This window comes from Companilactobacillus sp. y65-5, assembly GCF_057541095.1.
Genome location: NZ_BAAJOA010000005.1, coordinates 1 through 115343, shown reverse-complemented (window position 1 = coordinate 115343; position 115343 = coordinate 1). Strand labels below are relative to the sequence as shown.

Genomic DNA, 115343 nt, shown 5'->3' with positions numbered 1-115343 from the left:
TTCTCATTCATGAGTTCTAGTGAACAGGATCTAAGGCTTCAAATTTTTTGTAAGGAATGTTTAGACTTTCAGCCACAGCATTTTCTGTTAGTTCACCTTTGTATGTATTGATTCCAGTAAAGATAGTATTATTTTGAGCTGCTTTAGCCAATCCAAGATTTGCAATCTTAACTGCATATGAGATAGTAGCACTTGATAGAGCTTCAGTTGCTGTCTTAGGAACAGCACCAGGGATGTTAGCAACTGTATAATGAACAACTCCATGTGAAAGATAGATTGGGTCGTCATGAGTTGTAGCACGTTCACTAGTTTCGAAGATTCCACCTTGGTCGATAGGAATATCAACGACTACTGAACCTGGTTCCATGCTCTTGATCATTTCTTCTGTAACTAGTTTAGGCGCAGCTGCTCCAGGGATCAATACAGCACCAACAACTAAGTCTGATTTTTCAACACATTTGGCAATGTTGTGAGGTGTTGACATCAATGTTTGAATCTTACCATCAAAGATGTTTTCTAATTCTGCTAATCTAGCAGTATTGATGTCGAGGATAGTAACATTTGCGCCCATTCCAACGGCGATCTTGGCAGCGTTGAATCCAACTGTACCTGCACCGATAATTGTTACTTCACCACGTCTAACTCCTGGTACACCACCGAGTAAGAGACCTTTACCTTGAGCAGGTTCTTCTAAGAAGTGTGAGCCAACTTGAACTGACATACGTCCAGCAATTTCACTCATAGGTACCAATAGTGGCAATCCACCGTTTGGTCCTACCATTGTTTCATAAGCAACACCTGTTACTTTCTTTTCGAGCAATGCTTCAGTTAATTCTTTGTTTGCTGCTAAATGTAGATATGTATAGACAATTAGATCTTCACGGAAATACTTGTATTCTGACTTCAATGGTTCCTTAACTTTGATAACCATGTCGCAAGCCCAAGCATCTTCGGCAGTTTTGATTTCTGCACCCATGTCTAGATATTGTTGGTCAGGATAACCTGATCCAACACCTGCACCGGTTTCCACAATAACTTGGTGGCCGGATCTAATCAAATCTGATACTGCAGCGGGTGTTGCTCCCACACGTTCTTCTTGGTTCTTTATTTCTTTAGGTATACCAATTTTCATGATGAGTCCTCCTTGAATTTGTGTAAACAATTTCTAAATACAAGTGCAGTATAGCAGGAGTAAAGCGCTTTCACAACCGAAATGGTAAGTGATTATTTCACAAATGAAGCTAGAACCATATATACCAATAGTTAATCTATTAAAAAAAAATTATAACTCATTAAATATATTAATAACTAGCAATTATTTACTTATAAACTAGAATATTCAGCAATATGTTACGTGTGAACTAAATCTTTGATAAAAAGTGCACAAGTGCCATATTAGAAAATGATTAGAAAAAAATAACAACACATTTCATGGAAGCGTTGACATCATGATGTCATGGTGCTTTAATAAGGTCGTGGTTGTTATAATAATATAACAAGTTGAGGAATTCCTATGGGTCATACAATGCCACTGTATCAAAGTATGTTGAACAAGTTGATTCGGCAAATTGAATCGGGACAGCTACCCGAGAATAGCAAATTGCCGTCGGAACAACGACTGGGAGAGTTGTATAACGTATCGAGAATCACTGTCAGACGTGCTTTGACAGAGTTAGAAAATAAGAAATACATTTACAAGAAACAAGGTCAAGGGTCTTTCGTAATGTCGAAAGACGAATCTGATTTGGAAATAAGCTATCTGAACGTTCCTAAGATGATCGAGAAGATGGGCGCTATACCAACGATAGAGTTGGAAAACTTCGCCGTAAACGTTGATGGTACTGAGAAACGTTCCAGGACAGAGTTAGGCTTGAGTGAAGATGATTATCTCTATTCACTCCAATACTTATACTTAGCGGATGACGTGCCGGTTTTTAATCAAAAGGTCTTTTTGCCGTTTGATAGCTTCCCAATGATTCACAAAAATGAAATATTGAGCAAGGATCTGATTCCCTTTTTGGCGAAGCGATATGACATGCGAGCTGAGTTTTCTTCGAAGACTGAAGCCAGCTTGGCTACTAGTAAAAATCGTAAGATCTTTGATTTAAACGTTGGAGATCCAATGGTTAACGTCACTACCAAGGGTATCGAGGATGGGAAATTCATTTATTACAGTCAATCGATTGTTGTTAGGGATTTGATCATGTTTTTAATTAAGTGAAAGAAGGAATTGTTATGGGTGAGCCTAATATTGTATTAACTAGAATTGATAACAGATTAGTCCATGGACAAGTGGGTGTCGTATGGACTTCATCTGTTGGTGCTAATTTACTGTTAGTTGCGAACGACGATACAGCTAACGATCCACTACAACAAGAACTTATGGCAGCTACGGCTGACAGTTCAGGTGTTGGAATCCGTTTCTGGACAATCGAAAAGACTATTAATAATATTCATCGTGCCAGTGCCAGACAAAAGATTTTTATCGTTGTTCGTACACCAGAGGATGCACGTAAATTAGTTGAGGGTGGAGTTCCGATCAAGAATATTGATATTGGTAATATGCACTTCTCAGATGGTAAAAAACAAGTTACTAAGTATACGTACATGGATGACAAAGACAAAGAGGACTTAAAGGCATGTGCTGACAAAGGTGCCAACGTATACGTTCAAGAAGTACCAGAGGACAAAAAACAACCATTGGAAGAAGTGATCTAGATGCAAGTTACAATGATGCAAGGACTGTTGATCGGTCTGTTCGCTATTATTTCTGGTATTGACTTTTGGTGGGAAGGTTTTTATATCTTCAGACCAATGATAGTTTGTACCATTACAGGACTTATTTTAGGAAACATTACTTTGGGTATCGTTGCAGCCGGACTAACTGAACTAGCCTTTGCTGGTTTAACTCCGGTTGGTGGAACCCAGCCGCCTAACCCAATCATGGCTGGTATCATGACCGTTGTGTTAGCTTATACAACTGGTAAGAGCCCGGCTACGGCTATTGGATTAGCCTTACCATTTAGTATCTTGATGCAATATATTATCTTATTCTACTATTCAGCGTTCTCAGTTTTGACAAAGAAGCTTGATACATATGCTGAAAAGGGCGAAACAAAGAAATTCACTAATCTAGCGTTATTGCCAACATGGATCGTTGGTTTGACATACGGTATCATTGCTTTCTTGTGTGTCTATGGTGCACAAGGTCCAATGAAATCATTAGTTAATGCCATGCCAGTATGGTTGAGTCATGGATTTGAGATCGCTGGTAGTATCTTACCTGCCGTTGGTTTTGGTTTGTTACTAAAGAGTATGTTAAAAGCACGTTACGTTCCATATTTATTGATCGGATTCACAGCCGCTTGCTTCATTAAGTTTGGAAACTTGATGCCTGTTGCCGTTATCGGTGTTGCGCTAGCTTTGATCGAATACAATAGAAGCAAACGTGATGCAGAAAACGATAAGAAGTTGAAAGTAGCTATGGAAAATTCAAATGGAGGAGACGACGAAGATGGAATCTAAAAAATCAGAAACTCCAACAAGAGGAAAACTAACTAAGCATGACGTCAGCATGCTAGGTATTAGATCGATTTACAACCAGTCAGCTATGAACTACGAAAGAATGCAGGCTGATGGTTGGACTTTAGCCATGATACCTTCATTGAAGAAGATTTATGGAGAAGACAAGAAGGGCTTGGCAGAAGCCATGAAGTCTAACTTGCAATTCATCAATACTAACAACTATGCAGCCCCATTATTGATGGGATTGGAAGCATCGTTGGAAGAAAACGGTGAGAAACGTTCAACTATTGATGGTTTGAGAATCGCTTTGTTCGGTCCTTTAGCTGGGATTGGTGATGCCATCACTTGGTTCACAATTCTACCTATTGTTGCTGGTATCACAGCATCATTTGCTAAACAAGGAAGTATCTTAGGACCACTGATCTTCTTCATCGTTTATGTAGCAATGTTCTTTGCTCGTATTCCGATCGCTCGTTTAGGATATACCACCGGTACTAAGGCCATTTCGAAGATCCGTGAGAATTCAGCAATCGTTTCACATGCAGCTAGTGTCCTAGGTTGTACAGTTATCGGTGGTTTGATCGCAACATATGTTCAGATCACGGTTAAGACTAAGATACCAGTTACAGCTGGTCATACGATCGCGCTCCAAACAGAATTCTTTGACCGTATTTTCCCTAATATTCTTCCATTAGGTTATACATTCTTATTGTATTGGTTACTCAAGAAGAAGAACGTTAGTCCAGTAGTCTTGATTCTAGTTACTTTTATTTTGGCTATTGCTCTATCATGGTTAGGAGTCTTGTAAAATGAAAATTGTTGTTACGGGACACGGAAATTTTGCTTCAGGAATTTATTCAACGGTCAAACTTCTAGCGGGCCAATTACCTGGAGTTAGTTTTATTGATTTCACTGGAGATATGAATGAAACAAACCTTTCCGCAAAATTTACTGAAGAGATCCAAGATGACGATGCAGTAGTCTTCTTCTGTGATCTGCTCGGTGGCACCCCCTTTAAAGAAGCCGTCAAGTTAAGTATGAGTAGCGATAAGGATATTCAAGTTACATGCGGTTGTAATGTAGGGTCATTGATGGAGATAGGTCTACAATTATCTTCCTTTGATGGCAATGCATCAGAGCTAGCAGAGAAACTCGTCGAGACTAGTAAGTCTCAAACTCAATTATTCGTGCATAAAGAAAATAAATTTGAAGCGGACGCCGAAGACGACGGAATCTAATTCAATTAAAACTAAAAAAGCGTTATATCAGTTTTCGAACTGGTATAACGCTTTTTTAGTTCTTAAAGGATTCGCCATAAATTATTTTGGTTGGTAATAATATTCTCATAGGAGAGAAATCTGATGAGAACATGGATGATAGCAATGAATCTATCTGCTGACTGAAGAAGTCTAAGGAAATTCCGGTTCTAGTTAAACTAGGTATTATATTGTGATTATCCGTAAAGTTTTCCAAGGCAATGACTGAAATATCATTTGGTACAGATAACTTCATTTGTCTAGCTGTACGGATAACATTTATTGCTTGAATATCAGTATCACACAAAAAACAGGAGGGTAAACTATTGTTAGAAATCAGTTGGCTGAATTCCTTTGTGTAATCTTCGGTAGTTGTTGGTGATTTATATAATGTATTAAATTTTATACTATCTTTATTTTTAGAAATATAATCATTTACACCCTGATTAAGTTGATTTGTTGCTAATGCAAAGTTATTGGAGGCGATTAGACCGATTTTTTTATGGTTTCTTGTAGCAAATTCTGCTGATGAAAACCCACTGTAATAAAAATCAATGGATATGGAAGTTATTCCAGTGCTTCGATCTGGATAATTTACTAGTAGAACAGGCAATTCATAATTATCTAAATAATTTAATGAATCAGATGGAATATTACTAGAAATAATAATTATTCCATCATTTTTTTTCGATATTTTTTCGGATTCTAAACTATTTATGATGTCATCTTGTTCAATGAATTGCATTGTAAATATCAATTTTGATTTTTTGCCCAATACACTAAGTGAATTAAATAAGCTGTAATAAACATTTTGATTGGTGAGTTCGTCTTGAGTGATGATAACGTTTATTTTCCTCAAATTTATTTTGGAGTTACGTGGTGGGTTATATCCATTATCTTTAACTATATTTAAAATATTTTTCCGTGTTTTGTCACTTATTCCGGGACGATCATTAAGAGCCAAAGAAACTGCCGATATGGAAACGTTGGCAAGCTTGGCTATATCTTCTAATTTCATTATTTATATTCCTCGCTTAAATATAATAACAATTCTATTCAATAAAGTGTAACTAAAAAATAAATTCAATTTTAGTTAGTTAAATAGATTGGATGATTACACATATGTTTCAATTGTTATTATTATAACGTAAATCACTGAAAAATAAATAACTTTGAATTTATTAACTAAAAAAGAACTAAAAGTCTATTGATTTTTTTAGTTATGATGTTAAACTTATCACAAAGAAAGGAGAATTTAAAAATGAGTATTGAAGAGTTGCAGAAGAAAGCCGCAGAGATTAGGGAGAACGTATTGACGCTTATTTATAATTCAGGGACAGGACACACTGGATCTGATTTATCGTGTACGGATATTTTAGTTGCGTTATATTATCAAATCATGAATGAAGATTCATCTAAACCAGATTGGATTGATCGTGATCGTTATATTCAAAGTAAGGGTCATGCCGTTGAAAATTTATGGTGTATTTTGTCAGATAAAGGGTATTTTCCCAAAAATGAACTAGATACTTATTCCACACTAAATTCTCCATTAATTGGACATCCGAATAATAAGGTACCCGGAATTGAAATGAATACAGGTTCTTTGGGTCACGGGTTAGCGTTGGGAGTCGGAATGGCACTGTCGGCAAAAAAAAGTGCTCAAAATCATCATATATACGTTTTGATGGGTGACGGTGAACAAGCAGAGGGTTCAGTATGGGAAGCTGCTATGGCGGCCAGTAACTTCAAACTGGATAATTTGACAGCAATTATTGATAATAATGGTCTACAAATTACAGGATCTACAGATGATGTAATGAAATCATCTCCCTTAAAAGATAAATATGAAGCATTTGGATGGAATGTTATGGAAATAGACGGAAACAATATGAGTGATATTGTGAATTCACTCGAAATCGAACCTCAAAAAAATCGTCCAACTATGATAATTGCTCACACGGTTAAGGGAAGAGGTCTAAAACCTGCTGAAAATAGAGCCGAATGGCATCATAAGGTTCCAACTAAAGAACAGTTTGAACAGGCGGTTGAAGAGCTTGAAAAAATAAAAAAGTAGGGAGGAAAATATTTTGGAAACAAAGATTACAGGTCGTAAAGCAGGAGAAGTAATGTGCAATGAGCTTATTAAAGCAGGTAAAAATAATTCAGATTTGTATGTACTGACAAGCGATTCACGTGGTTCAGGTTCTTTGAATCCCTTTGCTGAAGAGTTACCGAATCAAATAATTGAAATTGGGATAGCAGAACAAGACTTGGTAACAATAAGTGCGGGAATGGCACATGAAGGAAAACGTACATTTGCGGTATCCCCAGCTGCTTTCTTGACCATGCGTAGTATTGAACAAGTGAAAGTGGACGTAGCGTATTCAAATTCAAACGTTAAATTAGTTGGTATTAGTGGAGGAAACAGTTATAGCGATTTGGGAGCAACTCATCACTCTTTACAAGATTTAGCAATAACAAGAGCTTTGCCCAATCTAGAAGTATATATGCCATCAGATCAATATCAAACTGAAGCATTGTTTGATTATTTATCACATTCAGAGAAACCAGCATATATTCGAATTGGTAAAAAGGTTTTATCAGATATATATAATTCTGTTGATGAAGCATTTACTTATGGTAAGGGCAATGTTTTAAGGGAGGGTAGTCAAGTAGCCATTATTGGTTCTGGCGAGACTGCTCAAGTAGCATTGGATGCAGCGGATAACTTAAAAAATTATGGAATTGATGCAACAGTAGTAGATATGCCATCTATTAAGCCGTTAGATAAAGAACTTATCACTCAACTTTCAAGTACACATGATTTACTTGTGAGTATCGAAGAACATAGCGTATATGGTGGTCTAGGATCGGCGATAGCCGAAGAGATGTCATCTAATAAGAAGACGAAATTGAAGATAGTTGGTTTTCCAGATGAATTTGTAATTGGTGGAAAGCAAAGTGATGTATTTGATTATTATGGAATCGATGGTCTGGATGTAGCTAAAACAATTAATTCTATATTGAACTAGAAGGGATAAGAAAATGGGAAAATATATTATTGGCATTGATCAAAGTACTCAAGGAACAAAAGCTTTGTTATTTGATGAACTGGGTAATATTGTTTTGAAAAAAACTAAATCTCATGCACAGTTAATAAATGATGAGGGATGGGTTAGCCATGATCTTGAAGAGATTTATAGTAATATTATTATTCTGATAAAAGAATTGGTATCTAAATCTCATGTTGAACAATCTGATATTGTTGGTGTAGGAATCTCTGATCAACGTGAAACGGCTGCTGCCTGGAACAAAGATACTTGTGAGTCACTCACTAAGGCAATTGTCTGGCAAGATTCACGTGCTACAGATGTAGTAGATAAAATTAGTTCTGAGGGTTACGAAAAAGTAGTTAAGTCTAAGACAGGAATGCAATTATCCCCTTACTTTTCAGCGGCCAAGTTTTCGTGGATGATCCATAATATTCCAGAAGTAGATGAAGCCGCCAAAGAGGATGTATTGTGCTTAGGAACTATAGATTCTTGGTTGTTGTATAGATTAACCAAAGGAAAGAGTTTTAAAACAGAGCCTTCTAATGCCTCGCGTACTCAATTATTAAATATTAATGATGTCTCTTGGGATAAGGAACTTTGTGATATTTTTAACATACCAATGAAAGCGCTTCCTGAGATTCAATCATCAAATTCCTTATTTGGATATACTGATTTTGATGGTGTTTTAGATAATCCGGTACCTATCCACTGTATGTTAGGGGATTCTCAAGCCGCATTATATGGACAAGGGTGTTGGAATAAGGGTGATGTAAAGGCAACTATTGGTACTGGCTCATCAGTAATGATGAATATTGGAGATAAACCGGTAGCTTCTAATAATATTGTTACTTCTATCGGTTGGAAACTAGGAGATAAACTAAATTATGTTGCTGAGGGTAATATTAACTACGCAGGTGCGGTAATTAAGTGGCTTGTCGAAGACGTCAAATTACTTGATAACGCCAAGGAAGCAGAGAAGTATGCATTGCAAGCTATACCTAATGACAGAACCTATCTTGTACCAGCATTTTCAGGATTAGGTGCACCATATTGGGATTCTAAAGCTACCGCAACATTGACAGGTATGACACGTACCACTGGTAAATCTGAAATTATTAAGGCGTCTTTAAACTCCATTGCATATCAAATACAAGATATTCTTTCACTTATTAATAAAGAAATGAATAAAAAAACTTCAGTACTAAAAGTTGATGGTGGTGTTACGGCTAATAATTATTTAATGCAATTTCAAAGTAATATAACTAATGTTGATGTTTGTGTTCCAGATATGGAGGAATTTAGTGCTTTTGGTGTGGCCTACTGTGCAGGTAAAGCTTTAGGAGTGTATAACGAAATTCATTTAGAAGAGATTATTAATTATCGTAACTATAATAATGAAATCAATGAAAAAGAACGTAATAACTTACTAGATGGTTGGAATAAAGCGGTAAGAAAAGTATGTCAAACGGAGGATAAGTGAGATGGAATTTTTTAATACGATTATTTCACTGGGTGCCGCCGTATTAATGCCGATAATCTTTTTCATTGTTGGATTGATTTTTAGGGTAAAAATAGGCAAAGCTTTTAAAGCCGCTCTTTTAGTCGGAGTTGGTTTCACAGGCTTAAATATCGTTATCAATCTGTTACTAGATAGCTTGGGTCCCGCAACACATGCAATGGTTAAAAGATTTGGGGTACATTTAACTATACTTGATACCGGATGGGCTAACTCATCTACAATCGGATGGGGTTCTGTACTTATGCCGGTTGCAGTATTCTCCTTCTTAATAATTAATCTATTGTTATTTGCAGTTAAATTTACTAAGACTATCGATATTGATATTTTTAATTATTGGATTTTCTTAGTGTGCGGCGCTGTAGTACTTGCAATCACTCATAATTTCATCCTTTCAGTTATCATCATGATTGCATTATTCGTATTACTGCTAAAAGTTGCTGATTGGACGGCTCCTCGAATACAAAAGGAATTTAACCTAAAAGGTGTTTCGTTCCCACATATGAATACTGCACCATGGACACCTTTTGGAATTTTCACTAATTGGCTAATTGATAAAATTCCAGGATTAAATAAAATTGAGTTAAGTCCAGAGAAAATCAATAAGAGATTCGGTGTTTTGGGAGATCCGTTAGTAATTGGATTTATTTTAGGTATTTTAATTGGTGTTCTAGCAGGATTTTCAGTACCAAATATTTTATCCCTATCGATCAAAGTTTCTGCAGCCATGTTATTACTTCCTAGAATGGTAGATATCTTAATGGAGGGATTAACTATAATTCGTGAAGCTGTAGAAAATAAACTTAAAAAGAGATATCCAGATAGAGAGATATATATTGGTATGGATGTCGCTCTGATGGCTGGAGATCCGGCAGTAATGGCAACAGGATTATTATTAATTCCGATTACTTTATTACTGGCTATTGTTTTACCAGGTAATAAAGTATTACCACTAGTAGACTTACCATCGTTGATTTTTATTTTGCCAATGATGGGTGCTTACTGTAAAAAGGATATGTTTAGAATGCTTATTTCAGGAACCTTAATGGTAATTTGCATTTTATATATTGGCACGGATATTGCTATTCCATATACTGAAGCAGCACATATGTCGAACGCCACTATCCCTAATGGTGTTAAGACAATGATCAGTCTAAATAGTGGTGCAACCACTCCTCTGGGATGGATTGCAATCAAGATTGGCCAAATATTTGGAAGTATCATGTAAATAATAATATTGTTTTAATAAAAAAGCGTTATATCAGTTTTCGAACTGGTATAACGCTTTTTTGGGCCAAATATGTTATATTCTTAACAAAGTGTAGAAAATTATTCAGGAAGGGAGCCGTCATGATTCAACAAGCTGGTACAGGTAAAGGTAGTTATGCCGATATGTTTCTGAAATGCCTAAAGGAGGGAGTAGTTCCTGCAACTGGTTGTACTGAACCGGTGGCTGTGGCTTTGGCGGCGGCCAATTGTGTGTCACATCTGGACGATAGTGATATTAAAAAAATCGATGTCAGTGTATCGCACAATATTATGAAAAATGCTATGGCAGTCATAGTCCCTGGTACTGGTAAACCGGGCTTGTTGGTCGCGGCAGCGGCAGGAGTGATCGTCGGTGACCCTAAGGCTGGACTGAGTGTCATCTCAAAGTTACCACAGTCAGCGGTTCCTGACATCATCTCACTGGCAGAGTCGGGTAAGATCACTGCTAGTGTAGCTGACGTCGAAGACGATTTGTATGTCGAAGTCACTGTAGCGACCGAGACAGATACAGTTCAGGTTTGTATCGCCGGCAGTCATACGAACATCTTCCTGATCAAAAAGAACGAGCAAGTCATTTACTCTAAAGAACGTCCAGCTCCACATGCGGTCTCTGAGACTAAAAAATTTTTGCAAGGTGTCAAACTCAAAGATATTTGGGACTTTGCGATGACAGAACCACTCTCCAATATCGTCTTCATTCGTAAAGCAGCCAATTTTAATATGGCCCTAGCTGATGATGGACTAAAAAATGACTATGGTGCCAAAGTCGGCAAGTCACTCAGCTCATCTAAACTCCAAAGCGATAGTGTAGCTGATCAGATGGTGCGGTATACAGCTGCCGCCGCTGATGCCAGAATGGGTGGTTCGCAATTACCGGCGATGTCTAATTCTGGTTCAGGTAATCAAGGTATCACGGCTACAGTTCCTGTCTGTGTTGTAGCAAAACATGAGAAGGCTAGTGAAGAACAATTGATCAGAGCTTTGACCTTATCGCATCTCACAGCACTGTACGTTCATGCGTTCCTTCCAGTCTTGTCAGCGTTTTGTGCGACAGATTCAGCCGCAATGGGTTCTGCAGCAGGGTCGATCTACTTACTGACTAACGACTATCACAAGGCAGGCGCCGCGATCAAGAATATGATCGGTGATGCAGCAAGGATGGTCTGCGACGGGGCTGGTTGTTCCTGTCCGATGAAAGTCGCTACCGCCGTCTCGTCTCTAAGTCGTGCAGTGGACTTGGCGATCCAGGGCGTGGAAGTTCCAGCTACTAACGGAATTGTTCAAGCCAGTGTCGATGACACGATCCGTGGATTGGGTAAGTTGGTCACGGATGGTTTTGGACAGACTGATGATTCGATTCTGGATGTCATGATGCATAAACAATAAAAAAATAGCCGAGACCAAGTATTGTCCCAGCTAAGTGTACTTATAACTCAAGATGATGATCTTGAGTTTTTTTATATGCTCTCAACAACTGACCACTTCAACTGGGTGTTATAAATTCCAGCCGTAAGGTTGTTGTTGTTCATCTTCAATAAGATACCCTCTTCTTTGGCCCACTTGATCGAGGGAACCGAGTTGCCAGCATCGGTAGCTTGGATAGTTTGGTCGTTGCCTAAAATATCGAATACATCACCGTTACTGTAGAATTTCAAATTACCGAGTAACTTAACGTCTTCAGCGTTGACGAAATCACTAGCTTGTTGGACACGTATTTCAGCATGGTTCTTATTGCGTCTTTGGTCATCGATCTCAACTACATTTTCAGGGTCATTCAGATGGTCAGGTCGATAGATCGTCTGTTTAGCGGAGAAGGGACTGATCGTACCGAAGTCGATATCTTTCACGCTCATTTGTATCTGGTTGGTCGAGTAGGTTATCGCTTCTTCAGCACCGTTGACAGTATAATCATCAGCTTCTGTCACTTGTCCCGTCAGATACGGTGTGGTCCGCTGTGTCGTTCTTTGATCGACATTTCCCACGACGGTCGTCACTTGTACTTTATGGCTCTGTTTAGTGCTGAAGCCTAGGTTCTTGATGATCAATTCTTTGGTGCCGTCATTTGAAGCAGTCGTCACATCATAGTCGTCGGACGACAGTTCGTTGTCATCTAATATTACTGATTTTATGGTAGAGTTTTCCCTGATTGGCAAGTGGTAGGAGGCGTTAGTCAGGACACCTGTACCACTGTCATTGCTGATGGTCGCTGTCTCAGTTATCTTGTCACCTTCATTGACGTCGAACAGATGCAGATCGCTATCTAGATCATTGTGATAGTTAGTATTTTTGAGGGTGTTATTGATCGTTATATTGGGGGAGCCATTCGGGATGACTGTTAGAGTTGCCCTGTTGGTAGTGTAGCTACGATTGAGACTACCTAATTTAACATTGATAACAGCTTGGTACTTAGTTTGATTGTCATCTTCCATAGTAGTTGGATCAGTCGTCACCGATAGCGAACCATTCAATTCGTCGTCCTTATTGATCTGTTCACGAGAGCCGTCAGGATTATCCTTATACCACTTGACGGTGTATTCGTTACTACCGTCACTACCATCTCCGCCGTCTTCATCATCGCCATCGTCGATATCATCCAGTTCACCTAAGTTACCTTCAATAGAGAAGGTAGCTCGCTCACCAGCTTTGACGGTTTGATCCTCCAGACCTTGACCGACCTTTACTTCTGTTGAGGCTTGGATATCGTCTCCGACTGGATTATGTAGGGTACCGATAACGGTGACTGTACCGTGGACCTCAGGCTTGCTGATAGCGGTCAGTAAACCTGTATCGGAATCGATCGTTGCGAGTGAAGTGTCATCGATGCTCCAAGTCACGTCACCAGTATAATTTTCGGGGAAGATGTCAGCGTGAGCATAGGTGTACGTCGAAGCCATCTCAAAGGAAGTACTATAAATATAATCGTCGTCAGTTCTAACGGTCATTTGTTGACCATCAACTGGTACTGCCACAGAATGTATCGCGGCCACGTGAGAGTAGATTTTTTTGGCAAAGATACTAGGAATGAGCCCTTGCCACTGTACTTGTTGCTGGTAGTAGGTGGTCACGTCAGCCGTCTTGGGGGTGACGGTCAAGTTTTGCTTAGTTCCACCGTCACTCTTACTGACTTTAGTCCACTCTTTATCGCCGGGCGTATACTTGTACCATTGATATCTGGCCCAACGGTCGAATGTTGTTATGGCATAAACCATCGAACGAGCGGCATCAGTCCGCAATGTGGTCGAGTTGCCGACAGTAACGTAAGTGTTGTCTTTTGGTTGTAGAGCATAACCAGTCGTCAACCAAATACCGAAGAATTTTTTAACATCACCGGTAGGTTCACGATAGTATAGGTCTTCTTCAGTTGTGGGATCATTATTGACTTCTTCAGCTGAAACGATATTTCCAAACTGAAAACAAGACAAAATTAATAAAAGTGAAATCACAGATACGGCAAATTTTTTTAGTCGCATGAGAGTTCTCCTTAATAATAATCTCCAATAATTTTAACACATGCGCTCTACCTATAAATTCATTTTATATAAAAATTATTTTAATAATATGGTTCAAAAATACACTTAAAAAATGTCCATAGACATTTTGTGGAAGGGCTATCAATGTTATGAGGTAGGTGTTTCTAATGATATTGTAAATAGTCTAAGAAACGATTTACGGCCAAAGAAGCAGTTTTTTTATTGCGTAAGGCGAGACCGATCTGACGGTACGCTGGAACGTCCAATTTTTTGGCAACGATCCGATAAGGAATCCGTTTTAAAATCAACTCAGGTAAGATACTGATCCCAAGGCCACTTTCGACCATTGACATGATGGCGTAATCGTCCCAAGTCGTAAAATGAACCTTGGGGGTGAGACCTTGACGTTTGAATAATGCGGATATCTCAGCTTGAGCACCTTTTTCTAAGAGCATGAAAGGCTCATTGCAGAGATCACTTATGTGGACTTGCTCGAGCTTCGCCAAAGGATGATCTTCAGGTAGGATCGCCAACAATCGGTCCTGTTCCAAAGGGATAGTTTCAAATTCTGGATCGGTTGGTAGGCGTAGGAAGCCACAGTCGACACGACCATCGGCTATCCACTGCTCGATCTCAGTGTAATCACCCAGCAGTAACTCATAGTCGATGTTAGGGTAGTCTTTTTGAAACTCCTTGATGATGTTAGGCAGCCAGTGTGTTGCGACACTAGAGAAGGTTCCAATGCGAATCAGTCCCGATTGTAGTCCGTTCAGTTCATCCACTTCCATTTGAAGTTTCTCGTATTCAAGACAAATATTTTTAGCTAAAGGCAATAACTTCATGCCATCACTAGTCAATTTCACACCAGATTTTCCTCGCTCTAATAAGACCACTTGCCATTCTTTTTCTAGGTCATTGATCATACGGCTGATTCCCGATTGCGAATACTTGAGAATCTCGGCCGCCTTAGTAAAACTACCGTATTCGACAGTTTTTACGAAGGCTAAGTATTTTTGGATATTCATATTTTTATCACCATCCTAGTAAATGATATCTGATTTAGTCATAGATAATATGACATAAATTCGCTTTTGTAATCTAAAAGTACATGCTAAGCTGAAAATAATAAAAGTCAAGCAGGAGAGTGGAAAGACCATGTTTTATGTAAGTGAAATACAAAAAGAAGCTCCACGTCAATTTAAGACTGAGCTTCAAGGACAAGTTTATAAGACCTTAGCCGAATTGAAGATACCTTTTGAACGAGTTGATACTGACGAAGCTATCACGATGGATGACTGTGTTGTGATCGATAATAAATTGAACATGAAGATGGTGAAGACGTTATTTCTTTGTAATCGTCAAAAGACTAATTTTTATTTGTTCATCACGGTAGGCGATAAACCATTTCGTTCCAAAGATTTTAGTAACGCCTTGGATATCTCCAGAGTTTCGTTCGCTCCAAAGGAATTGATGGAGACGATGCTCGATACTAAGATCGGAGCGGCAACGGTTTTTAGTAGTCTTTGGGATACGGATAATAAGGTCAAGATCGTATTTGACCAAGATGTCCTGGCTGAGGAATGGTACGGTTGTAGTGACGGTACTACGACTGGATATATGAAGATACGGACAGAGGACATATATAAGAAGTTCTTGCCAGTGACAAAACATACACCAAACCTTATTAAGGTAGGTTAGATAACAAAAAAGACGATCGGGAATTGATTCCTGATCGTCTTTTTGTAGTATTAACTTACTTTAAATATCGGATTAGTCTTTTGAAACTTTGTCTTTCCATGAAGTTGCTGTTTCTGATAAGACTTCGTTTAGTTCTTCAATGTTCTTCTTACCTTCAGTGTTCATCCACTTCTTACCAGCTTCTTCACCATCTTTGGCAAATGGTTCGATACCATTTCTCCATGTAGCACGTCCACAAAGAACACCGTTGAAGCTTGCGCCAGCTTCTTTAGCCATCTTGAGTTCTGTTCTGAAGGCTTCAGCACTAACACCAGCACTCAAGAAGATGTAAGGCAAGTTAGTAGCATCTGATTGTTCCTTGAAGTACTTAACTGCTTCTTCCTTAGTATAAACGGCTTCGTTATCACCATTGTAGCCTTCAACATAGTCAAGGTTAATAGGAACTTCAACCTTCAAAACATCGATCTTGTATTCTGGTTTTGAGAATTCTTTCATTGTTTCGATAACTTTGTGAGGCTTTACCTTAGCATATTCAGCACTCTTAACGTCACCAATTGAGTCGTCGTATGTAACAAGTTCAACGAATAGAGGAATGTCTTCAGCAGCACATTCTGAACCGATTCTTTCAACGAATGCTTCCTTGTGGTCGATGATTTCTTTGTCTTCATCTGGATCAAAGTATAGCAAGAACTTGATTGAGTCTGCTCCAGCTTCCTTCAAACGACGAACTGACCATTCTGGGATCAAATCTGGCATTCTACCAGGTTCTGTTGCATCGTAACCTGTCTTTTCGTATGAAACTAGAAGACCTGAACCTTCAGCACGTACTTTAGATGCTGGAAGACCATATTCTGGGTCAAGTAAGATTGATGAAGCATATGGTGTCAATTCACTTGAGATAACTTTCTTGAATTCAACGATATCTTTTTCGTTAGCTGGCTTGCCTGAAGCAGCTGCTAGCATTTTCTTTAGTGAGCCACGTTGGTCAATTGCAAGTGCGGCGATAACTCCGTTATTGTCAGACATTTTTTCGAGTGCTGCATATTTCTTTGGTGTCATGTATGTAATTCCTCCGATTTTTTTAAACAAATTAGTAGTTAACTACGTTTACCTTTTCAAAGTAATCTTTATATTGGTTAATGTCAATAAATCCAGTCTTTTCTTGAAGGGTATTCAAGATTCCAACAGTCATTGCGCGTTTCATAACGTCTTCTGGACTTTCTTGATTTACGATACCAGCGGCAAGACCAGCAACAGTAGAATCACCTGAGCCAACAGGGTTAACGGCAGTTATTTTAGGTATGTTTACTTTAAAGAATTTATCGATGTGTTTTACGAAACAACCCTTTGAGCCGAGTGATACTACGATCCAAGGAATATCTTTGAATATTTCCTCAGTTGCTAATTTTTCCTTCAAGTCGTTCAAGTCTTCAACTTCTTTGCCTATAAGTTGAGCTATCTCGTCTTGATTTGGTTTGATCATAAATGGTTTGACGTCAGCTTCAAGTGCTAATCTTAAAGCTTCGTTAGAACTGTCCAGAATCACGGGTACGTTATGCTTTGCCGCAACTTTTACCATCTTGGAGTAGAGGGCTGCTGACAAACCTTGAGGTAGACTTCCTGAAATCGTCACTAATGAGAATCCACTTACTTGTTCTTCGAAATGCTCCAAGAAGCTCTCCTCATCTGATTCAGAAAGGCTAGGACCTGATTCAAGAATTTCTGTTTGATCACCATCGTCATGCAAAATGGCGATGCAGTTACGTGATTCTTGATTGATTTTCATAAAAGCGTGATCGACTTTGTTTTCGTCGAGTTGGTTCAAGATATATTGACCGATAGTACCGCCAATAATACCTGAAGCCGTTACGGGAACATCTAATTGTTTGAGAACTCTAGTAACGTTTAAGCCTTTGCCACCAGCAGTTTTCGAAACTTCTTTGACACGGTTGACCGTATCGATCTTTAAATGTTCTAGTGGGTAAGAGATATCAACTGAAGGGTTCATTGTAATTGTAAGAACTGAATTACTCATTTAATTGAGCTCCTTTTTAGTCGTGGTAGTAGCCTTCATTCCAAAGTTTCATTTCGTGGTCGAAGAAGTGAGGATTGTCATGTTGTTCTGGGTTGTCATCATTTTCAACAGCGTCGATCTTCTTAACAAGATCATCATCTTGGCCTAAGTAATCAGCGGCTAAGAATGCCTTAACGATTTCTTCAGCAAGATGTTCACCGACAACGGCACCACCAAAGCTGATAACGTTAGCGTTAAGGTGTTCCTTAGCATACTTAGCAGTTGTTGTGTCAGCAACTAATGCAGCACGGATACCTTGGTTCTTGTCAGCAGCAGTTGAGATACCAACACCAGTACCACAAAGTACAACACCGTAGTCAGCTTTGCCATCACGAACAAGGTCAGCTACACGTAGGCCGTAGATTGGGTAATGTGTTCTTGTGTTGTCGTATGTACCAACATCGATGACTTCGTGGCCCATAGCTTTCAACATATCTGAAATTTGAATTTTAACATCTGTAACAATATGGTCGTTTCCTAATGCAATAATCATAAATTTATTTTCCTCCTACTTAAATTAACTTTCTTCGATTAAACTAATTTTTCAAGCATATCAAGACGGATTTGGTGACGTCCACCGGCGTAGTCAACACCTAAGTATTCGTCCACGATTGATTCAGCTCTCTTATTACCAACGATACCAGCACCCATTGCGATAGCCTTAGCACCATTGTGTTGTGTTGTCATATGAGCAGTGTTTTCTTCAGTAACATTAGCTGTGACCATGCCATGGATCTTGTTACTTGCCATGGCTGAGCCTGTACCGTATTCGTCGAACATAACACCACGGTCGGCCTTTTTGTCAAGAATGTAATGAGCTAATTCAGTAGATGAATCAACGAAATCAGCAGCTGGTTCTTCTGAAAGGTCAACGATTTCGTAATCCTTACCTTCGCCTTTTAAATAATTCTTGATGTATTCCTTCAATTCAAATCCTGCTTTGTCTGAAGCTAATGCAATCTTCATAAATTAATTCCTCCTATTATCATTGATAACTCTTACATATTGTTGATAGTAATCTAAAGTTTCATAAGAAGTGTTCTTGTTTGTGATCAGGTAATCGACATCATCTAAGCTGTAAAATGTATAAAAATCATTCCGATTCAACTTATATTTGTCAGCCACAATGTATTTTGTCTGTGAATTGTTTAAAGCAATGCTTTGGATACGACCTTCTTCAGTATTAGCGGTCATGATCTGAGAATTTTGAATACCGTTAACACCTACAAAAGCCTTATCGAATGTCAGTCCACTAACAGCATTACTTGCTAGTGCACCAATCAGTGTTCCCGATCTGCTTCTGTAAATTCCACCGGCTAAGATCAATTCGCATTGAGTATCGGCGTTATTAAAACTTTCAAAGACAGGAATACTTATGGTTACAACTCTCAAAGAATTAACATCCTTAATATAGGGAGCAATTAATTCTAATGTTGTACCAGGACCAACAAAGATAGTATCGAAGTTACGAATTTCATTGGCTGCTAACCTAGCTATTTCTTGTTTCTCCTTGATGTGAACTTCACGTTTTTCGATGTGTGAAGCTTCTTCTAATGGAGAAACATTAACCTTCTGAGCACCACCGTGAATTCTGATCAACTTACCAGATTCGGATAGCTCCTCAAGATCTCTGCGGATCGTCATATCAGAGACGTTGAGTAGAGAAGTTAAGTCGTTAACAGTAACGATATCGTTCTTATCTAATTCAGATATTATCTTTAGAAAGCGTTCCTTTTTTAACAAAAGACCACCTCTTTTTGTTTACTATTGTTCGTTACAAACACAATTTAGCATCTATATTGTTCGTTGTCAATGTTTTTTGACGCAGTTTTTAAAACCTTTTCATTGTGATAAAATTGCCATTATAGGAAGAAAGTAAGCATAAACATAAGTTTGACAATAATTGTTGACAATTTTTATGTTAGCGTTTACTATTGTCTTGTAAACAAAAACAAACAACCAATAGGCAGGTGGTGGCATTAATGAGCAATTTGGCTACTGATCCACTATTTAACGAAAACGAAGTATTTATTTCAAATGCTTCGAACCAAGAAGAGGTTTTTCGCGAAGTAGCTGAGTCTTTATATAAGAGGGATCTAGTAACAGAGGATTTCATTAATAATTTGCTGGAACGTGAGCAAAACTATCCAACCGGGATCGATATGTCAGTTGTATCACCAAAGATACCTAATATCGCAATTCCGCATACGGAGAGTGAATTCGTCAAAGCACGTATGATCGTTCCTATCAAATTAAACAACTCAATTTCTTTCCATAATATGATCGATCCATCGAAGGAATTTGAAGTTAAATTTTTATTCATGATCTTGAACAACGACCCAGAAGGACAATCAAATATCCTTGCTCAAATCATGGATTTCATGGCTCGTACGTCTGAAAACGAGTTGGTTTCATTCTTTAAGGCCAGCGATCCTAAGGATATTTATTCATTCTTAACTCGCAAATTTACGCAGTATGCAAAAGATAACAACTAATTAAAGGAGAGTGTTTATTATGTTCAAAATTTTAGCTGCTTGTGGTGCCGGAGTTAACTCAAGTCACCAAATCAAAGATGCTTTGGAAACAGAAATGGGCAACCGTGGATACGACGTTCAATGTGATGCCGTTATGGTTAAAGATATTACAGAAGATATGTTGGATGGTTACGACCTATTCACACCGATCGCCGCAACTGACTTGGGATTCGAACCTGCAGTTCCTATAGTTGATGCTGGTCCTATCTTATACAGAATGCCTGCCATGGCTGCACCTGTATACGACGCTGTTGAAAAGGTTATTAAAGAAAGCGGTAAGGGCTAAGATTTAGCCTTTTGCTTTAGGAATTCGGTTTTTTGTATTTGGCATTAAGATCTACCGACATAAAATTCTAGGGGGAAACAGATATGTCAGGAATAATTGATTTTGCCAATGCGATATTCAAACCTTTAATTGATTTAGGTGCTGCACCTATGATGTTAATCGTTTTGACTATCATTGCATTGGTCTTTAGAGTTAAATTCTCTAAGGCTTTGGAGGGTGGTATTAAATTAGCCATCGCTCTTACAGCTATCAGTGCCGTTATTGGATTGTTGACAACAGCCTTCCAAGACGCATTGAACGCCTTCGTTAAGTCAACTGGTATTCAACTATCAGTTACTGACTTGGGTTGGGCTCCATTAGCTACTATTACATGGGGTTCACCATATACTTTGTACTTCTTGTTGATCATGGTTATCGTCAACGTTGTTATGATCGTTATTAACAAGACAAACACATTGGATGTTGATATTTTCGATATTTGGCATCTAGCTTTCGTTGGATTGCTATCAATGTTCTTTGGAGCAAACCTACTTATCGCTACAGTTCTAGTCGTTTTCATTGGTACTTTGAAGATTATCAACTCAGACTTGATGAAACCTACTTTTAACGATCTACTTCATGCTCCAGCTTCAAACCCAATGACTACAACACATATGAACTACATGATGAATCCTATCATCATGGTCTTTGACAAGATTTTTGATGTTGTCTTCCCATGGTTAGACAAATTCGACTTCGATGCTGCCGCATTGAACAAGAAGATCGGTTTCTGGGGAAGCAAATTCGCCATTGGTGTTTACTTAGGTATCTTTATCGGATTACTTTCACACCAAGGTGTTAAAGAAATCTTTACACTATCATTTACAGCTGCTTTCTGTTTGGAACTATTCTCACTTATCGGTTCATGGTTTATCGCTGCCGTTGAACCATTGTCACAAGGTATCACAGACTTCGCTAACAAGAAACTTAAAGGTAGAACTATGAACGTTGGACTTGACTGGCCATTTATCGCTGGTCGTGCCGAAATGTGGGCTGCTGCTAACGTTCTTGCACCTATCATGTTACTTGAATCTCTAGTATTACCTGGAAACAAGATTTTACCTCTTGGTGGTATCATCGCCATGGGTGTTACACCAGCCTTGCTAGTTGTTACACGTGGTAAGATCGTTCGTATGATCGTTATCGGTGCTTTGGAACTACCAATCTTCCTATGGGCCGGTACATTATCAGCACCATTCGTTACAGAAACTGCTAAGAAACTTGGCGCATTCCCTAAGGGTCTTGCATCAGGAACAATGATTTCTCATTCAACAATGGAAGGTCCAGTTGAAAAATTCTTGGCTTACCTTGTTGGTAACGCATCTAAGGGACAAATCACATTTGTACTTTACGCTGCACTTGCAATCGCCGCATACCTATTAGTATTTATCTGGTACGCACACGAAATGAAGAAGAGAAACAAAATCTATGCTGACGAAGCTGCTGCTGCAAAATAGTCAGATATAACTAAAATAAGACGAAAAGCCAATTTGGTTTTCGTCTTATTTTTTTACTTCTGATCATCACAGTATTGGTTGTAACAAATATCGCTGACAGGAATCCAGACCTCCATGAAACGCTGACGGATGTCGTGGTCGTGACAACGCAGTAAGACTCTACCAAATGGATCACCGACTATCTCTAATCTGTACTGATTTTGATATTGTTCTAATAGATCATTGAAGCGTGGTTGGAGTTCGTTCTCAGGTCCGGCATCAAAAATACAGTGTAAGGAATAAGTTGGAATCAAGTAGGACACGAAGGTATCTTTTTCAGCAGCGAGTGTGACGATGCCCCATTTGCAGTCGGTTGCTCGTTTTTTATCTAAGTGTAGAATGAAACCAGCCATGAAATCTGATGAAGGGTGAAGTAACTGTAATGTTTCGTTGGTATCTTCGAGTGATTTAGTGGTTCCGTAGTTTTTTAATTCATCAAAGACCATCGCAGGACTGATTACAAATTCTGGTTGGTTGAGATTTTGCTTGAGTTTAACGATATTGGCTTGTAATTGTGATATTTTTAACAATGATCGCTGATATTCGTTGATTTTTTGTTGGATCACAATTTTTTGCGATGCTAATGAAGACAATATCTCGTCAGGGTTATTTTTAGTCACTAATTGTGATAATTTTTCTAACGAGAAACCATACTGTCGGTACTGTATAACGTCAGCGACTTGATTTATTTCAGGATAACCGTAGTATCTGTATCCGTTGCTAGGATCTTTGATCGAAGTAATTATATGTTTCTGTTCGTAGAATCGAACGGTTTCTTTCGAAATATTAAAGTAATTCGCTATGTCACCAATTTTAAAATAATCGATAAGATATCACTCCTTTGAGTAAAAAATCACAAATAATGATTGACCTTGTAGTTACTACATACTATATAACGGACTTATACATAAATCTAGAAGTCTGTGGAGGTATATCTGATGTATCTGAAGAAATTGTTTACACCATATAAAATCAATCAATGTGAAATCAAAAATCGTTTTGTTGTTCCAGCTATGGTCACGAATATGTGTGATGAAGATGGTAATGTAACGGATGAATTTATTAAGTATCACGAAGCCAAGGCTCGTGGTGGCTTTGGTCTGATCATTACTGAAGATTACGGAATCAATCCTCACGGGGTCGGATACAAGAATTGTGTTCGTCTCTATAAAGAATCACAAGTTGCTGACAATAAGAAGTTAACAGACACGATTCATCAATACGGGACTAAGATATTTGCACAAGTTTTCCATCCCGGTCGCCAGACTAACTCCAGCGTCAATGGCGGAGTTCAACCAGTCGCTTCTTCTCGGATTCCAGACCCATTCAACCGTGAGATACCACACGAACTGACCGTAGACGAGATTCATCAAATAGTTAAGGAATTTGGTAATACCGCTCGTTTACTGAAGAAATCAGGCTTTGACGGTATCGAATTGCACTTGGCTCATGGATATTTACTAGCCGGATTCTTGAGTACGAGACAAAACAGACGTAGTGATGAATACGGTGGCTGTTTTGAGAATAGAATCAGGATCATTAAGGAGATCTACAATGAGATTCGTTCACAAGTCGGAGTGGATTTCCCAGTAACCGCACGTCTCTCGCTGACTGAAGATACTGTCGATGGTCGTCAGATGGCTGAAACCATGATGATAGTTAAGTATTTAGAGCAGCTGGGCTTTGATGCTTTGAACTTATCCAACGGTGAATATACGTCGTTTGCTCCTGAAGTTATTTCTTCATCGTTCACTCCAAGAGGTTATAACGAAGTCAACGCCAAGCGTGTGAGATCGTTGGTCGATATACCATTGATCATTGCCAACGGTATCAATGACCCAGCAATGGCTGAAAATGTCTTGGATCAAAATATTTGTGATTTTGTAGGCATGGCTAGAGAGTCTCTAGCAGATCCGGAGATGCCAAACAAAGCTGCTACAGGTAGACTCGGTGACATCAACTTGTGCATTCGTTGTTTGCAAGGTTGCGAAGGTAGCTTACTCTACGGTCAATCTATCAAGTGTCTAGTTAATCCAGAAATTGTCCATGAGACGGAATATACTTTTGACGAGAACAAGCCGGCCAAAAATATCTTAGTCATCGGCGGTGGCCCAGCAGGTATGGAAGCAGCCATCAGTGCTAGACGACAAGGTAACGATGTAACCCTATGGGAAGCTACAGATGAATTAGGTGGCGAGTTTGTTTCAGCCACTTATCCACCAGCTAAAGGTGAATATGCCAGTTTCTTAGTTTTCCTACGCAAACAATTAAATATCTTAGGTGTTAATGTTGTGATGAATCACGCAGCCACGGTCGATTCAGTTCTCAAATTCAATGCTGACAAGGTTATCGTCGCTACTGGTGGTGACCCTAACAAGCCTGATCTTCCGGGTATCAATGGCGACAATATTCATTTTTCAAAAGATGTCTTGTTAGGTGAAGCACCAATAGCTGGTAATATCGTCGTTGTCGGTGGTGGTGAAGTCGGGACTGAGACGGCAATGTACTTGGCAGATACTGAACGCGGCAATATCACTATCATAGAAATGACTGGTGATATCAATGCCGGTATCGCTAGAACTGTTCCAACGAAGAAATTCTTCCGTGATCATGAGGTCAAGGTTATCACCAACGCTTCAGTCGAAAAATTCGACGCGGGAGATGTCGTCATCGATCATCGAGGAACTGATGAGGTGATTCCGGCAGATGAGATCGTCTTGGCGATGGGTTATCACTCTGACGATGAACTTTTGAAGTCGTTGCAAGATAAAGTAGACAACGTAGTCGCAGTTGGTGATGTAGTTCAAGCTAGAAATGCTTTAGATGCTGCTGCGGAAGGATTCAAAGCCGGGTATTATGCTTAATAAATAATTTAATTTTAAATATGAGTGAAAAGCCACGGATGATTATCTGTGGTTTTTTGTTTATGATAAATTTATTTATCTAAACTGACCTTAAAAATTCATATTTATGCGTTATTATAATCATGTTGTATACTATCCAATTTGTATAGTTAGCTTTCGATCGGGGGTTATCTTAATGAGGAAAATAAATAAATTCATGCTATCGTTTTTAATTATTATTATTTATTTGATACCGCTTGTTTTGGTGCGCAATAATGTCAGAGCTGAAACTGCCAGCACTTCCGCAAGTATTGGTACGACTATGACTGATAACGATAATTATAAAGTAACGCTCCATTATCAACTGACCGATGCCGGTAATCAACTAGTACTGTATTCACCAGACTATGACAATTTGGATATTGACTATCTCAAGTCAGAATTAGGTGACGACAATGTCATCACCAATAAGGCTTCACGCTATGTCATCGTTAACCTCCAAAAAAACATGAATAGCGACTACGCTGGCTCGTTTAATGTGGAAATGAACCAGGCCTCGGTTGATAATTTAGTTGTTCGGGATATGAGCAACAATAACTTAGCCATCAAGGATTTAGCTAAGATCGATGCGACTAATTTGATGCAGGCAACTAATATCGAGGTTTCCAATAAACCGGTTTTGAACTTGACTAAGCCAGGTACGGCCACTGATCCAGTCAGTACCAGTACCAGCTATGAAGTCAGTGGTAGCTGGTATGATTACGACAGTCAGCAGGTAGGGTTGTATTATAGTGTCGATGATAATGATTCCTCCAAGGCTTCCAAAATAACTGACTATACGCAATCCGCAACTGAAGGCCACGATTTAGTAGTGCATTCACTGGATGAAAAAATCGATCTGACCGGCCAAACTGGTAATCATACGATTTATTTTTGGATGAAAGATACCGACGGTAATTGGTCACAGGCAGGCAGTAGCGTGGTTGATGTGGCATCTAAGAGGGTCGCTTATTCAGGATTTATGGCAGCCAGTGCCTTATTGGCTAAAGAGGCCACGATTACCGCACCGGCTATTACACTGAATAATCCAGGTACAAAAGACAATCCTACTCAGATTACTTATGATAACGATTATACGATCAGTGGAACTTGGAATAGTGCTACTAGCAACACTTGTACGATTTATTATCAAATTAATAATACTAACAAGGAAAAATGGTTAGAGTTAGCAACTTTTACTGGAACTATTGGTGCTAATAATACCTTCACGGTTAAAATTCCGTCATCAGTAATTAATGGTCTGTCAGCTGGAAAGACACCGATTTACTTCAACAGTTCTAATGAAACTTCGACAATGGCCGAAGTGAGTTACGTACACTTAGATTTGTTCCATTCTTTGAGCATTGCGTCACCAGCGACTAATACCTCGGCAGAGAAACCTTACTATGCTAGAGGTAGTACTTTACCATTAACAATAAATTATTCTGCTAATGGCAGCACTGATTTTGCTTTCAAAGTCGATGGTAGTGGAGCGTATGCAAAATTGCCTACAGTAAGCGGTAGTTTAGTTACTATAGACGGCACAAGAAAATATAATATCGATCTAGCCGCAATGAAGGATCCTAACGACCCTAACGGTGGGACGATCAATATGGGTGATAGTCGAGTTCACAAGGCGGTTCTGACGATGACGGTCAAAGACTCACAGTCAATCGAATCGGTTACGGAAAGTGTCGACTTCTATTTCGTCGTCGGTTCGGACTTCACCGTCACCGCACCGACGATCGACTTTGGAACGCACGCTTACGGCAGCGGTGACAACAATGGGGATGTCACTGCCAAACCGACGATCAGTGGGGACTCGTTGACGGTCTATGACGGTAATTTGCCATCTACGACGGGCACTGACAGCGACATTCAATTGACATTATCTTCCTCAAAATTCGTCAACAGTAGTAATGGTAATACGCTGAATGCTGATTTGTACTGGGGTAACACCCTAGTCAGTGGCTCCTCCACGCCAGTTGTAGTTGGATATATGGATCCACCGACAGTTGATTCACCAGCATTCAAAAATTTTGACAGCGAACTGGAGGATAACATGCGACTCAAGTTCAGCGTCTTGGACAACAGTTCCGGTCAGTACAACTCAACCTTCACTTGGACGGCGGTCGACAGTATCAAATAGACTATTTATAAGCTTCTCAGATTAGACTTTTAGCTAATTTTGAGGGCTTTTTTTGTTGGCAAATAGTCAATAAAGACATTTTTATTTGTGAAATAGTGATAATGTTCACTATTAATATAAATTGATTTTCTGAAATAAAATAGCCTTAGTATATCCTTTTACAAATATAGTTTCAGGACATATAATTACTTCATCAACGCTTGATATGGCGGGGATATAAAAGATAATTAATTAATGTAAAATCATTATAATTATTTTCATAAAAAGCAATACAAAATAAGTCAAGTCACCTATAATGAAAGTACGAATGGATAAAGCTCAAAGATTCACATTATTTTCGAGGGAAGTGATTAATTTGGTATTAGATGAAAAAATAACCGAAGACAGTTACTTGTTCAATACTGGCAATTCTTTTAAGAGTTATGAATTCCTAGGCTGTCATGTTTTAGAAAATATTACCGTGTTCAATATTTGGGCACCACATGCCAAATCAGTTGCAGTGGTCGGAGATTTTAACGGATGGAAAGACGCTGAATTAGCAAAAGTCGGTAATACCGGAATTTGGCATGGGGAATTCAGCGGCGTATCACCGGGGAGCTTGTACAAATATGCAGTCGTTGGGCCAGATGGAACGAGACAACTAAAGATCGATCCATACGCCCGTCAATTTGAAAGAAAACCCGGTGATGCGGCCGTTGTCACAGCACCAGTAGATAAAAAGTGGCACGACAGCTTGTGGTTAGCGCGCCGCAAACGCAGTGACATCAAAAAACGTCCGTTGAATATTTATGAAGTGCATTTGGGTTCTTGGCGGCGTCATGATGACGACAGTTACTATACTTACGCAGAAATTGCGCAAGAATTGATCCCGTACGTCAAACAAATGGGTTACACGCACATCGAATTGATGCCCGTCATGGAACACTTGTTGGATGCATCTTGGGGTTATCAACAGCTAGGTTATTTCGCTACGACTAGTCGCTTCGGGAAGTTTGAGCAATTCTTGGACTTCGTTGATGAATGTCACAAGAATAATATCGGTGTGATCGTGGATTGGGTCCCAGGACATTTCATTAGAAACTACGATGCTCTGTATCAATACGACGGTACGCCAACTTATGAATATCAGGACAGTAATCGAGCTAATAACAGCCGCTGGGGGGCGTGGAATTTTGACCTTGGTAAGTCACAAGTTCAAAGTTTCTTGATCTCGAGTGCATTTTATTGGTTGGAAGATTGTCACTTAGATGGTCTGCGTGTTGATGCCGTCTCAAGTATGCTCTATCTGGATTATGATGATGGAAAAGAAGGTATCACTAATGATAAAGGTGATAATCGTAATTTAGAGGGTATTGGTTTCTTACAGAGATTGAATCAAACGATCCATCAGGCACATCCAGATGCGCTGATGATAGCAGAAGAATCCTCTGCATATGCAGGGGTGACTGATTCTGTTGACAATGGTGGCTTAGGATTTGATTATAAGTGGAATCTAGGCTGGATGCATGACACGTTGAAGTTCTTTGAAATGGATCCGCTCTATCGTCACGACCATTTCAACCTGTTGACCTTCGCCTTCGTCTATATGTATAACGAAAAATTTATTCTGCCATTTTCACACGACGAAGTTGTTCACGGAAAGAAGTCACTGATGCACAAAATGCCGGGTGATCGTTATAACCAATTTGCCAACTTGCGTACTTTACTGACTTATTTGGCTGCCTTTCCCGGTAAAAAATTGACCTTCATGGGTTCTGAATGGGGACAATTTTTGGAGTGGCGCGATTGGAGTCAACTCGAGTGGGTCGACTTGAAAGATCCGCTCAATCATAAGATGCAAATATTCACCGAAGCTTTGAACCAAATTTATCATGATAACCGCCCACTGTGGGAGGAAGATCATCAACCATCTGGTCTGATCTACTCCAATACCGACGATGCGCAAAACTCGACGATGGGCTTCATTCGGCAAGGTAAACGCAAGCGTCAATTCGTTGTCGCTACATTTAACTTCGTACCAGTTGAGAAGAAGCAATATCGCATTGGTGTGCCATTTGTTGGCGAGTATGAATTAGTGCTCAATACTGAAGATGAACGTTTCGGCGGGACTTGGACACAGTTAGAGACCCACTTTACGGCAGAAGCAACACCGTTCAATGGGCAGCCAGCAAGTTTCACCACGACTTTGCCAGCAATGGGAGCGTTATTGATTAAACCAATCAAATTGAAATAGGGGTGAGTTACTATGACCGAAAAAAATGAAATGTTAGCAATGATTTTGGCAGGTGGACAAGGTACACGTCTAGGTAAGTTGACTAAGTCGACTGCCAAACCAGCGATTCCATTCGGGGGACGCTATCGTATTATTGATTTTACTTTGAGTAATTGTGCCAACTCAGGTGTCAATACAGTCGGTGTAGTTACTCAATATCAACCACTCGAACTGAATGCTCATATCGGCAACGGTTCTAGTTGGGGATTAGATGACCAAAATGGTGGGGTAACCGTATTACAACCATTTTCTTCTAGTGAAGGTGAGAAGTTCTTCGAAGGAACGGCTCACGCCATCTATCAAAATATTGAATATATCGACCAACAGAATCCGGAATACTTATTGATTCTCTCAGGGGATCATATTTACAAGATGGATTATGGTGCCATGCTCGACTATCACAAATCAAAAAAAGCCTCACTAACAGTGGGGGTCATTCCGGTATCGATGGAGGAAGCTAAGCGTTTTGGAATAATGAATACTGATGAGACTGAACGTATCATCGAGTTTGAAGAAAAACCAGAACATCCTAAGAGTAATAAAGCTTCGATGGGGATTTATATTTTTAACTGGGCGACATTGAGAAATTATTTAACGACTAGTTTCAACACGAACAAGTCACTGGAAGATTTCGGTAAGAACGTTATCCCAATGTACTTGGCAAACAATGAATCAGCCTACGCTTATGCCTTTGAAGGCTACTGGCGCGATGTGGGTACGATCCACAGTCTCTGGCAAGCTAATATGGAATTCCTTTCACCACACAATAGCCTGAACATTGGTGATCGTAACTGGCGGATCAATTCCAAGGTTCAAGTACTGCCACCAATGTTCTTGACTAGCACCAGCAATGTCAATAATTCGATGATCGTTGACAGTTGCTACGTTGCAGGTGAGGTCGATCATTCGATCTTGTCACAGGGAGTCTCTGTCGGGACTGGTAGTCGGATCGTTGACAGTATGATCATGCCAGGCGCTACGATCGGTAAAGATGTAGTGATCGACCACGCTTTAGTGGGTGAAGAAGCTGTCGTAGGTGATGGAGCTGAGGTTCTAGGAACAGAAGAAAATATCGCCGTCGTAGGTTACGGCGAAGTTCTGGGGGTTAAGAAACCATGAAACATAATAGTGTATGTGCCATCATTAATTTAGTTGAGCCATGGGAGAAATTACAACCGTTGACCGACGCACGTCCAGTGGGGACTTTACCTTTTGGCGGCCGTTATCGTCTCCTGGACTTTCCACTTTCAAGTATCGCAAATGCGGGTATCCAAAACGTTATGATCGCATCGCCACGTTCGGGACGTTCGGTCTCAGATCACATCCGGAGTGGTAATGACTGGAATCTCGACACCATCCGTGGAGGATTATTCAATTTCCCGTACAATGACTTGTCACTAGTAGTGCCAGAGGAGAAGAAAAATCTGATGCGTCATTATTATGATAATGCCATTTTGTTCTTAAAACGCAGTAACAGTGAGTATACTGTCGTTATGGGTACTAGAAACATCTGTAACATTGACCTCAAGGCTTTGTTGCGCTATCACAAAGAACGTGATAATCAAGTTACGACTGTTTATAAGAGCGTTGACGCTGCCGAAGTCAAGCCATCCAATACCGTCTTGGAGTTGACGGAGAATGGCATGGCAACTTCAGTTGTACCAGCTTCTAAGACGGTTCCTTCAAGTGAAGGTAAGTTAGCCAAGGACTTGAATATTTACTTGATGAGTACGATCGATCTAGTGGATATCTTGAAAGAAGCTAATCAGCGCGGTGACTTGATCAGCTTGGATCGCTTGATGAAGCGCGCCGTTATTCAGCACAACGCCAATGCGTTTGAGTACACTGGCTTTTATGCCAATATTCACGATGTCGGCAGTTTCTACAAGGGCAATATGTCAATTTTACAAGAAGATAATTTCCGAGCCTTGTTTTATAGTCAACGTCAAATCTATACTAAGGTCAAAAATGAAATTCCAACCTTTTTTGCGAAGAGCTCACAAGTCAAAGGTAGCTTGTGTGGAACTGGTGGTTACATCGAAGGCAAAGTCGACCATTCAGTTATTTTTCGTAATGTCTTCATCAATCGTAATAGTGAGATCAGAGATTCGGTCATCATGCAAGGTACTCGGATCGGCGTAGGTACGACGATCGAAAATGCCGTCATCGACAAGAACGTTGTCATCGGTCCTAATCTCGAATTGAAGGGCACGCCGGAGAAGCCACTAGTGATCGGCAAAGGTAAGAGAATTTTCAGACAGGCGGAGGTAACTAATGAGTAAAGTTTTGTTTGCGGCTGCAGAAGCTGCACCTTTTTACAAGACTGGCGGTCTAGGTGATGTCAGCTTGGCATTGCCCAAAGCACTGATTCAAGCGGGAGTGGATCTGAGAGTCGTGATACCTTACCACAAGCATCTTTTTCCTCAGAAATATTTAGCTGACGTCAAAGAACTGACTTATTTCCAAATTCAAGTCGGATCACAGTCGAAATATTGCGGTATCAAGACACTAAAATTGAATGGGATCGAATATTACTTGATCGACAATGAAGAATATTTTGGTCGTGATGGACTCTACGGTTACTGGGATGACGGCGAGCGTTTTGCTTTCTTCCAGCTGGCCATCTGTGAAATGTTGGAGAAGATCAATTATATTCCAAACGTTATCCATTGCAACGATTGGCATACGGCCTTTATTCCGGTATTGATGAGGGATAAGTACAATTGGATCGAAGCGTACAAACACATCAAGACTGTTTTGACGATTCACAATATTCAATTCCAAGGGATCTATAATCCAGCCATTTTGGGAAACTTATTCGGCATCGGCATGCGGACTTTTGATGAAGGTACGACGGAATTTTATGGAAATGTTAATTTTATGAAGGGTGGTATTTACTGCGCGGATGCTGTTACGACAGTTTCACCTAGCTACGCGGAAGAGATACAGACACCTGAATTTGGCGAGAGCTTAGACGGTATTTTGAGAGATAATTCCTACAAGTTACAAGGTATCATCAATGGGATCGACACGCAGCTCTATGATCCGGCAACTGATCCTAATATTTATTCACATTACCAAGTGGATGATATGACTAATAAGCGGAAGAACAAGTTAGAATTACAAAAATCTCTAGGGCTTCCACAAGTCGATGTGCCCGTTTTTGCGGTAGTATCTAGGTTGACTAGACAGAAGGGCATGGACTTGTTATTGGATGTACTGGATGAGTTCTTACATGACCATGACGCACAAGTTGTCGTCTTAGGGACAGGGGACCCAGATTTGGAAGCTGGTTTTAGAGGTTACCAAGCGGCTTTTAAAAAGCAGTTTGTAGCTGACATCGACTTTGATGTGAAGTTAGCACAACAGATCTATGCTGGAAGTGACATGTTCATCATGCCTTCAGCGTTTGAACCTTGTGGATTGTCACAGATGATGGCAATGAGATACGGCAGTGTGCCGATCGTCCACGCTGTTGGTGGGTTACGTGACACAGTCAAACCTTACAATCACTTTACCGGTGCAGGGACTGGTTTTGACTTTGATGACTATCGCTCTGAAGTTTTAGGCAAGATGATGAATAAAGCATTTGACTTGTATCTCAATGATCCAAAAGCTTGGCAGAAGATCAGATTCCAAGGGATGAAACAGGATTTTGGTTGGGAAAGATCCGCAAATAAATACCGCCAGTTATATAAAGAAGTATCACAATAATAATGTCCTAGCGGTTGATGGGAGTTGTAAACATGAAATTGGATGAAACAAAATTTACTACAGATTTTATCAACGAAGTTAAAGCTACTTATGCCATCGACATCAAGGACTCTTCATCATTAGAACAGCTCATGGTATTAGGTAACCTAATTAAGCGTTATGACAGCAATAATTGGAAAAATACTAGTAAGAAATATCGTCAGATGGACAGTAAGGAAGTTTATTATTTCTCGATCGAATTTTTACCCGGTCGTCTGATGAAGTCCAATCTGCTTAACTTGGGCATCCTCGATACGGTGCGAAATGGATTGAAAAAACTCGGATTAGACTTTGAAACAATCTGTCGTTCTGAACCTGATCCCGGTCTAGGTAACGGTGGCTTAGGGAGATTAGCGGCCGCATACTTAGATTCGATGGCTAGTATCGGATTGGCAGGTAACGGTAATGGTATCAGATATCGTTACGGCTTGTTCAAGCAAGTCTTCATGAATGGTTATCAAGTTGAATTGCCTGACGATTGGCTGCGAAACGGTAATGTTTGGGAGATCAGACGTGAGAATCGAGCTTGCTTAGTCAGATTCGGTGGACACGTCTGGCTCCAAAAACAATCTGATGGTAAGTTACGCCCAGTCTATGATCAGACTGATGACGTCCTCGCGGTACCGTATGATGTAGGAATCGTAGGCTATCACAACGACGTTACTAATACGATGAGATTGTGGTCAGCTGAATTACCTCCAAGTGCTGATCAAAATTTCTATTCACAAGCACGACGTGATCGAATCGATCAAATAACCGAAGTCTTATATCCAGATGATTCGAATATTGCTGGTCGTTCACTGCGCTTGCGTCAAGAATATTTCTTCTCCTCTGCTGGAGTACAGAGCATCGTTCGACATTACAATCTGGATAATTTAACGATCAATGACTTTGCCCGCAAAGTCGCCATTCACATCAATGATACTCATCCGACCTTGGTTATTCCGGAATTAATGCGGATATTGTTGGATGAATACGATTGTTCATGGGAAAAGGCTTGGCAGATCACTGTTGCAACGATGAGTTATACCAATCACACGATTATGCAAGAAGCACTGGAAACCTGGCCGATCGATATGTTTAAAGGCCTCTTGCCACGGATCTACCAGATCGTCGAAGAAATTGACCGACGTTATCGTAAAGAAAAAATTCCGATTTTCGGTGAAAATACTGTCGATAAGACTGCTCCACTAGGCAATGGTCAAGTGAGAATGGCATACTTGGCAGTCATCGGAAGTCACAGTGTCAATGGTGTAGCGCCGTTACACACAGAATTATTGAAGAAAGATGTACTGTCCGACTTGTATCGGATCTATCCTGAACGTTTCAACAATAAGACGAATGGCATCACTGGTCGGCGCTGGTTACAGTTGGCCAACGAACCACTATCCAACTTGATCGATTCGAAGATCGGTGAGACTTGGCGTTCTAATCCTAAGCAACTGCAAACTTTGACAGCTTTCAAAGATGACGATGACTTCTTGAAAAAACTGACTGAAGTTAAGATTGAGAACAAGCAGAGATTAGCACAATATGTCAACGATGATCTGGGCATCCAGATCAGGACCGATGCGATCTATGACGTTCAGATCAAACGGCTGCACGCATATAAACGTCAACTGCTACACGTTTTAGAGATAATCCGTGAGTATCTGGATATCAAGGACCATCCACAAAAGGCAGTGATACCAAGAGTCCACTTCTTCGGCGCCAAAGCGGCACCTAGCTATCACTATGCGAAGTCGGTTATCAAGCTGATCAATGCTCTCGCTGATCTAGTAAACAACGATACCGTTGTCAGAGATAAGCTAAAGGTCGTCTTCATTCCCAATTACGGAGTTTCACTAGGCGAGCTGATAATCCCTGCCGCTGATATCAGTGAACAGATATCTACTGCCTCTAAGGAAGCCTCCGGTACTAGCAATATGAAGTTGATGACTAATGGTGCTCTGTCACTAGCTACAATGGATGGTGCCAATATCGATATCATCGAAGCCGCTGGTATCGAAAATGAATATACCTTCGGTCTGACAGCTGATGATGTCTATGGCTATTACAATCGTGGTGACTATCACGCAGCTCAGTTCTATGATAATAACCCTGAGTTACAGCGTGTATTAGAGACGCTAGTCGATGGGACTATCCCTGGTATCTCAACTGAAGGACACGAGATATACGATTCATTACTGCGTTATAACGATGAATATTTCGTTTTAGCAGATTACGCTGATTATGTACAAAAACAAAAACAGATCAATCAAGATTTTACAGACAAAAGAACTTGGGAACAAAAATCATTAGCTAATATCGCGGCCTCTGGCACATTCTCATCTGACTATGCAGTCGCAAGATATGGTGAGGATATTTGGCAAGTACCGTATGATCGGATATTGAAGTAGTGAGGAGGAATCGCACAATTGAGTATTGTAGTTAAATATGATTCTTTTCAAACGACTGATAAATCCCCTTTTGGAGCGATCGAGAAATTAACGAAAGTAAAATTCAAGGTCAAAGTCCATGCCAGCGACGAGATCGAAAAGGTCATCTTGCATGTAGCTCAAGATGGACATTGGGATACGGAAGATCAAGTCTTGATGCAGATGCACGCACCGTATTATTGTGCAGAATTCGTTCCTAACAATGCTAGTTTGTATTTTTATTATTTTGAAGTCATAGCAGAAACAGAACGGTGTTTTTATGGCTGTTCCAATGGTGGTTTTGGTGGCGAGGGAGTTATTTACAATTCGCGGACCGATGTTCAAATGTATCAACTGACCGTGATCGATCACGTTGAGCCGATTCCAGAATGGTATCATCACGGGCTTGCTTATCAGATATTTGTTGATCGCTTTAACAATGGTAATCTGGATGGACATGTTAATAGTCCCAAACCGAATAGTTTTATTTATGGACAAAAGACGGACTTACCTATGTATATCCGCAACAAAAAGCAAGAAGTAGTCCGTTGGGACTTCTTCGGTGGTAATCTACGTGGTATCGAAGCTAAACTGCCGTATTTGAAACAATTAGGTGTAACGGTGATTTACTTGAGTCCGATTTTTGAGGCCATGAGTAATCACCGTTATGATACGGGAGACTATTTGAAGATCGACCCAGTTCTAGGAACGTTGGCTGACTTCGATCATCTAGTACAGTCGATCCATGCCGCGGGGATGTATTTGATTTTGGATGGCGTCTTCAATCATGTTGGCGTCAACTCTCGTTACTTCAATCAGAGCGGTTATTATCATACTGTGGGTGCTGAACAGTCGATCGACAGCCCGTACTATCCTTGGTTCACTTTTACTAAGTATCCACATGAGTATGACAGTTGGTGGGGCGTCACCGATCTGCCGACGGTTAATAAAAATAATTTAGATTTTCAAAAATTTATTTATGCTGGTAAAAATTCTGTTATCGACTATTGGACAGCTCGTGGAGTCGATGGCTGGAGGTTAGATGTCGCGGATGAATTGCCGGATGAGTTCATTCGAGGGATTCGTCAAGCCTTGGATCGTTATCCAGATAAGGTTTTGATCGGTGAAGTTTGGGAAGACGCCTCACATAAAGTAGCTTATGGGAAACGGCGCCATTATCTTGAAGGTGGCATGTTGCAGGCGGTTATGAATTATCCTTTGCGTAAACTGATCATTCGCGTTTTGACGGGGGATTTGAAACCATCAGAGTGGTGGTTAGAATTTATGACTCTGAAAGAAAACTATCCGCAGACAGTCTTTAATTATAATTTTAATAACATTGGTAGCCACGATACTGAGCGTATCTTGACGATGTTACATGGTAACCGTGAGTGGTTACGTCAAGCGTTTGGGATGCTGTTCACCATGCCGGGTGTACCTTGTGTTTATTATGGAGATGAGGCAGGATTGACTGGTGGGAAGGATCCTGAGAACCGTGCCTACTTCCCGTGGGATCATACCGATTTATCTATCCAAACCATGGTACTCAAATGGTATCAGTGGCGCAGTGCGCATTCGTGGCTCAATGAAGCCGAACTGGCACCTTTTTACTTAGGCAATTACGGGATCGGTTTCGTTTATTGGTGCGATGATAAGCAAGTATTATTAGTTTTGAACACTTCTCCCAATTCGCGTGAAGTGCAAGCAAACGACCTAATGCTTGATGTCGTACCGGGAGATACGGCCGCCGACATCAAGAAATGCTTAGTTGGCAAAGTTTTAACTAAGTCTGATATTCTTGTGTTGGAAGATTTTTAGAAAAAAATAAAGCATCGCTATTCTCATTTCTAGTTTATAGAAGTATGAGAGTAGTGATGCTTTTTTGTATTAATCGTTAAAATTATCGTTTTCAACATCTTTAATAAATGTCTTCAAATGATCAAAGTAAACGGGCGCATTATCGATCATATGATGGTGACCACCATTTGGTGTCGTAACTAAGCGAGCATGAGGGATTTCCTTTTGCATGATCGCAGCTGTATCAAGTGGCATTGTTTCATGTTCACCAAATGTCAAAAGTGTTGGGACTGTGATTTCTTTGAGGTGCTTTCTGAAATGCCAGTCCTTGAGTTTACCAGTGATAACGAATTCGTTGTCACCTTGGAAGACGCCGTAGATAGCAGTAGCAGTCGTGTCGATCAAATGTCTGATTGCTGTGGGTTGTTTGCGATCGATATATTCAGCGTTCAAAACGTCAACGTAGCTCTGGTAAGTAGGATCGGAGAGGTTGTTTTCAGCTTCGATATTTTTCATATACTCAACTTTTTCGGGACCGAGTGCGTCCATACGACACTGGTTGATACTTCTTACATAGTCATCGATTTCGTCGACCATACTTGAGATGATAGCACCTTTGAGATGTTGACCATATTTAGCAGCGTACATTTGAACTAGAGCGCCACCCCATGATTGTCCGATTAGATAGAAGTTATCCAATCCTAATTTTTGCCTTACTTCTTCAACTTCATCAACGAAGTATTCGTAAGTCAAATACTTGTCAGCAATTGCAGGATCACTATAGTCAGGTTGATCTGAATACCATGAACCTAATTGGTCATACATCGATACTTGGACACCTAAGTCAGACAGCTTGTCGCCGAAGTTCTCCCAATATTCGTGGTTTCCACCGGGTCCGCCGTGTAGGCAAAGTAATTGGATGTCGCCGTGACCTTGTGTGTTGGTCCATAAATGGTAGCCATTATCAAGAGTGATAATTGTTGTACCTTGTTTCATAAGATTTCACCTTCCTGAATGTAATGCTACTAGTATATAACCTAAATACTAATCAATTCAAACATTTTGTAATGTTTTTTTAATCAACTTAATTTAAAACTATTTTATTACTAAGATTTATTAGATTAGGTTACTGATATATAGCTAATTACGCTAGCGCTTACAACGAAAAGACGAATCGTCAAATTATAAAAGTAAGCTTAGATATTAGAATTTCTACATAATTGATACATTATTGATTAAAATCAATAAAAAGTGCTCACTATTTCTGTTACCGTGTATTATGATGAGTAGATGAGTTAAAATATGATAAAATTTATATGCTTGGGGGCGATACGATGAAGAAAAGTTTAATCAGATTCTTAGTCGTTGTCGTGTTACTCGGAGGAGTGACCACGATGGCTGAAGGTAATTCTTCAGTATCAACTACACAAGTTGCACAAGCTTCCTCAGATACTACTAGTTCACAAAGTATCTCGTACGCTGTAAATAAAAGTGGAACTAATGCTGTTGATGCTGATAGCGTCTATTTTATCAATGATGCTAAAATAGCACAGAATGATGATGGAACTTACAAAATAACTCTGACGATGAAACTTCCTAAATTAAAATCATTGTCAGTAACTACGATCGATGGACAAACACCAGTAACTTCGACCTACTCTGATGACAGTGGCACGTCTTATCAAGAGGTCAGCTTCAATGTTAATAGTTTGGATGATCTGAATAATACTATTTCAGGGACATTGGAGTCTAAGACGAAGCTCTTTAATGTTGAATTAACTAAGTCAAATCTTGACTTTAAGTTTAATACAGCCACAGCCACTGGCTCCAACAATAGTAGAAGTACCTTGCTAGATAATCTTAAATCTATCACTGAAGCAGATAAGTCCACAGCTCAGACGACGGATAAACAACCACTAGTATCTAATTATTCTTCTTCTGGAAATGTAATTATTGAAAAGCCTACATCAACAACTACTATCTCGAAGAATAATGATGGTCAAAGTATTACTTACAAGGTAGTCAAAAATGACAATAGTGGTTCTGCCGCTGCTAATTACTTAACGAACACAGCTACGATCACGCCAAATGCCGACGGTACTTACAACATCGCCATGACGATCGCCTATAACAAGAAGTTAGGTGATTCTGCCGTCAAGATCAATATGATCAACAATCAGACGGTCGATCCGGATAGTATTTTTCAATATACCAAAGGTGACAATAACTACTTGAAGTTTAACTTCAATATCGACAGTTTGGATGATTTGAGCAATCTGATCCCAGGACAATTGAGCTTACTCAGTCCTGATTACGGATTGGATTCACTGTTAGATTTCAATTTGGACTTTGATGGTTTGTCGTCACTAGACTTATCTAATCTAGTCAATACTTCAGATTTGTCGAGCATGATGAACGACTTGAAGAATCTATCCAGTGACTTGAAGTCGCTCCAAAATGGTACGGCACAGACAGAGACGGATGCTAGTTCAGCTAATGATACGCAGCAAGTCCTACCTAAGACCGGTAACGTTCCAGACTATGGTTTGAGCTTGATCGGTTTGACACTGATAGTATCTTGGGGTGCGATCATCCGCACTACTTACGTAAAAAACTACATATAACAACTAAAAGCTATGACGAATTTGTTTTCGTCATAGCTTTTTTGTAAAACTTGATTAGAATCAAGTTGTTGTGTCGAAATTCCTAATACAATGTATTTGTGCTTAGGAGGAAAGATAATATGAAATTTAATATATGGGTTCAAAAAAATCAAAATAGAATGACGGCAGCTATCGCAGTCTTGATCGTAATTAGCTTTGCCGCAAAGTTGTTACATTTTCCAGTCGTTGCAACACCAGCAATGATAATTGCTAGTATCATCGGTGCCATCCCGGTTTTCTTACACGCATGGACGGCTTTGATGAACAAGGTCATCAGTATTGAATTATTAGTTTCCATCGCCGTGATCGGTGCCTTCGTGATCGGAGAATACGAAGAGTCAGCTGTTGTTACTTTCTTATTTTTGTTCGGGAGTTACTTGGAACAAAGAACGCTCCAAAAGACCCGTTCCTCTGTTAAGAATTTGACACAAATGGCTCCAACAACGGCTGAAGTCGTTGATGAAGATGGTAATATCTCAACTGTCGATGTCGATGATGTTGACGAAGGTGACCACGTTATCGTTAAACCCGGTGGTCAGATCCCAGTTGACGGCAAGATCGTTGAAGGTAAAGGATACATGAACGAAGCTTCGATCACTGGTGAATCGACGCCAGTTGAGAAGTCGATCGGTGACAAGGTTTTTGCTGGCTCCCTGACTGATAATGGAACTATCACCATCGAAACTACTTCAGTAGGTGAAGACACGACTTTTGGTAAGATTATCGAATTGGTCGAAGAAGCCCAAGATAGTCAATCACCAGCTGCTCGTTTCATCGATAAGTTCGCTACATATTACACACCAGCAGTTTTGATCATCGGTATTTTAGTCTGGATCTTCACGAAGAACTTCCCACTAGCTATCACTGTGCTAGTTCTAGGATGCCCTGGTGCTTTGGTTATCGGTGCTCCAGTATCTAATGTAGCTGGAATCGGTAACGGTGCTAAAAATGGTATTTTGATGAAGGGTGGCAATGCTGTTAATACCTTCTCTAAAGTAGATACCCTGGTTCTAGATAAGACTGGTACTTTGACGACTGGTCAAATGAGCGTGACGGATCTAGTACATTTTGGTGATAATAAAGAAGCTGATATCGGCTTGCTCAGTGCTGTCGAAGGTACATCTGACCATCCACTAGGACGTGCAATCGTCAGATACATTGAGAAGCAAGAAATAGCCGCTACAACAGACTTACCAGAATTAGATACAGTTAAAGGTCAAGGTCTCCAAAGTGCTGATGGCAACATCTTAGTAGGTAATGAACGCTTGATGAAGGCAAATGATATCACGATCAGTGCCGAAGCTAGAAAAGTTATCGACACTCGTATCAATCAAGGTGACTCGATCGTCTTGATGGCAGTAGACAAAGAACTAAAACTAGTCGTTGGTGTCAATGATCAATTGAGACCAGATGCTTTTGAAGGTTTGACAGCCCTCAAAAAAGCTGGTATCAAACGAGTAGTTATGCTTACTGGTGACAATAAAGTTGCTGCTCAACACGTAGCTGATCGTTTACCGATCGATGAAGTACACGCTGAATTATTACCAGAACAAAAAGTTGATTTCGTGAAGAAATTTACTGATGAAGGACATCACGTAGCCTTCGTTGGTGATGGGATCAATGATTCACCTTCACTAGCTACGGCTGACATCGGTATCGGTATGGGTACTGGTACTGATGTAGCAATCGAAACTGCAGATGTAGTTTTGGTCCAATCGAGTTTCAAAGCCTTAGCTCACGCATATGTCCTCGCTAAGAAGACGGTCGCTAATACTAAGGAAAATATCTTCATTGCCGTTGCGACCGTAGCCGCCTTGTTGATCGGCTTGTTAGTAGGTGTTATTCATATGGCCAGTGGGATGTTCGTTCATGAAGCCAGCATCTTAGTCGTTATTTTCAACGCAATGAGATTATTGAGATAATTTTTAAAAAAAGTTTCAAATACTTGATTTAGATCAAGTTCAAATCAATCAAATGGCTCTATTATATGAGTTGTAAGTTAGTTAAAGAAAAGTAGGAGGAAGTTAAATATGGCAAAAGTAATATTACAATTAGGCGAATTAACCTGCCCATCATGTATGACAAAAATCCAAAAAGCAGTTCAAAATCAAGACGGAGTTTCCGACGTCAAAGTTATGTTCAATGCTGGCAAAGTAAAAGCTAACATTGATGAATCAAAGATCTCCGGTGAAGACCTAGGTAAGGTAGTAACTGAATTAGGTTATGAAGTTAAGAAGATCAAAACAAAGGAGCTTGCATAATGACAGAATTAACAATCGATGAAAAATTTGCGGCAGAACAAAAACAAGCTGATGCCGATCACCACAAACCAACGGCTGGAGCAATGACAGGACATATAGTCGCTAACCACGCTTATATCAATGTCAAACTACATCAGCTCAAGTGGTTCGTGAAGGGCCCTGAGGCTGAGAACTATAAGGCAGTCTTGAGTGACACGATCGATGAGAACAACGCTTGGTTCGACAAGATTGCAGACCAATTATTGGATGAAGGCGAATTACCACCATCAACTTTCAAAGAATACAATGATTACACGATGATCGATGAGAATGGCGCAAATAAGTACTTGGATGCATCTGCAATGATCCAAACGGTCGTTAATGACTTCGCAACTGACAACATGTTTGTCACACGTGCGATCAAGTTAGCTCAAAACGAAGATCGTCCATTCATGGCACAAGTATTGATCGAATTGCTAGGCTGGAATAATCATCAGATCCGGATTTATCAAGCTCTACTTGGCAATGATGCCAAAGCAGGCTTTGAAGAAGACGATGATGATGACGAAGACTAATTAGAAAGAATCTTAACCGAAGAATGATATGATTTATTCGGTTAAGATTTCTTTTTAGACTTAACAAAAAATAAAAAGGGGCGTAAATAAATGGCACATCTAAATCATAATCACACACCTGCAGACTGTATCGAATTGGTGACGATTTTTCAGTCACTTTCTGAAGAGGACACTGAAACTGTGGCATCGTTAGTGTCGGACCGACATTTTGAGAGTGGCGAATATATTTATTCGGCTGGTGATCCAGCGGATACATTGACGATCGTAGCGCACGGTCAAGCCAAGGTCTTCCAGATTGCTGCCAATGGTAAGGAACAGATGTTGCGAATCTTGCAGACGGGTGATTTTGATGGTGAGGCAGCCCTTTTTAGTAATGAAGATCGGACGAGTTTTGCGCAAGCTCTGATGGATACTAACGTGTGCCAGATCAAGCGTAATGACTTTCAGAAGTTGATGAAGACTTCACCCGAACTAGCTGTCAATATGGTCAATGCCTTTGGGCAACGGATCGTGCAGTTGGAACAGCAGACTACTGAAGCTGCCACATCGAGTGTTGAAGGTCGTTTGGCTAGTTACTTGTTAGAGACTAGCGCTGGCTTGAAGCAATCCCAATTTGAACTACCACTGAAAAAGAAAGATATTGCAACCTACTTAGGAACGACACCAGAGACGATCAGTCGCAAACTGAAGTCACTAGCTGAAGATGGCCTGATCGAAAAGAGATCCAATACGCTGATCAAAATTTTGGATGCAGACGGTTTAGCAATGGTCTAATATGTCTTTAGCAAATTCCTTGTATTTAATTATTAAGTATTGTATTCTGTGGTCGTATTAATAGGCGATGACGTTCGCCAAAAATAATTGCAAAAACAATTTGATGACGTCTACTAAATGAGGGTATTAGACTCTTGTTTAGTAGGCGTTTTTTTATTGCCGAAAGGGGAAGTTGAGTATGACAGTATTTATAGACACAGTTAAAGCAAGAGAAGTTTTTGATTCACGTGGTAATCCGACCGTGGAAGCAGACGTGATCCTCTCCGATGGCACTATGGGACGTGCAGAGGTCCCTTCAGGTGCATCGACTGGTGAAAAAGAAGCTGTTGAACTTCGTGATGGTGGAGATCGACTACAAGGCAAAGGCGTTTTAAAAGCTGTTAACAATGTTAACACTGAGATCAATGACGAACTCCATGGTGTTGATCCGCTGAATCAAGCTCACGTTGACCAACTGATGATCGACCTAGACGGAACACCTAACAAATCCAGATTGGGAGCCAATGCAATTTTGGGCGTATCAATGGCTACTGCCAGAGCCGCAGCACAATTGACACACCAACCACTCTATCGTTATCTGGGAGGTACAAATCTGGAGCTACCTCAAACTTTCCACAATGTCATCAATGGTGGAGAGCACGCTGACAATGGTATCGATATCCAAGAGTTCTTGATCACTCCAGTTGATCGTACGAGTTTCAGAGATGGCTTCGAGAAGATCGTCAATACTTATCACACACTTAAAAAAGTTATCGAAGAGGCCGGATATACTACTGGTCTAGGTGATGAAGGTGGATTCGCCCCAGATCTAAAATCATCAGAAGAAGCTTTGAAGATGTTACATGAAGCTATCATCAAGGCCGGCTACACTCCTGGTAAGGAGATCGCGATTGCCTTTGACGCTGCAGCATCATACTTCTACAACAGTGATACTAAGGATTATGACTTTGAAGGTAAGACGTACACTCCTGATGAACTCGGCGATTATTATATCGGTCTGTTGGATGAATTCCCTGAGATCATCTCGATCGAGGATCCATATGGTGAAGATGATTGGGATAACTTCGTAACATTTACTAAGAAATACGGTGATCGAGTTCAAATCATCGCTGACGATCCAGTCTGTACCAATCCAGAATTGATCCGTGATGCTATCAACAAAGGCATGGGCAATTCCATCTTGATCAAGTTGAATCAAATCGGTACTGTAACTGAAACAATCGAAGCAGTCCGCTTGTCACGTAAGAATGGTTACACGACTATGGTTTCACATCGTTCTGGTGAAACTGGTGATACATTTGTAGCCGACTTCACCGTCGCAACCAATGCTTCAGAATTGAAATCTGGTGCACCAGCACGTTCAGAAAGAGTTGAAAAGTATAATCAACTTCTACGTATCGAAGAAGAACTTGGGAGTGATGGCACACGTTTGGCTCACTTCCCCGACAGCGTAGACTTTGACTAACTAGTTTCAACTTAGGGTGACAATTGTGAAAAAAAACGACGATTTGTTAGATGATTTAACCCAAGCAGAAGCAGAGAAACGATTAAATCAAAATGGCGCGAATGAAGTTTCGATCGCACAATTCGATTTTAAAAAAGCTATCATCAGTCGTTTGTGGGAACCATCGGCTTGGATTTTGGAAGCGGCCTTGATACTAGAATTGGTATTAGGCAAAACGATCCAAGCAATATTCATCTTGATGATGTTGCTGTTCTCAGCAATCGATGGTGCTATCCAATCTCGTCGGGCCAACAAAGTTTTGCAGTCGCTGACACATCAGCTGATCCCAATGGTAGCGACGAAACGATCGGGAACTTGGACGAAAATACCGGCTAAGTCACTAGTCGTCGGTGATTTGATCGACCTTAGACGTGGTGACATCGTTCCGGCGGATGTTTTGGTCCTGACTGCTATGATCGAAACTGACGACAGCACCATCAGTGGTGAGTCAAGGTCGGTCAAGCATCAAGTCGATCAGGTCGCGTTGGCAGGGACCCAAGTCTTGAATGGGCACACTTTGGCTCGAGTAGTAAAAGTCGGCAAGGACAGCCGCTACGGTAAGACGGTCAGTCTGATCAACGATTCGTCAGCACCGGGTCAATTACAAAAGCTCCTCGGTAAGGTCATTGGATATTTAGCCATCCTCGATGCGATTTTAGCGGTGATTTTGATCATGACAGCTGTGATCAGACATGATAATTTAATCGAGATGTTACCATTTCTAGCAATGCTCTTTATTGCGACGATCCCGATCGCAATGCCGTCTAGCTTTGCGGTCGCCAACTCCTTTGAAGCTAGTGTCCTGAGTAACAAAAAAATCCTAGTCAGTGATTTATCAGGTATTCAAACGGCGGCTAATATGAACTTGCTATTAATCGATAAAACGGGCACGATCACTACTAATCAGCCACAAGTGGTAAAATTTTATAATTTTTCACGGCAGTCAGATCATGAGCTGATCAGTTGGGTCACTAGTGCTATCGATGTCAAGAATCCTAGTGTTATTGATTCCGCCATCATGAATTTTGCACAAGAAAATAACATTCCTGTATTGAATCCGGTTTCTTTTGAACCGTTTGTCTCCGACAAAGGCTATTCTGAAGCGAAAGTTGATGGCTTTGAGATCAGACTAGGTTCGTACAAGCACCTCAGTCAGCTAGACCCAAGATCATCTGAATTAACGAAGGATGTCAATTTTGAAATCGGGCGGACGGTCGCCGTGACCGTCAACAAACAACTAATGGGATTGTTCATCGTTCAAGATAGCCCTAGAGCTGACAGCCTTGAAGCAATCAAGAAGCTACAGTCACGTGGAGTTAAGGTCGTAATGTTGACAGGTGATAATCAAGTCACTGCCAGCGCTGTGGCTGAACAAGTAGGCTTGAATGGTCAGGTGGTTGCCTTTGAAGATATCGCTAAATCTTCAAATATGAACGACTTGGCAGGTATCGCTGAAGTCGTTCCAGAGAATAAGTTAGCCATCGTCAAACAGTTCCAAGGTTTAGGATATACCGTCGGAATGACAGGTGATGGGGTCAATGATGCTCCTGCCTTGAAGCAAGCCGATGTTGGGATCGCGGTCGCTAATGCCGTAGACCTTGCCAAACGGTCAGCCAAGATGGTGTTACTAGCTGATGGATTGATGCCGATAATTGACATTTTGGATAGTGGACATCGGGTTTATCAACGGATGATGACGTGGACGATCACTAAATTATCGCGTACAGCAGAATTGACGATGTTGTTGACGATCGGATATCTTTGGTTGAAGTTTGTACCATTGAGCTTGAACGCAATGGTCTTAGTCGCCATCTTAAATGATCTCGTCACCTTAGTTTTAGGGACAGATCGAACGAGTATCACTTATCGACCAGAAAATTGGAATTTAGGTCGCTTGAGTAAAGTCGCCGGTGTCTTAGCAGTCGGCTGGACTTTAGTGGGATTTGCCATGTTGCATTGGTTCATCCGCTTAGATTTGCCGAATACAGAAGTCAGTACAGCCCTGTACTGTTACTTGATCTTCAGTGCCATGCTGACGATATTGATGACTCGAACGACTAAGACATTTTGGACCAGTATTCCAAGTAAGCCAGTGATTATCGCTGTCGGTGGTAATTGCTTACTGACGATTTTATTGTCAGTAGTAGGCATTGGCATTGCGAGCGTAAAACCAGAGTTGATCTTGTTCATCTTTATGGTGGTTTTTATCACGGGCATGTTGTTGACGCTGGTTCGCCATTTTAGATAAATTGGTTTTTAGGTCAAAAAAGGACACCTCACATGAAGTGTCCTTTTATTTTGCTGAATTTTCAAATTCAAATAATACTGTTTAAACAGTAACTATCGGCATGACATCAATGCTTAGAGGATTTTTTGTGAGTTACTATTTTTGAAATCTTTTTATAAAAATGGTAATATTATTTAACTAAAATTTTCGAGGTTAACATGACAGAAAAATCTGAAATGAAGCAACTAGATGAAAAAATGATTGAACAAGATCATTTAGATGATGTCGTTCAAAAAATCAAAGTCTCTGAAAAGAAACTACAAGAGCATATCGATATTGCTGAAGGTGATCTGAAAGTTATCAATGATGCCTTTGATGATATCCATGTCGGGATGGATGGGGATGCTATCTCCATGGATTCGGCGCTATCCATCCATGCGCAGCAACAAATGTTAGATGAACGTAATAACAGTTGGCAACAATCCAAACAGCGTTTGGGGATCTTAAAAAAACTTGAAAAAAATCCCTTCTTTGCCAGATTGGACTTTCAAGAAAAAGGTGAGCCTAAGCGTGAAACAATTTATATCGGTTTGAGTTCTTTTACCGACCGGACAGACCACTTTTTGATCTATGATTGGCGGGCACCGATCTCTAGTATTTATTACGATGGCAAATTAGGAAATGTTGAATATCAAACACCTGATGGTTTACAAAACGTCGATTTATTCTTGAAACGTCAGTTTCTCGTAGAGAATGGTAAGATCCAAGCATATTTTGACACACAAGAAACTATCGGCGATCAGATGTTGTTAGAAGTATTGGATGGCAAGTCTTCCACGCACATGAAGGGAATCGTTAAGACGATTCAGGCGGAACAAAATAAGATCATTCGTGATACTAAATCGAAATTGTTGTTCGTCCAAGGTGCCGCTGGTTCAGGTAAGACATCGGCTATTTTGCAACGAATCGCCTTTTTGCTATATCGTTACCGGGGGACACTTACGTCCAGTCAAGTGGTCATGTTCAGTCCTAACATGCTGTTCAATGACTATATTCAAGATGTCCTCCCTGAGATGGGTGAACAAAATATGGTACAGATGACTTACAGTCAATACTTAGCACGTCGTTTACCAAATGTCTCCGTTGAGAGTCTTTCACAACAGTTTGAAAAGCAAGAAGATCCAGTGAAGAAGAATATTTCTAAGTTTGTCTCTGACATTGAATTCTTTAAGATACTGACTAATTACGGTAAATTATTGAATCAAAGTGGTGTCAGCTTCAAGAATATCAAGTTCCAAGGTAACATCTTCATTCCGAAAGAAAAAATCGCTGAAATTTATTATAGTTTTGGAGAACAATACAATCTGGGGAATCGTTTGGACGCAACTGTAGAACGGCTACAAAAGATGCTACGTCGTAAAGTAGGTTCTGAAATGCGCTCGAAATGGGTCTCTGAACAAATCGAAGACTTGAGTCAAGAACAGCTGCGAATGTTGTACAATACCGCGGATCAGGAGTTCAAAAATGGTGATGAAGAGCATAAGTTCTTAGCTCGTAAGATCGTTATGGCCGCAATGCAAAAAGTTTACAGCCAGATCGTACACCTGCGCTTTTTGAATGTCTCGACTAATTATTTGAATTTTTTGAGAGCCGTTCCTAAGATCGCGAACTTGTCTAAGCACGGTATCACGGAGGAACAGTGGAGGCAATATGTCGACGACTTCATCGAATTGTTCAATCACAAACAGATTTCTATGGATGATTTGAGCCCATACTTGTACCTGTACGACTTAGTCACGGGTAAGCATGGGGAGCTTGATATGAAATTTGTCTTCATCGATGAGATTCAAGATTACACCCCGCTCCAACTAGCGTACTTGAAGTACAAGTTCCCACGAGCTCGTTACACGATGTTAGGGGATTTGAATCAGTCGATCTTCACGAAGAAGAACAGCCAGACTTTATTGTCAGAAGTTCAAAAGCTCTTCAATGCTGACGACACACGTGTCGTACAATTGACACATTCATATCGTTCAACAAAACAGATAACTGACTACACGAAGGCAATTTTGACTAATGGTCAGAAGATCGAGCCATTCAATCGTGAAGGAGACTTACCAAATGTCTTGATGGCAGCGGATGAAAAGACGGCCTTGAGCCAAGTGATAGAACAGGTGGCCGCCAATAATGAAGAAAATTATACAACGGCTATCATAACTAAGACGTTAGCTGAATCAGAACAAGTTCAACGAATGCTGACAGAAGCAGGAGTAGAATCAACCTGGATCAAATCTGAGAATCAACGCCTAGCAGTCGGTACGATCGTCTTGCCATCTTATTTAGCCAAAGGTTTGGAATTCGACGCCGTCATCATGTGGAACGCTTCGAAGGATAAGTTCACTGAAGATGAGCAACAGTTGGTTTATACGATAACCTCACGTGCGATGCATCGCTTGACTATTTCGGCTATCGGTGAATTGTCACAATTATTGGAACGTGTACCAGAGAAGTATTATGTAGAGACTGAGTAAAATATAAAAAGCTGGAGCAAATTTGCTCCAGCTTTTTTCTATACAATATTTTATTTTGATAATAATAATTCAGCTAAAGTCTCGGCTGAGATGTCACCTAGATTAGCCGATAGATCGACCTTATCTAAGGCACTCACGATAGCACCTTGATTGAAGTCACAACCTTTGAGAGCATTTTCGATCAGTGAAATATCTCCACCAGTGATGAAGTCACCGTAGATCTTAACGTCAGAGAACTTGTCATCTTTAGTTGAGAAGTTGAATGCCACAGTTCCGATATCATAATGTTTGGAGACGTAGTTGGTGAAGCCGGGATTCTTGCCGTAATTCCAAGCGTCAGTATCGTATTTGTCTTTGAGACGAGATTCGATTATGTCCCAATCATGGTCAGTCAGAGTGTAGGTCTCGATGTCTTCGAGTTTGTCGACTTTGAAGATACGTTTTAAGAGTTCTTGCTTGAACTCATCTGCGGACATACTCTTGAATGGTTCATCCAGATAGTCCTTAACGTTAGTGATACGCTTATTTACTGACTTAACACCTTTGGATTCCAGTTTATCTTGTTCCGGAGTTAATACAGCACTGGCTACTTCTTGATTCAGATCAAACATCAAAGTACCGCCGGCAGCGTAGGAGTCGCCAACTTGGAACATCGTCATCCCGGAGAATTTCTTGCCATCGATTACAATATCGTTACGTCCACGCATCTGAGCGTCTTTAGCGCCCATGTCGTGCAAGGCATCCACGATAGGTTGAGCGAAGTAACTGTAATCCCCGAAATTATCGTCGTTACCGATGATAATATTTTCAAAAATCAAATTCCCGTAATCATGATAAACGGCACCACCACCAGAAGTACGGCGAACTAATTGAATATTGTTTTCTTTTAGATACGGAAAGTTCACTTCAGAGTAAGCATTCTGATTCACACCGACGATGACAGAAGGATTATTAATGTACATGATCAATCCGTGACCGGGTAGTTTTAAGTCATTAACTAAGTAATTGTCCAAAGATTGGTTGATTATAGCGTCATAAACAGGTTTTTTGTTTCTAGATGTATCAATAAAGAACATCGAATCACACTCCCTTGAATTTTTTGGCACGCTATTATTGTAATCCCAGTTAGGAAAAAAAGCATAGCGAACTACTCGTTACGGGAAGATTAATCAAAGAATCAGACCGAATCGGAGACCGACCACGTTAGAGTGGATCTGAAAGTACCCACTGCGGCGGAATTTTTTTCGATGAATAGTTTTACCCCATCTTTCTTTGACCAAGTGATGCTATCGAGATTTTGTTCATTAGTCGTGCTAGCGATCGTTTGTTCCTGCTGACCTAGCGATTTGAAACTACCGTTATTAAAGTAATATCTGAGTGTAGCGGGTATGACACGAGTGCCATCGGTCAATGGCGTCGCTGACAAGGTCAATTGCACGGGTGTCTTCGACCGTCGATGGTCTTCTACCTTTAGGGCTTCAAAAGCATCGTTAGCATCGTCGCGGTCGATCAAGGTCGAGCCGAATAGACTGTTGATAGCGCCGTAAGTGAAGTTATTAGCCATTAGTCGTAATGTATCAGTACCAAAATTCAGAGTTAGGGTAGTACCGGTTCCCGAAACGTTGCCATTCGGATAGGTTATTTTGGGGGTGGTTTGTAGACTGGCGGTTGTTAGATCACCAATAGTAGTCGCTATTTGAATGCTTTGAGGATCACGGGAATGGTCAAAGTTGACGGGGATGGCTAAAGACTGACTGTCATCATCGTGAGGGGTCAAGGTATATCGAGTATTATTCAATTCAGTCCCGTCGATCGAAATATCATTGACGAGACTGTTTTTAGGAATGAGCAACTGTAAAGTGGCATCCCCCATGATGTTGCTTTGATTAGAAGCTTGAATATTGTAGGTGACTTTATCGTCTGTTATCACATTGTTCAACAGAACATCAGTGTCCTTTGAACTAGAATATGAGTTGTTTTTGATACTATTAGTTATTTTAGGCTTGGTCAAAACGGTCAAATTGGCTTTGTTGGTGGTGATATTAAAGTTTTGAGCAGTGTCATTCGGATTGTTATTATTCGGATCATTGATAGCATTTTTTTGAAAATGGACGATCAGATAGTATTTGGAGCCATCGTCTCCATAAGTTGTGTTTGGAGTAGTGTAGGTATCGGAAACAACCGCAGAAACTATAGTATCCTTACCAATTGGACTAACTTTGTGCCACTCAGCTGTTTGAATCTGATTGTCATCCCTAGTGCCATTATTCGAAATATCAGATTGTAGTTTGAAAGTTGCCGGATCACCTTCGGATACAGTTTGATCGACTAAGCCACCACCAACATTGATGTCGATGGTATCAGTTAGATCGGGGGCGTCGGTACTATTATTATGAAAAGTCCCAGTTATGGTGACAGTGCCACTCTTATTGTGATCGGTGGTTGCAGTTACGATACCAGCATTGGGGTCAACGGTCGCTAGACTAGGATTAGACGAGATCCAAGTAGTGACACCGGTGGCGTTACTTGGGGTAGGATACCCAGTGACGACCGCTTGGTCAGCTACAGCTTTGCCCTTACTATCTTGGATATTATTCATTAAATAGACACTGTCGGTAGTAACATGGAATTTTGTTGCGTAGACTGGCGCTGGTAAAACATGGACAGTGCCGACTTTAGACCAGGCTCTAGTCCAGAATTGACCCCAAAGATCAGATACCCCCAACAAAGGGACATGGGTGTATTCCCCCATAACTTGGTAGTAAACTGTTCCTTCTCGGGTAAATGTCTGCGATAACGCATTAGTATCTTGGTCCAAGTTAGACCAAATACCGCCACTGTCAGTAGAGGTATACCAGGTATAGCGAGTCCTTCGCGATAGCGGGAATGTACTGATCAGTGGAACGATTGAATAGATTGAACGCACGTGCTGGACGTAGAGCGTTTTTGTCTGTCCCACAAAGGCGTACTTATCACCAGGTTGTAAGGCAAAACCGGAGTTGAAGTACATCCCCAAAAACTTGACGGGAGTAGGAGTAGGATCAGCATGTTGAATAGGTGATCCCCCAGCAAGAGGGTCAAATAAACTATGGGATAAACCTATCCTGGCCGCCATTGCCGAATGTGGATTATTAGATTTGTAAAAAAACATGGTACTAATTATTATTGCGAGAAATAATATTAACCAAGTTTTTTTCTTCAAGATCAGACGCCTCCTAAGTAATTAAAAGACATGTTTTCTAGATAATTCGTACTAAATTTAGCACAATCTATTTATTAGAAATTTCCAGAATCAAACAAAAAAATTATCATAATTTGCTAACTAATTGATCGATAAATAAGAGTATGTGATGTGTGCGATCAATCAGGCAGAAAAGCCCTTTTAAGACGATTGTAAGCGATGCCAATGACTGGTAGAATTTGATGTATTACAAGGGAGGCATGGGGGGTATATTTTGAAACGATTTAGACAGCTTTTGATCGCTAGTTTAGTAGCTGGAGGGGTTATTCTGACCGGTAACATTTCAGATGTTTCAGCTAGTGGCATTGCCAATACGTTTAATAAGATAACTAATTTGTATCAAAAAGATGGAACCATGATCACCAATCGAGCACTGAGAGGTAATACACCGTGGAGAGTGGGTAAGATCATCGATCTTGAAGGGGTTCAATACTATCAAGTGGCGACTAATGAATACTTAAAGGCTACTGACGCTAGTTACGTCAATGCTGCAGCTGGCCAGTACAACCCACATCTGACAGTAATAACGTTCAGTAACGATGAAATGACACCATATTATGATGATCGGACGAATCAAGTCGGTGGTTGGGTCAATCCGGGTTCTGCATACAAAGTCAATCGGGTAATCAAAAATGAATTTAATCATGTCTATTATCAAGTAACTGGTCACGGCTGGGTCGTAGCTGGCGCGGTGAATACATCAGGCTATCCGGATAATATCGAATATGTTCCAGGCTTTGCACCGATGGGCAAAGGGTCAGACATTACCCCTAGTCTAGAAGTAAGGCTAAAAGCCAAATGGAAAAATATTTTGGCAAATGTCGGTAACCCAGTTGATATCGCCGTATATGACAGTAATACGCAACAATCTTACAGTGTCAGTACTAATGACGGTGCGGCTTATTATAATGCTAGTATTGTTAAAGTCGCCATCCTGACGCAAGTGCTACATAATGGCAATGTTTTGAGTGATGCTCAAAGAAATGCCGCCGCTAATATGATCATAAATAGTAATAATGATGCTGCAACTTATTTTTATCAGAATGTTTTGAGTGGACCCAATGATCTCAATAATATGTATAGAAGTCTAGGGATGACTGGGTCATGGGCTGATAATGCTTGGGGACTCACTACGACTAGAGCTAGTGATCAAGTAAAATTACTAAATGAAATCTTCTATACACCTAACTATCTTTCAGCTGATTCGCAAGCCTATATCAAATCGTTGATGGGTAGCGTTTCTGGATATCAAAGGTGGGGCGTTTCAGCTGCCAATGGTCAAAACCAACTAAAAAATGGTTGGTTGAACTATGGTAATGGCTGGATCATTAATAGTATCGGTCATTTAGGAGCGGACAATGGAGGCTACACGCTGTCGATCTTGACGAATGGCAATTATAATCAAACGAGCGGTCAACAATTAGTTGAACGATTAGCCACCGCCACGGGTCAAGTCTTGAATTAGAAATTTAGGCACACAAAAAGGGTCGAGACATAATGTCCGACCCTTTTGTTTGCCCAGAACGATTGTATTTCACGTTCTGTGGAGCAATTTGATCTTTTCGATGTGTAAGACTGGTTTGAAATCATCCAGTCTATTTTGATTTGGTGCAAACTTGACGTAAATTTTTAAAAGGATATTTTTGTGTGTTTTACCGATAAAGTAGGCTCCTAGTTCATCACTGCCTTGCAGATCGGTCAATTTTTGTAGTTTTAAGTAAGGATGGGATTTGAGATATGACTTGGTTCTTTTATCATATCCATATTTTGCGGAGTCAGAACTATTTAAAGCAGTGGTGGCTTCACGGAAGGCACGATCACGAATAGCTACATCGGATGAAAACAGCAAGGTCACTGGGATCAAGGCGATGAAGAAGATAGTCACAATGGTAGATACTATTATTTTGTTCATAATATTTGCTCCATGGTCGTATTTTCCCGACTACATCCTACCACGAAAATTACACGAAAGATTATTTAAGTTTTTCTGAAAATTATAAATTTAGACAATAAAAAAATCGAAGCTGGGCTTCGATTCAGTACGTCTTATCCTAATAATGATAACATGACCCGATTCAGTCTCTTAGATAGTTCGTAGAGTTTTTCATAAGTCGGATCATCTTGGTTATGTTCAATGTTGTTCTTGAGTTCTTTCAACTCGAATGGCGTGAAGTAAGTTTTTAAGTCGCGACTACCGTAGAGAGTTGCTAAGAGTGCGAAAGTATCTGGTGTTACTTTGCTGTCTTTATCCAAGAACTCCTTGCGAACGTTGTTGACGAGCTCCTCTTTGACACGATGATCGGGGATGTAGTTGTTCGTCTTGAATATCATACCAGTCACAGCCTTAGTAACGTCGACCTTGTCCACTAGTGAGTCGCCAATCTCGTTGTAGATCTGTTTAGTGATGCTTTCTTTAGTTGCCATGGCACGGAGGACATGTGTAACGCTCTTACCCTGATTCTTGTTGATGATTTGGAAGAACTCATTGAGATATTCCTTACCATCAGGTAAAACCTTGTTAATGATGACACTGTTGTCAGTCAGATCGATGATATCGTTTAAAGCTAAGTCGAAAAAAGAACTTTCAGCTAAATAGGCTCTACGTCTAGCATTTTTAAATATGCGGACACTGCCTTTTTCGTTGCACGATAAAATAAAATATCTTTGGGGAATATTTAAATCCATAAAGTGCTCCTTCTAATTCGACACTAGTTCGTTTTGTTTAACTAGCGTTGCCTTAATTTCTGGTACGAGTTTGTTTTCGAGTAATACGTAACCATCTTTGGTAAAATGAAGTCCATCGTTTTGCAATAACCTTTGGACAGAAGACTGGTCGGCCATCTGATGTAATAAGTCGATATAAGATACGCCTAGTTGTTTAGCAAGGTGTTCAGTCACTAGTTCAAATTGTAATTGTCTAGTCCAAGGACGTGTGGGGTTTTTGACCCAGTCAGTGTACGGTGGCGAGAGCAAGATTACTTTTGAAGCGCCGATGGTCTCGATCATACTAGTTAAGTTAGACGAGAATTTGCCCGGTTTAATTTCATCGGATGTAGAAATATCATTGGCACCAAAGCCTAAGACGACAATATCTGGATGCAAACTGACGATATCTGGTTCAACACGTGTCAAAGCATTACTGGTTTTGTATCCAGGGATGGATACGTTAATGACTTCGTCTTTGGGGAAGTTTTTTTGAATGGCATCGGTGAGTATATCACTCATAACGCCGTCATGAAATCCCGCCATGATCGAGTCTCCAAATAATACTATTTTTTTCATATATTAGTTCCTTCTAAAAAGTTCTATACTATATAAGAATACCAGAAAAAATGTTGAGTAGGTTTAGTTATATGCAAAATTTATCTAACTATAATGAATTTTCTCGTGAACAGTGGTCTACATTCCACGGCGGGTACAATAAGCAAGTTATTACGGATGGAGAATTACGTAAAATAAAATCTCTAGACGATGAGATTTCGATCGAAGATGTAAAAGACATTTACGCACCGATACGACACTTGCTTCATATCTATCTGAAGAATTATCGAAAACTAACTAAGTTGAAGAGTGACTTCCTTAATAGTAGCAGTGAAAAAGTCCCCTTCATTATCGGTGTCTCCGGCTCGGTGGCAGTCGGCAAGAGTACTACGGCACGCTTGTTGAAGATCATGCTGGAGCGGGCTTACCCGCAATACAATGTCGCACAGATGACGACCGATGGTTTCTTGTATCCTAGTAAGGTGCTCAAGAAGCGGGGCCTGATGAATAAAAAAGGCTTCCCAGAGACGTATGATATGCCGAAGCTCTTACAGTTTTTGAGTGATGTCAAGACGACAAGCGGTCCCATATCTTATCCGTTATATTCGCATAATATTTATGATATTATTCCTAATCGACATGAGGAAGTCAACAGTCCGGATATTCTGATCGTAGAAGGGATCAATGTCTTGCAGTTACCGCAGAATTCCAATATTTATACGAGTGACTTCTTCGACTTTTCGATCTATATCGACGCCGATGTAAAGGATATCGAAGAGTGGTTCTTGAATCGTTTTGAGACGTTATTAGCCTTGGCTCGCAACGATCCTAATTCTTATTATTATCAATATACCCAAGTGCCTGAACCCAAGGCCTTGATGATGGCCCGTGATGTTTGGGACAATATAAATTACGTGAATTTGCGCGATTATATCAAACCAACTATGAGTCGAGCCGATTTGATCTTGCATAAGTCCGAAAACCATCAGATAAATAAGATACTTTTGAGAAAATACTAAAAAAGCATTTCCAAAGTATGACAGAGGACGTTTTTTCATATACAATAGAATAAATTAAAAATAGGGGGAATATGGATTTGAGCAAACAATGGCCAGATGCGGACAGCATTATTGTTTTGGATTACGGTAGTCAATACAACCAATTGATCACTCGTCGTATTCGTGATATTGGTATTTATTCCGAATTACTACCTAATACAATCACTGCCGCAGAGATTAAAGAAATCAATCCAAAAGGTATCATCCTTTCAGGTGGACCAAACAGTGTCTATGATGATGGAGCCTTCTCAATTGATCCAGACATCTTTGAACTAGGAATCCCAGTTCTTGGTATTTGTTATGGTATGCAATTGATGACTTACAAACTTGGCGGTAAGGTCGAATCTGCCGATAACCGTGAATATGGTCACGCAGATATCGAAGTTCTTGATGACGAAGCAGTTTTATTCAAAGGTACACCTAAGACACAGACAGTTTGGATGAGTCATGGTGACTTAGTTGTCAAAGAACCAGCTGGTTTTGAAGTTGTCGCAACTAGTAAGAATTGCCCAATCAGTGCGATCGCTAATGCAGAGAAGAAAATGTACGGAATCCAATTCCATGCGGAAGTACGTAATACAGAGTATGGTATGGATATTCTCAAGCACTTTGCCTTCGACGTTTGTGGCGCAGAAGCTAATTGGACGATGGATGATTTCATTAATCAACAAATCGAAAAAATTCGTGAAACAGTCGGCGACAAGAAAGTTCTCTTGGGACTATCTGGTGGAGTTGACTCTTCAGTTGTTGGCGTACTCTTACACAAGGCTATCGGTACCCAATTAACCAGTATTTTTGTTGATCATGGACTACTTCGTAAAAATGAAGCCGACCAAGTTATGGCAAGTTTGGAAGGTAAGTTTGGCTTGAACATCATCAAAGTTGATGCTCAAAAACGTTTCCTAGATAAGTTGGATGGAGTATCTGACCCTGAAAGAAAACGTAAGATTATCGGTAATGAGTTCATTCAAGTTTTCGATGAAGAAGCTACTAAGCTTGACGGAATCGACTTCTTGGCCCAAGGAACGCTCTATACTGACGTGATCGAGAGTGGTACAAGTACAGCTCAAACCATCAAGTCACATCATAACGTTGGTGGACTTCCTGAGGACATGCAGTTTACCTTGATCGAACCATTGAGAACCTTGTTCAAGGATGAAGTCCGTGAGTTAGGTGAAAAATTGGGCATGCCACATGACCTCGTTTGGCGTCAACCATTCCCGGGCCCCGGCCTTGGAATCCGTGTTATCGGTGAAGTGACTGAAGAAAAGTTAAAGATCGTTCGTGATAGTGATTGGATCCTTCGTGATGAGATCGCTAAGAATGGACTAGATCAAGAAATCTGGCAATACTTCACAGTCTTGCCAGGAATTCGCTCAGTTGGTGTTATGGGTGACGGTAGAACTTACGATTATTCCGTTGGAATCCGTGCCGTGACATCAATTGATGGCATGACCGCTGACTTTGCGAAGATCGATTGGGATGTCTTGCAAAAGATCTCCGTTCGAATCGTAAATGAAGTTGATCATGTTAATCGTGTACTTTATGATATTACTTCTAAGCCACCAGCTACTATTGAGTGGGAATAAAAGGTATAAATGTTTAATTGGAATCTCGTTGAGTCTTTGGACTTGGCGGGATTTTTTTGGTCTAAGTTAAATCGTATTGGTGAGACATTTTAGACGATGGGCACATTCAAAAGAATGCGCCTTTTTAATTTGCACGCACATCACTCTATTGCTAGAATTTATGATAAATACCACAAACAAACAAAATACAACCAAAGACATAGGAGTGAAAAAAATGCGTTATTTATCAAAAGAAAATATTAAATCATTTTTTACAATGCGAATGGCGATTGATGGCGACAAAGAGGCTCTGGGTTTATATTCTGCCGGCAAGACTGATATTCCTTTACGGACGAACATTGATATTCCGGAATACAATGGGCAAAGTCTCTACATGCCGGGTTATGTCAGCGGAGCTCAACCTGCCTTGGGTGTTAAGATTGTTTCGGTTTATCCTGATAACATTAAACAAAATCTGCCCAGTGTGCCAGCAACGATGGTGACGCTCGACGCAAAAACTGGTATCGTCAATGCTATCTTAGACGGCACCTATTTGACCCAATTGAGAACTGGTGCGGTACAGGGAGCTGCGACTGAACTTCTCTCTCGTGCAGATTCCAAGACGGCCTTATTGATCGGTACAGGCGGACAGGGGATGTCACAGTTGGAAGCGATGATAACTGTCAGAAGTCTAGAAACGGTGTATGTTTCCGATTTAGATCATCAACGTGCACAAGCTTTTTGTGATTCAGCGGCTGAACAATTCAGCGATAATTTTCAGACTAAATTTGTCGTCGTCGATAATCCCAATGATGTTGTCGCAGATGTAGATATCATTACTACAGTCACAACATCTAGACGACCTACTTTTGATGGCAATCTGGTCACTTCAGGCACGCACATCAATGGTGTGGGTGCATATACGCCTGAAATGTGTGAACTGCCAGTTGCGGCTTTACAAAAAGCAAATCACATTATCTTCGATACGATGGACGGTGTTTTGGCTGAAGCTGGAGACATTCTCCAACCTTTGGAAAATAACGAATTGACCAGTGAAGATTATGAAGGTGAATTGGGGCAGGTGGTCAACGCAGACCTACCAGGTCGAACTAGTGATGATGATATCACTGTCTTCAAAACTGTTGGTACTGCGGCATTGGACGCCATGATCGCTGATAAGATCGTTAATGAAGCCATTGCTCAGGATGCTGGGGTCAAATTGGATTAAATCTTCGTTCATAAATTTGATTTTGTTAATATAAATTAACTAAGAACATCACTATTCATTATCTCTGATTAAGTTTAGACACTTAGTCATAAGATGAGAACAGTGATGTTCTTTTTGTATTTTAAAATGTAGTTTTTGTGACCGATGACTTTAGGATTGCAGGGGCCTGAACTGTCATCAACATAATTTGGCTACCATGATTATCAGTGATTGAATGTCAATGCGATGACAACGTGGAGTCACTGGCTGTGGCTATGACAAAGTTTTGCGGATTATTCGGTGTTGTGGTTATCAATCGAGAAGGAAATTTAATCTAAGAATTCTTATTCCCAGAGGCGTCATATCATAAGGGGATTTAGATGATGGGAGGACATTGGTAAGATTTATTGATCAACCAAATAACTCAACAGCATCTTCAAGACTATCCAAAACGGCCGTAGCTTGGTCAGTGATTTCAGTTGCCGGCTGCACCATGTCGGGAACAGCTACAACATCGATCTTAGCCGCTAAAGCGGCTTTAATGCCACTTTCAGCGTCTTCAAAAATGACTGCATCTTCAGGGTTGGCGTGAGCGACGTCCAAAGCATGCAAATAAATATCAGGCGCTGGCTTATTATTTTTTACATCGTCACCACTGATGAAGTCAGTGAAGTAATCACTGATCTCAGCGTGTTTAGCGTTTAGAAAAATAATATCGCGGGTGGCAGACGATGTGACGTAGCAGGAAATATTATGATCATTTAAAAACTGGAGCAATTGCAATGCTCCTTTTTTTCGTCTCAAATCTCCGGACAAAACTTTTTGGTTGTAAAGTTTCATCGATTCGTCGAAGATTTTTTGACCTAGCTCATCATCGCCAGCTAGTTCTTGGATACGACGTAAAGTATCTGGAAATCCTTTGGCGATGTAGTGTTTATTATCATCTTCTGTAAAAGGGAAACCGTATTTTTCCAATGTTAGTCGTCGGGTTTCGTAGTACATACTTTCGGTATCTATCAGCAAGCCGTCCATATCGAAGAATGCGAATTTTTTATTTTTCAAACTAGCCATGTATTGTTCCTCCTGGATGATTATTTATCATGACTTTATTTTAGATGATAACGTACTGGATAAGTTAAATGATAATGAAATAAACAGATATAATTCCTCCACTCACAACAAAAAAACAACCGCTTATACAATAAAACTATGAAATCAGATGAAAACATGTTGTAATAAGGCCTACAAGGGGTTGTTGAATGTGAAGATAAGGGTAGATATTTCACCGCAATACGAAGAAAAAGAGCTCATCATTCATTCCAATGTGGATGATGACGAGCTCCAAGAATTGATCAAGAGTATCAAAGAAGTCAGTGAAAAGTTCGCCCATCTCACTGGTTATTTGAAGGGCACGATGTATTCTTTGAAATTGATCGATATTTTATTTTTTGAAACGAGTGACCGTAATGTCTATGCACACACTGTGAATGACTCCTACTTGATCCATTATCGTTTATACGAATTAGAACAAAATTTACCAGATGACTTTTTGCGAATTTCGAAGTCTGCAATTCTCAATGTGAATCAAATTGCATATCTTGATAGATCAGTAACTGGTAATTTAGTGGGATTCAATGATTCGTATAAGTCGGTCTATGTTTCGAGAAGATTCTTAAAGAATTTGAAAATACGTTTAGAACAAAGGAGTTTACAAAATGAAAAATAGATCAGGAGTAGTTACCGGTATTTTTCTATTATTAGGTGCTGCAATTCTATACGCTAGTCAAATGAATCTGATCAGTTATGATTTCAGCTTTTGGACGATAGTCGTTAGTATTTTTTTGGTTGGGATCATCATCAAGAGTTTAGTTTATTTCTCAGTTTTTGGTGTCGTTTTTCCGCTAGCACTTTTAGGGATTATTTACGCTAAACCACTGGGGATCACGAATTTAGTCTCTTGGGACATCTTAGGAATCGCCTTGTTAGTCAGTATCGGATTATCGTTGATTTTACGTCCGGTATTAGCCAAGCATCGTCCCTGGATGAACTACCAAAATCATCACCATCATCATGATCGCCATCAAAATTTTGATCATGATTTTGATACTAAGACTGAAAGTGGCTCCAATATTGATATCAATGTGCGCATGGGCAGTAGTATTAGATATATTTCTTCAGATGATTTTCAGGAAGCTAATATCAACGTCCAGATGGGAAATGCCAAAGTTTATTTTGAGAATGTCGGTGTAGTCGAGCCGGCTCGAATCAATATCAACGTATCACTTGGGGGAGTTGATCTATACTTACCCGCAAATTGGAATGTCGTCAAGGAAATGAATGACAACACCATGGGTGGCTTTACAGAGGTAGGTCAAAGCCGTATTACTGAGGAGAGCCCCACCGTCACCATTCGAGGATATTTATCGATGTCTGGGGTTAAGATCAATTATATCTAATCTGTTTTTACAAGTATAAATTACAAAAGGATCTGACATTCATATGCAAATGTCAGATCCTTTTTCTGTAAATCATTTCATTATTGTCAGTTTGAACAAAGTGAAAATCTAATTTTTGTAACAACCTAATGGAATTAGTGTTTGCGGGTAGAACCGCTGCTTGAACGGTAGAAACGTTGTGCTTAGATAGCCACTGTAAGATGGCGGTCACCGCTTCAGTAGCGTAGCCTTGGTGGGCGAAGTTTGGTGCGATGGTATAGCCTAACCAGAAATAATCGTTTCCTTTTTGGAGGAAAAGATCACCGATTAATTGTTGCTGCCGGTCAATTATGGCTAGTTGTCGACCGTTTTGCCAAGGAGTTTTACTGAGGAGGATCTGTTGATACTCGGATTCAGTCAATCCTTTGAAAGCTTGATACTTCATCCACTCTGAGTCATTGCGATAAGACAGGAAGGAAGCAATATCTGCGGCGTGAAAGTCTCTGATCAAACACCGTTCTGTTTTTATGTTCGTGATTTCCATACGCTACTCCTAAGCCTGAATATTATTAAGTTATTATATCCAAACTGGAATAATTTTTCTCGGATGAAGTTTGAAATAGCGTCCGTTGCTCGCGGTCAGAAGTAACAAGAATAATTATAAGTGGTTACTTTTTGGTATACTGGATGTAAATAAGTGTATTTGTGAAGTGGTGGTTATTATGGCAATGAAACATTATCATATGGGCGCAAACTTAATCGTGGAAATAATCAAAGGCAAGTGGAAGCCGTCTATTATTTGTGCATTGGGGATTCAAGATCGACGTTATAACGAATTGTTAAAATACGAACGAGAAGCTAATGAAGCCAATATATCTAAAAAAGTTTTGACCCAGCAACTCAAAGAATTAGAAGAGGACAATATCGTAGAACGTACTAATTATGGTACCGTACCGCCAAAGGTGGTCTATTCATTGACACCAGAAGGAGAAAAATTGCGAAGATTGGTAGTTGATATGTCACTGTTAGGTGAGAGCATGGCAGCTGATGATAGTGACATTGAATTGGAATTTTCTTATCGCGATATGTTGAATAACGATGAGGCTGAGATGCTTAATTTATAATAAAATTACCAAAAGGAGCTCTGACACGCATAAATGTCAGAGCTCCTTTTGGTAAATCATCGTATCTAAATGGGAGTGTTTTAATAAGAATGAAATTTGAAATTTAATTACTTGTCGAAGACTACAGAATCTGTACTGTGACTATGGTTGGGATCATTTTCAAAGTGTAGATCTGTTTCAATGATATCCAAGAATTCAAGTAGTGCAGGATTCAAGCCTAATTCTTCAAGTGTTTCAGTATTAGCAGTGTAACGAATCGTGTTTTCTTGACCGCTTTGAACCTTTTCGATCCACTTAGGTTCACGCAAGTATTCACGTCCTAATGCTACGAAGTCGATGCCAGCGTCCATAACTTTTTCGGCATCTTCAGGCGTTACGATTGAGCCTACTGAGATCAAAGGTAAACGACCGTTGACTTGCTCTTTGATTTGAAGGATCGTTGGTGTCGTCTCTGAAGTGTTATTGAGAGATGTACGCCATGCGTTACCCATTGAAATGTGAAGATAGTCAAGTGGTTGGTCAGCTAATTTGTCAATGAATTGTAGTGTGTCTTCAATTCTGATACCAGGCTTTTCGATTTCTTCAGGTGAAATACGATAGCCCAAGATGAAATCTTTTTTGGCATACTTTTCAACAGCCTCGTGTGCAGCCTTGATGATTTCAAGACCAAATTGCATACGATTTTCAACTGAGCCGCCCCACTTGTCAGCCCGACGATTTGAGTGAGGTGAGAAGAATTGTTGGATCAAGTACGTGTTAGCACCGTGAATTTCAACACCGTCGAAACCAGCTAAGATGGCACGGCGAGTAGCCTCACCAAAAGCCTTGATGATATTTTCGATCTCTTCGTTAGTTAACTCACGTGGAGTTTCCATACCGTCACGTGGTGCGGCAACAGCACTGGCACTGACAGGTTGAACTCCACGAAGAATGGCACTGTTAGACATGCGTCCAGCGTGGAAAATTTGGAGAATGGCCTTAGTATTCTTCTTCTTCATAGCCAAGGCTAATTCTGACAGACGGTCGATATACTTGTCATCGGCAACTGACAATTGACCTTCGAATCCCTTACCATCGTTAGTAACATTGGCAACAGGTGAGATGAACATACCCACGCCACCAGCTCTTAGTCCAGCGTAGAATATGTCGTCACGAGAAACAGATCCATCTTCCAAACTTGATTGGATCGTCATTGGAGGAATTACCACTCTGTTCTTAACAGTGGCACCGTTCTTGAAAGTGTATGGTTCGAGAAATTTGTATTCAGTCATTTTCTAATCCCCTTTGAAATAGCTTACAATTAACATTGTAAGGGCTAACAGGTTTGATTATAAGTAGGCACTTTTTGGTATACTGGGTACAAATTAGTATAATTTGTGAAGTACTGGGCATTATGGGAAAAAATAATAATCTTATTGACGGACTATATCAATTGATGATACTATGACAACGTAAACGTTTACGATATTAAATATTAATAATTAGAATCAATATTAGGAGATTATTGTGATAATTTTACAAGTGCTTAACAATAATGTGTTGCTTGTAGAAGATGGAGCTGATAAAGAACAAATAATTTGGGGTAAAGGAATTGGTTTCAAAGCTCGCAAGGGCCAAGATTATCATCCACAACAAACGGACCATATTTTTTTACCAGTTTCTCGAGATGACGATGAATGGGTTAATTCGTTCAAGGAATTATCTACCGAAATACCGCGTGCCTATTTTGAGTTAACTGACCAAATTATCAATGTGGCTCAAAAAGATATTGAGACTAATTTCGATGGTCACTTGTTATTACCTCTAACTGATCATATATATTTTGCAGTATTAAGGGTCCAAAAGGGTATGAATCTCAGTAATCCGATGCTGTTTGACATTAAGCGATTCTTTCATAAAGAATTTCAAGTGGGTAAGAAGGCATTGGACATGATCCATGAGCTTTCTGGAGTGTCACTTGCTGAAGATGAGGCTGGATTTATTGCCATGCACTTAATTGAGCATGAGATAAGTCAGTCAGATAATTCATTTACCTCGGTCAATGATTGCCTAGATATATTGTCAAAAATTAACGAAATATTAAAGGATGAGTTCAATCGAAACTTCTCAGACAGTAGCGTTGCCGTTTCAAGGATGACTACGCATATATATTATTTACTACTGAGAAGTCATTCAAAACGTACAAGTAAAAACAATGCCTGTGACAGTGATTTACTTGCACGATTGATTAAACAATATCCAAAAGCAGGTAGTAGCTTAACAAGAATTGTGCCATATTTAGAAAATAGTGTTGATTATAAATTCAACGATTCAGATCGTCTTTTTCTTTTAATACACATTATTCATATAACCGAATAAGGGCTTGTGACATTAAGTTGGCAACACCTAGAAGGTTCAATAAACTTATATTTTATTTATGAGTTCATTGAATCTTCTGGGTGTTTTTTATTTCTACAGACCAATTTTGTTGATGAGTCCAGTAATAAATATCCAAAACAATAACTAGGGGGAATATATCTATGTTTGGTATAGGCAAGAAAAAGGAGGACGTTCTTTACGCTACCACAGGTAAACTTGTCCCACTTGCTAAGGTTTCTGATCCAGTATTTGCACAAAAAATGATGGGTGATGGCTATGCTATTACACCTCAAAGTGGAAAAATTTTTGCACCCGTTAATGGAGTGATCAAGACAATTTTTCCCACAAAACATGCGATGGCGATCGAAACAAATAGTGGCTTAGAAGTTTTGATTCATATGGGATTCGATACCGTGGAATTGGAAGGCAAACCATTCACTAATCACGTCAAATTGAATCAAAAGGTTAATGCTGGAACTCTCATTTCCGAGATAGATTTGGACATGGTTAAGCAAGCAAAGATGGATACGACGATTTCAGTTATTTACACCAATATGAACATACTAAGATCATTTCCAGAAGTACAAGAAAATGAAGTAGAAGCAAAGGAAAAGTTAGGGCGTCTAGTTTATAAATAGGGGAGGAAAGTATTTTGGAAAAATTTGAAAAAATTGGAAACGAGATAATCCAAGAGATTGGTACATTAGAAAACGTTGAGAGTATTTCTAGATGTTATACAAGATTAAGATTGAGAATCAAAGATGATTCAAAAGTTAACAAAAGTAAGATTGATAAAATCGATGGGGTAGTTAAGTCATTTGGTAATGAAGGTAAACTACAAATTGTTATGCCTCAAGATTTGGAGAAAGTTTACAATTACATAAACAATAAATTCTCTGAAATAGAAGTATCTGGTGAGGTAGAAGATAGTACAACTTCCAAGGATAAAAAATCTAAGAAAGAAAAACTAACTTTCACTCGAGTGTTGAATCAAGTATTGGATTCTATTTCCAATTCATTAACACCAGTTATTGGTGGGTTAGCAATGACTGGACTATTCTTGGCCTTACTTAACTTATTAACAGTTACTAACGTGGTGGCAGCAGATAGTCAAACACATAAGCTACTGTATCTGATGGGAGATTCGCTATTTCATTTCATGCCTTTCTTAGTAGCGTATGGAGCTTCAAGATACTTTAAGACTAATCCGATTTTGAGTTTGATTCTGGCGGGAATTATGATGCATCCCGATTTTGTGAAAATGGTTTCGTCAGGTAGTGCAATACACTTGTTTGGAATTCCTGTTGCAGCCTTGAATTATCAAACTACACTGATTCCAATTTTTATTACAGTTTGGATTCAGTCATTAATTGAAAGATTGTTTGATAGACCGTTATTAAATAAATTAGGTTTACTCAAGATGTTCCCAGTCTTCTTAATTATGGGACCATTGACATTACTCGTTACCGCACCAATTGGTGAATATGCGGCCGGATTAATTGCTGGTGGCGCAATTTGGATATACAAACAGGCACCAGTATTTGGTATTACTTTGCTAAGTCTATTAATGCCATTGTTTATTGTTACAGGAAGTCATTGGGTATTCTTCCCAGTTGCCTTTTCAAATATGAAGAAGCTAGGTTATGATCCATTCTTGTGGGTAGCATTTGCTGTTTGGAACTTCTCTCAGTTAGGAATGTCTCTAGCAATATTCTTCAAAGCAAAGAAACGTAGCGTCAAAACTTTTGCTGGTACTGCCGCATTCTCTATTGGTGCCTCAGGTATTACCGAGCCGGCCGTCTACGGATTGATGCTGAAAATGAAAAAGCCAATTATACCATCAGTTATCGCTTCAGGAGTAGGTGGACTATTCTTCAGTCTCTTACACGTTAAAGTATTTGAGTTAGTTACAGTATCGTTCCTGAGTTTGCCACAATTTATTAATCCAGCTGGAGGAAACAACTTTATCTTAGCCTTTGCAGGACTAATGGTAACTGCGATCGTTTCATTTGTATTAAATTGGTTCTGGGGTGTGGATGAATCTATGTTTGACGACGAAGTAGTAGAAGATGCTCCAGTAACAGACACAACGACAGCTACAGTAACGGCATAGTTTAGCGGTGACATAAAAAAACTTATAGAGGAAGTTAATTAAAAATGGTTAAAAGACTGATAAGTGCAAGTTCAAGTGAAGTTCTACAATTTGATGGGAAAGAACTGAAAGAAAGTATCAAGGCTAGTGAAGGAAGGATAATTCTTAGTGAAAACATCGTTACACAGGAGAATTTAGATAGTATTACTACTGCTGAAATGTCTGCGGCATTTGGTGCTGACATGATACTGTGTAACAGATTAAATGTGTTTGATCCTAAGATTTTTGGATTGTACCCTGGAGAGAGAAATCTTTACGGTGCACCTGTACATGATGGTAAAGAATGTATTGATCGTCTGAAAAAATTAACTGGTCGACCAATTGGTATTAATATCGAACCAATTGGTTCAAATGTAAAAATGTTAGAAAAACGTATTTCGATTTTGGATGGTTGTACAGCAAGCCCTGAAGTTATCAAAAAGTCTGAAGAAATGGGCTTCCAATTCATGGTACTAACTGGTAATCCGGGTACTGGTGTAAGTAATGAAGCTACAATTGAAAGTATTAAATCTGCTAAGAAATATTTCAGCGGCCTGATTATCGCTGGTAAAATGCATGCATCTGGTGTTGATGAGCCACTTATGAGTGAAAAAATTGCTAGAGAATTCATCGAGGCAGGAGCAGATGTTATCTTGACGCCAGCTGTAGGAACAATTCCTGGATTCGATGAAGATGAATTAAAGGCAGTAGTTAAGCTAGTGCATAAGTTGGGTGGACTAGTAATGAGTGCAATTGGAACTAGTCAAGAAGGTAGCGGTAAAGAAGTTATTCAAAATATCGCTATTAGAACAAAAATCTGTGGTGTTGATATCCAACACATTGGAGATTCCGCTTGGGGCTTCCAATCACCTGTAGAAAATATCTATGCATTGAGTCAAGCTATTAGAGGCGAACGTCATACTATTCAACGTATGTCACGTTCTATTAATAGGTAAGAATCTATAAAAAACTGAATATAATTTAAAATAGCCCCTTAATATTAGATTAGTCTGATGTTTAAGGAGCTATTTTTTAATTAAATATTACCTTCAAATTATTGTTATAATTTTAATATGAGACTCAATTAATACAAGTGGATACATGGGGGCAAAATCATGAGTGTAGAGGTAAGTGAATTAACTTTTGAAGACAAATTTGTAGACTATCTCACTGAATTAGGCGGGGTTAGACAGTGGCAATATTTGCCTAAAGTAAAAACGACAGAAGATCTATGGAATAATTTCAAAAAAATCGTTGAGCAATTGAATCAAGATCGTTTGAGCGAGCCTTTATCAGTTGGAGAATTCAAACAAATTCAAGTGATTATTAGCCAATTAGAAACACCATATCAAGCGGGGCAGTTTTTGTATGGGATGAACGGTATTTCACAAGTTGAAGTTGACTTGGATAATGGCGAACATGTTTATTTGAAGATTTTTGATCAAGATAATATTGGGGCTGGCGATACGGTTTATCAAATAGTGAATCAGATTGAACGCCCTGCCGTTATTCCCGGTCGCAAAAATCGTCGTTTTGATACCACACTTTTGATTAATGGCTTGCCGATATTACAAATCGAAGAAAAGGCCGATGGTCATGATGCCAAAGAAGCACTGAATCAAATGCATCAATACATTGACGAGAGACAGTACTCAGATATTTTTTCGACATTACAAATTTTGGTGGCGATAACTCCACATGATAGTCGCTATATGGCTAACACGACGTCTGAAAACTTCAACACGGATTTTGCTTTTCGTTGGCAGAGAGCTGAGGATAATAAGCCCGTCCTTGATTGGAAAGAGTTTGCGAATAATATGCTGTCAATTCCCATGGCACATCAAATGGCAACTAGTTACATGATTCTTGACGGAACGCCTAGGCACCAAATGATTAAAGCTATGAGACCATATCAAGTCTATGCGACACAACGAGTTATACAAAAAATTCGTCAACATACTTTTGGTATTGACGATCAAGGTGCTGGCTACGTGTGGCATACGACAGGATCTGGAAAAACCATCAGTTCGTTTAAAGCTGCTTGGCTAGCGTCACGTTTGCCCAATGTTGATAAAGTTGTCTTCTTGGTTGATCGTATAGCTCTGACCAATCAGACGGTCGATGAGTATACGGCTTATGATCCCGAAAATGCCATGAATAGCAATGGAGGAGTAGTCACTGATACCGCTAATCGTTGGGCTTTGGAACGAAAGCTCAAGAGCAAAGGTAGTGGAATTATTGTTACATCAACTTATAAGCTCGATGCCATGGTTAGAAGTGACAAATTCAAACCGATTGACAAAAACGTGGTCTTCATTGTAGATGAGGCCCATCGTTCGACTTCTGGAGATATGCTGAAACGAATTAAGGGTGCTTTTCAAAAATCAGCTTGGATAGGGTACACAGGTACACCAGTATTTGACAGTCACCCGACTACTCAAGAGATCTTTGGCGATTTAATCCATGCTTATACGATAAGGGATGCTATTGCAGATGGTAATGTCTTGGGATTCAAAGTTGATTTTGAAACTACCTTGTCTGACAAAGTCTTGCGAGAACAATATCTACCTGAATACTTTAAACAACGCTATCCGAAAATGTCGGATGAAGATATCCGTATCCGAATCGAAGAAATGAACGATGAAGATATGGACGACCGGGTTGAACCGAGTGTCTACGATAATAATGCAAAGCATATCGAATTAGTCGTGGATGATATTTTGAAAAATTGGAATAAACGCTCAAGAAACGGCAAGTATAATGCACTATTCACCACCCATGCCTGTGGTGTAAAAGCATCAACACCAATGGCAATGAGTTACTATCGTGAATTTAAACGTCGGAATGCCGAACTGGATAAGCCATTAAGAGTCGGGATTACTTTTAGCCAAGAAACTTCAAACGGTGACAATCAGCTAGATAATAACAAGTCTTTGCGTGAAGCGATGGATGACTACAACAAGGAATTTAATACTTCATTTGATGATAGACAAGTTCAAGAGTATACAGATCAGCTGGTTGCCAGATTGAATAGAACCATTGATGATGGAAAGTACTTTGATATTGTCATCGTGGTGAATCAGCTACTAACCGGCTTCAATGCACCACAACTCAATACGTTATATGTTGATCGAACGATGAGTGGCTCCACACTAATTCAAGCTTACTCAAGAACCAACCGCGTGTTTGATATGCAGACGAAACCCTTTGGTAGAATCGTCAACTATCGCTGGCCACGTCATAGTGAACAATTGATGAAAAAAGCTTTGGCAAAGTACGCTAATCGAGAGTCAGCGAATGTTCAAATAGACATTCCGGGTCTCGGTGGAACTGACGATGGTAATGGTGTCGAGGCACCATCATTTGATAAGGTTAAAGAGCAACTAAAGAAAGTAGTAGACGAATTAGCCAATTATTCTGATGACTTCTCAGAAATCCCGAGCGGTGCTAAGCGTCAGGAAGTGATGTACAATACCCTACGCAAGTACAATCATTTATCAGCGATGATCAAACAATATGACGAATATGATGATAATCATCCTGAGGTTATGTTGGATGAATTAGGTATGTCGGTCGATGATGAAGAAAGATTAACTACGACACTGTCTTATGATCTGAAAGAAAAAATTGCTCTTCGACATAATGTAGATATTTCACAGATTGATCTGGAGATGGAACATATCAAAGAAGTGAAAGTTGATTACGATTACCTGGATTCGCTAATCGCTGACTTGATGAACAAATATCATGCAGCAGAGATTGATAGAGCTAAAGAAATTGCGGCAGATATTAAAAATATTTCTGATAAATTGGAAGATCGTAAATACGCCGAGCAAATTAACCAGCTAGCTAGAGATATTTTGGCTGGAGATGTCAAACATGATAACTATCCCGTTTTGCCTAACTACGTTAAAGATATTTTATTCAAGCACAACGATAATCGTATGAGAAATGATATTTTTGATTACAAAAAACGTTGGGGATTAGCCGATATAGATAGTTCCCAAGCTATCAATCAGATTATCTCTAATCACGTGCCCGGGTCTGATGATTTAAATATTGACGGTATTCTTGATAATATTATCAAGCAAGGTGTTGATGTTTATAAGACTGACGCCGATGCAGAGCAGGTACGTGAGCTTTCAAAGATTAAGTACAGAACTCATTTTAGACGAGATTTTAAAAAATTCGCAGACAATATTGTAAATAAGTATTAGGAGATAATTATGACTAAAGCACAAGAGATAACCAGTCAAATATGGGAAATGGCTAACCGTTTACGTAGTAATATGGATGCGAGTGATTATCGCAATTATATTTTAGGATTCATGTTTTATAGGTATCTTTCAGAGCATCAGGAAGATAGAATCCGAGAAAATGAACTGGTGGATATTGCAGAGGGACAAAGTGTAAATGAAGCCTACGCACAAGAAGCCAACGGAGATGACTTGCCAGACTATCTGGAGGATTTAGCGAATTCTTTGGGCTATGCGATTGCTCCCCAATATACCTGGGCAACAATAGTTGAGAAGGTAAATAATCATTCAATCGTTCCATCTGATTTTCAGGATATGCTAGATAGCTTCAATCACAACGTGGACTTGAATCATAATTCTAAAGGAGACTTTCGTGGCGTATTTGCGGATATGAACCTCAGCAATTCCCGGCTAGGTCAGACGACGGCAGCACGTGCTAAGGCACTGGCAGAGACAGTCACTTTGGTTGATGAAGTCCAATATAGGGATGACGATGGTAGAGATATTTTAGGTGATATTTACGAATATTTAATCGCTCAATTCGCCGGAAATTCAGGTAAAAAAGCAGGCGAGTTTTATACACCGCATCAAGTATCAGAGGTATTGGCAAGACTGGTAACTTTGGACTTAGATCCTAACGAAACAAAACCAAGCGTGTACGACTTCGCCTGTGGTTCTGGATCGCTACTGTTAACGGTTCAAGAACAAGTGAAAAATCATCATATTTTTTATCACGGCCAAGAACTTAATACGACAACCTACAACTTAGCTCGTATGAACCTGATGATGCATGATGTTTCATATATGAATATGGATTTGCGTAATGCTGACACTTTAGAGATGGACTGGCCGGATGGTGTTGGTAGCGATGGAGTTAATCATCCGAGAAGTTTTGATATGGTTGTGGCTAACCCTCCATATTCTTCGCACTGGGATAATAATGATAATAAATTAAAAGATCCGAGATTTAAGGAATACGGAGCTTTAGCACCTAAGACTAAGGCTGATCTAGCTTTCATGCTCCATGGACTGTATCATCTGAAGCCAGAAGGCACGATGGCTATTGTCTTACCGCACGGGGTATTATTCCGTGGTGCAAAAGAAGGTAAGATTCGTCAGGCCTTACTTGAAAAGAATCAAATTGATGCAGTTATTGGCTTACCTGCTGGATTGTTCTATTCCACAGGAATTCCCACAGTGGTTTTAGTTTTGAAGAAAAATAAAAAAACAAAAGATGTTTTGTTCATTGATGCCAGTAATGATTTTGAAAAGGGCAAGAATCAAAACTTACTTCGTGATGCAGACATAACGAAGATTGTTGAAACGTACCAGAATCGTCAAAATGTGGATAAGTATGCGCACGTTGCTGATATGAATGAGATTAAGGAAAACGAATTTAACTTAAATATTCCTCGTTACGTAGATACTTTTGAACCTGAACCAGAGATTAATTTGGGTGATTTAACAAAAGAAATTGTAGATACTAATAAAAAGATTGATGAGAATAATAAAGAGCTTCTCTCAATGATGAAGGACTTAACTTCTTCTGACGCTAAAATTCAAGGTGATCTAGATGACTTCATTCAGATGTTGAGTAACGAGGTGGATCGTAATGAGCGATAGAAAAGTTCCGGTAGTGCGGTTTAAGGGATTTTCTGACGATTGGGAACAGCGGAGAGTTGGAGACTATTACGAATTTAAAAACGGATTGAATAAAGGAAAAGAGTTTTTTGGTAGAGGAACACCCATTGTCAATTTCACCGATGTATTTCATAATAGAGGGCTAAGCGTTCAAAGTCTTAAAGGAAAAGTAACACTTGAACCATCTGAAATCAAAAACTATGAGGTGAAAAAAGGAGATATCTTTTTCACAAGAACTAGTGAAACAATTGAAGAAATAGGATATTCTTCTGTAATGCTGGAGGAACCAGAAAATACAGTGTTTAGCGGTTTTGTACTTAGAGGTCGTTGTGTTTTAAATAAAGATCCATTAGATGACTCGTTCAAAAAATATGTTTTTTTTACGGATCCTTTTAGAAATGAGATGCGAAAAAAAAGCTCTATGACAACTAGAGCTTTAACATCTGGAACTGCTATTAAGGAAATGAACTTCTTACACCCGTCTAATATAGATGAGCAAAAAAAAATTGGAGAGTATATTACTAATCTCGACCACCTTATCACCCTTCAACAGGATCAACTTGATAACTATACCAAGCTTAAAAAGGCGCTTTTACAAAAACTTTTCCCCGCAGATGGGGAAAAAGTACCTAAAGTGCGATTCGCTGAATTTCAGGATGATTGGGAATCGCGGAAGTTTAGTGATTTTTCTTCTAAGGTAGGGAAAAAGAATTCAAAAGATTTAGATTATCAGGCGTATTCAGTTAGCAATAAGGTTGGGCTTATATCTCAGGCAGAGCAATTTGATGGAAGTAGGCTCGATAATCTCGAAAAAACTTCCTATAAAATTGTTGAACCACTTGAATTTGCTTATAATCCAGCAAGAATAAATGTTGGGTCAATTGCATTTAATAACTTAGGGACGACTGTGATTGTAAGTTCCTTATATGTTGTATTTAAGTTAGATAATCGCCTAGACAATAATTTTATCTTGCAATATATCAAATCCCCAACTTTTAATAAAGAAGTAAGTCGTAATACTGAAGGAAGCGTCCGAAAATACCTCTTCTTTGAGAACTTTATTAATATTAAATCCCCATATTCTAAAGATTTAGCTGAACAACAAAAGATCGGCGCTTTCTTCCAGCACCTAGACCACCTCATCACCCTTCAACAGAATAAATTAACAGAATTAAAAAATCTAAAACAATCACTACTCCAAAAATTATTCATTTAAAAAAATAGTTTTTTGATTGTTATTTCTGGATAATTAATAGCGGCGATCATGCCAAAATAATTATCAGGGAGGCCTTTCATGGCTAAAAGAAAATCATCACAACTTTTCTACAAGTATTACGAAGAATGGATTGCTCTATACAAGGTGAATGCAATTAGATCCATTACACTGGATAAGTACTATATGACCTTAAAGTGGGTTACTAAATTAGCTCCAGATCTGCGACTATGCGATTTAACTCGACGTAGTTATCAACAATTGATTAATGATTATGCGCTAGAACATGAGAAACAAACTACAATGGATTTTCACCATCAGGTCAAGAGTTCGATTATTGATGCGTTGGATGAGGGCTTAATCGGACAAAATCCTACTAGAAAAATTGTTATTAAGGGTAAAAAACCAGCAGAAAAGAAGCCTAAATTTTTGAATCAATATGAGTTACAACAGTTAATGCGCCAATTAGATTTGTCTGAAGAAATCAATTGGGATTGGTTCATTTTTTTAATTGCAAAAACAGGATTGCGATTTTCGGAAGCCTTGGCAATCACACCAAACGATTTCGACTTCACCAAGCAATTACTGAGTGTTGAAAAGACGTGGAACTATCGTAAGACACAAGGTGAGTTTCAACCTACTAAAAATCCATCGTCAGTCAGAAAAGTTCAACTAGATTGGCAGACTGCCATGAGATTTTCACAATTGATTAAAGATATTCCTGATGATCAACCGATTTTTGTTAAGAAAAGAGTTTTCAATTCAACCGTTAATAATCGACTCAAAGTATTGTGTGAAGAAGCGAAGATTCCCGTTATCACAGTGCATGGATTACGCCATACTCACGCATCAGTTCTTCTATTTGCGAGTGTGTCTATTGCCAGCGTTGCCAAGAGATTGGGTCATGCCAATATGACCACTACACAAGATACTTATCTGCATATTATTCAGGAGCTGGAAACACAGGATAGCGAAAAAATTATGAGACAGATGTCACAAATTATCTAATATAAAAGGACGCAAATTTGATATAATTTGCGTCCTTTTTGCGTTAGATGAATAGTTTTTGTAGTAGTGATTTTTTTAGGTTGTTTAGTTCTTTTAATTTCTTCTGTTGAAGGGTGATGAGATGGTCGAGGTTTTGGAAGAAGGCACCTATTTTTTGTTGTTCTTTAACATCTGGCAATAAAGTCAACACTTTAGCTATAGTAACTTTAGATAAACTCGGTACACCAGTAGACTCATCATGCTTTTTCCAATTAACATTTTGAAATACGTCATATAAAAAAAACAAAGATACATTCTTAATAGGAATTGCATAGAATAATGTATCTACTGTCCAGAAGGGAGCTTTTAATATATATGGTTTATTAATCGTTCCTTTTCTACCTATTCCAATAGCATCCTCATTATATGATAGTGCTTTATCAACACTAATCATATAACCACCAGTACCATATACAGGAATATTTCCTTCATTAAGATGTTTGTAATCTCTTCCCGAATAAATATCTACAGTTTCCCCCAACTTCCGCTGTTCCCAATCACCATGAAATGCAGCGAATCGCACTTTAGGTACTTTTTCCCCATCTGCGGGGAATAGTTTTTGTAAAAGCGCCTTTTTAAGCTTGGTATAGTTATCAAGTTGATCCTGTTGAAGAACGATGGACGTATCTAAACTTTTACAGAGATTACCTATGCTTTTTTGTTCCATAATCGTTGGTAATAAAATCTGCATCTTTCGCATTTGTTTTCCAGATATTTCCATAAAGGTTGAGCCGGCACCATATTTTTCACCGTACTTTTTTAATTGTTCTGTTTGTGAAAATATAAAGTAGCTATCTAACTTATCTATGATCGGTACAATTGATTGAAATCCTTGGTTTGTCCCACCTTCTACGGCCAAGATACACGTTTTTCCTATACCAGCACGTGATGTATAAAGAACCGTTCCAATGGGTAGTAGCTGTGATGAGCTGCTATTCAAACCAAGCTCGGTGATTTTTCTTTGACTGCTATGCTTATATATGTCGCTATCAATTTCTGCTGGAGAATACCAATTAATATCCCCATTCCAATATTCATCTATTTTAGTATCAGGAGTTCCACCTCCAACAATGTTGGACACATCCCCCAACTTCCGCAGTTCCCAATCGTCAAAATAAAGTAATTAATTTCTGATATTATGAATAGAAATATATAAACTAATAATAAACATAACTATCCACATAAATAGTTATTCATGCTGTAAAATTAATCTAAGAAGTTTCACAGTAGGAGGATCTAAAATGTACAACTACAAGCAACTAAAGTTAGGTAAAAACGGATTACCAACATGGGACAGCTTTATCCCAGTGGTCATGGAGGTTATTACCGAAAAGGAAGAATGGAGTCGAGCTGAAATAACAACTAGGGTAGCGGACGGTATTGGCCTTCCAGATAAGCTGAGAAATTTACAATCCGAAAAGTATCCCGATGACAATCTTGCAGATGGTCGTGCTGGTTGGGCGCTATCTGATCTCACGCTTGCAGGATTACTAACTCGTCCTCGACGAAATGTTTACAAAGTGACAGATATTGGTAAAGAATTGTATGCTAAGCATGGACTGAACTTAACTAAGGAAATAACACACGCCCAACCAGCCTACAAAGTTCACAAACAAGAGCTACAAAATCGCAAAAAAAACCTAGCTGGGCGACTACCACCAGCCACTGAAATTGCTGAAGATGAAGAATCGGAGGTTTCTGTCGAACGCAGAATCAATCAAGAGATCGAAGAATACAACGCCAATGTAGCATCTGATCTACTCGAACGGATTCGTGAAGCCGAACCGGTTTTCTTTGAACACTTAGTTGTAGATTTACTTAGTAAGATGGGTTATCAAGGTAAGAATGGTACGGTCACGGTGACTAAACAGAGTAGGGACGGTGGTATTGATGGGATCATCAATCAAGATCCGCTAGGTACTAGCACGGTCTATATTCAAGCCAAACGATATCAAGCTATGAATATCGTGCAAAGACCTGCGATCGATGCTTTTTATGGGGCTTTATCACGAGTACACGCTGATCGAGGTGTTTTCATAACTACGTCTAGTTTTTCAAAAGACGCTGAACTTACTGCTAAAACTTTTTCAATCGTTCTTATCGATGGTATTTTACTGACAGATTTAATGTTGAAATATCATGTAGGTGTCCAATCAAAGCAAAACTACGAACTCTTCCAAATAGACGAAGACTATTTCGAATAACCTTCGCAATAATTTCAAAAAATTTCCCCAAATAGGTACTATAATCAAAAAACAAAACCTCAAACAAGAAAAATTTCATGTAAGAGGTTTATTTTTTTACATTTATCGATAGAGATTATAATAACGTATTGTATAATCTACACTGAGGAGATGAAACAATGAAGAATCCGACACCTTATACCTTCCAGGACACTGATGCGTTCAAGAGTACGGAGCAGTTGATCATCAAAGGTCGCTATTTTGCGACTACGGTCCCGGAAGATTTTAATGAATTTGAGCCTAAGAAGCGCAATATTCACAAAATTCTTAACTTAAAGAATAAATTATTAGTTCCAGAATTGATTCAGGTCAAACGTGAAAGAATGTCCAAATCGGTCTTTGCCTTTTTCCGTGGAACGCCTGATGTCATGCACTACGACTTATCAGAGCATTCTAACAGTGGCATTACTGTCTTGATCGGTGGAGATGCGCATCTCGGAAACTTTGGTTTTTATGGCTCATCTGAAGGACAATTATTGTTTGATATGAACGATTTCGATGAGGCTCACTTGGACTATTGGGAACACGACTTGAAGCGTATTTTGATCAGTGCGCTATTGATTGCTCGTTCGCGTGGTTTCGATGAAGCGGACGTGCAGGAATTCCTGATTCAAACGGTCCACACCTACTTTGACACGTTGAAGCATATGACTAAGCTCTCAGAAATGAAACGTTTTATACTACCGAATACTTTACAAAATATCACTGAAATCTTTGGTCAATTGAAAGATACTGAAGAGTATTTCAAACAATCCTTTAAGAGTTTGATCACGAAGAGTATCAAAAAAGCTCAAAAAAGTAATTCAAAGTTAGTCATCGAAAAGTATACAACGATCGATGAAAGTGGTGTTCGTAAATTTATTGAAAACAAACCGGTAACGCAACATATCAGTAAAAAAGATTATGAGATATTAGTTGCTGGTTACAGAAGTTACAAGAAGAAACAACGCAGTGATGTCAGATTATTCTTGGAGGATTTCAATATTATCGATGTCGTCAGACACAGCGTCGGCGTCGGTAGCGTGGGAACTTTATGCTATCTGATCTTGCTACAAGATTTAGACAAGAACTACTTGGTACTACAAGCCAAGCAAGCTTTACCTATTTATGACAATGAGGGTCTTTATACCGACGGTGCTGTCAGCCAAGGCCAAAACATTGTGGACAGTCAATTGATTTTACAGAGTGCATCTGATCCGTTCCTAGGTGCTTTTGATACTGAAAAATATAGTTTCTATATGCGTCAATTCAAAGATATGAAGACTTCGATCAATTTGGACAAATTAGATTACGAATCGTTTGAAGACTACGTTACTGTATGTACGATCTTACTGGCTAGAGCACACTCACACTCACCGAACTATCCGTTGATCATTGGTTTTGGTGAGGAATTCAAGGATTTAGATAATTCTTTAATGAATTTCGTCAATAGCTATACACAGCAGGTAATGTACGACTACGATTCATTTAAGAAGGAATTAGAGAATGGGAAATAAATACTATAATAGGGATTTAAGTTGGTTATTATTCGACAATCGAGTTATCGATCAAGCGTACGACAAGAATATCCCTTTGTTGGAGCGGTTGAGGTTTTTATCGATTGCATCCAACAATGCGGATGAATTCTTCGGGGTCCGTGTGCACAACGTGCAATCCATGATCAAGCAAAAAGGTCTAGATCGCCGTACAGGACTGAATGGTATTGACTTACTTAGTGAGATCTATGAGTATAACTTGCACAATCTCACTAAGTTACACCATGCACTGCCGATGATCCTGGAAGAATTGAAAGCCAAAGATATTTTTCAAGTTACTAAGTATGACGACTTGAGTTTATCCGAACGAGAGCACGTTGATTATTTCTATGAAGACCAAGTAGCATCTAAGTTAGTTGTGAAAGAGTTCTCGCCCAAGAGCAAGGCTACCAGCAATTTAACTTTTTTGTTGTGTTCTGAAAGCGAGTATTACTCATTGGCTATTCCCGATGAAGTGGAGCGGCTAGTGGGTACGGGCATCGATGACCATTACACTTATCTTGAAGATGTCATCTATCACAATATGGGTGCGATCATCGAGCGTTATGGCATTCAGAGATATTATATTTATCGCCTCACGTATGACAACAACAAGCAATATGACTTCTTGGATTCAAAGTTGAGCGATGAAGAATATCTGAAGAAAATGGACCACTATGTTGAGACACGTGCTACTAAGAAGATCACGCGGATTGAATTTTACAGTCCCGACGGCAAGGGGCGTTCGTTCTTCTCGAAGCTATTTGAAGTCAGTAAAAAGAGTATCTTCGCCATTCCCGGGGTCTTGGACGTTAAATTTGTCGATAAGCTTTTCAAAAAATATAAACACGATCCTCAACTAGTCTTCAAACCATTCCAAGGTCTAGGTTGGGATAGTTCACAAAATATCCTGCAGCATCTGGATCAAGAATCACTATTGATAGAGTATCCGTATGACTCGTTCTCAGTCTTTTTGAAGTTCTTAGAAACGGCGGTCAATGATCCTAAAACTACTAGTATCGAGATGACGATCTATCGGACTGAGAAGAATTCCCAAGTCGTCAAGCTGCTCAAAGAAGCGGCACAGCATGGGATTGCAGTGACAGTAGTAGTTGAACTGCGAGCTCGCTTCGATGAAGCTCATAACTTGATAGTCGCTGACGAATTAGAGGAAGCTGGCTGCAAGATTCTTTACGGTGATCGTATCAATAAGATTCATGCGAAGATCTGTCTGATTCGCCAAGGACAGAGCGGCTACGTCCAGATCGGAACGGGTAATTACAATGCGGTCACAGCAAAAGTCTTTTCGGATATTAGCTTTTTTACCAGCAAACCGGAATATGTCAGTGACAGTATCAAATTTTTCGAACGCGTTGCGGGTCAACATCCGAATGATTACCAACTGTTGTCGACTTCACCTAAAGATCTGAAACCGATGATCTTGCGTAATATCAAAAAAGCAACGGAGGCTTACTTACGTGGTGAAAAGGCCGAGGTCTTCATCAAAGCTAACGGATTGACTGATGTTGAGATCATCGATAGCATCTACCAATCCGCACGTCTAGGCTTGCCATTTAGATTTATCGTCCGAGGACCTTGTTGTTTGAAGTTAGGCATCTGTGGTCCTAAGGAAGATATCGTAGTTAAGAGCATCGTGGGTGAACTCCTAGAGCACAGCCGGATTTATAGTTTCACTTATGGTCGTGGAAAGAATGAGACTTGGATTTCTTCGGCTGATTTAATGACGAGAAATCTGGACCGAAGAGTGGAGATCGCTGCCCCGATCGTTGAGGAACAGCCAAAGAAAAAGATTGCGAAGATAATTAAATTGTATCGTCGTGATACTCGCAATTCTTATTATTTGATGGATAATGGCGAATATATGAAAAAGAAACGGTTCTTCAATATTTCTGCGCAACAAACATGGCTCCACAGAATTAAAAAAAGAGATTATATTTAAAAGCGAACTTGAGATAGCATCTCAAGTTCGCTTTTTTGAATCTTATTCAACTGTATTAATCTTGATCCTATCGGGAATATCCCTGGGGACAAAGGTTTCGTTGGTCTGGCCAACGGTGAGAGCATAGATCGGTACGAATGATGCCGGGATAATGTCACTAGGAACGGAACCGACACAAGCCATATTGTAATTGGCACCGACACCTTGATCTTCAGCGGCTAACTCCATATTGTGGACGATGGCTCCAGCGGAGAGGAATTCCATCTTGCTGGGGTTCTTAGCTGAGATAACAATAACGGTTGGTGCATCATAGATATTACTCAACTGTGCCAATATTTCTGGTTTTTGGATAACGGTCAAGCTGTAGTCATCGTAGTTGCCCATTCCAGCGGGGCCAGCATTGGCAGCAGTAAGGATCTGCTTCAACTGCTCATCAGTTACTTGCCCTGAGTAGCTGCGGATAGCCTTACGTGAACTAATCATTTTCAATGTTTCCATGACAAACACTCCTTTGTAATTACATATACATCATAAGCTATTTTAGTTCAAATGATTAATAAGTTTAACTTATCAATTAGAAGATGAATTGAAATTGGTATATTAAATGATTGATTGTAAGATATATCTCGAAAGTAAACAAATGGAGGCAGTTAATTAATGAATGATGAAGTAATCGTATTATTTGGTGCAGGTTCAATTGGAGAAGCAATTGTTAGACGAGTATCATCTGGTCGTAAGTTATTGTTGGCTGACTATAGTGAAGATAAGTTACAAAGTGGTCAACAAAGGCTTAGTGAAGCTGGATTCTCAGTTGAAACGATCAAAGCAGATCTGTCATCTAGAGACTCGATAAAGTCAGTAGTTACTAAAGCACAATCATTAGGTGAAATCATGGGATTGGTCAATGCGGCTGGGGTATCGCCATCACAGGCCAGCGTTGAAGAAGTCCTAAAAGTTGATCTCTATGGTACTTCAGTTTTGTTAGAAGAATTTGGTAAAGTCATGGCGCCTGGCAGTGCAGGTATCGTGATCTCATCACAGTCAGGTCATAGATTACCAGCTTTGTCGCCCGAGGATAATAGGGACTTAGCTATGACGCCAACGGAATCATTGTTAGATCTGCCTATCCTACAATCTAATGTTGTAGTAGATTCACTCGCCGCATATCAATATGCTAAGCGGACGAATGTATTACGCGTTGCTGCTGAATCTGTTAAGTGGCAGGATCGTGGTGCTAGGATTAATTCAATCAGTCCTGGTATCATTATGACACCCTTGGCATTAGATGAGTTAACTGGTCCACGTGGCGCTGGGTATAAGAAAATGTTTGATTCAATGGTAACTAAGCGTCCAGGAACTCCGGATGAAATTGCTAACTTAGCAGAGCTGTTAATGGATCGTCGTGGTGCATTTATTACTGGGAGCGACTTCCTAGTCGATGGTGGTATCACCGCTCAGTATTGGTACGGAGATGTCTCCGAGGTACGTAACTAATAATATAAATTAAAAAAGTAAGGAGATAATTAATATGAAAGCGACATTATTTATAGAACCAGGAAAAGTTAAGGTAGAAGAAGTAGAAAAACCAAAAATTGAAAAACCAACTGATGCCATTATCCGTGTTATAAGAGCTTGCGTCTGTGGTTCTGATTTGTGGTGGTATCGTGGTATTTCAAAACGTGATGCTAATTCATTAGTGGGGCATGAAGCCATCGGAATCGTGGACGAAGTAGGTTCAGAAGTTACTGATATCAAAAAAGGTGATTTTGTAATCGCACCATTCACTCACGGTTGTGGACATTGTGCTGCCTGTTTAGCCGGTTTTGATGGTAATTGTTTGAATCAAGAATTCGGTGGAAATGGTGGCTATCAAGGTGAGTACATACGATTTACGAGTGCCAATTGGGCATTGATCAAAGTTCCTGGTTCTCCAGCTGATTATTCGGATGAAACTATAAATTCACTACTAACACTATCTGATGTTATGGCAACTGGATATCACGCTGCTGCCAGTGCCGAAGTCAAAAAGGGTGATACAGTCGTAGTTATGGGTGATGGTGCAGTTGGTTTATGTGGTGTGATTGCTGCTAAGCTTCTAGGGGCTGATCGAATCATCGCAATGAGTCGTCATGAAGATAGACAAAAACTGGCACTGGAATTTGGTGCAACTGATATAATTGCAGAACGTGGAGATGAAGCAGTCGAACGCGTGATGGCATTGACAAACAATAGTGGAGCTGATGCTGTACTTGAATGTGTAGGAACCGAACAATCAGTCGATACAGCGGTAAAAGTGGGTCGCCCCGGTGCAATTGTCGGTCGTGTGGGTGTTCCCCAAAAGTCTGAGATGAATACGAATGATTTATTCTGGAGAAACATCGGCTTACGTGGTGGAGTCGCTTCAGTTACTACATACGACAAGGAAGTATTACTAGATGCCGTGTTGAAAGGTAAGATCAATCCGGGCAAAGTCTTCACTAAGAGATTTGCACTTGATGATATTCAGTCAGCATATGAAGCTATGGATAAACGAGAAGCCATCAAGTCGCTAGTCATCGTTAGTGAAAAATAACACTATATAGTAAGAATACAGAAAAACATTTTGTGTTTAATGATCAAAAAAATCCGTTATTACTTATTTAGTAATACGGATTTTTTAATGCTTCAAAATAGATTATAATTAAAAATGTCACAATGTGGTAGTGACAATTTTTAGACGAAGGGAGGTAATCATGAAAAAAATCTTAGTTTTATCACACTGTATTTTGAATACGGCTTCGAAAGTTCAAGTAGATGAATCTGAACTAGCGCATGAGTATGAGTTGCGTAGAGAATTGCTGCAATTGATCATCAGAGAAAATATCCAATTGCTCCAATTGCCTTGTCCAGAATTCATGCTATACGGTTCACAACGTTGGGGACACGTGCGGGACCAGTTTGACAATCCATTTTACAAATCTGGAAGCAAACAGATGTTGGAGCCGTTTTTGATGCAGTTGGAAGAATATCATAACCATCCGGAATTATTTGAATTACTAGGTATCGTTTCGGTTGAAGGCAGTCCCAGTTGTGGGTACAAACTCACTTGCACTAGTGATCAATGGTGTGGGGAAATGGGCAGTGACCCTAAGCGGATCGAGGGGATCCAAAACAGCTTAGAGATGAAGCCGGGGCCAGGGATGTTTATGAAGATTCTTCTCAAGGAATTGCAGGTTCGTGACTTAGAAATACCAGTCTTCACGATGGAAGAAGCGATCAAGAGGATCGATGGGGGAATAGTTAAGTATGAGGAATAGAAAAGTTTATATAACCGCATTTTGTGGTATCGCAGTAGCCATGAATATTGTTTTGGGAATTATTACATCTGCCTTAGGAATACCATTGTATCTGGATGCACTAGGAACAGTTATCACCGCTGCCATTTTAGGACCAGTTCCCGGCATGATAGTCGGAGCTTTGAGCAACATTATCACGGGTCTTATCTACAGTGTTTCAGATATTCCATTCGCCTTGGTAAATATGACGATAGGTTTAGTAGTCGGTCTAGTAGCTAAGAAATTCAAGTTCAATCTACTAACAGCCGCAATTACTGGTTTGGCTTTGAGCTTTATTTGTCCAGCCATCGGAACACCTATCGGTATCTACGTATATGGTGGATTGAATGGTTCTTTCTCAGATGTATTGGTAATGTCACTAGTTAAAGGTGGAACAACGATCTTTCAAGCTTCGTTCCTAAGAAATGTTGGCTCCAACTTGATCGATAAGATCGGTACATGTTTGATCGCAGTGTTGCTGATCAAGGCTATGCCAATGCAATTTTTGAATAATTTTAAGAAGGCAGTATAACAAACAATGATTGATATTAAAGGTCTGATTCATAAATACGATGTCTGGCTCAATCATGAGGAGAAGAGCCAATACACAGCACTGAATGATGTCTCATTAACGATCGAACCGGGAGAATTTGTAGTTATTCTCGGTGCGAATGGTTCCGGTAAATCTACATTGGCAAAGCATCTTAATGTCTTGTTGCTGCCAAATGAGGGTGGAGTGTGGATCGATGGGAAGGATACCAAAGATAAAGAGAAACTGTCCGCTATCAGAAGTTCAGTCGGAATGGTCTTTCAAAACCCTGACAACCAAATTATCGGCACGAGTGTAGAGGAAGATGTCGCATTTGGACCTGAAAATCGTAACGAACCGTCAGAACAGATCAGAAAAAAAGTATCCGAAAGTTTAAAGATAGTAAATTTGGAATCAAAGCGTAAAGTTTCACCGATCAAGCTGTCCGGTGGTCAAAAACAAAAAGTAGCTATCGCCGGATTATTGGCAGATGAGCCTAAGTATATCGTCTTAGATGAACCTACTGCCATGCTTGATCCTGAATCACGCAAAGAAGTTTTAGAAGTAGTGCATAAGCTAAATAAGGAAAACGGAATCACAATTATACTAATAACTCACAATACGGATGAAGCAGTGGATGCTGATAACATAATCTTGATGAACAAAGGCAAGATTTTGAAACAAGGGACACCTCAAGAGATCTTTAGAAACGTTGAATTATTACATGAAGTGAAAATGAATATTCCGCCAGTAACGGAATTAGGTAACAGGCTTAAAAAGGATGGGTTACCAATCAAGACACCTATTCTCAACGAAAATGAATTAGTGGAGGAACTAAAAATGATATACACAAAGAGGATCAAACAAAATGCTAAAAGGTGAGAGACTTAACTTTACTTACAATAGGGGTATTGTAAACGAAAATAAAGTTTTAAAAGACGTTTCTTTTGAAGTTAATGAGGGTGACTTTATTGGCATTATCGGCTCGACTGGAGCTGGTAAGACCACACTGATCAAGCATTTCAACGGGTTATTAAGAGCCGATACAGGCCAGATGTTCTTCAACGGCAAGAATATCTATGATAAAAAATATCCACTTTTTCAATTAAGAAGAGAGGTAGGAATAGTTTTTCAATATCCAGAACACCAGCTATTCGGCAAGACGGTCTTGGCTGATACGATGTATGGACCACTGAACTTAGGGATGACACCAGAGCAGGCTCAAGCAACTGCTCAGGAGAGTCTGTCATTCGTAGGTATCTGTGAGAAATATTACAATTTCAGTCCACTGGAATTATCAGGTGGGCAGAAGCGCTGTGTAGCTATCGCCGGTGTTTTGGCAATGAAACCAAAAATATTGGTTCTAGATGAACCAGCTGCAGGGTTAGATCCCGAAACAAAAGATAATATTTTTGAATTATTGTGTAAGATTCATCGTGAACAAAAGACGGCTATTATTTTCGTTTCGCATAACATGGAAGATGTCGCCAATTATTGCAATCGACTATGGGTCTTTCACGAAGGAACTATTTTTCTTGATGACACTCCACAAAACATTTTCACGCAGGTTGATAAATTAAAATCTATCGGTATTGACGTTCCTTCAGTCACGCGGATCACTGACAAATTAAAGCAGAGTTTGCCACTAGATTCACTGGCTATCACAGTGGACGACGCCGAGAGTTCGATTCTAAAGATGTTTAGGGAGATTGATCATGTTTCGTGATATAACACTCGGTCAGTACTACGCACAGGAATCGCTTGTTCATAATCTAGATCCTAGAACGAAGTTATTTGCGGTTTTGATTTATATCGTTACTTTGTTCTTAGTTAAAAATCCATATTGGTATTTACTATCATTGTTTATCTTATTGAGCGTTTATTATTTGGCTAAAGTACCATTGAGTTATGCACTAAAAGGCTTGAGAGGCATCATCATCTTATTAGTTTTGACCTTTGTCTTTCGAGCTATCGCTACACCGGGGACGGTCCTCTTTGGTTGGGGAATCTTTGAAGTTACTGAGGAAGGTTTGATCAAAGCAGTTTCGTTAACCACTCGGATCGCGCTGATGATCATGGGAGCAGCGTTATTATCGTATACGTCTACTCCCAAGTCATTGGCAGATGGACTAGAGAAAGCTTTTTCGTTTTTAGAAAAAATTCATATCCCGATTCATGATATGTCTGTGATCGTAATGATCGCCTTTCGGTTCATCCCCATCATGATCGAAGAACTAAACATGTTGATCGATGCACAATCAGCACGCGGAGCTAAGTTTGAAGATGCTAATTTTTGGCAGAAGAGCAAGAATGTCTATACATTGTTGGTCCCACTCTTCTTGTCGATCATTCAACGTTCGTCTGACTTAGCTATGGCTATGGAGACTAGAGGTTATACTGGGGATAATCAGATCTCGCAGATGTATCCTTTGGTTTACCGGCGAGCTGACAAATTTACTTATTTATTATCGTTGATCTTTTTAGGGGCGTTTATTTCAATCAGACTTTAATCAGAATCACAGGAGACTGTGGTTCTATTTTTTTGCATTTAGTACAATAGAGACAAGTCTATACGTTAAGAGGTCGAATTATGTTTCAACAAATGCAATATTTCATCTCCATCGTCAAAAATCATAGTTTCACCCAAGCCGCTGTGGAATGTCATATTTCTCAATCAGCCATTTCACAACAAATGAAAGAACTAGAGAGTAAGTTGGGTGTGAAATTATTAGAACGAACGGGTCGTAGTTTCAGTGTGACTGAAGCTGGGCAATATTTTTATACGCATAGCCAAGATGTTTTGGAGGAAGTCCAACAACTAGTAGATAACACTGTCAGCCTAGTCAAAGATGAAAAAGTCGAATTGAAGATCGGCTATCTGCGCAATTTTGGTACGACCGAAGTTTTGCGAACGGTGACACAGTTTTCGCAGGAATTTCCACAAGTTAAGATCAATATTACTAGCGGGAATCATGAAGAATTGTATACCTTGCTGAAGGACGGTCAAGTGGACTTGAATTTTGCGGATCAGCATCGAGCACTCTCAAATGAATACGTGAATGACTTCCTGACGGACAGTAAGTATATGGTTGCTATCAGCCGTAGTGCCTTCCCTGATCAGCACGATCAGATCGACATCGCTCAATTGGCTGACATCCCGTGCGTATTGATCGCCGACTCAGATCAACGAGAGTCGGATGAAACTTACTATCAAGATATCTTGGGGGTAAAGAGTAACTTTGTCTTAGCGCAAGGTTATGATGAGGCTCAGATTTTGGTGGCTTCCAATCAAGGATATTTGATCGTCAATGATCGGACTAAGAATCAATTGAACAGTGAAATAGTGAAAACAGTTGGTTTGCTCAATGGACAACAGCAGATGATCCAAAAATACTATGCCTTCTGGAAGGCTGATAATTCAGGATATTATATCGAATCATTCGCTAAACTATTGAAGCAGAGTTTTCATAAGTAAGACTTATCAATGAGTTTTGGAATTGAAATAGCTCTATTCAGAGTTTGTCAGTATCATCTACTTATATGATCAAGTAGGAAGTGGATATTAATGACAGATGTAGAACAAATCACAGAATTATACCGAACGGAAAATACCGCGATGGTCAAGAAGGATATCAGCAAGTTGAATGAAATCTTGTTACCATCGATGAAGCTGACACATATGACGGGCTATGTGCAAAAGAAGTTAGAGTGGATCGACCAGATTCAGAATGAAGAGATGCAGTATTTTTCTTCGATCGAAGAACGAATCGATGATGTTGTAATCAATGGTAATGAAGCTAGTTTGATTGGACAAAACCGAGTCCAAGCCAGTGTCTGGGGCAGTGGAGTCAACACTTGGCCGCTACAAATGAAAATGTACTTTGTAAAACGTAATGGTCAGTGGTTCATCTCAGATCAAGTGGCTAGCACTTATTGATACAAAAAACGATAGAATACTTTTGAGGTATTCTATCGTTTTTGTTATTTAGTATTGATAGTATCGGCACTTTGTAACATGTGATAAGTCTCCGCGAAGACAGGGCAAACGTCGTCAGGGATGGCATAGTTATGCGTGATCTTACGAAGCTCGGAGAAATTATCATCGACGTTAGTTTCTTCATCGACAGCTAGTTGTAGTTTGATGTATTCATCTCGTACGTCGAATACTTCAGGATGATTCTTACCGTGGGCATTAGTGATAGCTTTAGTATAAAAATCCAATTTTTCTTGGCGTTCATCTAAATAGTCTTTGAGTTCAGTCATTGTGATAACCTCTTTTCATTTGATACTTTTATTTTAAGAGGTAATAACAAATAACAACTTGATATTGGTCAAGAAAATGAAAATTATTATTTACCTAAAATGTACATTTTTTTGAGGAGAAATTGAAGATTCGTCAATTATCACGGGGATGTATAGCCAAATATGAGAGAAATATTAGTCATAGTCGTATAATGTAATTATTCTGAACAAACTAGAGAGGGGTAACTTAATGACTGAACTAACTCATTTTTATCAAAAATTCCAGCCAACGCATTATGATATCTACCTAGATATCAATCGAGCAACTAAAAAAATAGCTGGTAAGACTACAATTACTGGTAAAGCCTTGATCGAGTCGATCTCTATCCACCAAAAGGGACTAGAAGTAAGCCGAGTTCAAGCTGACGGTTCAGACGTACCGTTCACAACTGTTGCAGAAAACGAAGCTATCGAAATCACTCTGTCAAAGACGGGTGAAGTTACGTTAACGATCGACTATACAGCCCCACTGACTGATTCGATGATGGGTATCTATCCGTCATATTACGAGGTTGATGGTGTCAAGAAGCAGATCATCGGGACACAGTTCGAAACGACCTTCGCACGCCAAGCCTTCCCTTGTGTCGATGAACCTGAAGCTAAGGCTAAGTTCGATATCGCTATCAAGTTTGACGAACAAGCTGGCGAAACGATCTTGAGTAATATGCCTGAAATCAAAAATGAAGATGGTGTACATTACTTCGATACGACTGTTAAAATGTCGACTTATTTGATCGCCTTTGCCTTCGGTGACCTTCAAAGTAAGATCACTACAACTAAGAGCGGTGTCAAAGTCGGAGTCTTCGCTACTAAAGCGCACAAGGCTAACGAATTGGATTTCGCCTTGGATATCGCCAAACGGGCGATCGAATTTTATGAAGATTTTTATCAGACACCTTATCCATTGCCACATTCATGGCAATTGGCACTACCAGACTTCTCCGCAGGTGCGATGGAGAACTGGGGCTTGGTAACTTATCGTGAAGCTTATCTGACACTGGATCCTGACAACACTTCACTTGATACGAAGCAACTAGTTGCGACAGTCATCACTCACGAATTAGCTCATCAATGGTTCGGTGACTTAGTAACGATGAAGTGGTGGGATGACCTCTGGTTGAATGAGAGTTTTGCCAATATGATGGAATATGTTTCCGTTGATGCGATCGAACCTGATTGGCATGTCTGGGAAATGTTCCAAACGTCAGATGTTCCGGCTGCCTTGCAACGTGACGCAACTGACGGCGTTCAATCTGTTCACGTGGATGTTGAAGACCCAGCAGAGATCGACTCACTCTTCGACAGTGCGATCGTCTACGCTAAAGGGGCTAGGATGCTAGTAATGATGCGGGCTCTGGTAGGAGACGATGCTCTACGTCAAGGTCTAAAGAACTACTTTGCGGCTCATCAATACAACAACGCCCAAGGAAATGACTTGTGGTCTGCAGTCGGTGAGGCCGCTGGCATGGCTATCGGAGACATCATGAATTCATGGCTCCAACAACCGGGTTATCCTGTGGTGACTGCCTCAGTCGTCGATGGCAAGTTGACACTTTCGCAGCAACAATTCTTCATCGGTCAAGGTGAGGACAAAGCTCGTCAGTGGAAGATTCCGTTGAATGGTAATTACGATGCGGTGCCTAAGATCATGGCTGATGAAACGATCGTACTCGGCGACTATGACCAGTTACGTCAAGTAGCGGGACAACCATTCCGCATCAACGTCGGCAATAATTCACACTTTATCGTGAAATATGACGATGGTTTGTTACAAGATATTTTGGATCATCGAGAAGATTTAGACGCCATCTCACAATTGCAGATTTTGCAAGATCTACGTTTGTTGGCAGAAGGCAAACAAATATCTTACGCTTCGATCGTGCCACTATTGCCAAAATTTGCGGACAGTCATTCAACCGTCGTCAATGCAGCGCTCTATCGAATCGCTAATGACTTGAAAAAATTTGTGATTCATGGCTCTGATGATGAAAAGGCACTGCAAAGATTGTACGATCAATTGAGTGCTAAAGAAGTCGCTAGATTAGGCTGGACACCCAAGGCTGGCGAATCAAATGACGACCAATTGACACGTCCTTATGTTTTGAATGCAGCATTATATGCTGAGAATCCAGCTGCTATATCTGCCGCACACGAACTATTTGTCCAAAATAGCGCCGATTTAGCAGCTTTATCTGCAGACGTACGGATCTACGTCTTACGCAACGAAGTTAAGCACTATGGTAGTGCAGCATTATTCGATCGATTGTTGAACGAATACCGTAAATCATCTGATGCTAGTTATAAGCAAGACTTGTGTGTCGCTTTGACGGCTACACCAGACGCTGATTTAATCGCAAAACTGATCGAAAAATTCGAAGATGCTGAAACTATCAAGCCACAAGACTTACGCGCATGGTTCCGTGGTGTCTTGGCTAACAATGATGGTCAGCAAGCTGCTTGGGATTGGATCAGAAATGATTGGCAATGGCTAGACGATACAGTTGGTGGTGACATGGAATTCACGACTTACATCACGGTCATCTCAATGATCTTCCACACACCAGAGCGTTTGGCAGAATTCAAAGAATTCTTTGAACCTAAGTTGAATACACCAGGTATGACTCGTGAAATCAGTATGGATATCAAAGTTATCGAAACACGTGTAGCTTTGGTAGAGGCTGAAAAACAAGCTGTCAATGCAGCTATTGCAGAAGTTATCGCCTAAAAATAAATAACAAAATAAATAAGCATCGGTAATCCCGTATTAGACAGGGTCACTGATGCTTATTTATTTTTAGTTACTATTACCGAAGATCGACAAGATACTCAAGAAGATATTAATAAAATCAAGTACCAAGCTGATCGATGCTACTAAAGCGATAGCACCAAGGTTTGGTGAGCCTTGCGCACTAGTGTAGATGCGTTTGATATTCTGCGAGTCAAAGGCAATGTAGAATAAGAAGATGATGATAACAGCTATATTAACTAGTAGTGCTGCCACAGAACTGTGGAAGATCAATAAATTGATAACTGAAACGGCGATGATTGAGATCAGGCCGATCAATAAAGTTCTGCTCCAACTAGTTAAGTCCTTCTTAGTGAAGAATCCGAATCCAGCTGAGACTACGAAGACTACCGAAGTAACAGCTAGGGATTGCACGATGCTTTGAGCGGTATACATGTAAAATACTGGAACACCGAAGACCGATAGTGCAAGTATGAATGCAATGTAACTGATAAACGTCATTAAGTAAGAACGATTTGCGAATGTATTAGCCATGCTGATGAAACCGAACGCTACTAATATGGTACCGATGGAAAAGATGAGCGCATGTGAACTCATCATGTTCATAATTGATGCGGAAAGTGCAGTGTTTCTAGCGATGGCATTAGCAGCCACAGTCCAGAAAGCTACACCCAATCCTGTGTACAAGTACACAAGAGAAGTGAATCGAGCCAAACCAGTGGCTCTTGCTTTGTCCATTGTTTGCATTTAGTACCCTCCTTTAGTATTGAATATTGTAACAAATAACGCTTTAGTTTGCATTGATGTGAATCAACAATTATCTAATGGCGTAACGAGATTCGATCCAAGCTAGGATGCAGGCACCGACCACGATAAGTGCAATGGCAGCCGCATGCCAGTATTTATTGCGCATGAAGATGGCGATGTATTCACGGATGATGGCGTTAGGTAGGAAGAACCTGGCGGTGTGTGCGCCAATACCGTCAGCTTTCAATCCAGCTTGTTTAGCTACCATCCCCGCACGAAAGGTGTGATAGCCGTTGGTGACGAAGATAGTCTTGGCGGATGTATTTTGCTGTTCGATCAATTTTTTTGAGAACAACATGTTTTGATAAGTATTCTTTGATTCGGTTTCAACCAGACCGTCATGGCTAGGTAAGCCTTGCTGCACAGCGTAATTCAACATTGCCACACCTTCAGGTATCTTCTCGTCACCGCCTTTACCACCAGAAAAAATCATTTTGGCAGCTTTACCAGTCTTCTTGAGTTGTTTCTTATAGAATGCTAGTCCGCGATCGATGCGTCGAGCTAATAGTGGTGAGACTTTTTCACCATTGAGTAAGCCGGCACCTAAAACGATAATATAATCTTGATTATATTTGGGATGATTAAATTGATACAACACTAGCATCGTCAAGTAGTTATAAAACCAAAATAGGACGTAGAACAAGATCAGGTTGGCGATGATAGTGACCCAAGTAACTATGAAGGTCGGTAGATACTGGGTCATGAGGCCGGTAAAGAGTGGTAAAGCTAAGATGGCGATTCCTAAGACTAATGTCAACATGTTGGCTAATGAGTGACTCTCACGTTTCCAGACTATCCAAGCGTTCCACAGTAATAGAAGTGCTTGTAAAGCAAAGGTGATACCGACGAGCAATAGAAACAATACAAAAATCGTAACACTGATAACTATCAAGGGATGGTTATTCGTCCCTAAGATCGTTATGGCTAGCACGGTTAAGAAGGTATATAGGAATAGTGAGAACCAAATACCATTACTCAAACGTCGTTTTTCTTTATGATAAGCGAATCCAAAACACGCTCCAAAAAATAATGGTACCAGCCACGACCAGTAAACTATGGCTGGTATCGGGAACCAGACTTGTTGACCCATGGAATACCCCCCTGAAGTTAAGCAATTATAAATTTTATTTTAATATTTAACTTGAGGGAAATCAAAAAATGAGTCGGTAAAATTTACCAAACTCATCTGTTTTTATTATTCAGTTATTTGATCAGCGTGTTTCAAGGCATCACTAACAGCCTCTTTGATGGCCCGACTGGAAGCTGAAGCACCTGAAATAGCGTCAACTTCGACCGAGTTCTTGGCAACAATATCTTTAGGTAGTTGCTCAACAGCTTGTTTGCCGTAGTCATCAGATTCACTTTGTTTCAAAACTTCAACATTCTTAATGTTAGTTTGATCATCAACGGTAACTCGAACGACGATCTCATTACCCATACCAGCAGTAGATTTACCGATATATTGATTAGGACCAGTTTCAAAAGTTTCTTCACCGATGTCAGAACCTAAACCAGCGCTAGGATCATTGTGCGTGCTGGCTGATGTTTCAGCATCGTAGTCAGTATTATCAGTCACACTGGCGGCATTTTCACCAGCGATCTTACCAATGATCAAATCTTCAGCTAGGTTGCTTCCACCGTTGTACTTACGTCCCATCATGCTACCTAATTCTCCAGCGGCGTATAGGTGAGGGATGACCTTGCCATCGACATCGACCACTTCAGCTTTGGCATTGTGGATCGGTCCACCTTGTGTGTTCAACAGACCTTGAACCATAGCTAGAGCGTAATATGGACCATCGTCGAACTTAGCTAGTGTTTCAGGAGCACGATCGAAGGCGTAGTCACGTTTTACATCTGCGAAGTGATTGAAGTCTGCGACTGTGCTTTGAAGTTTTTCAGCATCCGCATCGATCTTCTCAGCTAGTTCTACTAAGGTATCAGCCTTGACTACTTGGTCTAAGAATTCAGGATATGGAGCTTCTTTGTCGGCAGATAATTCCGCAAACTTCTTAGCATCGAAGACAACGTAGGGATGTAATTGCGCGTTAGGTATCCGCCATTGACCGTGATCTTGAATGTGACCATGTCTGTGGATCTCATTCTCATCGAAGTAACGAGTGCCATCATCACCAACTACGATCACGCTACCTTGATGGAAGGCTGGCCAGTCGAATGGTAAGAACTGTGACCGTTGACCTGCTTGCGGCTTTGGTGTCAAACCATGGAAGATACCGTAAGCTTCATAGTTAGCCATGTTATACAATTTAGCACCTACATCTAAGGCCATCGTTACACCAGCACCTTGATTGTACAGTGAGCCGATCGGATTCAAACTAGTTTCACCAAGGTAAGTCTCGACCATTTCAGGATTGTTTTCAAAACCACCAGTAGCCATTACAACACCCTTGTTGACTTTGACGTCAAGCAATTTTCCATCACGTTCGATTTGAACACCGATGACTTTTTTACTATTTTCATCTTGAATGAGCTGCTTAGCAGGTGATTCATACAGGACATCTATTTTGTCCGCACGGTCGATGACTTGTTGCCGTAAGTTCTTCCAGAGTGCTGAATCGGCGACGCCTTCGTGTAGAGCTACTAGCTCGTGTGTTGCTTGTCCAGGTAATTCGGGATATTCGTGAGCCATGAAGTAGAGTGCCTTTGACACGGGTGACTCTGGGTGTTGGCCCATGACGAATGGTGTCACACCGAGATATTTTTCTATGAATTCTGGAATATGATACAATCCCTCAACGTATGTATCCATCAATTCCTTATCGTATTTGAGTGGATAAGCCAAGCTATCATAATACTTCTTAAGGTCATCTAAGTCGTCACCTGAAGAAATAACTTGTCCAGCATAACGAGTATTACCACCCTCATGGCCTTCAGGAGCTGAATCAACAATCAGTACTTTAGCGCCGTTGTCAGCCGCAAACCTAGCAGCTGTGGCACCAGCACCACCAAAGCCTAGGACGGCAACATCATAAGTTGCGTCCCAACTTGTATATCTATCTTTGAACATTTCCTTCACTCCTTTACAATACTTATATAGATAGTATAAATCTATTTATAGTTTGTGGTAACGATTACACTCTTATAATTATCTAAAACAAATAAAGGTCGTTGATAAAGTATGCAGAACTACTATTATAATGAAGAACTAAAAAATAAAGATACGAATTACTTCATCATCGATTCGGGTTCGAATGTTGAACATGAGGATATAGATTTTAAAATTTATAGCTGGCGTAAAGATCTAAATAAAAAAATAAAACCGGGCGACTTGTTTATTTATCGTCGCTCTGGTGGTGGATCAGAGTATCGCAACCAATTTTATTTGTTCGGTTCAGGTAAATTGGGTGAGACGATGAAAAATTCCCTATCGAATCGGGCAATAATCAAGATTGATCAGCCGTTCGTCTTCGATCGGAAACTATTCAAGTCGGATTTAGAAAACTTTGATTGGAAATTCAAAAAGCACCATGGTCTCTGGAGCAATTTCTTTAACATGAATGGGATAACACAAATAACTCAAGCCGATTTCACTAACTTACTCATCTATCAAGAGCAACTCTGTGGTGATGTTCTTGACCTATCACAGTCGGAAGAAAAATTAGCGGCTTATATTTATCAGAGTGAACAGCTGGGAGAGTTTTTTGTTGAAGATAGAATCGGCGAGCTGGATACCTATAACCCAGCTCAGAAAGTCTTCACAGACTTGATCCTAGCTAACTATAACTACCAATGTGCCATCACCAAAGAGACTGAGATCCGCGAATTGACGGTCGTCCGTATCGTTTCTTGGGTAGATGAAAAAAATTCACGTATGGATTTTAGGAACGGGATCTGTTTGACCAAATGGCTGGCAGAGGCCTTTGAAGCAGGGCAGATAGCCTTTTCTGGGGATGGTAAGATGCTCATCTCTGCTCAAACTGATTCAGCTTTGTTGAATAAATTGTCCTCAGTCCAATACAAGAAACTGCCGATGCATAAACGTTATTCACCTAAGAAAGAATACTTAGAGTATCATCGCGAGCATGTGTTTTTGAGAAAATAAAAAAGAGCCGCGATGTCCGCAGCTCACTTATTAATTATAGGATTTGAATTTTGTGTTCGTAACATTGGTCGATCATATCTTGAGGCCAAACACTGGCTTGAACTTCACCAACATGGGCCTTGCCTAGTAGCAACATACATAGACGTGATTGTCCGATACCACCACCGATAGTATATGGTAGTTCACCGTTCAATAACATTTGGTGATATGGTAATTTGAGACGATCTTCAGCGCCTGCATCTTTTAGTTGAGCCTTCATTGATTCTTCGCTGACACGGATACCCATACTTGAAATTTCCAAGGCCATTTGGAGAGGTTCGTACCAGAATAAGATATCACCGTTCAACTTCCAGTCATCGTAATCAGGAGCACGGCCGTCATGACGTTTGCCTGATTTCATCTTGCCACCGATTTGCATCAAGAAGACACAACCGAGTTCTTTGGTGATGGCATTTTCACGTTCTTTAGGAGTCATGTCAGGGAATCTGTCTTCGAGTTCTTGGGCAGTAACGAAGTGGATTTCATCTGGTAAGTGATAGACAGCTTCAGGGAACTTGTACCAAACTTCGTGCTCCATATGCTTGATGACTTTGAAAATATCGCGAACAGTGCTCTTCAAAGTATCGATGTTACGTTCGTCCTTAGAGATGACCTTTTCCCAATCCCATTGGTCAACGTAGATCGAATGGATGTTGTCGAGATCTTCATCTTTACGGATAGCGTTCATGTTAGTGTAAAGACCTTCATGCATTCCGAAACCATAACGTTTCAAAGCAACACGCTTCCACTTGGCAAGTGAGTGAACGATTTCGATAGTTTGATCAGGGATATCTTTCATATCAAATGAAACGGGTTTTTCAACACCGTTCAAGTTATCGTTCAAACCAGTCGATTTTTCAACGAACATTGGTGCTGATAGACGTGAAAGGTTGAGTTCCTTACCGAATTCATCTTGGAATGTTTCACGGATGTAGCGGATAGCTTTTTGTGTATCGATAACTGATAGTTTTGGATCGTATGATTCTGGAATTGTTAAATGCATAAGATTATCTCCCTTGATTTTTGATTGAATTGATAGAAGACGGGTAACAAAAAAAGTCTTCCATCCCTAATAAAAGGGACGAAAGACTTTCGCGGTACCACCCAAGTTGCTTATCTAAAATAAGCCAGCTCAATAAGAGTACAAAACAACTATACTCTGCCGATGGTAACGTACCGGTTACGTCTAGTCCTACTTTGGCTCTGCCATTTCAGCTAGAAACATAAGAAAGTGTTATTCAAACAATTCACGCACTGTTTTGGGTTCTCACTCATCCCAATTCACTGTCAGGCTAAAAAGTCTTACTCTTCTTTCTTGTCGTCTTTATCTTGTGACACTTATAATAAGCATTTATTTTTGAAAAGTAAAGTGTAAATTAAAAAATTACTAATGATTTTCAAATTTTTTAGTTATTTTTTGAAAAATAACTGCTTAGAAACGTTGATTAGATACTCTTTTTTAGAGAGATGAGAAAATTGAAAAATAATTTAATATCCCAAAAAAATATTATAATTAAATAAATTATATTAATTTATTGGAAAAGAATGCTACGAAAAAACTCCAGTCTTCCGGTTGAGGATGACTGGAGCTTTATTTGTTATAAATAGCCTTGAGACCAGCGATGTCAGCTTCGGAGAGCGTTCTGACACCTTGATTGGTCGGGTACATGATGGAACTAGTATCGGTACTGTGATTCAGACCTAGCGCATGGCCCAATTCGTGCATCGTGACCGAGTCACTGACTGATTCAGCGTAATTCATATTGATCTTAGCCGAAGCGTGATTGATGGCTGACTTAGAAGGGTCGTTAGTCTTGTAAGTCAGCTGAGGACCACCAGTTCCTAATTCTAGTGTCTGCGCATCTTGACCTTCATCTTTGTAATAGATCGAGAAGGTTATCGTATTATCACTAGAATGACCTGTACCTTCAACCAGTTTTACGACGCCCGTTTGATTATAGGCATAGATCGCATCGTTAAAAGCTTGACGAGCGACTTTCGGTGTTTTGGCAGTGAAGTGATAATAATAAGTATTGCTCAAAGCAAACTTATTCACCATCGAAAACGCTGGCGTCTGGTCGGCAGAACTAGTCTGCTTGTCCTGTGAGGTAGCGGAGGCCTGTTTAGTTACGTCGGTAGTTGTGGAAGTCGTTAAGGACCTCAGCTTAGGGACGTAATCCGAGACAGTAGCTTCTAAATAACTCTTGGATTTGGATAGATTAGTAACGATCTGTGCTTGCAAGGTAGTCGGTAAGACATTGGTATATTCAGCTAAAAATATACCGCCCAAGACAAACAACAGTACAAACGATATAATGTGCCTTCTCATGTATAACTTCTTTCCTTAGACATTGTCCCATTAGTCTACAATCAAAGTTCATGAATGTCTATTAAATTAATGTTACAAATATTTAACAAAAATATCTTTGTATATATCGATAAATTTTAGATACATTTCTTTATTAACGTGTTCGTTAACTTGATGGGGCGTGTCGTTTCCGGGACCGAAGATAAGAAAATTAAAATCATCCGGCTGGTTGCGTAAGAACATTGCGGCGTCCGTTGTTGCAGCGATACCGTACTTGCCGATATCTAAACCTGTGTGTTCCTTGGTCACTTCACCAGAAATATCTAGTAGTTTTGAATTAATCGTGGACTTCACTGGGTTGAGTTTCATAATCACTTTCAGCGCCAGTTGATAGTCATCGTGTTGAGAATTCAGTTTGTTCATCAGAACTTGGATGTCATTCAATACTTGATCACTGTTGTATTCTGGGAGAGTTCTTGAGTTGATCTCAGCCTCAGCATGGTCAGGAATGGCGTTGATCTGTGTGCCGCCGTTGATGGTGGTGATGTTGAAGAGGAAGTCACCCATGACGTCGTCGGTTTTGCCAGTATGCTTGAATTCGGTATTAGCTTGGGATAAGAAATCTAAGAGATGGTCGACAGCGTTGTTGCCACTTTGAGGCATGGAACTGTGTGCGGCTTTGCCTTCGGAAGTGACCTTGAGATCGAGTGAACCCATATGTGTATAGACTAAATTATAGCCAGTAGGTTCACCGATCAATAGTCCGTCAGCGTCATCCATGTAACCAGCTGTTGTGAGTTGGTCTGCGCCATATTCACCTACTTCTTCCGCAATCGTAGCTAGCAATCTGACTGTACCGATTTTTGGTAAGTTTTGCTCATGTAATTCGATCATGGCGATGACTAGTGCCGAGAGACCAGCTTTCATGTCCACTGCACCTAGACCGTAGAGCTCGCCGTCTTTTTCGGTCAATGTGTGTGGATCGGTCTGCCATTTTTTCGGATCACTGACATCGACAGTATCCATATGACCACTGACCGCTAGTATCGGTTTTCCGGAACCTATTTCCGCGACTAGGTTACAACGGGTGTCGGAATACTGAACTAATTTCGATTCGATCCCATGATTCGCAAATAAATTTTGTAAGTACTCGGCAGTTTCTTTTTCATGGTCATTAGCTGTGTTGATTGCAACTAAATCGGATAAAATATGAATCTTCTCTGTTTCATCCATCATCAAAACTCCTTTGAGTTATTTAGTTAGTTGACACATGTTAATTGTAGTACATAACTCAATTTATGTGATATTTATTTATTGAAAATTGTGGTCTAGAGCGATACGATACCCCTAAAGTGAAGGAGGGTTAGTTATGTCACTAACTAAAGAGGAACGAGAGACTACAGTCAGAGAGTTACATGAGAATATTGCCTTATCAGATTTGACACTAGCTCAAATTGCTGAAGATCTGGGCACCTCCGCTGAAACGATCGAAGAGATTTCTAATTTACGAATCGACACGATCGAACAGGCTTGGATATTGAGAAATTACTTATTAAAAAAAATAATAGCCTCTGGCAAAGAACCAATTGTATTTACGAGCCTAGTCGGGGATTATCACGACTATGATTTTTTGGATGCAAAACTGATCGATGCTGGTCAAATAGTATGAAAAAAGACTACGATATTTTTATCGTAGTCCTTTTATTTGGGCAAGTTTATCCCTGCGTCGTGCAGTGCTGATAAATATTTGCTCATGAGTGTATTTTTAACGTGGAATTGTTCGCCATGCTCAGCGTAGGCGATGATCTGAAGCACCAAAGTACCATCATTTAAATTAGAAAATCCTAGAAAGGTAGGTGTCTGAGTGATTTTTAGTTCGTGGATATTTAATTTGGAATTGACTCCTTCGATGACTTGCTGAATCTGGTCAAAAGGTGAGTCACTGGCAACGGGGATCTCTACCAAGGCTCGCATGTCGTTGCGAGATTGATTACTGACGACGGTGATATTACGATTGGGGATGAAATTCAGCGTCCCATCAGGACTTTTGAGCTGAGTAGTTCTGATACCGACGTAAGTAACGGTGCCTTCGATGTTGTTGACCTTGATATAGTCGCCGACACTGATCTGCTGTTCTAGCAAAATGAAGAAGCCGTTGACCATATCGGAAACAAATCCCTGGGCCCCCAGACCAATTGCCAAACTGAAGATTCCGGCACCGGCGATCAAGGTTCCGACAGGAATACCGATAGCGGATAAGATGGCGTAGATCCAAAAAAACAATAAAATATATTTGAAAATATTCAAGACGATCGTATAGATCGTATCCATTTTGTTTTGCGGGATGGGATTTTTGCTCAGCTTGAGATTGCTGTTAAAAATATGTTTGATGATCTTCTTACCGATCCAGTTGATCAACAGTAGAACGATCGTCAGTAGGATCAATTGTACGATGACTCCTAGGACGTGTTGTGCCAGTCCTTCCCAGTCAACTTTGAAGAACAAATTCTTGATGAAACGGTTCAAATTAAGACTATCCACGAGGATTTTCCTTTCTATGCTTATTAAAAAAGTTTATGAGGTCATAAGAAATTAATTCCAATAATTTAAATGAAATATATAAAATTGTATATAAAAATTCTGAAAGCGCTTGCCTATCTTTGCAAATCATATTAAAATTAAACTTGTGAAGTATTTTTCAATTTTTTTATAAAATGTCAGTCAACGGGAGGTTATTTATGAAAATCGAAGCAATCGTGGGTTCCAATAAGAAATTATCTTATAACCGTAAATTATTGCAATTTATGGAGAATCATTTTACCGACGACGAGATCCATATTAATGAAATCAAAGATATTCCTATGTTCAATGAGAATTATCCAACTGGTGAGGAAGATAGTGATCCAGAACTAATCACCGAATTAGCTGAAAGAATCGAAGCAGCCGATGCAGTTATTATCGGTTGTCCCGAATACAATCACTCAGTTCCATCAGCTCTGAAGAGTGTCATTGAATGGTTATCATATCGCATTCATCCACTTCATGGCAAACCTATCATGCTAGTGGGAGCATCAATCCATCCCCAAGGATCTTCACGTTCACAGACACATCTACGTGAAATCTTAGATTCACCGGGAGTGTTCGCAGAAGTATTCCCTGGAAATGAATTCTTCCTAGGTACAGCCAAAAAGGCCTTTGATGGAGACGGTGAGTTGATCAATCAAGGAACAGTTGGTTTCTTGGAACAATGTTTTGATGGATTCAAAAAATACGCAGAAGATGTTAATGACTTTAATGCCAAATAATTGGGAAAGGAAGAATACTCTATGAAACTTGTTGCTATTGTCGGTACTAACGCTGATTTTTCATACAACCGGAAGTTGCTGGAATATATGAAATGGCATTTTAGAAATGCCGCTGAAATTGAACTACTAGAAGTAAAACAATTACCACCATTTAATGAAGATTTACCTTACAGTGAACAAACTGAGGTTTGGAAATTCAATAATAAGGTAAATACTGCTGACGGTGTGATCATTGCGACGCCTGAATATGATCATTCGATCCCTGCTGCTTTGAAGAGTGGCTTGGAGTGGCTATCATATCATCACAGGACCATGAAAGAAAAACCAGTCATGATCGTTGGTGTTTCATATGGAACACAAGGTACATCACGTGCCCAACAACAATTGCGTCAAATGTTACTATCACCTGATTTGAACTCAAACGTTCTTCCCGGTAGTGAGGTATTGATTGGAAATGCTGCAAATACCTTTGACAAAAATGGATTTGTGACAGATATTAAAGTTGTTCATAATTTGGAAGATAGTTTTGCAGCATTCAATAGATTTGTAAAATCAAATATGCGTTATCTAGAAGAGGGAGACGATACTATGACAGAACCACATATCAGTAGTGAAGCAAAAGTGCAATTCCGCACAGGTAGTTTAAAGGTTAAAGAGATTCAACAAATCTTCAACACTCTACCATTCGAAATTGATTTTATCGATGACCAAGATCATTTCGCTTATTATTCAGATAAACCTGACCGTGAGCATGTTCGTTATCCATCAGAAATCGGTGAAGGTATCGAAGAATGTCATCCACCAAAGGCTTTGCCAGGAGTTAAAGCTATCATGGATTCATTCAAACTAGGTACTAATGACCACGTAGAACGTTGTCTACCATTGAACGGCCACAAAGTATGGATCAACTACTATGCTGTTCGTGATGAAAATGGCAGATACCTAGGAACAATGGAATTCACTGGAAATGTTGGACACTTAGTTAACTTAGTCAAAGATGGCAAGTTCGATGGCTTCCCAGATGCTACATCAGGTGCTTCAAAGCATGATGATGATGAAGCAGCTACTGGACCAGCTGCTGCTGCAGAAGCCGACGCTACAACAGGCGCTTCAGAACATGACGATGAGAACGAAGATAAGACAGAATAATTATGATAGATGATTTAGCCAAGTATCGTGTCGATAAGTCAGGCTATGCACTCGGTACGACGATCAACTTGACAACTTTTGGGACCGTCGATGATGTTGGGGTCAATGAAGCTTTCAAACTCATCCAAAGGTATGAAGATTCATTGACCGTGAATCGGACGGATTCAGAACTCATGGCGATCAATCATGCTGCTGGCACTGAAGCGGTACAAGTTTCAAGCGGAACTTATGACTTAGTCAAAACGGCGATCACTTATAGTCGTCAGAATTTTGGCTTCAATGCGACTATTGGACCGCTGGTAAAATTGTGGAAGATCGGTTTCGTAGGAGCCAATCTGCCGAGTGATGACGAGATTTCAGAACGAATGAAGTTGATCGATCCTGACGATGTGAAGTTAGACGACAATAATCTGTCAGTCTTCTTGAAAAGATCAAGCATGGAATTGGATCTAGGTGGTATCGCCAAGGGTTATATTGCTGACAGGATTCGGGATTTGTGGAACTCCATGGGCATTATCAGTGGCATCATCGACTTGGGCGGTAATGTCTTGTTCGTCGGCGAAAGCCCGACTCATGATGACAAACAGTGGATCGTGGGTGTCCAAGATCCGACGAGCAGTAGAGGTGAGACGATCGGCAATGTTCGTATCGGCGCATGTTCGGCAGTTACGACAGGTATTTATGAACGCTATTTAGAGATCGATGGAAAAAAGTATCACCATGTGATCGATCCTAGGACGGGATATCCGCTAAAGACCGAGTTAGCGGGTGTCACAGTCTTCGTGAAGGATTCGATCGAAGGTGAATTAGAAGCTAAACGCTTATTCTTTGCTGGAGGTCCGATCCCCGATTGGGGCGTTGATAACAAAGATATTTATGGAGCCGTTTTGATTTATCAAGATGGCAGTTTCACATCTATCAATGTGGATGTGATTTAATTAAAAGAGAATTCGAAATTATTTTCGGTTCTCTTTTTTGTTTTAATGTTTAGATGCCACTACTGAGAGTGATTATTGGTATAATTTGAATTATTAATAAAATGAACTTCGAGAGGAATAATAATGTATCCACAATTAGATTTAGACAACGCAACTGGCACTAAAGTAACTATCAAAACTAACCACGGTGACATCAAGATTCAATTATTTGATGAATTAGTACCTAAGACGGTCAAGAACTTCGTAGAATTGGCTAAGAAAGATTACTATAACGGTGTGATTTTTCACCGTGTGATTCCTGACTTTATGATTCAAGGTGGCGATCCCACTGGTACTGGTATGGGTGGAGAAAGTATCTACGGCGACGCCTTTGAGGATGAATTCTCAGATGAGTTATTCAATCTGGACGGAGCCTTGTCAATGGCAAATGCTGGTCCTAATACCAACGGTAGTCAATTCTTTATCGTTACTAACCAAAATATGCCTAAACGCATGATCAGCCAAATGGCACCTGCTGGCTATCCAGAAGAAATCATTGCTGCATATAAGAATGGCGGAACGCCTTGGTTGGATCACAGACATACCGTATTCGGTCAAGTCATCGACGGTATGGATGTGGTAAGAGAGATCGCTAAAGTGAAGCGTGATCGTAGCGACAAGCCTAATGAAGATGTTGTGATGGAAAGTGTTGAAATCGCAGAATAATTAGAATCGGAGACGGACTAATGACTAATCCTCGAATATTGAAAATGACATTTAGTAGTATTTATCCCATGTATATTCAAAAAGTCGAACGAAAAAGCCAACCAAGTGCCAATGTTGATACGGTTATCTGTTGGTTGACAGGCTATGATGAAATTGGTTTAAAGAAGCAAATAGACTCGGATGTAACTTTGCAGGATTTCTTTGATCAAGCTCCACATATGAATGATAATTGTCCATTGATCACCGGTGTTATCTGTGGTGTGCGGGTAGAAGACATTGAGGATCCACTGATGCAGAAGATTCGCTACATGGACAAGTTAGTCGACGAGGTTGCTAAAGGTAAGTCGATGGACAAAATTTTACGTAAATAAAAAGCGAGCTGTGACTGTTGTCACAACCCGCTTTTTTAGTCGAGTTCAGGAGAACCCTTAGCAGCGTGTTTGAGTAGGAAAGGAGCTATCAGTGTAGTTAAGATAACTGCGGCGATGATTGCTGAATAATAATCTGAAGAAATCAATTTGGATTGATAACCGATCTGTGCGATTATCAGGGCCATCTCACCACGAGAGACCATCCCGGCACCGACCATGTAGGATTCATTCAGACTGAATTTTGACATGCGCGCACCTAGACCAGCGCCGAATAGTTTGGAAATGATAGCGACGATAGTTAGAACGATGATAAACCACAAGTCATTTTGAATGCCATTTAGTGTCATATTCAGACCAATACTTACGAAGAAAACTGGAATGAAAATGGCATATCCGATCGGTTCGATACTACGATCCACTTCGTCTCGTACTTTGGTTTGTGAAATAGCAATACCGGCGAAGAATGCACCAACAACTGAGCTCAAGCCGATCAAATCAGCGATATATGCCATACCGAAACAGAGAATCATAGCCATGATAGTAGGACCGACAGGAATGAATAACTGCTCGCCGATCTTTGCCATATATGGCGCAACGAATTTAACAACGAAATAAATAGCGATGAAGTAAATTATTTGTTCCGCAAAAGTGATGAATAGAGATGGTCCACTGGAAGTCTTGCCACCACCTAGTAAACTGACCATCACACTCAAGATCACTACGGCCAAAATATCATCTACGACTGCAGATCCAAGAATAGTCGCTCCGGCCTTGCCGTTTAGGACATCCAATTCTTTTAGAACTGCGACTGAGATCGACACGGAAGTAGCAGCAAAGATAACACTCAAGAATAAGCTTTCGACAGCATTCATATGGAACATCATACCAACACCGTATGTCAGTGCTACGGGAACGATGACTCCGAGGATGGCGACTAAGAAACTAGGCTTTAAATATTTTTTGAGTAGTTTCATGTCACTCTCGATACCTGCGATAAACATCAGGATGATAACACCCATCTCCGAAAAGACGTGGATAAATTCGGTAGGTTTGACCCAGTTTAGAATAGCCGGTCCGAGAACTATCCCGATCAGTAGTTGTCCGATAACTGCAGGGACACCGATTCTAGAGGAATAGTGACCGACCAATGTTGTTGCGATTAGTATTAGGACTAGTATGCCTAAAAAACCCATAAATTATTTTTCTCCTTAGATTGAATTAATTGGACGAAAAAAGCTCCAAAATAAACCCTCCCACACCCCTGAGAAGGAATTACCTTGAAGCTTACGCCAACCGATTTGCTATATTTGAATTTACAACATGATAACATATCAGAATTACGGCTGTATAGTCAGTTGCTCATTTTTGAGCGATATTACTAGCTGAAATAAATTAAATAATTATAATAGTGGCACGGTAATTTCCCTGTTTTTGTAAACTTTACATAAACGATACATTAACTATATAAGAAATATACAATTCTTTTTTAATATGTACTACACATAGGAGGAAGAGAATTGAAAACAAAATATTTTAAGCAATTTTTAGCTCTGATCGGTTTAGTTCTGATGGCGTTTATCTTTACAGGTTGTTCATCAACTTCTAAATCATCAGCCAAATCAGTAACACACATTACGTACTGGCACGTTAATGCTCAAACCCAAGGTGGCGCGACTGTTGATGAGTTAGTTAAGGAGTTCAACAAAACTCATAAAAATATCAAAGTAACCGCTAAGTATAATCCAAACATGTATCAAGGTTTGATGCAAAATCTTCAATCTGCTCAAGCCTCAGGTAAAGTCCCTGACGTTACTCAAGTGGGTTGGGCTTATGATAATTACTTCTCTAGCAACTTCAAATACATGACACCAACTGATGCAGCTAAGAAGTTTGATGGCAACGACAAGTTCATCACAGATCATTTCTCAACTAAGACTTTGTCATTCGCCAAGGATGCAAACAAGAAACTTGTAGGATTACCTTACTCACTAAGTACTCCGGTATTGTTCGTCAACAACGACCTATTGAAGCAATACAACATAGATATCAAGACATTAGATACTTGGGAAGGTGTACAAAAAGCCGCTAAGAGTATCAATGAACAAAGTGGTAAATACGGAATCTACATTCAAGAGCCAGGCGACACATGGGCACAACAAGCAATTATGTTGAGTCACGGTGCAGATATCCAAAAGAACGGTAAGGCTGCCTTTGCTAGTTCAAATGGTGAAGGTGCATACAAGCTCTATCAAGAAATGGTTACAGACAAATTAGCTCTACATACACCATGGGCTCAAGGTATGGATTCCTTTGTTAAGGGTGACGTAGCTATGGCGTTTACAACGATTGCTCAAGCATCACACATCAAGAAAGGTGCCAGCTTCAATGCTAGTGCTATCATCGCACCACATTTCGAAGGTCATAAGACTGTTGTTCCAGTAGGTGGCTCGATGTTAGCTATCACTGCTCAAGATCCTACACAACAAAAAGCTGCCTGGGAATTTGAGAAATTCATGTTCAAAGCAAGTTCATCAGTTACTTGGAGCAAAGGTACAGGTTACTTACCTCCAACTAAAGATGCACTAGACTCAAAAGAATTCAAAGAATATGTTAAAGAAAATCCAATGCTTGTACCAGCGGTAAATACTTTGGATAAGGCTATTCCGTGGACATCATTCCCTAAGAATGGTTTACAAGCAGAACAAGCAATGATCGATGCTCGTGACAAGATTTTATCTGGTAGTGATATTTCATCTACATTGAAATCGGCTCAGGAAAAGATTAATGCACAACAATAAAAAAATATTACCTTTTCTCTATCTATTACCAACTGGGTTACTACTAACAATTTTTATGATAATTCCAATCATTTATACGTTTTATTTAAGTTTCTTTGATTGGAATTTGATTGCACCAACTAAGGATTTTGTGGGGCTGAGAAACTATATTGAAGTTTTCACCGACCCAGTTAATCAAAAAGTGTTAGTTAATACTTTTTTCTACATCGTTTTATTACTAATTTTGAATTTCATTGTTCCATACGTTATTTCACTGATCGTTAAGTTTTTTATCAAGAGAATGCAAGGGGCTTACAAGATAATTTTCTTCATACCCAGTCTGTTCTCATTAGTAGTTGGAGCGATGATCTTCACTTGGATATTGAACCCTGTTTCTGGACCAGTGGCATTTTTATTCAGAGAGAGTGGATTCGTTTTACCTAATTGGACCAATTCCGGTGCATTAGCGATCGTAGTCTTGTGCTTGATCACCAATTGGAAGGTCTTTGGTTATAACTTCATTCTGTTACTGACAGGGCTAGGCTCGATTCCTAAGAATATCGTTGATGCTACCACGGTCGACCGCATTCCCAAGTGGCGCATGATTTGGAACATCGTTTTACCAATGAATAGAAGCATCGCAATTTATGTTTTGATATTGACGATTGTCCAAGGTCTCCAATACGTATTTACACCGATCAATGTTATTACGACCGGTGGTCCATATTACGGATCTTCTAACGTTTTGTACCACACGTATTTGAACGCATTCGTTCTATATAAGACTGGTAATGCCTCGGCTCTAGCCATCACAACATTTTTGATCTTCCTAGTCTTGCTATACTTAGAAATCAGATTTGTGGAAGGTAGGTCGAAGTATGAATAATAAGAAGTACGTTTTATGGCATTTGCCGTTAATAATTATCGGTATCATCGCCTTGCTACCAGTAGTGTTTATGATTTCTAACTCATTTAAGACCTTGCAGGAATCATATCAATCGATATTGAGTCTGATCCCTAGTAAACCTACGGTGGCTAATTACACGACTTTGAATCATCAAGTCAATCTGATTCGTTTGATCTGGAATACATTTTTTATGGCTACACTGGTAACTTTAGGTAAATTATTTACTGGATTACTAGCCGCATACGCCTTTCGATATTACCAGTTCAAACATAAAAACCTGATTTACTTGTTATTCGTAGCAACGATTTTCGTACCGTTCACGATTGTTATGATTCCTAATTACTTAGTAATTGCTAAATTGAATCTGCTCAATAGTGTTATCGGAGTTGCCTTACCACAGTTGTGTGATGCAACGGGGATCATGATCTTTTTGAAGACAATGGAAAAAATTCCTAGTAGTCTGTTTGACTCATTAAAGATCGACGATGTACCTAATCATCGGATTTTCTTTAATATTGTTTTGCCAATATTGAAACCGAGTGTCATCAGTGTCGGTGCCATGTTCTTCATTAATTCATGGAATGAATATGTATGGCCAACATTGATCTTGAAGGATAAGGGAAGTTTTACATTGCCGTTGGCCCTTCAGAATTATATTTCTAGTGAGGGTGGAACTAACTTCCCATTAGCTATGGCACTTTCATCAATCATGATTATTTTACCGTTGATTATATATTTGATTTTTCAACGTTATATCTTGAACAGTATCAGCAATAGTGGACTGAAGTAAGGAGTACAGAATGAACGATAATAATGCAACAATTGAATTAAAAAACGTTACCAAAGATTTTAAAAATACCAAAGTTATCGACCAGTTGAATTTGAAAATTGCGGCTGGAGAATTCTTAGTCTTATTAGGTCCATCTGGATGTGGTAAATCTACTACATTACGTATGATTGCTGGTCTTGAAACTGCAAGTGATGGTGAAGTTTTGATCGACGGTGACGACTTAAAGAAAAAGGCAAATGATGGTCACACAATAGCAATGGTTTTCCAAGATTACGCTTTGTATCCTAACATGACGGTCTATCAAAATTTAGAATATGCTCTAAAGGTTCATAAAGTTGCCAAGAGTGAAAGGCAAAATCGTCTGACTTCTATTTTGAAAACTCTGAACTTAACAGATTATAAGGACCGTTTACCGTCAGAACTTTCCGGTGGTCAAAAACAACGTGTAGCCCTCGGCAGAGGGATGGCTAAGAAGAGTAAGATATTTTTACTTGATGAACCATTGTCTAACATTGATGTGCAATTAAGAGAAAAAGCACGTGATGAGATTCAGAGTCTCCATGATCGAAATAAACAGACGATTGTTTACGTGACTCACGACCAACTTGAAGCGATGGCTCTAGGCGATCGTATCGCAGTTATGAATGACGGTATTATTCAAATGGTAGATACGCCAGAGAATATTTATAAAAACCCCGCCAATTTATTTGTCGCAAAATTTATTGGCACACCGCAGATCAATGTTCTACCAGTGCGATATCAAGATAATGCACTACTCTTGGGTGAGCAACGATTATTTAAAACTACGGCTACCAAATTTGAGACTGGGAAAGAATATCTTTTGGGTGTTCGTCCAGAACATATTAAGGTTTCGGTTGATTCGGTGGATGAAACTGCGATGTCAGCACAAGTCACCAAAGTGGTCGATTATGGTAGATTTACACAATTGACGCTCAATCTTGATGAACACAGTACGATCAAGGCGGTTACTAAGAATATGGATTACAGTATTGGAACTAAAGTCTTTGTTCGCATCGAAGAAGAAACAAGTATTATTTTTGACAATGACTCTCAAAAAAATATCTATTGGGATAGGGCTTAACTTTGAAAAATAATAAGTTAAAGATAGTTCAAATAACTGATACTCATCTAACTCCAAGAGGTTCCAAGCCTGCTAATCATCAGCAAGTGGATCCTTATATCAAGTTACAAAATATATTTCAGGATATTGAATTGATGCCAGAACGACCGGATATGGTGGTTATCAGTGGAGATTTAGTACATGAAGGTGTGGAGTTTGACTATCAAAAATTGAAAGACATAGTCGATTATCAGAGCAGATACATGCCAATTTATGTGATATTGGGTAATCACGATCGAACTGAGGCCTTTTATCGAGGCTATTTGGGAGAAGAACCACAAGATAAGTACTATTACAGTATCTCAACAGATTCTTGTGATATTTATTTTGTTGATAGTACCTATGGTGATATCGAACAAGGCTATATCAGTCAGGATCAATTGGATTGGCTAGATGATTCACTTCAAGCGTCTGAAAAAAAACTATCGTTGATTTTTATGCATCATCCAGTTGATGGTCCAGCAGTGACACACATGCGTTACAGTATCTTACAAAACGGGGAAGATCTTTTAGATGTTGTTCGAGGGAGCAATGTTAAAGCAATTTTTTCCGGACATATTCATTTTCCGACGGAATTTAATCGCGAAAATATCTTATGTAGTACAGCCGATTCCAGTGCATATCATATCAATTGTGACAATCATCATAATCACTTGGTCATGGACGGGACTAGTTATAATATTATTACCGTTGAAAATAACAAGGTGGGTGTAGAGACTAGATCTCTGCTATTACATGATGAAATTATCAATCAAGTTCCAGTTGATGACACAGGTTTTGTTGACTCCAAAATATTTAATTGATCACTTAAACACAACTACTTTTCTTAACCGTATCTACTTTTGTAGGTGCGGTTTATTTTATTCTTAGTAAATTTGACTTAAAATAAAAGAATTATTGAAAAGGTAGATGATTGTTTGATAAAAATTAGATCAGCTGTTGAAGAAGATGCACAAGCTATATTAGATATTTACAAACCATATATTTTAGAAACAACGATCACTTTCGAATATGTCGTACCGAGTATTGATGAATTCACGGAGAGGATCAAAAATATTGCTAAAAAATTCCCTTATTTAGTAGCAGAAGAGGATGGAAAAGTAGTTGGTTATGCTTATGCCAGTGAGTATAATTCAAGAGCTGCTTATGATTGGACGGTGGATGCGAGTATCTATGTCGATCTCCAACAAAAAGGTAAGGGTATTGGAAAGACGCTCTATCAGGTATTAGAGACGGAGCTAACTAAGCAAGGTGTCGTCAACTTAATGGCGTGTATCACTGAGAGTAATCAAGGCAGTGTTAAGTTCCATGAGAAAATGGGTTATAAATATTTAGGTAGATTTGAAAAAGTCGGCTTTAAATTCCATGAATGGCTGGACATTATTTGGATGCAAAAGGTACTGAATGAACATACTAGAGCAACTGCTCCGCTAAAATCTTTAAAAAAACTCATATAAAATACTTGCTTTAAAGTCCACTTGAGGGTTTAAGATGCACGTACTGATTGAATAATCAGTCTTAAACCTATTAAAGAAGGTATTTAAATGACTCAATTAACAGAAACTTTTAAATTATCAAACAATGTAGAGATTCCTCAAGTAGCCTTTGGTACATGGCAAATACCAGCAAGTAAGGCACATAAGGCAGTACTAGATGCACTGACTATCGGTTACCGCCATATTGACACTGCACTGGCTTACGAAAACGAAAAAGAAGTAGGACAGGCGGTTCGTGATTCCGGAATCAATCGGGAAGAGATATTCGTCACATCTAAATTACCAGGTGAGACGAAGACGTATGAAGGTGCGCTAAGTGACTTCAGTACTACTATGAATAATCTGGGGCTTGATTATTTAGACCTATATTTGGTCCACGCTCCATGGCCATGGGGTCAGATCGGATCTAATTACGATAAGGAAAACCTTGACGTATGGAGAGCTATGGAAGAAATATACGAATCTGGTCGTGTCAAAGCTATTGGAGTTTCTAACTTCAATGTTCACGATTTAGAAAATGTCATGGATTCAGCCAAAATAAAACCAATGGTAGATCAAATTCAATATTATGTAGGATACACAGAACCTAAGATCACTAAGTTTGCAAAGGATAATGACATTTTGGTTGAGGCATATTCACCACTAGCAACAGGTGGCTTGGTTAATAATGCTGATATTAATGCAATCGCAAAGAAGTACGATGTCAGCGTTCCGCAATTGGCGATTAAGTTCGTGATTCAAAATGGAGTTCTTCCATTACCTAAGGCAACACAATTACCACATATTGAAGCTAATGCTAAATTGGATTTCACTATCAGTGATGAAGATATGGCAGTTTTGAACCAAATGCCAGATACAGCTCCATCGACATTTCACAATGATACACAAGAATAATTTGTAAGACATTCTGATTGGGGGATGTCTTTTTTTGTGGCATAATAGTCTTCAATCATGCTGGTCAGCTTGAAAATGGTTAAAGAAAGCCATATTTTTTTGGCACGAAACTTAAACGAATATAAGTGATATGAATTGTTGACATAATATAGTAGATTTTTGTACAATAGTACCTGAAGCTGGGATCGCAAATAGTCAGTTGTAATGATATTTTCAAGAAAAATCAAAAAACTTTGAAAAAGTACTTGCAATGCTGATGATCAACTAGTAATATATTACCTGTTGTTGCGACACAGCAACGGCGACAACGACTTGAGAGCTTTCTGCTTCTCATCTCGTTGAAAAATTATTTTAAAAAGTGCTTGACATTATGTTGATCGCTTGATAAGATAATTAAGTCGCTTGTTAAGAAGTTCACTTCTTGACAACGGTAGACCTTTGAAAACTGAACAAAGTTTTAACAATCAATTGTGTAGGCCTTTTAATTAAGGTTTAAAGTTTT

The 115343-nt window shown here is 39.7% G+C and carries 103 protein-coding genes, 1 pseudogene and 1 riboswitch (1 of these 105 running past the window's edge); of the genes and pseudogenes, 72 read left to right on the top strand and 32 right to left on the bottom strand.

Features of this window, described 5'->3' with window-relative positions:
- Both AC27FM_RS09790 and ald read right to left on the bottom strand, forming a co-directional pair.
- Positions 1-11: the beginning of an APC family permease gene (locus AC27FM_RS09790; protein WP_487087823.1), read on the bottom strand. The gene continues 1408 nt to the left of window position 1, outside the view; only the first 11 of its 1419 coding nucleotides appear in the window; it begins with the start codon at positions 9-11; its stop codon lies off the left edge, out of view.
- Between the two features lie 5 nt (positions 12-16).
- Entirely contained in the window at positions 17-1132 is a 1116-nt protein-coding gene (ald, locus tag AC27FM_RS09785) for an alanine dehydrogenase (RefSeq protein WP_487087821.1), read from the bottom strand.
- A gap of 381 nt (positions 1133-1513) precedes the next feature.
- Between ald and AC27FM_RS09780 the strand changes: the two genes are divergently transcribed.
- From AC27FM_RS09780 to AC27FM_RS09760, 5 genes are read left to right on the top strand one after another with little or no spacing between them, the layout of a single operon-like run.
- Positions 1514-2221, top strand: coding sequence for a GntR family transcriptional regulator (locus AC27FM_RS09780; RefSeq protein ID WP_487087819.1), 708 nt, complete (start codon positions 1514-1516; stop codon positions 2219-2221).
- Positions 2222-2235: 14 nt separating this feature from the next.
- Positions 2236-2718 (top strand): PTS galactosamine transporter subunit IIB, encoded by a 483-nt coding sequence (agaB, locus tag AC27FM_RS09775; protein WP_487087817.1) that lies wholly within the window; start codon positions 2236-2238, stop codon positions 2716-2718.
- Complete coding sequence (gene agaC / locus AC27FM_RS09770; protein ID WP_487087816.1) at positions 2719-3525, top strand: PTS galactosamine transporter subunit IIC; 807 nt, start codon at positions 2719-2721, stop codon at positions 3523-3525.
- A complete protein-coding gene (gene agaD, locus AC27FM_RS09765) occupies positions 3515-4333 on the top strand; it encodes a PTS galactosamine transporter subunit IID (protein ID WP_487087814.1) in 819 nt (272 codons plus the stop codon). Before agaC ends, agaD begins: the two co-directional genes overlap by 11 nt.
- Before the next feature lies 1 nt (position 4334).
- Positions 4335-4763 (top strand): PTS sugar transporter subunit IIA domain-containing protein, encoded by a 429-nt coding sequence (locus AC27FM_RS09760; protein WP_487087812.1) that lies wholly within the window; start codon positions 4335-4337, stop codon positions 4761-4763.
- Between the two features lie 55 nt (positions 4764-4818).
- Here the strand turns inward: AC27FM_RS09760 and AC27FM_RS09755 are convergent, their stop codons facing one another.
- A complete protein-coding gene (locus AC27FM_RS09755) occupies positions 4819-5799 on the bottom strand; it encodes a LacI family DNA-binding transcriptional regulator (RefSeq protein WP_487087810.1) in 981 nt (326 codons plus the stop codon).
- A 243-nt stretch (positions 5800-6042) separates the two neighbouring features.
- On the opposite strand from AC27FM_RS09755, the gene AC27FM_RS09750 reads away from it, so the two are divergent.
- The 5 genes from AC27FM_RS09750 (at position 6043) to AC27FM_RS09730 (ending at position 12008) form a co-directional block, all read left to right on the top strand.
- Positions 6043-6858 (top strand): transketolase, encoded by an 816-nt coding sequence (locus AC27FM_RS09750; RefSeq protein ID WP_487087808.1) that lies wholly within the window; start codon positions 6043-6045, stop codon positions 6856-6858.
- A 52-nt stretch (positions 6859-6910) separates the two neighbouring features.
- Positions 6911-7816: a transketolase family protein gene (locus tag AC27FM_RS09745; RefSeq protein WP_487087954.1), complete on the top strand. Its 906-nt coding sequence runs from the start codon at positions 6911-6913 to the stop codon at positions 7814-7816.
- 13 nt (positions 7817-7829) lie between these two features.
- Positions 7830-9317, top strand: a complete 1488-nt coding sequence (locus AC27FM_RS09740) for an FGGY-family carbohydrate kinase (RefSeq protein WP_487087806.1) — start codon at positions 7830-7832, stop codon at positions 9315-9317.
- Between the two features lies 1 nt (position 9318).
- Positions 9319-10581, top strand: coding sequence for a PTS galactitol transporter subunit IIC (locus tag AC27FM_RS09735; protein ID WP_487087804.1), 1263 nt, complete (start codon positions 9319-9321; stop codon positions 10579-10581).
- Positions 10582-10703: 122 nt separating this feature from the next.
- The gene (locus AC27FM_RS09730; protein WP_487087802.1) at positions 10704-12008 is read left to right on the top strand and encodes an L-cysteine desulfidase family protein; all 1305 of its coding nucleotides are present in this window, start codon (positions 10704-10706) and stop codon (positions 12006-12008) included.
- Positions 12009-12079: 71 nt separating this feature from the next.
- Here the strand turns inward: AC27FM_RS09730 and AC27FM_RS09725 are convergent, their stop codons facing one another.
- On the bottom strand, positions 12080-14092 hold the full coding sequence (locus tag AC27FM_RS09725) for an Ig-like domain-containing protein (protein ID WP_487087800.1): 2013 nt from the start codon (positions 14090-14092) through the stop codon (positions 12080-12082).
- A 164-nt stretch (positions 14093-14256) separates the two neighbouring features.
- The gene (locus AC27FM_RS09720; RefSeq protein WP_487087798.1) at positions 14257-15117 is read right to left on the bottom strand and encodes a LysR family transcriptional regulator; all 861 of its coding nucleotides are present in this window, start codon (positions 15115-15117) and stop codon (positions 14257-14259) included.
- 130 nt (positions 15118-15247) lie between these two features.
- Between AC27FM_RS09720 and AC27FM_RS09715 the strand changes: the two genes are divergently transcribed.
- A complete protein-coding gene (locus AC27FM_RS09715; protein WP_487087796.1) occupies positions 15248-15790 on the top strand; it encodes a prolyl-tRNA synthetase associated domain-containing protein in 543 nt (180 codons plus the stop codon).
- A gap of 72 nt (positions 15791-15862) precedes the next feature.
- Here AC27FM_RS09715 and lacD read toward each other — a convergent pair whose 3' ends face one another.
- From lacD to AC27FM_RS09690, 5 genes are read right to left on the bottom strand one after another with little or no spacing between them, the layout of a single operon-like run.
- The gene (gene lacD / locus AC27FM_RS09710) at positions 15863-16849 is read right to left on the bottom strand and encodes a tagatose-bisphosphate aldolase (RefSeq protein WP_487087794.1); all 987 of its coding nucleotides are present in this window, start codon (positions 16847-16849) and stop codon (positions 15863-15865) included.
- 31 nt (positions 16850-16880) lie between these two features.
- Positions 16881-17825, bottom strand: coding sequence for a hexose kinase (locus AC27FM_RS09705; protein WP_487087792.1), 945 nt, complete (start codon positions 17823-17825; stop codon positions 16881-16883).
- A gap of 16 nt (positions 17826-17841) precedes the next feature.
- Positions 17842-18357 (bottom strand): galactose-6-phosphate isomerase subunit LacB, encoded by a 516-nt coding sequence (gene lacB / locus AC27FM_RS09700; RefSeq protein ID WP_487087790.1) that lies wholly within the window; start codon positions 18355-18357, stop codon positions 17842-17844.
- A gap of 38 nt (positions 18358-18395) precedes the next feature.
- Complete coding sequence (gene lacA, locus AC27FM_RS09695; protein WP_487087788.1) at positions 18396-18830, bottom strand: galactose-6-phosphate isomerase subunit LacA; 435 nt, start codon at positions 18828-18830, stop codon at positions 18396-18398.
- A gap of 3 nt (positions 18831-18833) precedes the next feature.
- The gene (locus tag AC27FM_RS09690) at positions 18834-19607 is read right to left on the bottom strand and encodes a DeoR/GlpR family DNA-binding transcription regulator (protein WP_487087786.1); all 774 of its coding nucleotides are present in this window, start codon (positions 19605-19607) and stop codon (positions 18834-18836) included.
- Between the two features lie 239 nt (positions 19608-19846).
- Between AC27FM_RS09690 and AC27FM_RS09685 the strand changes: the two genes are divergently transcribed.
- The 3 genes from AC27FM_RS09685 to AC27FM_RS09675 all read left to right on the top strand — a co-directional run bounded on the left by AC27FM_RS09685 (position 19847) and on the right by AC27FM_RS09675 (position 22180).
- The gene (locus AC27FM_RS09685) at positions 19847-20359 is read left to right on the top strand and encodes a PTS sugar transporter subunit IIA (protein ID WP_487087784.1); all 513 of its coding nucleotides are present in this window, start codon (positions 19847-19849) and stop codon (positions 20357-20359) included.
- A gap of 19 nt (positions 20360-20378) precedes the next feature.
- Entirely contained in the window at positions 20379-20684 is a 306-nt protein-coding gene (locus AC27FM_RS09680) for a PTS sugar transporter subunit IIB (RefSeq protein WP_487087782.1), read from the top strand.
- A gap of 83 nt (positions 20685-20767) precedes the next feature.
- Positions 20768-22180, top strand: a complete 1413-nt coding sequence (locus AC27FM_RS09675) for a PTS transporter subunit IIC (RefSeq protein ID WP_487087781.1) — start codon at positions 20768-20770, stop codon at positions 22178-22180.
- A gap of 53 nt (positions 22181-22233) precedes the next feature.
- On the opposite strand, the gene AC27FM_RS09670 is transcribed toward AC27FM_RS09675, so the two are convergent.
- Both AC27FM_RS09670 and AC27FM_RS09665 read right to left on the bottom strand, forming a co-directional pair.
- Complete coding sequence (locus AC27FM_RS09670) at positions 22234-22839, bottom strand: hypothetical protein (RefSeq protein WP_487087779.1); 606 nt, start codon at positions 22837-22839, stop codon at positions 22234-22236.
- Between the two features lie 9 nt (positions 22840-22848).
- Positions 22849-23031, bottom strand: a pseudogene (locus AC27FM_RS09665) (MerR family transcriptional regulator); the annotation flags it as partial.
- A 126-nt stretch (positions 23032-23157) separates the two neighbouring features.
- Between AC27FM_RS09665 and AC27FM_RS09660 the strand changes: the two are divergent.
- From AC27FM_RS09660 to AC27FM_RS09625, 8 genes are all read left to right on the top strand, one after another.
- Positions 23158-25083, top strand: a complete 1926-nt coding sequence (locus AC27FM_RS09660; protein ID WP_487087777.1) for an oxidoreductase — start codon at positions 23158-23160, stop codon at positions 25081-25083.
- Positions 25084-25258: 175 nt separating this feature from the next.
- A complete protein-coding gene (locus AC27FM_RS09655; RefSeq protein ID WP_487087775.1) occupies positions 25259-27250 on the top strand; it encodes a hypothetical protein in 1992 nt (663 codons plus the stop codon).
- A gap of 307 nt (positions 27251-27557) precedes the next feature.
- Positions 27558-29483: a 1,4-alpha-glucan branching protein GlgB gene (gene glgB, locus AC27FM_RS09650; RefSeq protein WP_487087773.1), complete on the top strand. Its 1926-nt coding sequence runs from the start codon at positions 27558-27560 to the stop codon at positions 29481-29483.
- Positions 29484-29495: 12 nt separating this feature from the next.
- Positions 29496-30641 (top strand): glucose-1-phosphate adenylyltransferase, encoded by a 1146-nt coding sequence (locus tag AC27FM_RS09645; protein WP_487087771.1) that lies wholly within the window; start codon positions 29496-29498, stop codon positions 30639-30641.
- Positions 30638-31804, top strand: coding sequence for a glucose-1-phosphate adenylyltransferase subunit GlgD (gene glgD / locus AC27FM_RS09640; RefSeq protein WP_487087769.1), 1167 nt, complete (start codon positions 30638-30640; stop codon positions 31802-31804). The genes AC27FM_RS09645 and glgD overlap by 4 nt, the downstream gene beginning before the upstream one ends.
- Complete coding sequence (gene glgA / locus AC27FM_RS09635) at positions 31797-33236, top strand: glycogen synthase GlgA (RefSeq protein ID WP_487087767.1); 1440 nt, start codon at positions 31797-31799, stop codon at positions 33234-33236. Before glgD ends, glgA begins: the two co-directional genes overlap by 8 nt.
- 32 nt (positions 33237-33268) lie before the next feature.
- Positions 33269-35674, top strand: coding sequence for a glycogen/starch/alpha-glucan phosphorylase (locus tag AC27FM_RS09630; protein WP_487087765.1), 2406 nt, complete (start codon positions 33269-33271; stop codon positions 35672-35674).
- Between the two features lie 18 nt (positions 35675-35692).
- Entirely contained in the window at positions 35693-37510 is a 1818-nt protein-coding gene (locus tag AC27FM_RS09625; protein WP_487087763.1) for a glycoside hydrolase family 13 protein, read from the top strand.
- Between the two features lie 69 nt (positions 37511-37579).
- Here AC27FM_RS09625 and AC27FM_RS09620 read toward each other — a convergent pair whose 3' ends face one another.
- Positions 37580-38485, bottom strand: coding sequence for a proline-specific peptidase family protein (locus AC27FM_RS09620; protein ID WP_487087761.1), 906 nt, complete (start codon positions 38483-38485; stop codon positions 37580-37582).
- A gap of 338 nt (positions 38486-38823) precedes the next feature.
- Here AC27FM_RS09620 and AC27FM_RS09615 point away from each other — a divergent pair, with 338 nt between their 5' ends.
- From AC27FM_RS09615 to helD, 8 genes are all read left to right on the top strand, one after another.
- Positions 38824-40113, top strand: coding sequence for a hypothetical protein (locus tag AC27FM_RS09615; protein ID WP_487087759.1), 1290 nt, complete (start codon positions 38824-38826; stop codon positions 40111-40113).
- 119 nt (positions 40114-40232) lie between these two features.
- Complete coding sequence (locus AC27FM_RS09610; RefSeq protein WP_487087757.1) at positions 40233-42074, top strand: heavy metal translocating P-type ATPase; 1842 nt, start codon at positions 40233-40235, stop codon at positions 42072-42074.
- A gap of 108 nt (positions 42075-42182) precedes the next feature.
- Positions 42183-42413 (top strand): heavy-metal-associated domain-containing protein, encoded by a 231-nt coding sequence (locus AC27FM_RS09605; RefSeq protein WP_487087755.1) that lies wholly within the window; start codon positions 42183-42185, stop codon positions 42411-42413.
- The gene (locus AC27FM_RS09600) at positions 42413-42967 is read left to right on the top strand and encodes a ferritin-like domain-containing protein (RefSeq protein WP_487087753.1); all 555 of its coding nucleotides are present in this window, start codon (positions 42413-42415) and stop codon (positions 42965-42967) included. Before AC27FM_RS09605 ends, AC27FM_RS09600 begins: the two co-directional genes overlap by 1 nt.
- A 90-nt stretch (positions 42968-43057) precedes the next feature.
- On the top strand, positions 43058-43741 hold the full coding sequence (locus AC27FM_RS09595; RefSeq protein WP_487087751.1) for a Crp/Fnr family transcriptional regulator: 684 nt from the start codon (positions 43058-43060) through the stop codon (positions 43739-43741).
- A gap of 54 nt (positions 43742-43795) precedes the next feature.
- A riboswitch (Fluoride riboswitch) is annotated at positions 43796-43861 on the top strand.
- 58 nt (positions 43862-43919) lie between these two features.
- On the top strand, positions 43920-45206 hold the full coding sequence (eno, locus tag AC27FM_RS09590; RefSeq protein WP_487087749.1) for a phosphopyruvate hydratase: 1287 nt from the start codon (positions 43920-43922) through the stop codon (positions 45204-45206).
- A gap of 43 nt (positions 45207-45249) precedes the next feature.
- Entirely contained in the window at positions 45250-47493 is a 2244-nt protein-coding gene (locus tag AC27FM_RS09585; RefSeq protein WP_487087952.1) for an HAD-IC family P-type ATPase, read from the top strand.
- Between the two features lie 197 nt (positions 47494-47690).
- On the top strand, positions 47691-50003 hold the full coding sequence (gene helD, locus AC27FM_RS09580) for an RNA polymerase recycling motor HelD (RefSeq protein ID WP_487087747.1): 2313 nt from the start codon (positions 47691-47693) through the stop codon (positions 50001-50003).
- 50 nt (positions 50004-50053) lie between these two features.
- On the opposite strand, the gene lplA is transcribed toward helD, so the two are convergent.
- Together lplA and AC27FM_RS09570 are read right to left on the bottom strand one after the other, a co-directional pair.
- A complete protein-coding gene (gene lplA / locus AC27FM_RS09575; RefSeq protein ID WP_487087745.1) occupies positions 50054-51079 on the bottom strand; it encodes a lipoate--protein ligase in 1026 nt (341 codons plus the stop codon).
- Positions 51080-51180: 101 nt separating this feature from the next.
- A complete protein-coding gene (locus tag AC27FM_RS09570) occupies positions 51181-53205 on the bottom strand; it encodes an Ig-like domain-containing protein (protein ID WP_487087743.1) in 2025 nt (674 codons plus the stop codon).
- Positions 53206-53458: 253 nt separating this feature from the next.
- Here AC27FM_RS09570 and AC27FM_RS09565 point away from each other — a divergent pair, with 253 nt between their 5' ends.
- Positions 53459-54709, top strand: a complete 1251-nt coding sequence (locus tag AC27FM_RS09565) for an SLAP domain-containing protein (protein WP_487087741.1) — start codon at positions 53459-53461, stop codon at positions 54707-54709.
- Between the two features lie 69 nt (positions 54710-54778).
- On the opposite strand, the gene AC27FM_RS09560 is transcribed toward AC27FM_RS09565, so the two are convergent.
- The 3 genes from AC27FM_RS09560 to AC27FM_RS09550 all read right to left on the bottom strand — a co-directional run bounded on the left by AC27FM_RS09560 (position 54779) and on the right by AC27FM_RS09550 (position 56526).
- The gene (locus AC27FM_RS09560) at positions 54779-55156 is read right to left on the bottom strand and encodes a hypothetical protein (protein ID WP_487087739.1); all 378 of its coding nucleotides are present in this window, start codon (positions 55154-55156) and stop codon (positions 54779-54781) included.
- Between the two features lie 134 nt (positions 55157-55290).
- Positions 55291-55929 carry a GPP34 family phosphoprotein gene (locus tag AC27FM_RS09555; protein ID WP_487087737.1) on the bottom strand — a complete coding sequence of 213 codons (639 nt, stop codon included), beginning with the start codon at positions 55927-55929 and terminating at the stop codon, positions 55291-55293.
- Between the two features lie 12 nt (positions 55930-55941).
- The gene (locus tag AC27FM_RS09550; RefSeq protein WP_487087735.1) at positions 55942-56526 is read right to left on the bottom strand and encodes an SGNH/GDSL hydrolase family protein; all 585 of its coding nucleotides are present in this window, start codon (positions 56524-56526) and stop codon (positions 55942-55944) included.
- A 71-nt stretch (positions 56527-56597) separates the two neighbouring features.
- Between AC27FM_RS09550 and coaA the strand changes: the two genes are divergently transcribed.
- From coaA to AC27FM_RS09535, 3 genes are all read left to right on the top strand, one after another.
- Positions 56598-57524, top strand: coding sequence for a type I pantothenate kinase (gene coaA, locus AC27FM_RS09545; RefSeq protein WP_487087733.1), 927 nt, complete (start codon positions 56598-56600; stop codon positions 57522-57524).
- Between the two features lie 71 nt (positions 57525-57595).
- Positions 57596-59152 carry a glutamine-hydrolyzing GMP synthase gene (gene guaA, locus AC27FM_RS09540; protein ID WP_487087731.1) on the top strand — a complete coding sequence of 519 codons (1557 nt, stop codon included), beginning with the start codon at positions 57596-57598 and terminating at the stop codon, positions 59150-59152.
- Between the two features lie 214 nt (positions 59153-59366).
- Positions 59367-60359, top strand: a complete 993-nt coding sequence (locus tag AC27FM_RS09535) for an ornithine cyclodeaminase family protein (protein WP_487087729.1) — start codon at positions 59367-59369, stop codon at positions 60357-60359.
- 390 nt (positions 60360-60749) lie between these two features.
- Here the strand turns inward: AC27FM_RS09535 and AC27FM_RS09530 are convergent, their stop codons facing one another.
- Positions 60750-61409 carry an HAD family hydrolase gene (locus tag AC27FM_RS09530; protein ID WP_487087727.1) on the bottom strand — a complete coding sequence of 220 codons (660 nt, stop codon included), beginning with the start codon at positions 61407-61409 and terminating at the stop codon, positions 60750-60752.
- Positions 61410-61599: 190 nt separating this feature from the next.
- Between AC27FM_RS09530 and AC27FM_RS09525 the strand changes: the two genes are divergently transcribed.
- Positions 61600-62064 carry a LytTR family DNA-binding domain-containing protein gene (locus AC27FM_RS09525; RefSeq protein ID WP_487087725.1) on the top strand — a complete coding sequence of 155 codons (465 nt, stop codon included), beginning with the start codon at positions 61600-61602 and terminating at the stop codon, positions 62062-62064.
- Complete coding sequence (locus AC27FM_RS09520; RefSeq protein ID WP_487087723.1) at positions 62054-62794, top strand: LiaF transmembrane domain-containing protein; 741 nt, start codon at positions 62054-62056, stop codon at positions 62792-62794. Before AC27FM_RS09525 ends, AC27FM_RS09520 begins: the two co-directional genes overlap by 11 nt.
- 52 nt (positions 62795-62846) lie before the next feature.
- On the opposite strand, the gene AC27FM_RS09515 is transcribed toward AC27FM_RS09520, so the two are convergent.
- Entirely contained in the window at positions 62847-63317 is a 471-nt protein-coding gene (locus tag AC27FM_RS09515; protein WP_487087721.1) for a GNAT family N-acetyltransferase, read from the bottom strand.
- Between the two features lie 178 nt (positions 63318-63495).
- Between AC27FM_RS09515 and AC27FM_RS09510 the strand changes: the two genes are divergently transcribed.
- A complete protein-coding gene (locus AC27FM_RS09510) occupies positions 63496-63897 on the top strand; it encodes a winged helix-turn-helix transcriptional regulator (protein ID WP_487087719.1) in 402 nt (133 codons plus the stop codon).
- 107 nt (positions 63898-64004) lie between these two features.
- Here AC27FM_RS09510 and AC27FM_RS09505 read toward each other — a convergent pair whose 3' ends face one another.
- Positions 64005-65168, bottom strand: coding sequence for an NADH-dependent flavin oxidoreductase (locus tag AC27FM_RS09505; RefSeq protein ID WP_487087717.1), 1164 nt, complete (start codon positions 65166-65168; stop codon positions 64005-64007).
- 235 nt (positions 65169-65403) lie between these two features.
- Between AC27FM_RS09505 and AC27FM_RS09500 the strand changes: the two genes are divergently transcribed.
- From AC27FM_RS09500 to AC27FM_RS09465, 8 genes are all read left to right on the top strand, one after another.
- A complete protein-coding gene (locus tag AC27FM_RS09500) occupies positions 65404-66255 on the top strand; it encodes a PRD domain-containing protein (RefSeq protein ID WP_487087715.1) in 852 nt (283 codons plus the stop codon).
- A 161-nt stretch (positions 66256-66416) separates the two neighbouring features.
- Positions 66417-66893, top strand: a complete 477-nt coding sequence (locus tag AC27FM_RS09495; protein ID WP_487087713.1) for a PTS sugar transporter subunit IIA — start codon at positions 66417-66419, stop codon at positions 66891-66893.
- 14 nt (positions 66894-66907) lie between these two features.
- Positions 66908-68368, top strand: a complete 1461-nt coding sequence (locus AC27FM_RS09490; protein ID WP_487087711.1) for a PTS transporter subunit EIIC — start codon at positions 66908-66910, stop codon at positions 68366-68368.
- 44 nt (positions 68369-68412) lie between these two features.
- Positions 68413-69342 (top strand): DUF7916 family protein, encoded by a 930-nt coding sequence (locus AC27FM_RS09485; RefSeq protein ID WP_487087709.1) that lies wholly within the window; start codon positions 68413-68415, stop codon positions 69340-69342.
- Positions 69343-69501: 159 nt separating this feature from the next.
- Positions 69502-72603: a type I restriction endonuclease subunit R gene (locus AC27FM_RS09480; RefSeq protein ID WP_487087707.1), complete on the top strand. Its 3102-nt coding sequence runs from the start codon at positions 69502-69504 to the stop codon at positions 72601-72603.
- Between the two features lie 9 nt (positions 72604-72612).
- Positions 72613-74265: a type I restriction-modification system subunit M gene (locus tag AC27FM_RS09475; RefSeq protein WP_487087705.1), complete on the top strand. Its 1653-nt coding sequence runs from the start codon at positions 72613-72615 to the stop codon at positions 74263-74265.
- Positions 74255-75499 (top strand): restriction endonuclease subunit S, encoded by a 1245-nt coding sequence (locus AC27FM_RS09470; RefSeq protein ID WP_487087703.1) that lies wholly within the window; start codon positions 74255-74257, stop codon positions 75497-75499. Before AC27FM_RS09475 ends, AC27FM_RS09470 begins: the two co-directional genes overlap by 11 nt.
- A 78-nt stretch (positions 75500-75577) precedes the next feature.
- Entirely contained in the window at positions 75578-76504 is a 927-nt protein-coding gene (locus AC27FM_RS09465) for a site-specific integrase (RefSeq protein WP_487087701.1), read from the top strand.
- A 43-nt stretch (positions 76505-76547) separates the two neighbouring features.
- On the opposite strand, the gene AC27FM_RS09460 is transcribed toward AC27FM_RS09465, so the two are convergent.
- Complete coding sequence (locus AC27FM_RS09460) at positions 76548-77642, bottom strand: restriction endonuclease subunit S (protein WP_487087950.1); 1095 nt, start codon at positions 77640-77642, stop codon at positions 76548-76550.
- A 142-nt stretch (positions 77643-77784) separates the two neighbouring features.
- Here AC27FM_RS09460 and AC27FM_RS09455 point away from each other — a divergent pair, with 142 nt between their 5' ends.
- The 3 genes from AC27FM_RS09455 to ppk1 all read left to right on the top strand — a co-directional run bounded on the left by AC27FM_RS09455 (position 77785) and on the right by ppk1 (position 82260).
- The gene (locus AC27FM_RS09455; protein ID WP_487087699.1) at positions 77785-78747 is read left to right on the top strand and encodes a restriction endonuclease; all 963 of its coding nucleotides are present in this window, start codon (positions 77785-77787) and stop codon (positions 78745-78747) included.
- Positions 78748-78905: 158 nt separating this feature from the next.
- The gene (locus tag AC27FM_RS09450; RefSeq protein ID WP_487087697.1) at positions 78906-80282 is read left to right on the top strand and encodes a DUF2252 domain-containing protein; all 1377 of its coding nucleotides are present in this window, start codon (positions 78906-78908) and stop codon (positions 80280-80282) included.
- Positions 80272-82260 (top strand): polyphosphate kinase 1, encoded by a 1989-nt coding sequence (ppk1, locus tag AC27FM_RS09445; protein WP_487087695.1) that lies wholly within the window; start codon positions 80272-80274, stop codon positions 82258-82260. The genes AC27FM_RS09450 and ppk1 overlap by 11 nt, the downstream gene beginning before the upstream one ends.
- Before the next feature lie 42 nt (positions 82261-82302).
- Here ppk1 and AC27FM_RS09440 read toward each other — a convergent pair whose 3' ends face one another.
- Entirely contained in the window at positions 82303-82758 is a 456-nt protein-coding gene (locus AC27FM_RS09440; RefSeq protein ID WP_487087693.1) for a nitroreductase family protein, read from the bottom strand.
- Between the two features lie 159 nt (positions 82759-82917).
- Here AC27FM_RS09440 and AC27FM_RS09435 point away from each other — a divergent pair, with 159 nt between their 5' ends.
- The 9 genes from AC27FM_RS09435 to AC27FM_RS09395 all read left to right on the top strand — a co-directional run bounded on the left by AC27FM_RS09435 (position 82918) and on the right by AC27FM_RS09395 (position 90040).
- Complete coding sequence (locus AC27FM_RS09435) at positions 82918-83754, top strand: SDR family oxidoreductase (RefSeq protein WP_487087692.1); 837 nt, start codon at positions 82918-82920, stop codon at positions 83752-83754.
- A gap of 34 nt (positions 83755-83788) precedes the next feature.
- On the top strand, positions 83789-84832 hold the full coding sequence (locus AC27FM_RS09430; protein ID WP_487087690.1) for a zinc-dependent alcohol dehydrogenase family protein: 1044 nt from the start codon (positions 83789-83791) through the stop codon (positions 84830-84832).
- A gap of 160 nt (positions 84833-84992) precedes the next feature.
- The gene (locus AC27FM_RS09425) at positions 84993-85556 is read left to right on the top strand and encodes a CD3072 family TudS-related putative desulfidase (RefSeq protein ID WP_487087688.1); all 564 of its coding nucleotides are present in this window, start codon (positions 84993-84995) and stop codon (positions 85554-85556) included.
- Positions 85546-86106 (top strand): CD3073 family putative ECF transporter S component, encoded by a 561-nt coding sequence (locus AC27FM_RS09420; RefSeq protein WP_487087686.1) that lies wholly within the window; start codon positions 85546-85548, stop codon positions 86104-86106. Before AC27FM_RS09425 ends, AC27FM_RS09420 begins: the two co-directional genes overlap by 11 nt.
- 6 nt (positions 86107-86112) lie before the next feature.
- Entirely contained in the window at positions 86113-86985 is an 873-nt protein-coding gene (locus AC27FM_RS09415; RefSeq protein ID WP_487087684.1) for an energy-coupling factor transporter ATPase, read from the top strand.
- Positions 86972-87829 carry an energy-coupling factor transporter ATPase gene (locus AC27FM_RS09410; protein ID WP_487087682.1) on the top strand — a complete coding sequence of 286 codons (858 nt, stop codon included), beginning with the start codon at positions 86972-86974 and terminating at the stop codon, positions 87827-87829. The genes AC27FM_RS09415 and AC27FM_RS09410 overlap by 14 nt, the downstream gene beginning before the upstream one ends.
- Entirely contained in the window at positions 87819-88613 is a 795-nt protein-coding gene (locus tag AC27FM_RS09405; protein ID WP_487087681.1) for an energy-coupling factor transporter transmembrane component T family protein, read from the top strand. Before AC27FM_RS09410 ends, AC27FM_RS09405 begins: the two co-directional genes overlap by 11 nt.
- Positions 88614-88693: 80 nt before the next feature.
- Positions 88694-89578 carry a LysR family transcriptional regulator gene (locus AC27FM_RS09400; protein ID WP_487087679.1) on the top strand — a complete coding sequence of 295 codons (885 nt, stop codon included), beginning with the start codon at positions 88694-88696 and terminating at the stop codon, positions 89576-89578.
- A gap of 90 nt (positions 89579-89668) precedes the next feature.
- Entirely contained in the window at positions 89669-90040 is a 372-nt protein-coding gene (locus AC27FM_RS09395) for a nuclear transport factor 2 family protein (RefSeq protein ID WP_487087677.1), read from the top strand.
- A gap of 44 nt (positions 90041-90084) precedes the next feature.
- Here AC27FM_RS09395 and AC27FM_RS09390 read toward each other — a convergent pair whose 3' ends face one another.
- On the bottom strand, positions 90085-90366 hold the full coding sequence (locus tag AC27FM_RS09390) for an iron-sulfur cluster repair di-iron protein, ric (protein ID WP_487087675.1): 282 nt from the start codon (positions 90364-90366) through the stop codon (positions 90085-90087).
- Positions 90367-90595: 229 nt separating this feature from the next.
- Here AC27FM_RS09390 and AC27FM_RS09385 point away from each other — a divergent pair, with 229 nt between their 5' ends.
- A complete protein-coding gene (locus AC27FM_RS09385) occupies positions 90596-93130 on the top strand; it encodes a M1 family metallopeptidase (protein ID WP_487087673.1) in 2535 nt (844 codons plus the stop codon).
- 69 nt (positions 93131-93199) lie between these two features.
- Here the strand turns inward: AC27FM_RS09385 and AC27FM_RS09380 are convergent, their stop codons facing one another.
- The 3 genes from AC27FM_RS09380 to AC27FM_RS09370 all read right to left on the bottom strand — a co-directional run bounded on the left by AC27FM_RS09380 (position 93200) and on the right by AC27FM_RS09370 (position 96986).
- The gene (locus AC27FM_RS09380) at positions 93200-93898 is read right to left on the bottom strand and encodes a Bax inhibitor-1/YccA family protein (protein ID WP_487087671.1); all 699 of its coding nucleotides are present in this window, start codon (positions 93896-93898) and stop codon (positions 93200-93202) included.
- Positions 93899-93968: 70 nt separating this feature from the next.
- On the bottom strand, positions 93969-95048 hold the full coding sequence (locus AC27FM_RS09375; protein WP_487087669.1) for a YdcF family protein: 1080 nt from the start codon (positions 95046-95048) through the stop codon (positions 93969-93971).
- A 105-nt stretch (positions 95049-95153) separates the two neighbouring features.
- Positions 95154-96986 (bottom strand): FAD-binding protein, encoded by a 1833-nt coding sequence (locus AC27FM_RS09370; RefSeq protein ID WP_487087667.1) that lies wholly within the window; start codon positions 96984-96986, stop codon positions 95154-95156.
- A gap of 111 nt (positions 96987-97097) precedes the next feature.
- Between AC27FM_RS09370 and AC27FM_RS09365 the strand changes: the two genes are divergently transcribed.
- Complete coding sequence (locus AC27FM_RS09365) at positions 97098-98021, top strand: HNH endonuclease (protein ID WP_487087665.1); 924 nt, start codon at positions 97098-97100, stop codon at positions 98019-98021.
- A 34-nt stretch (positions 98022-98055) separates the two neighbouring features.
- Here the strand turns inward: AC27FM_RS09365 and asnA are convergent, their stop codons facing one another.
- From asnA to AC27FM_RS09350, 3 genes are all read right to left on the bottom strand, one after another.
- A complete protein-coding gene (gene asnA, locus AC27FM_RS09360) occupies positions 98056-99063 on the bottom strand; it encodes an aspartate--ammonia ligase (protein WP_487087663.1) in 1008 nt (335 codons plus the stop codon).
- Between the two features lie 588 nt (positions 99064-99651).
- Entirely contained in the window at positions 99652-100389 is a 738-nt protein-coding gene (locus AC27FM_RS09355) for a matrixin family metalloprotease (protein WP_487087661.1), read from the bottom strand.
- Between the two features lie 72 nt (positions 100390-100461).
- Complete coding sequence (locus AC27FM_RS09350; protein WP_487087660.1) at positions 100462-101604, bottom strand: ArgE/DapE family deacylase; 1143 nt, start codon at positions 101602-101604, stop codon at positions 100462-100464.
- A gap of 133 nt (positions 101605-101737) precedes the next feature.
- Between AC27FM_RS09350 and AC27FM_RS09345 the strand changes: the two genes are divergently transcribed.
- The gene (locus AC27FM_RS09345; protein ID WP_487087658.1) at positions 101738-102037 is read left to right on the top strand and encodes a DUF2316 family protein; all 300 of its coding nucleotides are present in this window, start codon (positions 101738-101740) and stop codon (positions 102035-102037) included.
- A gap of 32 nt (positions 102038-102069) precedes the next feature.
- On the opposite strand, the gene AC27FM_RS09340 is transcribed toward AC27FM_RS09345, so the two are convergent.
- Positions 102070-102909 (bottom strand): mechanosensitive ion channel family protein, encoded by an 840-nt coding sequence (locus AC27FM_RS09340; protein WP_487087656.1) that lies wholly within the window; start codon positions 102907-102909, stop codon positions 102070-102072.
- Between the two features lie 197 nt (positions 102910-103106).
- Here AC27FM_RS09340 and AC27FM_RS09335 point away from each other — a divergent pair, with 197 nt between their 5' ends.
- From AC27FM_RS09335 to AC27FM_RS09315, 5 genes are all read left to right on the top strand, one after another.
- On the top strand, positions 103107-103673 hold the full coding sequence (locus tag AC27FM_RS09335) for an NADPH-dependent FMN reductase (RefSeq protein ID WP_487087654.1): 567 nt from the start codon (positions 103107-103109) through the stop codon (positions 103671-103673).
- A gap of 21 nt (positions 103674-103694) precedes the next feature.
- On the top strand, positions 103695-104822 hold the full coding sequence (locus AC27FM_RS09330; protein ID WP_487087652.1) for an NADPH-dependent FMN reductase: 1128 nt from the start codon (positions 103695-103697) through the stop codon (positions 104820-104822).
- 2 nt (positions 104823-104824) lie between these two features.
- On the top strand, positions 104825-105760 hold the full coding sequence (locus AC27FM_RS09325) for an FAD:protein FMN transferase (RefSeq protein WP_487087650.1): 936 nt from the start codon (positions 104825-104827) through the stop codon (positions 105758-105760).
- A gap of 117 nt (positions 105761-105877) precedes the next feature.
- On the top strand, positions 105878-106465 hold the full coding sequence (locus tag AC27FM_RS09320) for a peptidylprolyl isomerase (protein WP_487087948.1): 588 nt from the start codon (positions 105878-105880) through the stop codon (positions 106463-106465).
- 20 nt (positions 106466-106485) lie between these two features.
- Entirely contained in the window at positions 106486-106836 is a 351-nt protein-coding gene (locus AC27FM_RS09315; protein ID WP_487087648.1) for a DUF2200 domain-containing protein, read from the top strand.
- A gap of 35 nt (positions 106837-106871) precedes the next feature.
- On the opposite strand, the gene AC27FM_RS09310 is transcribed toward AC27FM_RS09315, so the two are convergent.
- Positions 106872-108029, bottom strand: coding sequence for a cation:proton antiporter (locus tag AC27FM_RS09310; RefSeq protein ID WP_487087646.1), 1158 nt, complete (start codon positions 108027-108029; stop codon positions 106872-106874).
- 324 nt (positions 108030-108353) lie between these two features.
- Here AC27FM_RS09310 and AC27FM_RS09305 point away from each other — a divergent pair, with 324 nt between their 5' ends.
- The 7 genes from AC27FM_RS09305 (at position 108354) to AC27FM_RS09275 (ending at position 114841) form a co-directional block, all read left to right on the top strand.
- Complete coding sequence (locus AC27FM_RS09305) at positions 108354-109634, top strand: ABC transporter substrate-binding protein (protein WP_487087644.1); 1281 nt, start codon at positions 108354-108356, stop codon at positions 109632-109634.
- Positions 109621-110499 (top strand): carbohydrate ABC transporter permease, encoded by an 879-nt coding sequence (locus tag AC27FM_RS09300; protein ID WP_487087642.1) that lies wholly within the window; start codon positions 109621-109623, stop codon positions 110497-110499. The genes AC27FM_RS09305 and AC27FM_RS09300 overlap by 14 nt, the downstream gene beginning before the upstream one ends.
- Complete coding sequence (locus AC27FM_RS09295) at positions 110492-111310, top strand: carbohydrate ABC transporter permease (protein WP_487087640.1); 819 nt, start codon at positions 110492-110494, stop codon at positions 111308-111310. The genes AC27FM_RS09300 and AC27FM_RS09295 overlap by 8 nt, the downstream gene beginning before the upstream one ends.
- Before the next feature lie 10 nt (positions 111311-111320).
- Positions 111321-112412 (top strand): ABC transporter ATP-binding protein, encoded by a 1092-nt coding sequence (locus AC27FM_RS09290; RefSeq protein ID WP_487087638.1) that lies wholly within the window; start codon positions 111321-111323, stop codon positions 112410-112412.
- Between the two features lie 2 nt (positions 112413-112414).
- Positions 112415-113254: a metallophosphoesterase family protein gene (locus AC27FM_RS09285; protein ID WP_487087637.1), complete on the top strand. Its 840-nt coding sequence runs from the start codon at positions 112415-112417 to the stop codon at positions 113252-113254.
- Between the two features lie 114 nt (positions 113255-113368).
- Positions 113369-113908: a GNAT family N-acetyltransferase gene (locus tag AC27FM_RS09280; protein WP_487087635.1), complete on the top strand. Its 540-nt coding sequence runs from the start codon at positions 113369-113371 to the stop codon at positions 113906-113908.
- 87 nt (positions 113909-113995) lie between these two features.
- Entirely contained in the window at positions 113996-114841 is an 846-nt protein-coding gene (locus AC27FM_RS09275; RefSeq protein ID WP_487087633.1) for an aldo/keto reductase family protein, read from the top strand.
- The last annotated feature ends 502 nt before the right edge of the window (positions 114842-115343 follow it).

Coding starts and splice junctions, on each gene's coding strand:
- ald (WP_487087821.1), bottom strand. CDS start 1,132: ATGAAAATTGGTATACCTAAAGAAATAAAGAACCAAGAAGAACGTGTG.
- AC27FM_RS09780 (WP_487087819.1), top strand. CDS start 1,514: ATGGGTCATACAATGCCACTGTATCAAAGTATGTTGAACAAGTTGATT.
- agaB (WP_487087817.1), top strand. CDS start 2,236: ATGGGTGAGCCTAATATTGTATTAACTAGAATTGATAACAGATTAGTC.
- agaC (WP_487087816.1), top strand. CDS start 2,719: ATGCAAGTTACAATGATGCAAGGACTGTTGATCGGTCTGTTCGCTATT.
- agaD (WP_487087814.1), top strand. CDS start 3,515: ATGGAATCTAAAAAATCAGAAACTCCAACAAGAGGAAAACTAACTAAG.
- AC27FM_RS09760 (WP_487087812.1), top strand. CDS start 4,335: ATGAAAATTGTTGTTACGGGACACGGAAATTTTGCTTCAGGAATTTAT.
- AC27FM_RS09755 (WP_487087810.1), bottom strand. CDS start 5,799: ATGAAATTAGAAGATATAGCCAAGCTTGCCAACGTTTCCATATCGGCA.
- AC27FM_RS09750 (WP_487087808.1), top strand. CDS start 6,043: ATGAGTATTGAAGAGTTGCAGAAGAAAGCCGCAGAGATTAGGGAGAAC.
- AC27FM_RS09745 (WP_487087954.1), top strand. CDS start 6,911: ATGTGCAATGAGCTTATTAAAGCAGGTAAAAATAATTCAGATTTGTAT.
- AC27FM_RS09740 (WP_487087806.1), top strand. CDS start 7,830: ATGGGAAAATATATTATTGGCATTGATCAAAGTACTCAAGGAACAAAA.
- AC27FM_RS09735 (WP_487087804.1), top strand. CDS start 9,319: ATGGAATTTTTTAATACGATTATTTCACTGGGTGCCGCCGTATTAATG.
- AC27FM_RS09730 (WP_487087802.1), top strand. CDS start 10,704: ATGATTCAACAAGCTGGTACAGGTAAAGGTAGTTATGCCGATATGTTT.
- AC27FM_RS09725 (WP_487087800.1), bottom strand. CDS start 14,092: ATGCGACTAAAAAAATTTGCCGTATCTGTGATTTCACTTTTATTAATT.
- AC27FM_RS09720 (WP_487087798.1), bottom strand. CDS start 15,117: ATGAATATCCAAAAATACTTAGCCTTCGTAAAAACTGTCGAATACGGT.
- AC27FM_RS09715 (WP_487087796.1), top strand. CDS start 15,248: ATGTTTTATGTAAGTGAAATACAAAAAGAAGCTCCACGTCAATTTAAG.
- lacD (WP_487087794.1), bottom strand. CDS start 16,849: ATGACACCAAAGAAATATGCAGCACTCGAAAAAATGTCTGACAATAAC.
- AC27FM_RS09705 (WP_487087792.1), bottom strand. CDS start 17,825: ATGAGTAATTCAGTTCTTACAATTACAATGAACCCTTCAGTTGATATC.
- lacB (WP_487087790.1), bottom strand. CDS start 18,357: ATGATTATTGCATTAGGAAACGACCATATTGTTACAGATGTTAAAATT.
- lacA (WP_487087788.1), bottom strand. CDS start 18,830: ATGAAGATTGCATTAGCTTCAGACAAAGCAGGATTTGAATTGAAGGAA.
- AC27FM_RS09685 (WP_487087784.1), top strand. CDS start 19,847: ATGAGCAATTTGGCTACTGATCCACTATTTAACGAAAACGAAGTATTT.
- AC27FM_RS09680 (WP_487087782.1), top strand. CDS start 20,379: ATGTTCAAAATTTTAGCTGCTTGTGGTGCCGGAGTTAACTCAAGTCAC.
- AC27FM_RS09675 (WP_487087781.1), top strand. CDS start 20,768: ATGTCAGGAATAATTGATTTTGCCAATGCGATATTCAAACCTTTAATT.
- AC27FM_RS09660 (WP_487087777.1), top strand. CDS start 23,158: ATGTATCTGAAGAAATTGTTTACACCATATAAAATCAATCAATGTGAA.
- AC27FM_RS09655 (WP_487087775.1), top strand. CDS start 25,259: ATGAGGAAAATAAATAAATTCATGCTATCGTTTTTAATTATTATTATT.
- glgB (WP_487087773.1), top strand. CDS start 27,558: ATGGATAAAGCTCAAAGATTCACATTATTTTCGAGGGAAGTGATTAAT.
- AC27FM_RS09645 (WP_487087771.1), top strand. CDS start 29,496: ATGACCGAAAAAAATGAAATGTTAGCAATGATTTTGGCAGGTGGACAA.
- glgD (WP_487087769.1), top strand. CDS start 30,638: ATGAAACATAATAGTGTATGTGCCATCATTAATTTAGTTGAGCCATGG.
- glgA (WP_487087767.1), top strand. CDS start 31,797: ATGAGTAAAGTTTTGTTTGCGGCTGCAGAAGCTGCACCTTTTTACAAG.
- AC27FM_RS09630 (WP_487087765.1), top strand. CDS start 33,269: ATGAAATTGGATGAAACAAAATTTACTACAGATTTTATCAACGAAGTT.
- AC27FM_RS09620 (WP_487087761.1), bottom strand. CDS start 38,485: ATGAAACAAGGTACAACAATTATCACTCTTGATAATGGCTACCATTTA.
- AC27FM_RS09615 (WP_487087759.1), top strand. CDS start 38,824: ATGAAGAAAAGTTTAATCAGATTCTTAGTCGTTGTCGTGTTACTCGGA.
- AC27FM_RS09610 (WP_487087757.1), top strand. CDS start 40,233: ATGAAATTTAATATATGGGTTCAAAAAAATCAAAATAGAATGACGGCA.
- AC27FM_RS09605 (WP_487087755.1), top strand. CDS start 42,183: ATGGCAAAAGTAATATTACAATTAGGCGAATTAACCTGCCCATCATGT.
- AC27FM_RS09600 (WP_487087753.1), top strand. CDS start 42,413: ATGACAGAATTAACAATCGATGAAAAATTTGCGGCAGAACAAAAACAA.
- AC27FM_RS09595 (WP_487087751.1), top strand. CDS start 43,058: ATGGCACATCTAAATCATAATCACACACCTGCAGACTGTATCGAATTG.
- eno (WP_487087749.1), top strand. CDS start 43,920: ATGACAGTATTTATAGACACAGTTAAAGCAAGAGAAGTTTTTGATTCA.
- helD (WP_487087747.1), top strand. CDS start 47,691: ATGACAGAAAAATCTGAAATGAAGCAACTAGATGAAAAAATGATTGAA.
- lplA (WP_487087745.1), bottom strand. CDS start 51,079: ATGTTCTTTATTGATACATCTAGAAACAAAAAACCTGTTTATGACGCT.
- AC27FM_RS09560 (WP_487087739.1), bottom strand. CDS start 55,156: ATGAACAAAATAATAGTATCTACCATTGTGACTATCTTCTTCATCGCC.
- AC27FM_RS09555 (WP_487087737.1), bottom strand. CDS start 55,929: ATGGATTTAAATATTCCCCAAAGATATTTTATTTTATCGTGCAACGAA.
- AC27FM_RS09550 (WP_487087735.1), bottom strand. CDS start 56,526: ATGAAAAAAATAGTATTATTTGGAGACTCGATCATGGCGGGATTTCAT.
- coaA (WP_487087733.1), top strand. CDS start 56,598: ATGCAAAATTTATCTAACTATAATGAATTTTCTCGTGAACAGTGGTCT.
- guaA (WP_487087731.1), top strand. CDS start 57,596: ATGGATTTGAGCAAACAATGGCCAGATGCGGACAGCATTATTGTTTTG.
- AC27FM_RS09535 (WP_487087729.1), top strand. CDS start 59,367: ATGCGTTATTTATCAAAAGAAAATATTAAATCATTTTTTACAATGCGA.
- AC27FM_RS09530 (WP_487087727.1), bottom strand. CDS start 61,409: ATGGCTAGTTTGAAAAATAAAAAATTCGCATTCTTCGATATGGACGGC.
- AC27FM_RS09520 (WP_487087723.1), top strand. CDS start 62,054: ATGAAAAATAGATCAGGAGTAGTTACCGGTATTTTTCTATTATTAGGT.
- AC27FM_RS09515 (WP_487087721.1), bottom strand. CDS start 63,317: ATGGAAATCACGAACATAAAAACAGAACGGTGTTTGATCAGAGACTTT.
- AC27FM_RS09510 (WP_487087719.1), top strand. CDS start 63,496: ATGGCAATGAAACATTATCATATGGGCGCAAACTTAATCGTGGAAATA.
- AC27FM_RS09505 (WP_487087717.1), bottom strand. CDS start 65,168: ATGACTGAATACAAATTTCTCGAACCATACACTTTCAAGAACGGTGCC.
- AC27FM_RS09495 (WP_487087713.1), top strand. CDS start 66,417: ATGTTTGGTATAGGCAAGAAAAAGGAGGACGTTCTTTACGCTACCACA.
- AC27FM_RS09485 (WP_487087709.1), top strand. CDS start 68,413: ATGGTTAAAAGACTGATAAGTGCAAGTTCAAGTGAAGTTCTACAATTT.
- AC27FM_RS09480 (WP_487087707.1), top strand. CDS start 69,502: ATGAGTGTAGAGGTAAGTGAATTAACTTTTGAAGACAAATTTGTAGAC.
- AC27FM_RS09475 (WP_487087705.1), top strand. CDS start 72,613: ATGACTAAAGCACAAGAGATAACCAGTCAAATATGGGAAATGGCTAAC.
- AC27FM_RS09470 (WP_487087703.1), top strand. CDS start 74,255: ATGAGCGATAGAAAAGTTCCGGTAGTGCGGTTTAAGGGATTTTCTGAC.
- AC27FM_RS09465 (WP_487087701.1), top strand. CDS start 75,578: ATGGCTAAAAGAAAATCATCACAACTTTTCTACAAGTATTACGAAGAA.
- AC27FM_RS09455 (WP_487087699.1), top strand. CDS start 77,785: ATGTACAACTACAAGCAACTAAAGTTAGGTAAAAACGGATTACCAACA.
- AC27FM_RS09450 (WP_487087697.1), top strand. CDS start 78,906: ATGAAGAATCCGACACCTTATACCTTCCAGGACACTGATGCGTTCAAG.
- ppk1 (WP_487087695.1), top strand. CDS start 80,272: ATGGGAAATAAATACTATAATAGGGATTTAAGTTGGTTATTATTCGAC.
- AC27FM_RS09440 (WP_487087693.1), bottom strand. CDS start 82,758: ATGGAAACATTGAAAATGATTAGTTCACGTAAGGCTATCCGCAGCTAC.
- AC27FM_RS09435 (WP_487087692.1), top strand. CDS start 82,918: ATGAATGATGAAGTAATCGTATTATTTGGTGCAGGTTCAATTGGAGAA.
- AC27FM_RS09430 (WP_487087690.1), top strand. CDS start 83,789: ATGAAAGCGACATTATTTATAGAACCAGGAAAAGTTAAGGTAGAAGAA.
- AC27FM_RS09425 (WP_487087688.1), top strand. CDS start 84,993: ATGAAAAAAATCTTAGTTTTATCACACTGTATTTTGAATACGGCTTCG.
- AC27FM_RS09420 (WP_487087686.1), top strand. CDS start 85,546: ATGAGGAATAGAAAAGTTTATATAACCGCATTTTGTGGTATCGCAGTA.
- AC27FM_RS09415 (WP_487087684.1), top strand. CDS start 86,113: ATGATTGATATTAAAGGTCTGATTCATAAATACGATGTCTGGCTCAAT.
- AC27FM_RS09410 (WP_487087682.1), top strand. CDS start 86,972: ATGCTAAAAGGTGAGAGACTTAACTTTACTTACAATAGGGGTATTGTA.
- AC27FM_RS09405 (WP_487087681.1), top strand. CDS start 87,819: ATGTTTCGTGATATAACACTCGGTCAGTACTACGCACAGGAATCGCTT.
- AC27FM_RS09400 (WP_487087679.1), top strand. CDS start 88,694: ATGTTTCAACAAATGCAATATTTCATCTCCATCGTCAAAAATCATAGT.
- AC27FM_RS09395 (WP_487087677.1), top strand. CDS start 89,669: ATGACAGATGTAGAACAAATCACAGAATTATACCGAACGGAAAATACC.
- AC27FM_RS09390 (WP_487087675.1), bottom strand. CDS start 90,366: ATGACTGAACTCAAAGACTATTTAGATGAACGCCAAGAAAAATTGGAT.
- AC27FM_RS09385 (WP_487087673.1), top strand. CDS start 90,596: ATGACTGAACTAACTCATTTTTATCAAAAATTCCAGCCAACGCATTAT.
- AC27FM_RS09380 (WP_487087671.1), bottom strand. CDS start 93,898: ATGCAAACAATGGACAAAGCAAGAGCCACTGGTTTGGCTCGATTCACT.
- AC27FM_RS09375 (WP_487087669.1), bottom strand. CDS start 95,048: ATGGGTCAACAAGTCTGGTTCCCGATACCAGCCATAGTTTACTGGTCG.
- AC27FM_RS09370 (WP_487087667.1), bottom strand. CDS start 96,986: ATGTTCAAAGATAGATATACAAGTTGGGACGCAACTTATGATGTTGCC.
- AC27FM_RS09365 (WP_487087665.1), top strand. CDS start 97,098: ATGCAGAACTACTATTATAATGAAGAACTAAAAAATAAAGATACGAAT.
- asnA (WP_487087663.1), bottom strand. CDS start 99,063: ATGCATTTAACAATTCCAGAATCATACGATCCAAAACTATCAGTTATC.
- AC27FM_RS09355 (WP_487087661.1), bottom strand. CDS start 100,389: ATGAGAAGGCACATTATATCGTTTGTACTGTTGTTTGTCTTGGGCGGT.
- AC27FM_RS09350 (WP_487087660.1), bottom strand. CDS start 101,604: ATGATGGATGAAACAGAGAAGATTCATATTTTATCCGATTTAGTTGCA.
- AC27FM_RS09345 (WP_487087658.1), top strand. CDS start 101,738: ATGTCACTAACTAAAGAGGAACGAGAGACTACAGTCAGAGAGTTACAT.
- AC27FM_RS09335 (WP_487087654.1), top strand. CDS start 103,107: ATGAAAATCGAAGCAATCGTGGGTTCCAATAAGAAATTATCTTATAAC.
- AC27FM_RS09330 (WP_487087652.1), top strand. CDS start 103,695: ATGAAACTTGTTGCTATTGTCGGTACTAACGCTGATTTTTCATACAAC.
- AC27FM_RS09325 (WP_487087650.1), top strand. CDS start 104,825: ATGATAGATGATTTAGCCAAGTATCGTGTCGATAAGTCAGGCTATGCA.
- AC27FM_RS09315 (WP_487087648.1), top strand. CDS start 106,486: ATGACTAATCCTCGAATATTGAAAATGACATTTAGTAGTATTTATCCC.
- AC27FM_RS09310 (WP_487087646.1), bottom strand. CDS start 108,029: ATGGGTTTTTTAGGCATACTAGTCCTAATACTAATCGCAACAACATTG.
- AC27FM_RS09300 (WP_487087642.1), top strand. CDS start 109,621: ATGCACAACAATAAAAAAATATTACCTTTTCTCTATCTATTACCAACT.
- AC27FM_RS09295 (WP_487087640.1), top strand. CDS start 110,492: ATGAATAATAAGAAGTACGTTTTATGGCATTTGCCGTTAATAATTATC.
- AC27FM_RS09290 (WP_487087638.1), top strand. CDS start 111,321: ATGAACGATAATAATGCAACAATTGAATTAAAAAACGTTACCAAAGAT.
- AC27FM_RS09275 (WP_487087633.1), top strand. CDS start 113,996: ATGACTCAATTAACAGAAACTTTTAAATTATCAAACAATGTAGAGATT.